Annotated in this window: 107 protein-coding genes, 5 tRNA genes and 1 riboswitch (2 of these 113 cut by a window edge); of the genes, 73 read left to right on the top strand and 39 right to left on the bottom strand. The window is 67.1% G+C overall.

Annotated elements, in window-relative coordinates; all coding sequences use genetic code 11:
- Window positions 1-448: the 3' end of an acetyl-CoA carboxylase carboxyltransferase subunit alpha gene (locus ACSFA8_RS12885; protein ID WP_435479914.1), read on the top strand. It extends 533 nt beyond the left edge of the window; the window shows 448 of its 981 coding nt (coding positions 534-981); its start codon lies beyond the left edge, outside the window; the stop codon is at window positions 446-448.
- Here ACSFA8_RS12885 and ACSFA8_RS12890 read toward each other — a convergent pair whose 3' ends face one another.
- The gene (locus tag ACSFA8_RS12890) at window positions 449-748 is read right to left on the bottom strand and encodes a YkvA family protein (RefSeq protein ID WP_435479915.1); all 300 of its coding nucleotides are present in this window, start codon (window positions 746-748) and stop codon (window positions 449-451) included.
- Window positions 749-835: 87 nt separating this feature from the next.
- Between ACSFA8_RS12890 and tilS the strand changes: the two genes are divergently transcribed.
- The 3 genes from tilS (at window position 836) to ACSFA8_RS12905 (ending at window position 3,261) form a co-directional block, all read left to right on the top strand.
- Entirely contained in the window at window positions 836-1,804 is a 969-nt protein-coding gene (tilS, locus tag ACSFA8_RS12895; RefSeq protein WP_435479916.1) for a tRNA lysidine(34) synthetase TilS, read from the top strand.
- 68 nt (window positions 1,805-1,872) lie between these two features.
- Window positions 1,873-3,141 (top strand): aspartate kinase, encoded by a 1,269-nt coding sequence (locus ACSFA8_RS12900; protein ID WP_435479917.1) that lies wholly within the window; start codon window positions 1,873-1,875, stop codon window positions 3,139-3,141.
- A gap of 27 nt (window positions 3,142-3,168) precedes the next feature.
- Window positions 3,169-3,261, top strand: a tRNA-Ser gene (locus tag ACSFA8_RS12905).
- A gap of 82 nt (window positions 3,262-3,343) precedes the next feature.
- On the opposite strand, the gene ACSFA8_RS12910 is transcribed toward ACSFA8_RS12905, so the two are convergent.
- Window positions 3,344-4,666, bottom strand: coding sequence for a cupin-like domain-containing protein (locus ACSFA8_RS12910; RefSeq protein ID WP_435479918.1), 1,323 nt, complete (start codon window positions 4,664-4,666; stop codon window positions 3,344-3,346).
- 122 nt (window positions 4,667-4,788) lie between these two features.
- Here ACSFA8_RS12910 and ACSFA8_RS12915 point away from each other — a divergent pair, with 122 nt between their 5' ends.
- Window positions 4,789-4,944, top strand: coding sequence for a hypothetical protein (locus ACSFA8_RS12915; protein WP_435479919.1), 156 nt, complete (start codon window positions 4,789-4,791; stop codon window positions 4,942-4,944).
- Window positions 4,945-5,091: 147 nt separating this feature from the next.
- Here the strand turns inward: ACSFA8_RS12915 and ACSFA8_RS12920 are convergent, their stop codons facing one another.
- The 5 genes from ACSFA8_RS12920 to ACSFA8_RS12940 form a co-directional block, all read right to left on the bottom strand.
- A complete protein-coding gene (locus ACSFA8_RS12920) occupies window positions 5,092-5,463 on the bottom strand; it encodes a hypothetical protein (RefSeq protein WP_435479920.1) in 372 nt (123 codons plus the stop codon).
- A 67-nt stretch (window positions 5,464-5,530) separates the two neighbouring features.
- Window positions 5,531-6,337 carry a PPK2 family polyphosphate kinase gene (locus ACSFA8_RS12925; RefSeq protein WP_435479921.1) on the bottom strand — a complete coding sequence of 269 codons (807 nt, stop codon included), beginning with the start codon at window positions 6,335-6,337 and terminating at the stop codon, window positions 5,531-5,533.
- Window positions 6,338-6,351: 14 nt separating this feature from the next.
- Window positions 6,352-6,777, bottom strand: coding sequence for an RNA-binding S4 domain-containing protein (locus ACSFA8_RS12930; protein WP_435479922.1), 426 nt, complete (start codon window positions 6,775-6,777; stop codon window positions 6,352-6,354).
- On the bottom strand, window positions 6,777-8,186 hold the full coding sequence (locus ACSFA8_RS12935; RefSeq protein WP_435479923.1) for a sensor histidine kinase: 1,410 nt from the start codon (window positions 8,184-8,186) through the stop codon (window positions 6,777-6,779). Before ACSFA8_RS12935 ends, ACSFA8_RS12930 begins: the two co-directional genes overlap by 1 nt.
- A 109-nt stretch (window positions 8,187-8,295) precedes the next feature.
- Window positions 8,296-8,976, bottom strand: a complete 681-nt coding sequence (locus ACSFA8_RS12940; RefSeq protein WP_435479924.1) for a response regulator — start codon at window positions 8,974-8,976, stop codon at window positions 8,296-8,298.
- Between the two features lie 103 nt (window positions 8,977-9,079).
- Here ACSFA8_RS12940 and ACSFA8_RS12945 point away from each other — a divergent pair, with 103 nt between their 5' ends.
- From ACSFA8_RS12945 to ACSFA8_RS12955, 3 genes are all read left to right on the top strand, one after another.
- On the top strand, window positions 9,080-10,039 hold the full coding sequence (locus tag ACSFA8_RS12945) for a Bug family tripartite tricarboxylate transporter substrate binding protein (protein ID WP_435479925.1): 960 nt from the start codon (window positions 9,080-9,082) through the stop codon (window positions 10,037-10,039).
- A gap of 94 nt (window positions 10,040-10,133) precedes the next feature.
- Window positions 10,134-10,694, top strand: a complete 561-nt coding sequence (locus ACSFA8_RS12950) for a tripartite tricarboxylate transporter TctB family protein (protein WP_435479926.1) — start codon at window positions 10,134-10,136, stop codon at window positions 10,692-10,694.
- Between the two features lie 12 nt (window positions 10,695-10,706).
- Window positions 10,707-12,230, top strand: coding sequence for a tripartite tricarboxylate transporter permease (locus ACSFA8_RS12955; RefSeq protein WP_435479927.1), 1,524 nt, complete (start codon window positions 10,707-10,709; stop codon window positions 12,228-12,230).
- A 22-nt stretch (window positions 12,231-12,252) separates the two neighbouring features.
- Here the strand turns inward: ACSFA8_RS12955 and ACSFA8_RS12960 are convergent, their stop codons facing one another.
- Complete coding sequence (locus ACSFA8_RS12960; RefSeq protein ID WP_435479928.1) at window positions 12,253-12,615, bottom strand: hypothetical protein; 363 nt, start codon at window positions 12,613-12,615, stop codon at window positions 12,253-12,255.
- A gap of 179 nt (window positions 12,616-12,794) precedes the next feature.
- Between ACSFA8_RS12960 and ACSFA8_RS12965 the strand changes: the two genes are divergently transcribed.
- A complete protein-coding gene (locus ACSFA8_RS12965; RefSeq protein WP_435479929.1) occupies window positions 12,795-13,994 on the top strand; it encodes a glutamate carboxypeptidase in 1,200 nt (399 codons plus the stop codon).
- A gap of 40 nt (window positions 13,995-14,034) precedes the next feature.
- On the opposite strand, the gene ACSFA8_RS12970 is transcribed toward ACSFA8_RS12965, so the two are convergent.
- From ACSFA8_RS12970 to ACSFA8_RS12985, 4 genes are read right to left on the bottom strand one after another with little or no spacing between them, the layout of a single operon-like run.
- On the bottom strand, window positions 14,035-17,142 hold the full coding sequence (locus ACSFA8_RS12970; RefSeq protein WP_435479930.1) for an efflux RND transporter permease subunit: 3,108 nt from the start codon (window positions 17,140-17,142) through the stop codon (window positions 14,035-14,037).
- A 12-nt stretch (window positions 17,143-17,154) separates the two neighbouring features.
- Window positions 17,155-18,333: an efflux RND transporter periplasmic adaptor subunit gene (locus ACSFA8_RS12975; protein WP_435479931.1), complete on the bottom strand. Its 1,179-nt coding sequence runs from the start codon at window positions 18,331-18,333 to the stop codon at window positions 17,155-17,157.
- Window positions 18,330-19,865 (bottom strand): efflux transporter outer membrane subunit, encoded by a 1,536-nt coding sequence (locus tag ACSFA8_RS12980; protein WP_435479932.1) that lies wholly within the window; start codon window positions 19,863-19,865, stop codon window positions 18,330-18,332. The genes ACSFA8_RS12975 and ACSFA8_RS12980 overlap by 4 nt, the downstream gene beginning before the upstream one ends.
- Window positions 19,862-20,620: a CerR family C-terminal domain-containing protein gene (locus ACSFA8_RS12985; RefSeq protein WP_435479933.1), complete on the bottom strand. Its 759-nt coding sequence runs from the start codon at window positions 20,618-20,620 to the stop codon at window positions 19,862-19,864. Before ACSFA8_RS12985 ends, ACSFA8_RS12980 begins: the two co-directional genes overlap by 4 nt.
- Window positions 20,621-20,697: 77 nt before the next feature.
- Between ACSFA8_RS12985 and ACSFA8_RS12990 the strand changes: the two genes are divergently transcribed.
- From ACSFA8_RS12990 to ACSFA8_RS13030, 9 genes are all read left to right on the top strand, one after another.
- The gene (locus tag ACSFA8_RS12990) at window positions 20,698-22,230 is read left to right on the top strand and encodes a sigma-54 interaction domain-containing protein (protein WP_435479934.1); all 1,533 of its coding nucleotides are present in this window, start codon (window positions 20,698-20,700) and stop codon (window positions 22,228-22,230) included.
- 184 nt (window positions 22,231-22,414) lie between these two features.
- On the top strand, window positions 22,415-23,602 hold the full coding sequence (locus ACSFA8_RS12995) for a substrate-binding domain-containing protein (RefSeq protein ID WP_435479935.1): 1,188 nt from the start codon (window positions 22,415-22,417) through the stop codon (window positions 23,600-23,602).
- Between the two features lie 257 nt (window positions 23,603-23,859).
- On the top strand, window positions 23,860-25,317 hold the full coding sequence (locus ACSFA8_RS13000) for an extracellular catalytic domain type 2 short-chain-length polyhydroxyalkanoate depolymerase (protein ID WP_435479936.1): 1,458 nt from the start codon (window positions 23,860-23,862) through the stop codon (window positions 25,315-25,317).
- 47 nt (window positions 25,318-25,364) lie between these two features.
- A complete protein-coding gene (locus ACSFA8_RS13005; RefSeq protein WP_435479937.1) occupies window positions 25,365-26,129 on the top strand; it encodes an ABC transporter ATP-binding protein in 765 nt (254 codons plus the stop codon).
- Window positions 26,126-26,860 carry an ABC transporter ATP-binding protein gene (locus tag ACSFA8_RS13010; protein WP_435479938.1) on the top strand — a complete coding sequence of 245 codons (735 nt, stop codon included), beginning with the start codon at window positions 26,126-26,128 and terminating at the stop codon, window positions 26,858-26,860. Before ACSFA8_RS13005 ends, ACSFA8_RS13010 begins: the two co-directional genes overlap by 4 nt.
- Window positions 26,857-27,837 (top strand): branched-chain amino acid ABC transporter permease, encoded by a 981-nt coding sequence (locus ACSFA8_RS13015; protein ID WP_435479939.1) that lies wholly within the window; start codon window positions 26,857-26,859, stop codon window positions 27,835-27,837. Before ACSFA8_RS13010 ends, ACSFA8_RS13015 begins: the two co-directional genes overlap by 4 nt.
- Window positions 27,838-27,853: 16 nt before the next feature.
- Window positions 27,854-28,930, top strand: a complete 1,077-nt coding sequence (locus ACSFA8_RS13020; protein ID WP_435479940.1) for a branched-chain amino acid ABC transporter permease — start codon at window positions 27,854-27,856, stop codon at window positions 28,928-28,930.
- The gene (locus tag ACSFA8_RS13025) at window positions 28,927-29,802 is read left to right on the top strand and encodes an alpha/beta fold hydrolase (RefSeq protein WP_435479941.1); all 876 of its coding nucleotides are present in this window, start codon (window positions 28,927-28,929) and stop codon (window positions 29,800-29,802) included. The genes ACSFA8_RS13020 and ACSFA8_RS13025 overlap by 4 nt, the downstream gene beginning before the upstream one ends.
- Window positions 29,803-29,852: 50 nt before the next feature.
- Window positions 29,853-30,359 (top strand): DUF1993 domain-containing protein, encoded by a 507-nt coding sequence (locus ACSFA8_RS13030; RefSeq protein ID WP_435479942.1) that lies wholly within the window; start codon window positions 29,853-29,855, stop codon window positions 30,357-30,359.
- Window positions 30,360-30,440: 81 nt separating this feature from the next.
- Here ACSFA8_RS13030 and ACSFA8_RS13035 read toward each other — a convergent pair whose 3' ends face one another.
- Both ACSFA8_RS13035 and ACSFA8_RS13040 read right to left on the bottom strand, forming a co-directional pair.
- The gene (locus ACSFA8_RS13035; protein WP_435479943.1) at window positions 30,441-30,713 is read right to left on the bottom strand and encodes a hypothetical protein; all 273 of its coding nucleotides are present in this window, start codon (window positions 30,711-30,713) and stop codon (window positions 30,441-30,443) included.
- A 33-nt stretch (window positions 30,714-30,746) separates the two neighbouring features.
- Window positions 30,747-31,037 (bottom strand): hypothetical protein, encoded by a 291-nt coding sequence (locus ACSFA8_RS13040; RefSeq protein ID WP_435479944.1) that lies wholly within the window; start codon window positions 31,035-31,037, stop codon window positions 30,747-30,749.
- A 31-nt stretch (window positions 31,038-31,068) separates the two neighbouring features.
- Between ACSFA8_RS13040 and hppD the strand changes: the two genes are divergently transcribed.
- From hppD to ACSFA8_RS13060, 4 genes are all read left to right on the top strand, one after another.
- Window positions 31,069-32,154 (top strand): 4-hydroxyphenylpyruvate dioxygenase, encoded by a 1,086-nt coding sequence (hppD, locus tag ACSFA8_RS13045; protein WP_435479945.1) that lies wholly within the window; start codon window positions 31,069-31,071, stop codon window positions 32,152-32,154.
- A 4-nt stretch (window positions 32,155-32,158) separates the two neighbouring features.
- Window positions 32,159-33,076 carry a phenylalanine 4-monooxygenase gene (gene phhA, locus ACSFA8_RS13050; protein ID WP_435479946.1) on the top strand — a complete coding sequence of 306 codons (918 nt, stop codon included), beginning with the start codon at window positions 32,159-32,161 and terminating at the stop codon, window positions 33,074-33,076.
- Complete coding sequence (locus tag ACSFA8_RS13055; protein ID WP_435479947.1) at window positions 33,073-34,425, top strand: class II 3-deoxy-7-phosphoheptulonate synthase; 1,353 nt, start codon at window positions 33,073-33,075, stop codon at window positions 34,423-34,425. Before phhA ends, ACSFA8_RS13055 begins: the two co-directional genes overlap by 4 nt.
- 82 nt (window positions 34,426-34,507) lie before the next feature.
- Entirely contained in the window at window positions 34,508-34,948 is a 441-nt protein-coding gene (locus ACSFA8_RS13060; protein WP_435479948.1) for a DUF1801 domain-containing protein, read from the top strand.
- Window positions 34,949-34,989: 41 nt separating this feature from the next.
- Here ACSFA8_RS13060 and hemH read toward each other — a convergent pair whose 3' ends face one another.
- On the bottom strand, window positions 34,990-36,021 hold the full coding sequence (gene hemH, locus ACSFA8_RS13065) for a ferrochelatase (RefSeq protein WP_435479949.1): 1,032 nt from the start codon (window positions 36,019-36,021) through the stop codon (window positions 34,990-34,992).
- A gap of 15 nt (window positions 36,022-36,036) precedes the next feature.
- On the opposite strand from hemH, the gene ACSFA8_RS13070 reads away from it, so the two are divergent.
- On the top strand, window positions 36,037-36,789 hold the full coding sequence (locus ACSFA8_RS13070; RefSeq protein ID WP_435479950.1) for an HAD family hydrolase: 753 nt from the start codon (window positions 36,037-36,039) through the stop codon (window positions 36,787-36,789).
- Window positions 36,790-36,840: 51 nt separating this feature from the next.
- Here the strand turns inward: ACSFA8_RS13070 and hpnE are convergent, their stop codons facing one another.
- The 3 genes from hpnE to hpnC are packed head-to-tail and all read right to left on the bottom strand — an operon-like array spanning window position 36,841 to window position 39,833.
- Window positions 36,841-38,097 (bottom strand): hydroxysqualene dehydroxylase HpnE, encoded by a 1,257-nt coding sequence (hpnE, locus tag ACSFA8_RS13075; protein ID WP_435479951.1) that lies wholly within the window; start codon window positions 38,095-38,097, stop codon window positions 36,841-36,843.
- Between the two features lie 11 nt (window positions 38,098-38,108).
- A complete protein-coding gene (gene hpnD, locus ACSFA8_RS13080; protein WP_435479952.1) occupies window positions 38,109-38,951 on the bottom strand; it encodes a presqualene diphosphate synthase HpnD in 843 nt (280 codons plus the stop codon).
- A 45-nt stretch (window positions 38,952-38,996) separates the two neighbouring features.
- Window positions 38,997-39,833: a squalene synthase HpnC gene (gene hpnC, locus ACSFA8_RS13085; protein WP_435479953.1), complete on the bottom strand. Its 837-nt coding sequence runs from the start codon at window positions 39,831-39,833 to the stop codon at window positions 38,997-38,999.
- Window positions 39,834-39,877: 44 nt separating this feature from the next.
- Between hpnC and ACSFA8_RS13090 the strand changes: the two genes are divergently transcribed.
- The 13 genes from ACSFA8_RS13090 to ACSFA8_RS13150 all read left to right on the top strand — a co-directional run bounded on the left by ACSFA8_RS13090 (window position 39,878) and on the right by ACSFA8_RS13150 (window position 54,710).
- Complete coding sequence (locus tag ACSFA8_RS13090) at window positions 39,878-41,797, top strand: potassium transporter Kup (RefSeq protein ID WP_435479954.1); 1,920 nt, start codon at window positions 39,878-39,880, stop codon at window positions 41,795-41,797.
- Between the two features lie 106 nt (window positions 41,798-41,903).
- Window positions 41,904-43,076 (top strand): efflux RND transporter periplasmic adaptor subunit, encoded by a 1,173-nt coding sequence (locus tag ACSFA8_RS13095; protein ID WP_435479955.1) that lies wholly within the window; start codon window positions 41,904-41,906, stop codon window positions 43,074-43,076.
- Window positions 43,073-46,222, top strand: coding sequence for an efflux RND transporter permease subunit (locus ACSFA8_RS13100; RefSeq protein WP_435479956.1), 3,150 nt, complete (start codon window positions 43,073-43,075; stop codon window positions 46,220-46,222). The genes ACSFA8_RS13095 and ACSFA8_RS13100 overlap by 4 nt, the downstream gene beginning before the upstream one ends.
- 75 nt (window positions 46,223-46,297) lie before the next feature.
- Window positions 46,298-46,384: transfer RNA gene (locus ACSFA8_RS13105), tRNA-Leu, on the top strand.
- A gap of 27 nt (window positions 46,385-46,411) precedes the next feature.
- A complete protein-coding gene (gene tig, locus ACSFA8_RS13110) occupies window positions 46,412-47,725 on the top strand; it encodes a trigger factor (protein ID WP_435479957.1) in 1,314 nt (437 codons plus the stop codon).
- 94 nt (window positions 47,726-47,819) lie between these two features.
- Window positions 47,820-48,428 (top strand): ATP-dependent Clp endopeptidase proteolytic subunit ClpP, encoded by a 609-nt coding sequence (gene clpP / locus ACSFA8_RS13115; RefSeq protein ID WP_435479958.1) that lies wholly within the window; start codon window positions 47,820-47,822, stop codon window positions 48,426-48,428.
- 103 nt (window positions 48,429-48,531) lie between these two features.
- Window positions 48,532-49,800, top strand: coding sequence for an ATP-dependent Clp protease ATP-binding subunit ClpX (clpX, locus tag ACSFA8_RS13120; RefSeq protein WP_286543289.1), 1,269 nt, complete (start codon window positions 48,532-48,534; stop codon window positions 49,798-49,800).
- 9 nt (window positions 49,801-49,809) lie between these two features.
- Complete coding sequence (gene lon / locus ACSFA8_RS13125) at window positions 49,810-52,254, top strand: endopeptidase La (protein WP_435479959.1); 2,445 nt, start codon at window positions 49,810-49,812, stop codon at window positions 52,252-52,254.
- A gap of 53 nt (window positions 52,255-52,307) precedes the next feature.
- Window positions 52,308-52,383: transfer RNA gene (locus ACSFA8_RS13130), tRNA-Gly, on the top strand.
- A 51-nt stretch (window positions 52,384-52,434) separates the two neighbouring features.
- Window positions 52,435-52,508, top strand: a tRNA-Cys gene (locus tag ACSFA8_RS13135).
- Window positions 52,509-52,610: 102 nt separating this feature from the next.
- A tRNA-Leu gene (locus ACSFA8_RS13140) sits at window positions 52,611-52,703 on the top strand.
- 19 nt (window positions 52,704-52,722) lie between these two features.
- Window positions 52,723-53,364 (top strand): DUF6806 family protein, encoded by a 642-nt coding sequence (locus ACSFA8_RS13145; protein ID WP_435479960.1) that lies wholly within the window; start codon window positions 52,723-52,725, stop codon window positions 53,362-53,364.
- Between the two features lie 35 nt (window positions 53,365-53,399).
- The gene (locus ACSFA8_RS13150; protein WP_435479961.1) at window positions 53,400-54,710 is read left to right on the top strand and encodes an MFS transporter; all 1,311 of its coding nucleotides are present in this window, start codon (window positions 53,400-53,402) and stop codon (window positions 54,708-54,710) included.
- Between the two features lies 1 nt (window position 54,711).
- Here ACSFA8_RS13150 and ACSFA8_RS13155 read toward each other — a convergent pair whose 3' ends face one another.
- The 4 genes from ACSFA8_RS13155 to ACSFA8_RS13170 all read right to left on the bottom strand — a co-directional run bounded on the left by ACSFA8_RS13155 (window position 54,712) and on the right by ACSFA8_RS13170 (window position 59,166).
- Window positions 54,712-55,473: a PA3715 family protein gene (locus ACSFA8_RS13155; protein WP_435479962.1), complete on the bottom strand. Its 762-nt coding sequence runs from the start codon at window positions 55,471-55,473 to the stop codon at window positions 54,712-54,714.
- A complete protein-coding gene (gene murI, locus ACSFA8_RS13160; RefSeq protein WP_435479963.1) occupies window positions 55,470-56,273 on the bottom strand; it encodes a glutamate racemase in 804 nt (267 codons plus the stop codon). The genes ACSFA8_RS13155 and murI overlap by 4 nt, the downstream gene beginning before the upstream one ends.
- Window positions 56,270-57,823: a fumarate hydratase gene (locus ACSFA8_RS13165; RefSeq protein WP_435479964.1), complete on the bottom strand. Its 1,554-nt coding sequence runs from the start codon at window positions 57,821-57,823 to the stop codon at window positions 56,270-56,272. The genes murI and ACSFA8_RS13165 overlap by 4 nt, the downstream gene beginning before the upstream one ends.
- Before the next feature lie 86 nt (window positions 57,824-57,909).
- On the bottom strand, window positions 57,910-59,166 hold the full coding sequence (locus tag ACSFA8_RS13170; protein WP_435479965.1) for a branched-chain amino acid ABC transporter substrate-binding protein: 1,257 nt from the start codon (window positions 59,164-59,166) through the stop codon (window positions 57,910-57,912).
- Between the two features lie 191 nt (window positions 59,167-59,357).
- On the opposite strand from ACSFA8_RS13170, the gene fumC reads away from it, so the two are divergent.
- Complete coding sequence (gene fumC, locus ACSFA8_RS13175) at window positions 59,358-60,743, top strand: class II fumarate hydratase (RefSeq protein ID WP_435479966.1); 1,386 nt, start codon at window positions 59,358-59,360, stop codon at window positions 60,741-60,743.
- Window positions 60,744-60,764: 21 nt separating this feature from the next.
- On the opposite strand, the gene ACSFA8_RS13180 is transcribed toward fumC, so the two are convergent.
- The 5 genes from ACSFA8_RS13180 to ACSFA8_RS13200 all read right to left on the bottom strand — a co-directional run bounded on the left by ACSFA8_RS13180 (window position 60,765) and on the right by ACSFA8_RS13200 (window position 64,973).
- A complete protein-coding gene (locus tag ACSFA8_RS13180) occupies window positions 60,765-61,448 on the bottom strand; it encodes a response regulator (RefSeq protein ID WP_435479967.1) in 684 nt (227 codons plus the stop codon).
- Window positions 61,445-63,034: an ATP-binding protein gene (locus tag ACSFA8_RS13185; protein ID WP_435479968.1), complete on the bottom strand. Its 1,590-nt coding sequence runs from the start codon at window positions 63,032-63,034 to the stop codon at window positions 61,445-61,447. Before ACSFA8_RS13185 ends, ACSFA8_RS13180 begins: the two co-directional genes overlap by 4 nt.
- A 9-nt stretch (window positions 63,035-63,043) precedes the next feature.
- Window positions 63,044-63,325, bottom strand: coding sequence for a hypothetical protein (locus tag ACSFA8_RS13190; RefSeq protein WP_435479969.1), 282 nt, complete (start codon window positions 63,323-63,325; stop codon window positions 63,044-63,046).
- Window positions 63,326-63,335: 10 nt separating this feature from the next.
- The gene (locus ACSFA8_RS13195) at window positions 63,336-64,268 is read right to left on the bottom strand and encodes a dioxygenase family protein (RefSeq protein WP_435479970.1); all 933 of its coding nucleotides are present in this window, start codon (window positions 64,266-64,268) and stop codon (window positions 63,336-63,338) included.
- Between the two features lie 87 nt (window positions 64,269-64,355).
- A complete protein-coding gene (locus ACSFA8_RS13200) occupies window positions 64,356-64,973 on the bottom strand; it encodes a YqhA family protein (RefSeq protein ID WP_435479971.1) in 618 nt (205 codons plus the stop codon).
- 177 nt (window positions 64,974-65,150) lie between these two features.
- Between ACSFA8_RS13200 and acs the strand changes: the two genes are divergently transcribed.
- Together acs and ACSFA8_RS13210 are read left to right on the top strand one after the other, a co-directional pair.
- Window positions 65,151-67,148, top strand: a complete 1,998-nt coding sequence (acs, locus tag ACSFA8_RS13205) for an acetate--CoA ligase (RefSeq protein WP_435479972.1) — start codon at window positions 65,151-65,153, stop codon at window positions 67,146-67,148.
- A 92-nt stretch (window positions 67,149-67,240) separates the two neighbouring features.
- Window positions 67,241-67,750: a LapA family protein gene (locus ACSFA8_RS13210; protein ID WP_435479973.1), complete on the top strand. Its 510-nt coding sequence runs from the start codon at window positions 67,241-67,243 to the stop codon at window positions 67,748-67,750.
- Between the two features lie 9 nt (window positions 67,751-67,759).
- On the opposite strand, the gene ACSFA8_RS13215 is transcribed toward ACSFA8_RS13210, so the two are convergent.
- Complete coding sequence (locus ACSFA8_RS13215; RefSeq protein WP_435479974.1) at window positions 67,760-68,065, bottom strand: c-type cytochrome; 306 nt, start codon at window positions 68,063-68,065, stop codon at window positions 67,760-67,762.
- Window positions 68,066-68,169: 104 nt separating this feature from the next.
- Here ACSFA8_RS13215 and ACSFA8_RS13220 point away from each other — a divergent pair, with 104 nt between their 5' ends.
- Window positions 68,170-68,433, top strand: a complete 264-nt coding sequence (locus ACSFA8_RS13220) for a TIGR04438 family Trp-rich protein (RefSeq protein ID WP_435479975.1) — start codon at window positions 68,170-68,172, stop codon at window positions 68,431-68,433.
- A gap of 25 nt (window positions 68,434-68,458) precedes the next feature.
- Window positions 68,459-69,286: a DUF3592 domain-containing protein gene (locus ACSFA8_RS13225; RefSeq protein WP_435479976.1), complete on the top strand. Its 828-nt coding sequence runs from the start codon at window positions 68,459-68,461 to the stop codon at window positions 69,284-69,286.
- Here ACSFA8_RS13225 and ilvD read toward each other — a convergent pair whose 3' ends face one another.
- The gene (gene ilvD, locus ACSFA8_RS13230) at window positions 69,287-70,981 is read right to left on the bottom strand and encodes a dihydroxy-acid dehydratase (protein WP_435479977.1); all 1,695 of its coding nucleotides are present in this window, start codon (window positions 70,979-70,981) and stop codon (window positions 69,287-69,289) included. It abuts the gene before it with no gap.
- A 102-nt stretch (window positions 70,982-71,083) separates the two neighbouring features.
- On the opposite strand from ilvD, the gene ACSFA8_RS13235 reads away from it, so the two are divergent.
- The 7 genes from ACSFA8_RS13235 (at window position 71,084) to ACSFA8_RS13265 (ending at window position 79,092) form a co-directional block, all read left to right on the top strand.
- On the top strand, window positions 71,084-72,019 hold the full coding sequence (locus ACSFA8_RS13235; protein ID WP_435479978.1) for a LysR family transcriptional regulator: 936 nt from the start codon (window positions 71,084-71,086) through the stop codon (window positions 72,017-72,019).
- A gap of 516 nt (window positions 72,020-72,535) precedes the next feature.
- The gene (gene lgt, locus ACSFA8_RS13240; RefSeq protein ID WP_435479979.1) at window positions 72,536-73,360 is read left to right on the top strand and encodes a prolipoprotein diacylglyceryl transferase; all 825 of its coding nucleotides are present in this window, start codon (window positions 72,536-72,538) and stop codon (window positions 73,358-73,360) included.
- 264 nt (window positions 73,361-73,624) lie between these two features.
- A complete protein-coding gene (locus ACSFA8_RS13245; protein ID WP_435479980.1) occupies window positions 73,625-74,293 on the top strand; it encodes a GntR family transcriptional regulator in 669 nt (222 codons plus the stop codon).
- Complete coding sequence (locus ACSFA8_RS13250; RefSeq protein ID WP_435479981.1) at window positions 74,290-75,750, top strand: malonyl-CoA decarboxylase domain-containing protein; 1,461 nt, start codon at window positions 74,290-74,292, stop codon at window positions 75,748-75,750. Before ACSFA8_RS13245 ends, ACSFA8_RS13250 begins: the two co-directional genes overlap by 4 nt.
- Window positions 75,751-75,783: 33 nt before the next feature.
- Window positions 75,784-76,773 (top strand): Bug family tripartite tricarboxylate transporter substrate binding protein, encoded by a 990-nt coding sequence (locus tag ACSFA8_RS13255; protein WP_435479982.1) that lies wholly within the window; start codon window positions 75,784-75,786, stop codon window positions 76,771-76,773.
- Window positions 76,770-77,540 carry an enoyl-CoA hydratase/isomerase family protein gene (locus tag ACSFA8_RS13260; RefSeq protein WP_435479983.1) on the top strand — a complete coding sequence of 257 codons (771 nt, stop codon included), beginning with the start codon at window positions 76,770-76,772 and terminating at the stop codon, window positions 77,538-77,540. Before ACSFA8_RS13255 ends, ACSFA8_RS13260 begins: the two co-directional genes overlap by 4 nt.
- A gap of 7 nt (window positions 77,541-77,547) precedes the next feature.
- Window positions 77,548-79,092 (top strand): malonate--CoA ligase, encoded by a 1,545-nt coding sequence (locus ACSFA8_RS13265; RefSeq protein ID WP_435479984.1) that lies wholly within the window; start codon window positions 77,548-77,550, stop codon window positions 79,090-79,092.
- Window positions 79,093-79,099: 7 nt separating this feature from the next.
- On the opposite strand, the gene ACSFA8_RS13270 is transcribed toward ACSFA8_RS13265, so the two are convergent.
- Both ACSFA8_RS13270 and ACSFA8_RS13275 read right to left on the bottom strand, forming a co-directional pair.
- Window positions 79,100-80,161, bottom strand: a complete 1,062-nt coding sequence (locus tag ACSFA8_RS13270; RefSeq protein WP_435479985.1) for a phenylacetaldoxime dehydratase family protein — start codon at window positions 80,159-80,161, stop codon at window positions 79,100-79,102.
- A gap of 17 nt (window positions 80,162-80,178) precedes the next feature.
- Window positions 80,179-81,213 (bottom strand): carbon-nitrogen hydrolase family protein, encoded by a 1,035-nt coding sequence (locus ACSFA8_RS13275; protein ID WP_435479986.1) that lies wholly within the window; start codon window positions 81,211-81,213, stop codon window positions 80,179-80,181.
- Between the two features lie 165 nt (window positions 81,214-81,378).
- Between ACSFA8_RS13275 and ACSFA8_RS13280 the strand changes: the two genes are divergently transcribed.
- Entirely contained in the window at window positions 81,379-82,341 is a 963-nt protein-coding gene (locus tag ACSFA8_RS13280) for an AraC-like ligand-binding domain-containing protein (RefSeq protein ID WP_435479987.1), read from the top strand.
- A 3-nt stretch (window positions 82,342-82,344) separates the two neighbouring features.
- Here ACSFA8_RS13280 and ACSFA8_RS13285 read toward each other — a convergent pair whose 3' ends face one another.
- Window positions 82,345-82,770: a universal stress protein gene (locus ACSFA8_RS13285; RefSeq protein ID WP_435479988.1), complete on the bottom strand. Its 426-nt coding sequence runs from the start codon at window positions 82,768-82,770 to the stop codon at window positions 82,345-82,347.
- Between the two features lie 99 nt (window positions 82,771-82,869).
- Window positions 82,870-83,313, bottom strand: a complete 444-nt coding sequence (locus ACSFA8_RS13290) for a universal stress protein (protein ID WP_435479989.1) — start codon at window positions 83,311-83,313, stop codon at window positions 82,870-82,872.
- Between the two features lie 98 nt (window positions 83,314-83,411).
- Here ACSFA8_RS13290 and ACSFA8_RS13295 point away from each other — a divergent pair, with 98 nt between their 5' ends.
- The 9 genes from ACSFA8_RS13295 to ACSFA8_RS13335 all read left to right on the top strand — a co-directional run bounded on the left by ACSFA8_RS13295 (window position 83,412) and on the right by ACSFA8_RS13335 (window position 91,064).
- Complete coding sequence (locus ACSFA8_RS13295; protein ID WP_435479990.1) at window positions 83,412-85,709, top strand: heavy metal translocating P-type ATPase; 2,298 nt, start codon at window positions 83,412-83,414, stop codon at window positions 85,707-85,709.
- Complete coding sequence (gene ccoS, locus ACSFA8_RS13300) at window positions 85,709-85,846, top strand: cbb3-type cytochrome oxidase assembly protein CcoS (RefSeq protein WP_286543366.1); 138 nt, start codon at window positions 85,709-85,711, stop codon at window positions 85,844-85,846. The genes ACSFA8_RS13295 and ccoS overlap by 1 nt, the downstream gene beginning before the upstream one ends.
- 64 nt (window positions 85,847-85,910) lie before the next feature.
- The gene (gene ccoN / locus ACSFA8_RS13305) at window positions 85,911-87,350 is read left to right on the top strand and encodes a cytochrome-c oxidase, cbb3-type subunit I (protein WP_435479991.1); all 1,440 of its coding nucleotides are present in this window, start codon (window positions 85,911-85,913) and stop codon (window positions 87,348-87,350) included.
- A 9-nt stretch (window positions 87,351-87,359) separates the two neighbouring features.
- On the top strand, window positions 87,360-87,992 hold the full coding sequence (gene ccoO / locus ACSFA8_RS13310) for a cytochrome-c oxidase, cbb3-type subunit II (protein ID WP_435479992.1): 633 nt from the start codon (window positions 87,360-87,362) through the stop codon (window positions 87,990-87,992).
- A 10-nt stretch (window positions 87,993-88,002) separates the two neighbouring features.
- Entirely contained in the window at window positions 88,003-88,140 is a 138-nt protein-coding gene (locus ACSFA8_RS13315; protein WP_435479993.1) for a cbb3-type cytochrome oxidase subunit 3, read from the top strand.
- Between the two features lie 9 nt (window positions 88,141-88,149).
- A complete protein-coding gene (gene ccoP / locus ACSFA8_RS13320) occupies window positions 88,150-89,064 on the top strand; it encodes a cytochrome-c oxidase, cbb3-type subunit III (RefSeq protein ID WP_435479994.1) in 915 nt (304 codons plus the stop codon).
- 5 nt (window positions 89,065-89,069) lie between these two features.
- A complete protein-coding gene (gene ccoG, locus ACSFA8_RS13325) occupies window positions 89,070-90,506 on the top strand; it encodes a cytochrome c oxidase accessory protein CcoG (protein ID WP_435479995.1) in 1,437 nt (478 codons plus the stop codon).
- Window positions 90,507-90,531: 25 nt separating this feature from the next.
- Complete coding sequence (locus ACSFA8_RS13330; RefSeq protein WP_435479996.1) at window positions 90,532-90,819, top strand: FixH family protein; 288 nt, start codon at window positions 90,532-90,534, stop codon at window positions 90,817-90,819.
- Window positions 90,816-91,064, top strand: a complete 249-nt coding sequence (locus ACSFA8_RS13335; protein WP_435479997.1) for a hypothetical protein — start codon at window positions 90,816-90,818, stop codon at window positions 91,062-91,064. Before ACSFA8_RS13330 ends, ACSFA8_RS13335 begins: the two co-directional genes overlap by 4 nt.
- Here ACSFA8_RS13335 and fnr read toward each other — a convergent pair.
- The gene (gene fnr / locus ACSFA8_RS13340) at window positions 91,045-91,761 is read right to left on the bottom strand and encodes a fumarate/nitrate reduction transcriptional regulator Fnr (protein WP_435479998.1); all 717 of its coding nucleotides are present in this window, start codon (window positions 91,759-91,761) and stop codon (window positions 91,045-91,047) included. The genes ACSFA8_RS13335 and fnr overlap by 20 nt on opposite strands.
- Before the next feature lie 102 nt (window positions 91,762-91,863).
- Between fnr and hemN the strand changes: the two genes are divergently transcribed.
- Together hemN and ACSFA8_RS13350 are read left to right on the top strand one after the other, a co-directional pair.
- Window positions 91,864-93,282: an oxygen-independent coproporphyrinogen III oxidase gene (hemN, locus tag ACSFA8_RS13345; protein ID WP_435479999.1), complete on the top strand. Its 1,419-nt coding sequence runs from the start codon at window positions 91,864-91,866 to the stop codon at window positions 93,280-93,282.
- A 17-nt stretch (window positions 93,283-93,299) separates the two neighbouring features.
- Window positions 93,300-94,010 (top strand): sulfite exporter TauE/SafE family protein, encoded by a 711-nt coding sequence (locus ACSFA8_RS13350; protein ID WP_435480000.1) that lies wholly within the window; start codon window positions 93,300-93,302, stop codon window positions 94,008-94,010.
- Between the two features lie 466 nt (window positions 94,011-94,476).
- On the opposite strand, the gene ACSFA8_RS13355 is transcribed toward ACSFA8_RS13350, so the two are convergent.
- The 3 genes from ACSFA8_RS13355 to ACSFA8_RS13365 all read right to left on the bottom strand — a co-directional run bounded on the left by ACSFA8_RS13355 (window position 94,477) and on the right by ACSFA8_RS13365 (window position 96,141).
- Window positions 94,477-95,292 (bottom strand): sulfite exporter TauE/SafE family protein, encoded by an 816-nt coding sequence (locus ACSFA8_RS13355; RefSeq protein ID WP_435480001.1) that lies wholly within the window; start codon window positions 95,290-95,292, stop codon window positions 94,477-94,479.
- A gap of 279 nt (window positions 95,293-95,571) precedes the next feature.
- Complete coding sequence (locus ACSFA8_RS13360) at window positions 95,572-95,916, bottom strand: cell division protein ZapA (RefSeq protein ID WP_435480002.1); 345 nt, start codon at window positions 95,914-95,916, stop codon at window positions 95,572-95,574.
- Between the two features lie 9 nt (window positions 95,917-95,925).
- A complete protein-coding gene (locus ACSFA8_RS13365; RefSeq protein WP_286543395.1) occupies window positions 95,926-96,141 on the bottom strand; it encodes a DUF904 domain-containing protein in 216 nt (71 codons plus the stop codon).
- Between the two features lie 41 nt (window positions 96,142-96,182).
- Window positions 96,183-96,437, top strand: a riboswitch (cobalamin riboswitch).
- A gap of 116 nt (window positions 96,438-96,553) precedes the next feature.
- On the opposite strand from ACSFA8_RS13365, the gene ACSFA8_RS13370 reads away from it, so the two are divergent.
- From ACSFA8_RS13370 to ACSFA8_RS13425, 12 genes are read left to right on the top strand one after another with little or no spacing between them, the layout of a single operon-like run.
- Window positions 96,554-98,401 (top strand): TonB-dependent receptor domain-containing protein, encoded by a 1,848-nt coding sequence (locus ACSFA8_RS13370; protein ID WP_435480003.1) that lies wholly within the window; start codon window positions 96,554-96,556, stop codon window positions 98,399-98,401.
- A complete protein-coding gene (locus ACSFA8_RS13375) occupies window positions 98,401-98,985 on the top strand; it encodes a bifunctional adenosylcobinamide kinase/adenosylcobinamide-phosphate guanylyltransferase (protein ID WP_435480214.1) in 585 nt (194 codons plus the stop codon). The genes ACSFA8_RS13370 and ACSFA8_RS13375 overlap by 1 nt, the downstream gene beginning before the upstream one ends.
- Entirely contained in the window at window positions 98,982-99,842 is an 861-nt protein-coding gene (locus ACSFA8_RS13380; RefSeq protein ID WP_435480004.1) for an ABC transporter substrate-binding protein, read from the top strand. The genes ACSFA8_RS13375 and ACSFA8_RS13380 overlap by 4 nt, the downstream gene beginning before the upstream one ends.
- A complete protein-coding gene (locus tag ACSFA8_RS13385) occupies window positions 99,839-100,816 on the top strand; it encodes a FecCD family ABC transporter permease (RefSeq protein ID WP_435480005.1) in 978 nt (325 codons plus the stop codon). Before ACSFA8_RS13380 ends, ACSFA8_RS13385 begins: the two co-directional genes overlap by 4 nt.
- Window positions 100,813-101,580 carry an ABC transporter ATP-binding protein gene (locus tag ACSFA8_RS13390; protein WP_435480006.1) on the top strand — a complete coding sequence of 256 codons (768 nt, stop codon included), beginning with the start codon at window positions 100,813-100,815 and terminating at the stop codon, window positions 101,578-101,580. The genes ACSFA8_RS13385 and ACSFA8_RS13390 overlap by 4 nt, the downstream gene beginning before the upstream one ends.
- A gap of 15 nt (window positions 101,581-101,595) precedes the next feature.
- Window positions 101,596-102,165, top strand: coding sequence for a cob(I)yrinic acid a,c-diamide adenosyltransferase (cobO, locus tag ACSFA8_RS13395; protein WP_435480007.1), 570 nt, complete (start codon window positions 101,596-101,598; stop codon window positions 102,163-102,165).
- The gene (gene cbiB / locus ACSFA8_RS13400) at window positions 102,165-103,145 is read left to right on the top strand and encodes an adenosylcobinamide-phosphate synthase CbiB (protein ID WP_435480008.1); all 981 of its coding nucleotides are present in this window, start codon (window positions 102,165-102,167) and stop codon (window positions 103,143-103,145) included. The genes cobO and cbiB overlap by 1 nt, the downstream gene beginning before the upstream one ends.
- Window positions 103,146-103,149: 4 nt before the next feature.
- A complete protein-coding gene (locus ACSFA8_RS13405; protein ID WP_435480009.1) occupies window positions 103,150-104,190 on the top strand; it encodes an aminotransferase class I/II-fold pyridoxal phosphate-dependent enzyme in 1,041 nt (346 codons plus the stop codon).
- Window positions 104,187-105,638: a cobyric acid synthase gene (locus ACSFA8_RS13410; protein ID WP_435480010.1), complete on the top strand. Its 1,452-nt coding sequence runs from the start codon at window positions 104,187-104,189 to the stop codon at window positions 105,636-105,638. The genes ACSFA8_RS13405 and ACSFA8_RS13410 overlap by 4 nt, the downstream gene beginning before the upstream one ends.
- Window positions 105,635-106,690 carry a nicotinate-nucleotide--dimethylbenzimidazole phosphoribosyltransferase gene (cobT, locus tag ACSFA8_RS13415; RefSeq protein ID WP_435480011.1) on the top strand — a complete coding sequence of 352 codons (1,056 nt, stop codon included), beginning with the start codon at window positions 105,635-105,637 and terminating at the stop codon, window positions 106,688-106,690. The genes ACSFA8_RS13410 and cobT overlap by 4 nt, the downstream gene beginning before the upstream one ends.
- A gap of 7 nt (window positions 106,691-106,697) precedes the next feature.
- Window positions 106,698-107,492, top strand: a complete 795-nt coding sequence (locus ACSFA8_RS13420) for an adenosylcobinamide-GDP ribazoletransferase (protein WP_435480215.1) — start codon at window positions 106,698-106,700, stop codon at window positions 107,490-107,492.
- Entirely contained in the window at window positions 107,489-108,040 is a 552-nt protein-coding gene (locus tag ACSFA8_RS13425; RefSeq protein ID WP_435480012.1) for a histidine phosphatase family protein, read from the top strand. Before ACSFA8_RS13420 ends, ACSFA8_RS13425 begins: the two co-directional genes overlap by 4 nt.
- Here ACSFA8_RS13425 and nth read toward each other — a convergent pair.
- The gene (nth, locus tag ACSFA8_RS13430; RefSeq protein WP_435480013.1) at window positions 108,021-108,677 is read right to left on the bottom strand and encodes an endonuclease III; all 657 of its coding nucleotides are present in this window, start codon (window positions 108,675-108,677) and stop codon (window positions 108,021-108,023) included. The two genes, ACSFA8_RS13425 and nth, sit on opposite strands and share 20 nt — an antisense overlap.
- 4 nt (window positions 108,678-108,681) lie before the next feature.
- Window positions 108,682-110,022: a type II toxin-antitoxin system HipA family toxin gene (locus tag ACSFA8_RS13435; RefSeq protein WP_435480014.1), complete on the bottom strand. Its 1,341-nt coding sequence runs from the start codon at window positions 110,020-110,022 to the stop codon at window positions 108,682-108,684.
- 60 nt (window positions 110,023-110,082) lie between these two features.
- Between ACSFA8_RS13435 and ACSFA8_RS13440 the strand changes: the two genes are divergently transcribed.
- On the top strand, window positions 110,083-110,339 hold the 5' portion of the coding sequence (locus ACSFA8_RS13440; protein ID WP_435480015.1) for an aminotransferase-like domain-containing protein. Its footprint extends 931 nt past the window's final position; the window shows 257 of its 1,188 coding nt (coding positions 1-257); it begins with the start codon at window positions 110,083-110,085; the stop codon falls past the right edge of the window.

Genomic DNA, 110,339 nt, shown 5'->3' on the forward strand with positions numbered 1-110,339 from the left:
CATCGGCCGCAACATCTTCGAGATGGCGCAACTCGAAGTGCCGATCATCGTCACCATCATCGGCGAGGGCGGCTCCGGCGGCGCGCTGGCCATTTCGGTCGGCGACCAGTTGCTGATGCTGCAGTATTCGATCTATTCGGTGATCAGCCCCGAAGGCTGCGCCTCGATTCTCTGGAAGACCTCCGAGAAAGCGCAGGAGGCGGCCGATGCACTGGGCATCACCGCGCACCGCCTGAAGGCACTCGGGCTGGTCGACAAGATCGTGAGCGAACCGGTCGGTGGTGCGCACCGCGACCACCGGCAGATGGCTGCGTTCCTGAAGCGCGCCTTGAACGACGCGTTTCGCCAGGTCAGCGACCTCAAGGTCAAGGAACTGCTGGACCGCCGCTATGACCGGCTGCAGAGCTACGGCCGCTTCAACGACACCAAGGCCGACATCAGCAAGTGATCAGACGCCGGCGCGCGCCGTACCGAAGCGGCGCTCGATCTGCGCCTTGAGCGCGGTGTGCACGTCGGGCGGCAGGAAGCGCATGGCCAGCTGGATCAGCAGCATGGCCACCACGCCGTCGTCGATCCAGCCCAGCACCGGAATGAAATCCGACACCAGGTCGATCGGACTCAGCACGTAGAGCACCGCGAGCAGGGCGGTCAGCTTGGCCGCCTTCGGCGCACGCGGATCGCGCAACACGGCCCAGACCAGTGCCAGCTCCTTGCGCAGCAGCAGCCACAGCTTGCCGAGTTTCCACATACCGACTCCTTTGCAGGCCGACGAGGCCCAAGTCCCTAACGTGGGTCGTCTCGATCCGATGACAAGGGCCGGTCGCACAATCGCCCCATGAATTTCGATCAGGCCATGGCCGCTTTCGAGCCCGCGCTGCCGCTCGCCGTGGCCTACAGCGGCGGCGCCGACTCGACCGCGCTGCTGGTGGCCTGCGCGGCGCGCTGGCCGGGGCAGGTGGAGGCCTTCCACGTGCACCACGGCTTGCAGGCTGCGGCCGATGATTTCGAGCGGCACTGCGCCGCGGTGTGCGAGCGCCTTGGCGTGCCGCTGCGGGTGCAGCGCATCGACGCGCGGCACACGCCCGGCGAGAGTCCCGAAGACGCGGCGCGGCGTGCCCGCTATGCATCATTTGCGGCGCTGGCGACCGTCGGGCGGGCGCAAGGTGCGATCGAATCCATCGCACTCGGGCAGCATGCGGACGACCAGGTCGAAACGGTGGTGCTGGCCCTGTCGCGCGGTGCCGGCCTCGCAGGCCTGGCGGCGATGCCCCCAATGATGGAGCGCGACGGGCTGCGCTATCACCGGCCGCTGCTGGGCGTGCCGGCCGCGGAGATCCGAGCCTGGCTGACGGCGCGGGCGGTTCCCTGGATCGAAGACCCGAGCAACGCCGACTCGCGCTACACCCGCAACCGGATCCGTGCCGAACTGCTGCCCGCACTGGAGCGGGCGTTTCCGCAGTTTCGCGCCACCTTCGCGCGCAGCGCGCGCCACGCGGCGCAGGCGCAGGTTCTGCTGGCCGAACTGGCGCAGCAGGATCTGGCAAGCGTTGGCAGCCCGCCGGACATCAAGGCGCTGCAGCAGCTGTCGCGCGCCCGTCAGGCCAACGTGCTGCGCCACTGGTTGCTGCAGGCGCATGGCTGCACGCCGAGCACGGTGCAGCTTGATGAACTGCTTGACCAGATCGCCGCCTGCACCACGCGCGGGCACGGCCTGCACATCAAGCTCGGTGCCGGATTTGTCGAACGGCAGGGCACCGTGCTCGGTTGGTACAATTCCGCGCCCCCGACAAAGCCTTTGCGCTGAACGTCAAGGGCGCGCCGCCTCCGGGGGCACCCCCGGGGCCGGTTTCATCTCTTTCCCATATTTCACCCATGGCATTGATCGTTCACAAATACGGCGGCACGTCGATGGGCTCGACCGAGCGCATCAAGAACGTCGCCAAGCGCGTCGCCAAATGGGCGCGTGCCGGCCACCAGATGGTGGTGGTTCCAAGCGCCATGAGCGGCGAAACTAACCGCCTGCTGGGCCTCGCGAAAGAACTCTCGCCCAGCAAACCCGGCGACGCCACCAACCGCGAACTCGACATGCTCGCGTCGACCGGCGAGCAGGCTTCGTCCGCGTTGCTGGCCATCGCACTCCAGGCCGAAGGCATGGAAGCGGTGAGCTATGCCGGCTGGCAGGTCTCCGTGCGCACCGACAGCAGCTATACCAAGGCCCGCATCGAAAGCATCGACGACGCGCGCGTGCGCGCCGACCTCGAGGCCGGCCGCGTGGTGGTCATCACCGGCTTCCAGGGCGTCGACGACGAGGGCAACATCACCACGCTGGGCCGTGGCGGCAGCGACACCTCGGCGGTGGCAATCGCGGCCGCGATGAAGGCCCACGAGTGCCTCATCTACACCGACGTGGACGGCGTCTACACCACCGATCCGCGCGTCGAACCCGACGCGCGCCGCCTGACCACCGTGAGCTTCGAAGAGATGCTCGAAATGGCGAGCCTCGGCTCCAAGGTGCTGCAGATCCGCTCGGTGGAATTTGCGGGCAAGTACAAGGTGCCGCTGCGTGTGCTGTCAAGCTTCACGCCGTGGGACATCGACATCAACGAAGAAGCCAAGTCCGGCACGCTGATCACTTTCGAGGAAGACGAAAACATGGAACAAGCCGTCGTATCCGGCATCGCGTTCAACCGTGACGAGGCCAAGATCTCGGTGCTGGGCGTGCCCGACAAGCCCGGCATCGCGTACCACATCCTGGGGGCGGTCGCCGACGCGAACATCGAGGTCGATGTGATCATCCAGAACCTGAGCAAGGACGGCAAGACCGACTTCAGCTTTACGGTGCATCGCAACGAATTTGCCAAGGCGGTCGACCTGCTCAAGGACAAGGTGCTGCCCACCCTGGGTGCGGCCGAGGTGGTCGGCGACGCGAGGATCTGCAAGGTCAGCATCGTCGGCATCGGCATGCGCAGCCACGTCGGCGTTGCAGCCAAGATGTTCCGCGTGTTGAGCGAGGAGGGCATCAACATCCAGATGATCTCCACCAGCGAGATCAAGACTTCCGTGGTGATCGACGAGAAGTACATGGAACTCGCCGTGCGCGCATTGCACAAAGCCTTCGATCTCGATCAACCGGCTGCCTGAAGCTGGCATAATGCCGGTTGATTTCAAGGAACTGTGACCGAGTGGCCGAAGGTGCTCCCCTGCTAAGGGAGTATGGGGTGTAGAGCCTCATCGAGGGTTCGAATCCCTCCGGTTCCGCCAGCATATGGAGATCTCTCCAACAAAAAAGCCACCTTCGGGTGGCTTTTTTGTTGGAGGCGCCTGCCCCGGGAGACCGAGGCGCTCAGCCGAATGGCACGATGCGGATCGACGAGCCGTCGGTGAACTGGCACTGGATGGCGCCGCCATCGCCCGAGATGCCGGCAAGCTGCTGGCCATAGTGCGAAGCGCGCGAGCCCGTGCGGCTCTCCTGCACCTCCATGCCTGCGCCGCGCGAGCGGAACCGCAACGTGCTGCCGTCCTTGAACTGGGCCTCGATGATGCCGCCGACCGCACTCACGGCGTTTAGGAGCTCGCCCTGCATCGCATCGGCGGTGTGGGCTGACGTTGCTGCCGGCGGCGCGGGCAAGGGCGGGGCCGGGTCGGGGTAATCAAACTGATTCGGTACTGCCAGGCACGAATACGAAAACGACAGGCTCACGTCGAGCGACGCCACCTGGTGCCACCAGCCCAACGGCAGGAACATTGTCTCGCCAGGCTCGACCACAACCTCGAGTACCGTCGCATCGGCGAAGGCCGGGAATCGCGCCGGGTCGGGCCGCTCAAGATCCACGTCACTGAACACGTTGCGAAGGTTGTAGACACGTGACCATTCGAGTGGAGACACGAATCGCCAACGCTTGCGTCCGACCACCTGGGTGTGGAAGAGCATCAACGTGTCGTGGTGCAGCGGGGTCACGGTGCCGGCCGGGCCAAACCAGAACGAAGAGCGGTTCGTCAGCTGCGAACGGTCGCACAGCGGCGGCAGGCTGCCGATGTCGTCGAGCAGCGGCGCGAATTCCGGCCGGCGCAGCAGCTCGTTGTTTGCCGTCAGGTAGTAGTCGTTGGTAGCGCCGCCCTGCACCACCCGGTCGACGAAGGCGCCGAGGTTCAGGCGCTTCGTCAGCAGCAGCTTGTTCTGCTCGTAGTTCGGGTCGGCGTGGCGCTCGGACTGGACGTCCACGTCGAGGTGGCCGAAGCGCCGCTTCAAGTCCTCGGGCGACCAGCGCCGCATGGCGGGCCAGTCGCGCGTATGGCCGGTGAGCACCACGGGCCGACAGCCGCGCACATAGCGCGCCGCGAATTCCTCGTCGGACAGGTTGGCGCGCTTCTCCACCGTGCGGTACTGCGGGTCGGACGCCCACAGCCGCTGCAGGTTGAGCGCCACGGCGTCGAGCTTTCGAAGCCGCTGCTTCTGGCTCAGCGCGACCGCATACGCAGGGTCGTCGTCGAGCGCCGCAATGGCTCGCTCGGCATCAGTTCGCGCAAGACCGGCGCCCTGCATCATCTGCAGCATCGACTCGACGGCGCTGCCGCCCAGGCGCTGCTCGACGATCCAGCGCCGCCACGAGGCGTCGATCTGCCGGGGAAGTGGTGCGGGGGGTATCGGCGCGGAAGGGGATGGCATGGCAAACGTACTCCTTGACCACTCAACGGGCTTCGCGAGCAGGGTGCTGCTCGATTTCGGCGGCGACGCCGGGATTGATCCAGCGCAAGGAGGGGCGCGGCCTCCTGCCCAAGAATGACGGCATGAACATCACGTTGAACGGAACCCTGCAATGGCTGGCTTTCAGCATGGCAACGCTCCTGGCGACCGGCATTCTCGTGCTCGCCGGCTTGAATGAAAACGGCCTTGCGGAGAGCCACCAGGCATCCATTTCATTCGCCGCGAAAAATCCACGATAAACCCCGATGGGGCTCGCAGCCCCTGACCGATCCGGCCCTTTATGGGCCGTTCTGCTTTGTGCCCTGCAGCGCCTTGTTACGGGGCGGGGCCCGAAGTTTGTCCAGATCCACCCGCAAATCCGCAATCGTCACCAACCGCAGCGCCGGTCAGTTGCCGGATGTTTTGGGCTGGTGTGCTGCCATTTCAGCTTCGATGTCGGCCAGGTCGGCGCGCGTTTCGGTCAGCTTTTTCTCGAGCTTCTCGCGGCGCGCCACCTCCTGCGCTAGCGCCTGGCTCACGTCTTCGAGGTCGTCGGCACATTCCTGCACCGCTTCTTCGAGCGCATCGTGCTTTTCGAGCGCCTGCGCCACGTCGCCGGTGCGCGCGTCGGCCGGCAACTCCTGCTTGAGCACTTCCTTGATGACGAACAATTCCTGCGCGCCGCTGTTCAGTCTGGCCTGCACATCCTGCGTTTGGGCGAGCGCTGCATCGAGCGGCGCGGTGGTTTCGGGGGAACGGGTCGGTTCGGTGGCGGTCACGCTGCAATTCCTCGGGATGCCAAAGGGCAAACCCCGAAGATACTCCCCCGCGGCCGCCGCGTCCCCGTCATTCGACAATCAGCCCTTTAAGCGCTGGGTTGGGCGGCGGTGCCCGGGACTTCATGTCACGCAGCGTTTTCACTAGAAGGCGCGCAATCATGAGGTTGCGATGCAGCTTGCTGTCGGCCGGTATCACGAACCAGGGGGCGTGCGCGGTCGAGGTCGCAGCCAGCGCCTTTTCGTAGGCGCGCTGGTAGGCGCCCCATTTCTTGCGCACGACCAGGTCGTCCAGGCTGAATTTCCATTGCTTGTCGGGTTCGTCGATCCGGGCCTGCAGCCGTTCGCGCTGTTCGCCCAGGCTGATGTGCAGCATGCACTTGACGACGACGGTGCCGGTTTCGGCCAGCAGGCGTTCGAAGTCGTTGATCTGGGAGTAGCGGCGCCTGGCCGCTGCCTTGTCGATCCAGCTCTCGACCACCGGCACCAGCACGTCCTCGTAGTGGCTGCGGTTCCACACGGCGAGTTCGCCGGTGCGCGGCACCACGGCATGGCATCGCCAAAGGAAGTCGTGCGCCAGTTCGTCGGCCGAGGGCGCCTTGAAGGCCGCCACCCGCACGCCAAGCGGCGAGGTGCGGGAGAACACCCAGCGCACCGTGCCGTCCTTGCCGCTGGTGTCCATGCCTTGCAGCACCAGCAGCACCTTGCGTTTGCCTTCGGCGTGCAACAGGTTCTGCAGCACGTCGAGTTCCTTGGCGAGCTGGTCGAGCTGTTCGCGCTGCGCTTCCCCGGAGCCCTTCAGAAAGGGGGTGTCGGCCGGGTCGATGTGGGCCAGGCGAAACTTGGGGCCAACGCGGTATGGGTCGAAACGGGTCATGTGCAGATCCTTGGTCAGTCGGCCTCTGGGTCGATGGATGCGCTCCAGCGGCTGTCCCAGTCGCCGCGGCGGGCGCCGTCGAGCTCGCGCCGGTCGCGCTTGGTCGGGCGGCCCTGCTCGATGCTGAGAGCCGGCTCGCTGCCCATGCGGCGCTGCTCGCGCACGGCGGCTTGCGCAGCGATGCTTTCGGGCGTTTCTTCGTAGAGCTGCTGCGCCACCGGTGCCGGGCCGCGCTGGCCGCTGATGCCGAGCACCCGCACCACGCGGGTGACTGCGCCCAGCCGTACCGTGACCGTGTCGCCGATCTTCACCTCGCGCGAGGCCTTTGCGATGTCGCCATTGACCTGTATGCGGTTCTTGCCGATCTCGTCCGCGGCCAGCGAACGGGTCTTGAAAAAGCGCACGGCCCACAACCACTTGTCAATGCGGAGTTTGTCCATCAGGTGCCATTGTCCAGCGGAAGCCGCACCGTCGCTGTGAGACCGGAGGCACGGCGACTGTCGGCCGACCGGTTGTCCAGCGCGATGCGGCCGTCGAGCGCCTGCACGATCTCGCGGCAGATGGCCAGCCCGAGGCCCGAACCGCTCGCCACGTCGCCGGCGGAGAAGGGCGCAAACAGGCGTTGGCGCAGCTCGGCCGGGATGCCCGGCCCGTCGTCCTGCACGCTCAGCAGCGCCTCGCCCGCGTCTGCGCGAATCGCCACCGACAGCCGAGCGCTGGGCGGGCTGTGCTTGATGGCGTTGTGCAGCAGGTTGCGCGTGAGTTCCTGCAGCATCCAGCGGTGCGCGCGTACCGGCGTGGCGGCGCCATCGAACTCGAAATCGAGCGCCTTGTCGGCCACCAGCGGCGACACGTCGAGCGCCACCTCGCGCACCACCTGTGCCCAGTCGACGCGCTCCGATTCGGGCTGCTGGCGCAACTGCTCGACCTTGGCGAGCGACAGCATCTGGTTGGCCAGCATGGTGGCGCGTTCGACCGTGTCGCTGATCTCGCCCAGCGCCTGCTCGGCCGGCATGTCGCCACGGCGCGCCGACTGCACCTGCGCCTTGAGCACTGCAAGAGGCGTGCGCAACTGGTGCGCCGTGTCGCGCACAAAGCGCTTCTGATGGTCCAGCAGGCGCTGCAAGCGGCCCATCACCTCGGTGGTGGCCGCGACCAGCGGCTGCAACTCGCGCGGCGCGTCCGGTGCCTCGATCGGGCTCAGATCGCCTTCAGGCCGTTCTGCCAGCCGCGCACTGACGCGGCGCACCGGCAGCGTGGCGCGCTGTACGACCCAGACCACGAGCGCGGCGATCACCGCCATCAGCAGCAGCTGGCGCCACAGCGTATCGACCAGAATCCGGCGCGCCAGTGTTTCGCGCAGCTCCAGCGTCTCGGCCACCTGCACCACGGCCATGCCGCGGCCGCGTTCGCTGGCCACCGGCTGCAGCAGCACCGCGACCCGAACCGGTTCGCCGCGGAACTGCGCATCGTAGAAGTCGACCAGCGCCGAGTAGGCGCCGCGATCCGGGATGCGGCCACGCCAGAACGGCAGTTCGACAAAGCCCGACACCATCTCGCCGTCGAGGCTCGACACCCGGTAGTACATGTGGCTCTTGTTGTCGGCCTCGAAGGCCTCGAGCGCGGAGTAGGGCACCTTGGCCAGCAGTACTGCCCGATCGTCGTAACCCACCACGTCGAGCTGCTCGCCGATGGTCTTGGCCGAGGCCAGCAGCGTGCGGTCGTAGGCCAGCGTCGCCGCCGCCAGGCTCTGCCGGTAGAGGCTGATCGAGTTGATCACGATGAACAGACCCACCGGCCCGAGGATGCCGATCAGCAGCGTGCGGCGCAGCGAGGCTGGTCGGCTCACACGCTCTTTCGTGGAACACGGCGGAACCGGCTCTGCCGGGCCGCTCGTGTTGCCCCCGGCCAGGGGGTTGGCGGAGCGGACACGAAGTGCCGCGCAGACTGGGGGCGAGTCATGTCGCGCGGAGCAGGTAGCCGAGGCCCCGCATGGTCATCAGCGCCGCGCCGGTGCCGGCCAGCTTCTTGCGCAGCCGGTACACCACCACCTCGATGGCCTCGTACTGCACATCGGCCTCGCCGGGGAACACCAGTTCGAACAAGCGCTCCTTGGTGACCGCATGGCCCGGCTTCATCATCAGTGCCTTGAGCAGCGCCAGCTCGCGCGGAGTCAGTTCCAGCACTTCGGCCCGGTGGTAGATCGCGCCGCTGTCGACCTCATAGCGCAGTGCACCCACGTCCTGCGGCCGGGCCCGGCCGTCCGCATCGGGGTTCTTCTGGTGGCGCCTGCGCAGCGCGCGCAGTCGCGCTTCGAGTTCGTCCAGGTCGAACGGCTTGGGCAGGTAGTCGTCGGCACCGGCGTTGAGGCCCACGATGCGGTCACCCACCGTGCCGCGTGCCGTGAGCAGCAGCACCGGCGTGCGCAGCCCGGCGGCACGGGCCTGGGCCAGCACCTGCAGGCCGTCGAGGTTCGGCAGGCTCAGGTCGAGCGCCACCACGTCGGGTTCGAGCTCGCGCCACTGCGCCACCGCGAGGGCGCCGTCGCCGCACACGCGCACGTCGATCTGGCGGCGGCCGAGCGTGCGCTGCAACGTGGTTTGCATCGAGGGATCGTCTTCGACGAGCAGCAGTTTCATTCGGTGTTTTCCCCAAGCCGCCGGACAGCCAACTGACAGCAGGGCGGCGCATGATAGCGGGGTTCAGGTTCTGATCAGCTTCTTAGTCACTGGAGACACATACATGCGTCGCGATACCTTTCTGAAGTCACTGGCCGCACTGGCCGCCTCCGGCGCGCTGCCGATGTCGGCCTGGGCCGCCGCCAACGTCAAGATGATGATCCCGGCCAACCCCGGCGGCGGCTGGGACACCACCGGCCGCGCCCTCGGCAAGGCCATGACGGACGCCAAGCTCGCCGACACCGTGAGCTACGAGAACAAGGGCGGCGCAGCCGGCGCGTTGGGCCTGGCCCAGTTCGTCAACGGTTCCAAGGGCGACGCCAACGCGCTGATGGTCATGGGCTCCGTGATGCTCGGCGGCATCATCACCGGCAAGCCGCCGGTCAAGCTCGAGCAGGCCACGCCGATCGCGCGCATGACCACCGAGTACAACGTGTTCGTGCTGCCGGCCAACTCGCCCATGAAGACCATGGCCGACGTGGTGGCCCAGCTCAAGAAGGATCCGGGCAGTGTCAAGTGGGGCGGCGGTTCGCGCGGCTCCACCGAGCACATCGCCGCGGCCATGATCGCGCAGAAGGTCGGCGCCGACCCGTCCAAGATCAATTACGTCGCGTTCCGTGGCGGCGGTGAAGCCACGGCGGCCATCCTGGGCGGCAATGTCACGGTCGGCGGCAGCGGCTACAGCGAGTTCGCACCGTACATCGCCGACGGCAAGATGCGCGCCATCGCCGTCACCTCGGCCCAGCGCCTGCCCGGCATCAACGTGCCGACGCTCAAGGAGCAGGGCATCGACGTCGAGATCGGCAACTGGCGCGGCGTGTACGGCGCCCCCGGCATCACGCCCGAACAGCGCAAGACGCTCACCGACCTGGTGCTGGCAACGCTCAAGTCCCCGGGATGGGCCGAATCGCTCAAGAAGAACGACTGGACGCCTGCCGTCCTGTCGGGCGAGGCTTTCGCCAAGTTCGTCGACGACGACTTCGCCAGCCTGCGTGCGATCATGATCAAGTCCGGCATGGTTTGAGGCCTGCGCGTTTCGCTCGAGAGCACGTCAGCGACGTGCTTTTTTTCCATCCGGCATTCCGATAACAACACAGCCAAAAAGAACGAGGCACTCCATGGAAGCGAACCCTTCATTGACAGACGGCCCACCGCCGCAACCTCCGGCTTTGGCCGCGGCGGTGCGGATGCAGACGCTGGTGGGCGTCGGTGTGCTGCTGGTCGGCCTGGGGCTGGCCTTCGGCGCCATCAGCATCCCCGCCGAGGCCGGCTATGGCGGCGTCGGCCCGAACTTCCTGCCGTGGGTGTGCGCCATCGTGCTCACGCTCTGCGGGGGCTGGATCATCTGGGAAGCCCGCACGGGCGGTTTCCGCGAAATGGACGCGCCCGACGAGAGCGCCGATCCGGCCTACTGGTCGGGCTTCGTGTGGTTGTCGGCTGGCCTGCTGCTGAACGCCGCGCTGATCACCGTCATCGGATTCATCCTGAGTTGCACTCTCTGCTACGTGCTCGCGGTGCAGGGCCTGCGCCGGGCGGGTGGCCAGGCCGCGGTGAACCAGCCGCGCACCTGGTTGATCGACCTGGTCACCGGGCTCCTGATTTCGGCGCCGGTGTACTGGATGTTCACCAAGTTCCTGGCCATCAACCTGCCGGGCCTCACCGCCACCGGCTGGCTCTGAAAGGCGTTTGACATGGACATCCTCAACGCGCTCATGCAGGGGTTCGCAACCGCGATCACCCCGGTCAATCTGCTCTGGTGCCTGTTCGGCTGTGCCCTCGGAACCGCCGTCGGCGTGCTGCCGGGCATCGGCCCGGCGGTGGCCGTGGCCATGCTGCTGCCGATCACGGCCAAGGTCGAGATCACGGCCTCGATGATCTTCTTCTCGGGCATCTACTACGGCGCCATGTACGGCGGCTCCACCACCTCGATCCTGCTCAACACGCCCGGGGAGACGGCCAGCATGGTGACGGCCATGGAGGGCAACAAGATGGCCAAGAGCGGCAGGGCGGGCGCGGCGCTCGCAACCGCGGCCATCGGCTCGTTCGTGGCCGGCAGCATCGCCACCGTGATCGTCACCCTGTTCGCACCGTTCGTGGCCGAGTTCGCGGTCAAGCTCGGGCCGCCCGAGTACTTCATGCTGATGCTGCTGGCCTTCACCACGGTGAGCGCGGTGCTCGGCAAGAGCACGCTGCGCGGTATGACGGCGCTGTTCGTCGGCCTTGCTGCCGGCTGCGTCGGCCTCGACCAGATCTCGGGCCAGGGCCGCTACACCGGCGGGGTGCCCGAGTTGCTCGATGGCATCGAGATCGTGCTCGTCGCGGTCGGCCTGTTCGCAGTGGCCGAGGTCATGTACGCGGTGATGTACGAAGGCAAGGTGGTCGAGGGCCAGAACAAGCTCAGCCGCGTGCACATGACAAAGCGCGACTGGAAGCGCTCGATTCCGGCCTGGCTGCGCGGAACGGCCATCGGCACGCCGTTCGGCTGCATCCCCGCAGGCGGAACCGAGATCCCGACCTTCCTGAGCTACGCGATGGAAAAGAAGCTGGTGAAGAACCCCGAGGACAAGGCTGAGTTCGGCACCAAGGGCGCCATCGAAGGCGTGGCCGGTCCCGAGGCCGCCAACAACGCCACCGTGACGGCGGCGCTGATCCCGCTGCTCACGCTCGGCATCCCGACCAGCAACACCACCGCCATCCTGCTCGGCGCATTCCAGAACTACGGCATCCAGCCGGGCCCGCAACTCTTCACCACCTCGGCCGCGCTGGTGTGGGCGCTGATCGCCTCGCTCTACATCGGCAACGTGATGCTGCTGGTGCTGAACCTGCCGATGGTGGGCCTCTGGGTCAAGCTGCTCAAGATCCCGAAGCCGCAGCTCTACGCAGGCATCCTGATCTTCGCGACGGTCGGCGCCTACGGCATGCGCCAGAGCGCGTTCGACCTGTTCCTGCTGTACGGCATCGGCCTGCTCGGCGTGGTGATGCGGCGCTTCGACTTTCCGACCGCCCCGGTGGTGGTCGGCATGATCCTGGGCCCGCTGGCTGAAGCGCAGCTGCGCAACGCCATGTCGATCGGCGAGGGCAGCGCGGTGGTGTTCTTCCAGCGCCCGATGTCGCTGGCGCTGATCATCATCGTTCTCGCGGTGCTGATCCTGCCGCGCCTGGCCAAGCGCATGAGCGAGCGCAAGCGGCTGCGGCTCGCGCAACTCGACGCCTGACGCTGCGCACCACTGCTGGCGGTCAGCGCGGTGCGGTGGTGGTGCTTTCGGCCGATGGCACGACGATCGCGCGGCCATCGCCCGAGGGCCGCGCATCCGCGCCACCCGAACTCGGCACGGTGCCCTCGGGCGCCACCACCGTGGCGCGGCCGTCGCGCGACGTCACGGCCGCTGCCGGCGGCGGGCCGCCCTCGACGCGATCCAGCAAATTGCCTGCCGCACGCACGCAGGCCTCGCGCGCGGGTGCGGCCAGGGTGCCGTCGTTGCAGCGAGCGATCTGCTGTTCGTAGCGTTGCTGCGCTGCACCGGGCTGTGCGGCGGCCAGCGATGTACCGCCCGCCAGCAAGCCGGTCAGGAAAAGAGTGCGAAGACGTTGTGCGCTCATGATTTCATTGTGCGAGCGCAGGCCTTCGGCGGTGTGCGAAGCGGCTGTGTCAGGCGGTAGGCAAAGGGCCCGTCCGGCTCCTCTTCTAAACTGATCCTCTTTTATTTGATGAGGTGTCGATGATGCGGTTTGCATGGAACAGAGGCGGGGCTTCTGCCCGTTGGGTGCGTTGCCTGTCGATGGGACTCGCGGCGGCGGTGTGTTCGTCGCAGTTGCTGGCCGAGCCCAACAAAGACGTCTATGACCGCGCCACGAGCTACAAGGACGAAGCGTTGCTCCTGCTGGAGCGGCTGGTCAACATCGACTCCGGTTCGGCCAATACCGCGGGCCTGGAGCGCGTGCGCGGCGTCGTGGTCGAAGAACTGCAAAAGCTCGGCGGGAAGATCGAAACCTTTCCGGCCACGCCGCACCCCGGCACCAACGTGACCGCCACTTTCGAGGGAACAGGCACCCGGAAGATCCTTCTGATGGCGCACATCGACACTGTGTTCCCGGACGGTACGGCCAAGAACAAGCCGTTCTACATCAAGGATGGGCGCGCCTACGGGCCCGGCGTGATGGACAACAAGGGCGGCGTGGTCGCCGGCCTCTATGCCATCAAGATCCTGAAAGCGCTGAATTTCAAGGACTACGCCCGCCTCACCTTGCTGCTGGACACCAACGAGGAGGTCGGCTCCGTGGACACCTCCGCCCTGATCCGCCGTGTGGCCAAGCAACACGATGTGGTGCTGAACCTGGAGCCCGGCCGGCCGGCCGACGGTTTGGTGCTGTGGCGCAAAGGCAGCGCGACGGCGCTGGTCGAGGTGAAGGGCCGGGCCGCACACGCCGGCGTGGCCCCCGAGAGCGGCCGCAATGCGGCCACCGAAGTGGCCCACCAGGTTCTGCAGCTCGGCAAGCTCGGCGATGCCGAAAAGCTCACTACGATCAACTTCACGGTGCTGACGGCAAACGGGGCGACCAACGTGATTCCCGAGAACGCATCGGCCAAGGGAGATGTTCGCGCGGCCACACGGGAGGAGTTCGATCGCATCGAACGCGACCTGGCCCGTGTTTCGCAAAACAAGCTGATCCCCGACACGCAGGTCAAGACCACGCTATCACGCGGCCTGCCTCCCATGCCGCGGACGCCTGAGGCCGAGGCGCTGGTCAAGACCGCCGAGTCGATCTATGCGGAGATCGGTAAAAAACTGACGATCGAGGGTTCCGGCGGCGCTGCCGATGCGAGTCTGGCGGCCGATGAGGGCGTGCCCACGCTCGACGGTTTCGGCATCGTCGGCGGCGGCATCCACACGCCCGAAGAATATGCGGAGGTCGCCAGCGTGGTGCCGCGCTTCTATCTGCTGACCCGCATGGTGATGGAGCTCAGCAAGAAGCCTTGAGCCCCCGCGGCCCGCGCGGGTTGCGCACCGCGCGGTGGCCTCAGCTGGTCGACGCCTTCAGGTCGTCGTCGATGTGCGGGTCGGCCGGCTGCCCGCGCAGCTTGCGCACCGTGCGCCGCAGCCAGTGCTCGATGTCGTCGATGTAGGTGAACACGGCCGGCACCACCAGCAGGCTCAGCACGGTCGAGGTGATGAGCCCGCCGATCACGGCCACCGCCATCGGCGAGCGGAAGCTCGAATCCGCCGCGCCGAAACCGACCGCGATCGGCAGCATGCCCGCGCCCATCGCGATGGTGGTCATGATGATCGGCCGCGCGCGCTTGTGGCAGGCGTCGCGCAACGCGTCCCAGCGGCTCATGGCGTGGTCGCGGCGCGCGACGATCGCGTACTCCACCAGCAAGATCGAGTTCTTGGTTGCCACGCCCATCAGCATGATCAGCCCGATGAGCGATGGCATCGACAGCGCCTTCTGCGCCACCAGCAGCCCGACGAAGGCGCCCCCCAGCGCCAGCGGCAGCGCGCACAGGATCGTCACCGGGTGCAGGAAGTCCTTGAACAGCAGCACCAGCACGATGTAGATGCACAGCACGCCGGTCAGCATCGCCAGGCCGAAGCTTGCGAACAGCTCGGTCATCACTTCCGCATCGCCGACCTCGGCCACGCGCACGCCGGGCGGCAGGTTGGTGATGGAGGGCAGCTTCATTGCCGCATCCTTCGCGTCGCCCAGGCCCACGCCCGACAGCTCGATCTCGAAGTTGACGTTGCGCGAGCGGTCGTAGCGGTCGATGACGGCCGGGCCGCCTTCCATGGTGAGCTTGGCCACCTGGCCCAGCATCACCGGGCCGCGCGCACTCGGCACGCTCAGCCGCTCCAGCAGCGACAGATCCTGCCGCGCCGAGTCCTCCAGCTTCACCACGATCGGCACCTGCCGCTGCGCCAAGTTGAGCTTGGGCAGCGACACGTCGTAGTCGCCCAGCGTGGCGACGCGCAGCGTCTCGGCAATGGCCGAGCTCGTTACGCCGAGGTCGGCCGCGCGCGCAAAGTCGGGCCGCACCGCGATCTCGGGCCGGATCAGGCTCGCGGTCGAGGTGATGTTGCCGAGGCCGGGAATGGTGCGCAGGTCGCGTTCCACCGCGCGCGCCGCGGTGGTCAACGCGTTGGGGTCGTCTCCGCTCAGCGCCAGGATGTACTTCTCGCCCGAGCCGCCCAGGCCGACCGTGCTGCGCACGCCCGGCAGCGTGTCCAGCGCAGCACGGATCTGGTTCTCGATGACCTGCTTGCGCGGCCGGTCGCCGCGCTCGTCGAGCTGGATGGTGAGCGTGGCCTTGCGCGTTTCGGGCGTGCCGAAGTTGGCGAACGGGTCGCCGCCGGCGCTGCCGCCGCCGACCGTGGTGTAGACGCTCTTCACGTGCTGCACTTCCATCACGCGCCGGCGGGTTTCCTCGGCCGTGGCCGTGGTCTGTGCCAGCGTGGCGCCCGGCGCGAGCGACAGGTACACCTGCGTCTGCGAGTTGTCGTCGGGCGGAATGAAGCCGGTCTTCAGCAGCGGGATCATCGCGAGCGAGCCGAAGAAGAACAGCGTGGCCAGCACCATGGTCATGAAGCGGTGCTTCATGCACCACCCGGCCATGCGCATGTAGATCCTGAGCCAGGCGGCTTCCTTTTCCTGCGCGACCAGCGGCTTGAGGATATAGGCTGCCATCATCGGCGTGAGGACGCGCGCCACCACCAGCGACGCGAACACCGCGAGCGACGCGGTCCAGCCGAACTGCTTGAAGAACTTGCCCGCCACACCGCTCATGAAGGCCGTGGGCAGGAACACCGCAATCAGCGTGAAGGTGGTGGCGATCACCGCGAGCCCGATCTCGTCGGCCGCCTCCATCGCGGCTTCGTAAGGGCTCTTGCCCATGCGCAGGTGCCGCACGATGTTCTCGACCTCGACGATCGCGTCGTCCACCAGTATCCCGACCACCAGCGACAGCGCCAGCAGCGAAATCACGTTGACCGAAAAGCCCAGCAGATGCATGCCGATGAACGCCGGAATCACCGACATCGGCAGCGCCACGGCCGTGACGAAGGTCGCGCGCCAGTCGCGCAGGAACAGCCACACCACCAGCACCGCGAGGATGGCGCCTTCGTACAGCAGGTGCAGCGAGCCGTTGTATTCCTCTTCCACAGGCGTCACGAAGTTGAAGGCTTCGTGCAGCGCGATGTCGGGGTGCTGCAGGCGCATTTCGCCCAGCGCCTTCTGGATTGCGGCACCCACCTCGACCTCGCTCGCGCCGCGGCTGCGCGCCACTTCGAAGCCGACTACCGGCTTGCCGTCGAGCAACGCGGCGGCGCGCGGCTCGGCGACGGTGTCGCTCACGCGGGCCACCTGGTCGAGCCGGATGCGGCGGCCGTCCGACAGCGCAATCTGCAGGTCGGCCAGTTCGGCCGCCGACTGCACCGTGGCCAGCGTGCGCACCGGCTGCTCGCTGCCGCCCAGGTCGGTGCGGCCACCGGCGCTTTCGGTCTGCACCTGGCGCAACTGGCGCGAGATGTCGGCCGCGCTCGCGCCCAGCGCCTGCAGCTTGGCCGGATCCAGGTCCACATGCACCTGGCGCGTGACGCCGCCCACGCGGTTGACCGCGCCCACGCCCGGCAGTGCGAGCAGCTTCTTGGTGATGTCGTTGTCGACGAACCAGCTCAGCGCCTCGGGGTCGAGCTTGTTCGATGCAATGGTGAAAGCCAGCACCGGTTGCGCCGCGAAGTCGAGCTTGGTGACGACCGGGTCGCGCACGTCGGCGGGCAGGTCGGAGCGCACCTTCTGCACGGCGGAGCGCACGTCGTCGACCGCTTCCTGCACCGGCTTTTCGAGGCGGAACTCGACGATCAGCGTGGCCGCGCCGTCCTGCACCTTGGTCGTGATGTGCTTCAGGCCCTGGATGGTGGCGATGGAATTCTCGAGCTTGCGCGCCACGTCGGTTTCGAGCTGCGAAGGCGCGGCGCCCGGCAGCGCGGCCGACACCGTCACGGTCGGCAGGTCGATGTCCGGAAAGTTCTGCACCTTCATCGCGTTGAACGACAGCAGCCCACCGAAGGTGAGCAGCACGAACAGCATCACCGCGGGAATCGGGTTGCGTATGGACCAGGCGGAGACATTCATGGCGTGCCTTCCTTACTTGGCCGCGACGGGGGCGCCCGCCGGCGCCGGGGCGTCCACCACGCGCACCAGGTCGCCGTCGTTCAGGAAGCCCGCGCCTTGCACCACCACCCTCGCATTGGCAGGCATCTTCGTCAGCACCTCGACGCGGTCGCCCACGCGCCGGCCGGTTTCGATCTTGAGCTGGGTCACCCGGTTGTCCGGCTGCAGCAGCAGCAGGAAGTTGAAGCCGTCGCGCGGCACGATCGATGCCTGCGGCACCGTCCACGCATTGCTGCGACCCAGCTGGAAGTCGCCGCGCGCGAACATGCCGGCCTTCAAGGCGCTCGTGCCCGTGTTCTGCAGCAAGCCGGGTAGATCCACGTACACCAGCGCCGCGCGTGTCTGCGGGTCGACCGTTGGAGCGATGGTGCGCACCTTGCCCGGCACCTGGGCGCCACTGGCGCTGACCACCACCACGGGCGTGCCGACCGCGACGCTCCCCAGTTCGGCCGAGGTGACTTCGGCGCGCCATTCGAGCCGGCCCTGGCGAATCAGCTTGAACAACTCGGTACCGGCCGAGACCACGCCGCCGACCGTGGCCGTGCGCGACGAGATCACGCCGTCGTCGGGCGCCAGCACCTGCGTGTTGCGGCCGCGCACCTGCTGTGCTGCCAGCACCGCCTCGGCCGCTTCGACCTTGGCCTTGGCGGTTTGCTCGGTGGTCTGGTACTGGTTGATCTGCTGCTGGCTCAGCGCGCCGGTCTTTTCGAGCGTGCGTGCGCGCGCGGCGTTGCCGGCCGCATCGGCCGCGTTGGCCCTGGCCTCGGCCAGCGACGCCTTCGCCTGCGCCACGTCGGCATTGATGGTCTCGGGCGCGAAGGTGGCCAGCACCTGGCCGCGCTTGACCACATCGCCGACGTTCACGCGCACTTCGGCCAGCCGCAGCCCGTTCGACTCGGAGCCCACGCTGGCCTCCTGCCAGGCGGCGACGTTGCCGTTGGCTGCGAGCGTCATGGTCAGCTCGGTCTGCTCGGGCTGCGCCACGGTGACGGTGAGCGTCGGCCGTGCCGGGGCGGCACCGGCCTTGCTGGCGGCCGCGGGCGCGCTGGCCGCGTCGGGCTTCTTCTTCATGACGAAGAAGGCGCCGGCGACGATGAGCACCAGCACGATGGCGGCGATGACGAGGGTAGAGCGTTTGATCTTGGTGTTCATGGCGACTTGGTCGTTGTCGTTTCTTGTTGGGTCATTGCGAGGGGTGCGGCAGCGCCGGGCCGGGCCCAGCCGCCGCCCATCGCGCGGTAAAGCGCCACCCAGGCCTCGGCCCGTTCGCGCTGCAGCGCCACGCGCGCCGTTTGCGCGGTGAGCAGCGTGCGGCGCGAATCTTCGAGCTCGAACAGGCTGGCCAGGCCGCTGTCGTAGCGCGCCTGCGTGGCGTTGAACGAGGCCTGGTAGTTCTGCACCGCCGTGTCGGCGTCGCCGGTGCGGCTGGCCGTGCTGTCGAGGTTGAGCAGCGCCTCCTCGACCTCGCGCACCGCCTGCCGCACGCTGCCGCGGTAGAGCGATGCCATCTCGTCGTAGCGCCCGCGGGCCGCTTCGGCATTGGCCTTGTACGCGCCGCCATCGAGGATCGGCACGGTCAGCGACACCGGGCCCACGCTCCAGGTGTCGAGTGTCTGGCGGGTGCCCTGCGTGCGGATCTGCAGCCGGCCGATCGAGCCCGTGAGCGACAGTCGCGGATAGCGCTGCGCTTCGGCCTCGCCGACATCGGCGCTGGCTGCCGCCACGTCGAGCTCGGCCGAGTACACGTCAGGCCGCTGCGCGAGTGCTTCGGCCGGTACGCTGGCAACCGACTGGATGGCCGGCAGTGCGCGGTCGACCGGCGCGGCGGCCAGCTTCTGTTCGAGCGCGCGGGCCTCGATGCCGGTCAGCGCGACCAGCCCGGCACGCGACACCGCGCAGGTGGCGCGCTGCTGCGTGAGCCGGCCTGCGGCATCGGCCGCACTGGCGCGTGCCAGTGCTGCATCGGCCGGCGCGGTGAAGCCCGCGCGCATCGACAGGTCGTTGAGCCGCGACGTCTCGGCCCGCGAGCGCGTGTCGTTTTCGGCCACTGCCAGTTGCCGCTCGCAGGCGCGTTCGCTGAAGTAGAGGTTGGCCGTGTCGGCCGCCACCGAGACGCGCGCCTGGTGCCACTTGGCATCGGCGCCCGCGAGCCGCAGCGACGCCGCATCGCGCCCGGAGCGCAGCTTGCCGAATAGGTCGATTTCCCAGCTCGACTGCAGGCCGGCCTGCAAGGTGGTCATCGGCGGGATCGACGCGGACGACGTGCTGCTGCTGCTCGTGGAGGAAGACGTGCCGGCGCTCGAGCTGCCGGATTGCGAATTGCTGCGCGTCGCCGACAGCGTGCCGCTCAGGCTCGGCAGCAGCGCGGCACCTGCCGCCACGCTGGTGGCACGCGCGTCGCCGATGCGCGCCGCCGCGCTCGCGAGCGTGGGGCTGGCGGCCTCGGCCGCTTCGATCAGCTCCACCAGCAACGGATCATCGAGCTGGCGCCACCAGTCGGCCAGCGCCGCCGGCGAGCCCGCATGGGGCAGGGCGGCCGAGCCGCCCGGCGGCGGCAGCGGCGCGTTCCATTGCGCCGGGATGGGGGCGGGCGCCGCCGAGGGCGGGCGCGTCAGGCTGCAGGCGCCGAGTGCCAATGGCACACAAACGGCTGCACCCAGCAGCTGGAATCTGCGAAGGCTCATGGGACTTGCTTCTTCTCTGTCTTTTTGCGGGTCGAAGGCGCCCGCTTGGGGTTGGAGGACGCGCGCTTCGTGGGCTGCGCAACCTTTTTTTCTTCGCTTCGGCGTTGTGCCTCCGAAGCGACCACGGCAAGAGCGTAACTGACCAGGCGGTCAGTCCATGTATCGATTTGCTGCCCCGATTGAAGCAGCGAGGGGCGCATGAAGTCGATTACCTCCTGCATAACGAACATCTGGATCGCCATGCCCGCCACCGAGAACGCAAGCCGGTGCATGTCGTCGTCGACCTTGGGCACCTGCAGGTGCCGGCACAGCACGCCCACCAGCGCCTCGTGCGGCGCCTGGATGTCGCGCTCCAGCTCGGTCTTCCACTGGCTCGTGGGCTCGATCATTTCCCGCATGTGCAGCCGCATGCACTGCCGCGCGACCGCGCCGTTCTTGAGCGGCGCGAGGTACCCCGCCATGAAGATGCGCAGCGCCTCTTCCAGTGAAATGCCGGGCGCCGAGAACCGCGCCGTCAGTTCGCGCGGATCGCCGCCCATCGGTTCGGTGAAGGTCGCGGCATAGAGCCCGGCCTTGTCGCCGAAGTAGTAGCTGATCGCTGCGATGTTGGCGTTGGCCGCCAGCGCAATCTCACGTGTGGAGGTCTTGGCGAAGCCCTTTTCGGCGAACAGCGCAAGGGCGGCGAGCAGGATACGGTTGCGGGCTTCGATGCCGTCGGCGCGGGTGGGGTGGGGTGGCGGGATGAAGGCGGGCATGGAACCGCATTGAAGCACATAAATCAATCGATTGATTGACTTAGCATGCTAAATCGCATGGATATTACGATCCCGCCATGCCTCCGCCCGTCGCACCCCCCACTCTCCCCCTCGACGCCGCCGCCATCCACGCGCTCGCCGCGCGTTCGATGTTCCATCTGTTCTCCAGCATCAGCCAGGGCATGTTCCTGGTCGATCGCAGCGGGCGCATCGTGTGGGTGAACGAGGGCTACAAGCGCTTTCTGCCGTTGCTGGGGTTCTCGTCGGTCGACCAGTTCCTCGGGCAAATGGTCGAAGACGTGATTCCCAACACGCAGATGCGGCAGGTGCTCGAAACGGGCAAGCCGATCCTGATCGATCTGCTCACCAACAAGGCGGGCACGTTCGTGGTCAGCCGCATCCCGCTGCACGAGGAACGCGAAGGTGACGAAGGCTACGTGCTGGGCGACGTGATCGGCGCCATCGGCATCGTGCTGTTCGACCATCCCGAGACCACGCTGCAGCCGCTCATCAGCAAGTTCGCGATGCTGCAGCGCGACCTGGATGACGCGCGGCGCGAGCTGGCCTCGCAGCGCGCCAATCCGCTGCTGCAGCACTCGCCCGACGGGCAGCGCCGCGCCAAGTACACCTTTGCCAGCTTCATCGGCAGCAGCCCGGCGGCGGTGGACGTCAAGCGCCATGCGCGCCGTGCGGCGCAGTCGTCGAGCCCGGTGCTGCTGCTGGGCGAAACGGGCACCGGCAAGGAGTTGCTGGCGCATGCCATCCACACCGCGTCGGCGCGGGCCAGTGGGCCGTTCGTCAGCCTCAACATCGCGGCCGTGCCCGACACGCTGCTCGAGTCCGAGTTCTTCGGTTTTGCGCCCGGAGCCTTCACCGGTGCCGACCGCAAGGGGCGCGAAGGCAAGTTCAAGCTGGCCGACGGCGGGACGTTGTTTCTCGACGAGATCGGCGACATGCCGATGGGCCTGCAGGCCAAGCTGCTGCGTGCGCTGCAGGAGGGCGAGATCGAGCCGCTCGGCTCCAACAAGCTGGTGGCGTTCGACGCGCGCGTGATCGCGGCCACCTCGCGTGACCTGGCTGCGCTGGTGCGCGACGGGCGCTTTCGCGAAGACCTTTACTACCGCCTCAACGTGCTGCCATTGCGCGTGCCGCCACTGCGCGAGCGGCGCGGCGACATCCCCGCACTGGTCGAGGCGCTGAGCGAAGACATGGCGCTGCGCAGCGGCGACGCGCCGCCCGAACTGATGCCCGACGCGCTGGCGCTGCTGGCCGCGCAGCACTGGCGCGGCAACACGCGCGAACTGCGCAACGTGCTCGAACAACTCAGCATGCGCAGCGACATGCAGCGCATCGACGCGGACGAGATCAAGCGCGTGCTGGCCGAAACCGGGCTGGAGAAGATCGCCGCGCCCGAGCCCCTCGCTTCTTCGGCCAGCGGTGCCGATGAAGCCGCCAGCCTGCTGCGCCCGCTGGCCGAGCAGATTGCCGAACTGGAGCGCCGCGCCATCGATGCGGCGATGGCGTCCACCGGCGGCAACAAGCTGGCCGCCTCGCGCTTGCTGGGCATCTCGCGCGCGACGCTTTACGACCGGATGACGACGACCGGCTGAGTGCCCCGCGGGGCGCTGGAAAACCCTGAACAAAGATCAGACAACTGTCTGGATTGAAGGCATTCCGACCGTCTGCAGGCCACACAAAGGCAGAGGGCTCCAAGGGAAATCCCTTTGAAATCAACAGGGTGGCGGTTGGCATGAACTGTGCAATATTCAGTCATTCCAACCAGGAGACACATCCATGATCCGTCGCCACCTCATCGCGGCCGCCGCCGTGAGCACGATTGCCGCTGCCGTACCGGCCCACGCGCAGTCCAACGAAATCCGTATCGCCCACATCTACAGCAAGACCGGCCCGCTCGAGGCCTACGGCAAGCAGACCGCGGTCGGCCTGCAGATGGGTCTGGAGTACGCCACGGGCGGCACCATGATGGTCAACGGCAAGAAGATCGTGCTGATCGAAAAGGACGACCAGGGCAAGCCCGACCTGGGCAAGTCGCTGCTCGCCGCCGCGTACTCGGATGACAAGGCCGCGCTGGCGATCGGCCCGACCTCGTCGGGCGTGGCGCTCGCGATGCTGCCGGTGGCCGAGGAGTACAAGAAGATCCTGATCGTCGAGCCTGCGGTGGCCGACTCGATCACCGGCGACAAGTGGAACAAGTACATCTTCCGCACCGGGCGCAACAGCTCGCAGGACGCGATCTCCAACGCCGTGGCAATCGACAAGCCGGGCGTCACTGTCGCCACGCTCGCCCAGGACAACGCCTTCGGCCGCGATGGTGTGAAGGCTTTCTCCAGCGCGATCAAGAAAGCCAAGCTCGCGCACGAGGAATACCTGCCGCCCGCGACCACCGACTTCACGGCCGGCGCGCAGCGCCTGATCGACAAGCTCAAGGATCAGCCGGGCCGCAAGATCATCTGGATCGTGTGGGCCGGCGCCGGCAACCCATTCAAGATCGTCGATTTGGATCTGAAGCGCTACGGCATCGAAATCGCCACCGGCGGCAACATTTTGCCGGCCATGGCGGCCTACAAGTCACTGCCGGGCATGGAAGGCGCGGCGTACTACTACTTCGGCATTCCGAAGAACCCGGTCAACGAGGCGTTGGTGGCGCAGCACTACCAGCAGTTCAAGACGCCGCCGGACTTCTTCACCGCCGGCGGATTCTCGGCCGCGATGGCTGCCGTCACTGCACTCAGGAAGACGAGCGGCGACGCCAGCGCCAACAAGCTCATCCCCGCCATGGAAGGCATGAGCTTCGACACGCCCAAGGGCAAGATGACCTTCCGCAAGGAAGACCATCAGGCAATGCAGTCGATGTACCACTTCAAGATCAAGGTCGACCCGGCGTTTGCGTGGGGCGTGCCCGAGCTTGTTCACGAGATCAAGCCCGAAGAGATGGACATCCCCATCAAGAACAAGAAATAGGCTCGCCCCCAGGCTGCGCGCACTTCGTGTCGCTGCGCCAACCCCCTACCGGGGGCAACACCAGCGGCCCGGCGAAGCCGGTTCCGCGGTGTTTCTTGAATGTTCATGCCGCGCCGGAGGAAGCGCAGCGCCATGTTCCGCCCCGGGTGGCCGCCGGGCGGAGCGGCAGCTTGCACCCTCGCGGCGCGAGCGCGGCGCCGCCAACGGCCGATTCGTCAGCAAGCAAGCGTTCGACATACCTACACGAGGAGACAGCGATGGCAGCGATGCGATGGAAAAGCTGGAAGGGATGGGCCGCGGCCACGGCGATCACGATGGCGGCGCAGTTCGCGACGGCGGCGGTGCCGCTGCCGGGGCTGGGCGCCAACCCGGCGGAGGTGAGCGTGTCCGGCCTGTCCGCGGGTGGCTTCATGGCGGTGCAACTGCATGTGGCCTATTCGGCCACCTTCAAGCGCGGCGCCGGCGTGGTGGCCGGCGGGCCGTATTACTGCGCCGAGGGCTCGGTGGTCAATGCCACGGGGCGCTGCATGACGCACAGCACCAGCATCCCGGTCTCGACGCTCGTGAGCACCACCAACAGCTGGGCCGCCAGCGGTGCGATCGACCCGGTGTCGAACCTGGGCGCATCGAAGGTTTACCTGTTCTCCGGCACCTCGGACAACACCGTCAAGCAGGCGGTGATGGACGACCTCAAGACCTACTACCAGAGCTTCGTGCCTGCGGCCAACACGGTCTACAAGAACAACATCGGTTCCGGCCACGCGATGGTCACCGACGACTATGGCGGCGCCTGCAGCACCACCGCCGCGCCCTACATCAACAACTGCGGCTTCGATCTGGCGGGCGAGATCCTGCAGCAGCTCTACGGGCCTCTGAACCCGCGCAACAACAGCACGCTGGGCGGCAGCTTCACCGAGTTCAACCAGTCGGAGTTCATCACCGGCCACGGCGTGGCCGCCACCGGCTGGATCTACGTGCCGCAGGCCTGCACCACGACCTCGTGCCGCGTGCACCTGGTGCTGCACGGCTGCAAGCAGAACTACACCGACGTGAGCGACCAGTACGTGCGCAAGACCGGCTACAACCGCTGGGCCGACACCAACAACATCGTCCTGATCTACCCGCAGACCAGCACCGCCGCGACCAACAGCTGCTGGGACTGGTGGGGCTACGACAGCGCGAACTACGCGAAGAAGTCGGGCCCCCAGATGGCGGCGCTCAAGGCCATGGTCGATCGCGTGACCGGCTCCGGCGGCGGCTCGTCGCTGCCGGCGCCGACCGGCGTGGGCACCTCGGGCGCGACCAGCAGCAGCATGGTGATCGGCTGGAACGGCGTCGCGGGCGCCAGTGGCTACAACGTCTATCGCGGCGGCAGCAAGGTCAATGCCGCGCCCGTCGCCGCCACCAGCTACACCGACAGCGGCCTGAGCGCGTCCACCACCTACAGCTGGACGGTGACCGCACTGAACGCCAGCAACGTCGAGGGTGCAATGTCGACCGCGGCCACCGGCGCCACCACCGCGGGCAGCGGCGGCGGCGGGGGAACCTGCTACACCGCCAGCAACTACGCGCACACGCTGGCCGGGCGCGCCTATGCGTTGTGGGGCTTCACCTATGCCTCCGGTTCGGCGCAGGCCATGGGCCTGTGGAACATCTACGTCACCACCACGCTGAAGCAGACCGGACCCGGCTACTACGTGATCGGCAGCTGCTGAGGCCACTCGCCGCCGACCCACTTTTGATTTTTTGCAAATGACCAACGATGCTTGAGACCCGAGACCTGACCATCCGCTTCGGCGGGCATGTGGCCGTCAACAACGTGAGCTGCGCCTTCGCGCCGGGCACGCTGACGGCCATCGTCGGCCCGAACGGTGCGGGCAAGACCACCTACTTCAACCTGATCTCGGGCCAGCTCAAGGCGAGCGCGGGCACGGTGCTGCTCGATGGGAAATCGCTTGCGGGCATGTCGCCGTCGGCGCGCACGCACGCGGGGCTGGGCCGCGCGTTTCAGCTGACCAACCTGTTCCCGAACCTCACGGTGCTGGAGAACGTGCGCCTGGCCGTGCAGGCCACGCGCGACGGCGCGCACCGGCGCGGCCTCAACCTGTGGAGCATCTGGAGCGATCACCGCGCGCTGACCGCACGGGCCGACGAACTGCTCGCGCAGATCAACCTGAAGGCGAAGGAACACGCCACCGTGGCGAGCCTCCCTCACGGCGACCAGCGCAAGCTCGAAGTGGCATTGCTGATGGCGCTGGAGCCCAAGGTGTTCATGTTCGATGAACCGACCGCCGGCATGAACGCGGCCGAGGCGCCGGTCATCCTCGACCTGATCCGCCAGCTGAAGCAGGACAAGACCAAGACCATCCTGCTGGTCGAACACAAGATGGACGTGGTGCGCGAGCTTGCCGACCGCATCATCGTGCTGCACAACGGCACGTTGGTGGCCGACGGCGAGCCGGCCGAGGTGATCGCCTCGCCGGTGGTGCAAGAGGCCTACCTGGGCATTGCGAAGGAGGCTGCATGAGTGCCAACCTGTTGGAGCTGCAAGGCGTGCACACGCACATCGGGGCGTACCACATCCTGCATGGCGTCGACCTCGCCGTGCCCCGTGGCCAGCTCACCATGCTGCTCGGGCGCAACGGCGCCGGCAAGACCACCACGCTGCGAACCATCATGGGCCTGTGGCATGCGTCGCAGGGCAGGGTGCGCTTCGGCCATGGCGCGGTTCGGGACATCACGGCCATGCGCACGCCCGACATCGCCGCGCTCGGCATTGCCTACGTGCCCGAGACCATGGGCATCTTCTCCGACCTCACGGTCAAGGAGAACATGCTGCTCGCCGCGCGCAGCGCGAAGAATGCCGATGGCATCGACGACACGCGGCTGAAGTGGATCTTCAAGCTCTTCCCCGCGGTGGAGAAGTTCTGGAACCACCCGGCCGGCAAGCTCTCGGGCGGGCAGAAGCAGATGCTGGCCGTGTCGCGCGCGATCGTCGAGCCGCGCGAGCTGCTCATCATCGACGAGCCCAGCAAAGGCCTGGCGCCCGTGGTGATCAACAACATGATCGACGCCTTCGCCGAGCTGAAGGCGAGCGGCGTGACGATCCTGCTGGTGGAGCAGAACATCAACTTCGCGCAGCGCCTGGGCGACACCGTGGCCGTGATGGACAACGGCCGCGTGGTGCACAGCGGCAGCATGGCCGCGTTCTCGGCCGATGCGCAACTGCAGCAATCGCTGCTTGGACTGGCGTTATGAAACTGGATTTCGACTGGAAGCCCCTGCTTCTCGCCCCCATCCTCGCGCTGGTCGCGCTGCCGCTCACGGGCTCGTTCTCGACCTGGCTCACCCTCACGGTGGCGGGCCTGGCGATGGGCATGATCATCTTCATCATCGCCTCGGGCCTGACGCTGGTGTTCGGGCTGATGGACGTACTCAATTTCGGCCACGGCGTGTTCATCGCGCTCGGTGCCTTCGTGGCCAGCAGCGTGCTCGGCCTGATGGGCGACTGGACGGGCTCGGGCGAGCTGTGGCGCAACCTGGTGGCGGTGTTCCCGGCGATGCTGGTTGCGATGGCGGTGGCCGGTGTGGTCGGCCTCGCGTTCGAGCGCTTCATCGTGCGGCCGGTGTACGGCCAGCACCTCAAGCAGATCCTCATCACGATGGGCGGCATGATCATCGGCGAGGAACTGATCAAGGTGATCTGGGGCCCGGCGCAGATTCCGCTGCCCTTGCCCGAAGCCTTGCGCGGCTCGGTGCTGGTGGCCGATGCGGCCATCGGCAAGTACCGGCTGCTCGCGGTGGTGGTCGGCCTCGTGGTGTTCGGCCTGCTGGCCTGGACGCTGGGCCGCACCAAGATCGGCCTGCTGATCCGCGCCGGCGTGCAGGATCGCGAGATGGTCGAGTCGCTCGGCTACCGCATCGGCCGGCTGTTTGTCGGCGTGTTCGTCGTCGGCAGCGCGCTGGCGGGTCTCGGCGGCGTGATGTGGGGGCTGTTCCAGCAGAACCTGGTGCCGCAGATGGGCGCACAGGTCAACGTGCTGATCTTCATCGTGATCATCATCGGCGGGCTGGGCTCGACCGGCGGGGCGCTCATTGGCGCGCTGCTGGTGGGGCTCATGACCAACTACATCGGGTTTCTCGTGCCCACGCTCACGCAGTTTGCGAGCATTTTCCTGATGGTGGCCGTGCTGCTGTGGCGGCCGCAGGGCGTGTACCCGGTCGCGAACCGCTGAAGAAGAGACCTCGACCATGTTCCTGAAACGCCTTCTCTCCAACGACACGCCGCGCAGCCGCCTGCTCGCGCTGCTGCTGGTCGTGCTGTTCATCGCGCTGGCCTTTGCGCCTTTCATCTTCCCGGGGGTCAAGGCGCTCAGCGTTGCCGCCAAGGTGCTGGTGTTCGTCGTGCTGGTGGCGAGCTTCGACTTGCTGCTGGGCTACACCGGCATCGTGAGCTTCGCGCACACCATGTTCTTCGGCATCGGTGCCTACGGCATCGCGATCTCGGCGACGCGGCTCGGCGCCGGATGGGGTGCGCTGCTGACCGGGCTGGGGGTGTCGCTCGCGGTGTCGCTGGTGCTGTCCTTCGCGATCGGGCTGTTCTCGCTGCGGGTGCGCGCGATCTTCTTCGCGATGATCACGCTGGCGGTGGCGTCGGCGTTCCAGACGCTGGCCTCGCAGCTGTCGGACTTCACCGGTGGCGAGGACGGCCTGACCTTCAAGCTGCCGGAGCTGATCTCGCCGAGCTTCGAGTTTGCCGACGAGCCGTTTCTCGGCGTCTCGCTCGACGGGCGGCTGCTGTGCTACTACATGCTGTTCGTGGTGGCCGTGGTGCTGGTGTTGGCGCTGCTGCGCATCGTGAACTCGCCGTTCGGCCGCGTGCTGCAGGCGATCCGCGAGAACGAGTTCCGTGCCGAGGCCATCGGCTACCGCGTGGTGGTGTACCGCACTACCGCCGCCGTGCTGTCGGCGCTGTTCGCCACGTTGGCCGGCGCGATGCTCGCGATCTGGCTGCGCTACAACGGGCCCGACACCTCGCTGAGCTTCGAGATCATGGTCGACGTGCTGCTGATCGTGGTGATCGGAGGCATGGGCACGATTTACGGCGCGGTGATCGGCGCCACCTTGTTCGTGGTGGCGCAGAGCTACCTGCAGGACTTGCTGCGGCTCGGCAGCGAGGCTGCGAGCGGGTTGCCATGGCTTTCTGCGCTGCTGTCGCCCGACCGCTGGCTGTTGTGGCTCGGGGTGCTGTTCGTGCTGTCGGTGTATTACTTCCCGACCGGCATCGTCGGCCGCCTGCGGGCGAGGGCGTTGGGGTCGCCGAGATGAACATGCCGTCATCGAACTACGTGCAGCTTCTTGGCCGCGAGATCCACTTCATGGATTGGGGCCCGCACGACGGCGAAGTCATCGTGGCCTGGCATGGGCTGGCGCGCACGGGGCGCGACATGGACGAACTGGCACTGCACTTTGCCGAGCGGGGCTTTCGCGTGCTGTGCCCCGACACCATCGGCCGGGGCCTGAGCCAGTGGAGCACGGCGCCTGACGACGAGTACCAGCTCTCGTTCTACGCGCAGCTCGCCGACGCGTTCTGCGAGCAGCTTGGGCTCGACCGCCTGCATTGGGTCGGCACCTCGATGGGCGGCGCGATCGGTATGGTGTGCGCGTCGGGGCTGGCGCAGCCGCGCATGAAGCAGCGCATCGCCAGCCTGGTGCTCAACGACAACGCGCCCGAGGTCGCGCAGTCGGCCATCGAACGCATCCGCTCCTATGCCGGCAGCCCGCCGGCCTTCGACAGCGTGATGGAGCTCGAAGCCTTCTTCCGCACCGTCTACAAGCCCTACGGCTGGCTCAGCGACGCGCAGTGGCGCCGCCTGACCGAAACATCGACACGCCGCCTGCCGGACGGCCGTGTGACGCCACACTACGACCCGGCGATGGTGCGGCAGTTTGTCGCGCATCCGGACGACTACAGAATCTGGCCGCACTACGACGCGATCGACGCGCCGGTTTTGTGCCTGCGCGGGATCGATTCCGATCTGGTGCGACCCGAAACCCTCGTCGCGATGCGCGGCCGCGGCCCCGGCGCGCGCGGCGGGCTGGAGGTGCTGGAGGTGCCGGGCTGCGGCCATGCGCCGGCGCTCAACGTGCCTGGGCATCTGGAGCCGATCGAGGCTTTCATTCGCGCCGCTGCAGGCTGAGCGGGTTCGCGCCACAATCGCGCGCCAACCACACAGCAGAAAAGCCAGCCATGTCCCTCTCGATGTACGACGCCTCCGTCACCGTCTTCCTGCACAACCTGAAGCAGCTCTCGCACCTGCTCGACAAGGGCCTGGCGCATGCGCAGGCCACAGGCATCGATCCGGCCACGCTGGTGCAGGCCAGGCTGGCCGAAGACATGCGTCCGCTGTCGTTCCAGATCCAGAGCGCGAGCGACGCGAGCAAGCTGGCCGTGGTGCGCCTCACCGGCGTCGAGGCGCCGAGCTTTGCCGACACCGAAACCACCTTCGAAGAACTGCAGGCGCGCATCGCCAACACGCGAGGCTGGCTGCAGAGCGTGCCGCGCGAAGCTTTCGAAGGCAGCGAAGAGCGCGCCATCACCATGAGGGCCGGCGCCACCGAACTCGCCTTTGTCGGCCAGTCCTATCTGCTGCACTTTGCGCTGCCGAACTTCTTCTTTCACGTGACGACCGCCTACGACATCCTGCGCCACAAGGGCGTGCCGATCGGCAAGCGCGACTACCTTGGCCGCGCCTGAGCGGCGCCCGCAGCCCCAGTGCGGGCCTCAGTGCCGGGTTGCTGGGGCGTCGCCAATATCGCGGAGTTGAAGAGAAGGATTTCAGCCAAGGCTGGCCGGATCGGCGTGCGCGGGCGATACGCTTTTTTTCGTATGCGCGGCTGATGGCTGCGTAGCGGCGCCCGGATGCACCAGCACCCAGAGAATGCGGCACTGGCCGACCAGCAACGCCGCCAGCAGCAGCATGCCGAGCGGCCCGAAGTCGCCGCGCACGCCCATGAATGCCTCGAACAACAGCGATGCGACGGCGCCCAGCGCGACGATGCAGGCGAGCAGGGCCAGGACGGTGACAGCAACCTTGAAGACGTGTTTCATGTACCGTGAGAATGGCGCCTCCGGCAGTCGCGGTCAATTCGCCGGATGGTGCAGTGCGACATCTTCCGTTCGCAATAGGCCACGCCGCCAAAGCGGCAGTTGCGTCGTCGACAGCACCTGCTTCAACACCATAAAGGTGCCCCAGGGTGAATCCGCCAGCGCCCTGATCATGATCATGAAGGTGCTGAACAGCGGGATCATCTGGGTGGGGTGCGTGCCATTGCGCAATGGAAAACCCCGAAAAAGACGGATTCCTGCATGGCGATCGATGGTCGCCTGCAGATTGCAGGAATGCTGCGCAGCCCACTGCGTAGCATCTGTCAACCCGATTCAACGCCCCTCGCTGGAGACCCACATGACCGATTTGTTCGAAAACCCGATGGGCCTGATGGGCTTCGAGTTCGTCGAGTTCGCCTCGCCGACGCCCAACACGCTGGAGCCCTTTTTCGAGAGGCTGGGCTTCTCGCTGGTGGCCAAGCACCGTTCCAAGGATGTCGTGCTGTACCGCCAGGGGGACATCAACTTCATCGTCAACCGCGAACCGAACAGCCCGGCCGCGTATTTCGCCGCCGAGCACGGGCCTTCGGCCTGCGGCATGGCGTTTCGCGTCAAGGATTCGCACAAGGCCTACGCCCGCGCGCTGGAACTGGGCGCGCAGCCGATCGAGATTGCAACCGGCCCGATGGAGCTGCGCCTGCCTGCCATCAAGGGCATTGGCGGTGCGCCGCTGTACCTGATCGACCGCTTCGAGGACGGTAAGTCGATCTACGACATCGACTTCGAGTTCATCGAGGGCGTGGAGCGCCATCCGCCGGGCCACGGCCTGAAGGTGATCGACCACCTGACGCACAACGTCTACCGCGGCCGCATGACCTTCTGGGCCAACTTCTACGAGAAGATCTTCAACTTCCGCGAGATCCGTTACTTCGACATCCAGGGCGAGTACACGGGCCTCACGTCCAAGGCGCTGACGGCGCCCGACGGCAAGATCCGCATCCCGCTGAACGAAGAATCGTCCAAGGGCTCGGGCCAGATCGAGGAGTACCTCATGAAGTTCAACGGTGAAGGCATCCAGCACATCGCCCTCCTGAGCGACAACCTGATCGACACCATCGACCAGATCGGGCTTGCCGGCGTTCCGCTGATGACCGCACCCAACGACATCTACTACGAGATGCTCGAGACGCGCCTGCCGGGCCACGGCGAGCCGATCGCCGAACTGCAGGCCCGGGGCATCCTGCTGGACGGCACCACCGAAGGTGGCCAGCCGCGCCTGCTGCTGCAGATTTTTTCGGAGACGGCGTTCGGCGGCCCGGTGTTCTTCGAGTTCATCCAGCGCAAGGGCGACTACAGCGACGGTTTCGGCGAGGGCAACTTCAAGGCTCTGTTCCAGTCGATCGAGCGCGACCAGGTGCGGCGCGGCGTGCTGCAGACCAGCTGACACCATGCTGCAGCAACTCAAAGAGTTGGACACCGACATGGCCAAGACGAAACATGGCCTGGCCGCTGGCGATGCGGCCCGGCCCGAACGCGCGGACTGGACCATCGACCAGGGCTGGGACGCCTACACCGGCGCCGAACACGGCGTCTGGAAAACCCTGTTCGAACGTCAGTCGAAATTGCTGCCCGGCCGCGCTTGCGACGAGTTCGTCGAAGGCATGCGCAACCTGCCGATCGGGGCCGACGAGATTCCCGATTTCCGCAGGCTGAGCGATGTCCTCATGAAAAAGACCGGTTGGCAGGTGGTGGCGGTGCCGGGCCTGGTGCCCGACGAGGTGTTCTTTGAACATCTGGCACACCGGCGCTTTCCGGCCGGCCACTTCATCCGCAAGCCGAACGAGCTGGACTACCTGGAAGAGCCCGACGTGTTCCACGACGTGTTCGGCCATGTGCCCATGCTCATGAATCCGGCCATTGCGGACTACATCCAGGCCTATGGCGAAGGCGGCCTGCGCGCGCAAAAGCTCGGCGTGCTCGACAAGCTCGCGCGTGTGTACTGGTACACGGTCGAGTTCGGTCTCCTCAAGCAGGCCGACGGCCTGCGCATCTACGGTGCCGGCATCGCCTCGTCGTTCACCGAGACGGTTTTCTCGCTGGACGACGCATCGCCCAATCGCATCGGCTTCGATCTTGAGCGCGTCATGCGAACCAACTACCGGATCGACGATTTTCAGGAAAGCTACTTCGTCATCGACAACCTCGATCAGCTGCTCGAACTCGCAAGGATCGACTTCGCGCCGCTGTACCAGCGCATCGCCGGGCAGCCCGACTACCAGCCGGGCACGGTGCTCGCGTCAGACGCCGTGCTCGCGAGAGGCACCGGCCGGTATCACGACGCCAAGCGCGCTGGCGCGAAAGCATGAGTCTTGTCTGGCAGCCATCCTCCTGGAGAAGTCACACCGCACTGCAGATGCCGTCGTACCCCGACACGGGTGCGCTGCAGGAGACGGAGCGGCGCCTCTCCGGCCTGCCGTCACTGATCTTTCCGGGTGAAATCTCGCAGCTGCGTGAGCGTCTCGCGGCCGTGTCCCGGGGCGAGGCCTTCCTGTTGCAGGGCGGGGATTGCGCCGAGAGCTTCGACGAATACGGCCAGGGGCCAGTGGAGTCCACCTTTCGCGTGATCCTTCAGATGGCCGTCGTGCTGACCTACGCCGCGGCCTGCCCGGTGGTGAAAGTCGGGCGCATTGCCGGGCAGTTCGCCAAACCGCGTTCCTCCGACACGGAAGTGCAGGACGGGGTGGCATTGCCCTCCTACCGCGGGGACATCATCAACGGCAGTGCGTTCACGGCGGACGCGCGGCAGCCTGACCCCACTCGGCTGCTGACGGCGTACTCGCATTCAGCGACCACGCTGAACCTGCTGCGCGCCCTGGCCCAGGGCGGCTTTGCCGATCTGCACGAAGTGCATCGATGGACTGCGGACTTCGTCCGCTCGAGTCCGCAGGGCGAGCGCTTCGAAGAACTCGCCGATCGCATCACCCAGTCGTTGGCGTTCATGGAAGCGTGCGGGTTCGACGCCCGCCGGACGCCGCAACTGCACGCGGTCGAGTTCTACACCTCGCACGAGGCCTTGCTCCTGCACTACGAGGAGGCGCTGACGCGCTTCAGCGAGCGGAGTGGCAGCTGGTACGGCGGCTCGGCTCACATGCTCTGGCTGGGCGAGCGCACGCGCCGGCTCGATGGTGCCCATGTCGAGTACTTGCGCGGCCTGGGCAACGCGATCGGTGTGAAGCTGGGGCCATCCGCCAGCCCGGACGATGTGCTTCGACTCATGGATGTACTGGATCCAGATCAGGAGCCCGGCCGGTTGGTGCTGATCACGCGCATGGGAAGCGACAGGGTGGCGGATCGATTGCCGCCTCTGCTGCGTGCCGTTCGCCGCGCCGGACGCACGCCCGTGTGGTGTTGCGACCCGATGCACGGCAACACCGTGACCTCGTCCAACGGCTTCAAGACCCGCGACTTCGAACGCATCCTCCAGGAACTCCGAGGCTTCTTTGCCGCGCACGGACAGGAAGGCACCTACGCCGGAGGCTTGCATTTCGAGATGACCGGGCAGGACGTCACCGAATGCCGCGGTGGCGCGCAGGAACTGACCGACGAAGGGCTGTCGGCACGCTACCGGAGTGCCTGCGATCCACGACTGAATGGGTCGCAGAGCTTGGAATTGGCGTTCCAGATTGCGGCCGTGCTCAAGGCTGCACGCAAGTAGCGCCCGACCGATGCGATCGAGTGGTGATCGGGGAGGAGCGGGCCCCGTTGAAGTCGGGCTGCAGAACTTCTAGGATGAGGCCATGAAAAAATCGGACACCAGCCAAGGCCAGTCGGCATCGCAACTCATCTCGAACAGAATCGCCGAACTTGGGGACTGGCGCGGTGAAGCGCTTGCCAGGATGCGCAAGCTCATCAAGGAAGCAGACCCGGGCGTCGTCGAGGAGTGGAAGTGGATGGGCACGCCGGTCTGGTCGCACGACGGCATCCTCTGCACTGGCGAATCCTACAAGGACAAGGTGAAGCTGACCTTCGCCAAGGGCGCGTCCCTGAAAGATCCGGCCCGTCTCTTCAACGCGAGCCTCGACGGAAACGCACGCCGCGCGATCGACATCCACGAAGGGGGAGAAGTTGACGAGTCCGCCTTCAAGGCGCTCGTTCGCCAAGCGATCGACCTCAACAGTTCCGGCAAGTCGAAACCTAGCCGCGATCGAACTGGCGAGCGTGTTCCACCGCGTACTTGATCAGCTCGGCCTGCCCCTTGATGCCTTCGTACAGTCGCCGCTCAGGCGGCGTGGGTCGGCCAGCCGGCCAGGTTGCGTTCGGCAACGGCGCATAGCGCCGTGATCCAGGCCGGGCTGTCGTTCAGCGCCGGGATGTAGTGAAACTCCTTGCCGCCCGCCTGCAGAAAGGCGTCGCGGCCTTCCATCGCAATCTCTTCGAGCGTCTCGAGGCAGTCGGCAGGAAAGCCCGGGCAGATCACGTCGACGCGGCCGGTGCCGCCGGCGCCGAGCAGGCGCAGCGTCGGCTCGGTGTAGGGCTCCAGCCAGGTGGCACGGCCGAAGCGCGACTGGAACGTCACGCGATGCTGGTCGGGCGACAGCTGCAGCCGTTCGGCCAGCAGGCGCGCAGTTTCGAGGCATTGCGTCTGGTAAGGATCGCCGAGCTGGATGTTGCGCGCCGGGATGCCGTGAAAGCTCATCACCAGCTGATCGGGCTTGCCGTGGTGTTGCCAGTGCGCGAGCACGCTTTGCGCAAGCGCCTCGATATAAAGCGGCTCGTCGTGGTACTGGTTGACGAAGCGCAGCTCCGGCAGCCGCCGCAGCTTGCGCGTCCAGTCGTTCACCGCGTCGATCACGCTGGCGGTGGTGGTGGCGGAGTACTGCGGGTAGGCCTGCAGCACCAGCACGCGCGTGACGCCTTCGGCCTTGAGCGCGTCGAGCTGCGAGGCGATCGACGGGCTGGCATAGCGCATCGCATCTCGAACAATCACGCGGTGGCCGCGCTCGCCGAGCCAACCGGCCAGCAGCACGGCCTGCCTGTGCGTCCAGACCTTGAGCGGCGAGCCTTCGGGCAGCCATACGCTCGCGTACTTGGCGGCCGATTGGGCTGGCCGCGTGCGCAGGATGATGCCGTGCAGGACGAGGCACCAGATGGCGCGCGGAATCTCGACCACGCGGTGGTCGTGCAGAAACTGCGAGAGGTAGGGCCGCACGGCGCGGGCGGTGGGTTCGTCGGGCGATCCAAGGTTGCACCAGAGCACGGCGACGCGCTCGTCGGCAGGAGAAACTGCAGGCGGTTCAGGGCGAAAGGGCATGCGGTATTCTGAGGCATGACCTCTGCCGGCCTGGCTCCCATGCTCGATGTGAAACGCATCGCCGCGATATCGCTCGATCTCGACGACACGCTCTGGCCGATCTGGCCGACCATCGAATACGCCGAGCGCACATTGCATAAATGGCTGGACACTTCGGCGCCGCGAACCGCGGCCTTGCTGATCACGCCGGGCGTGTTGCGCGAGCTGCGCGAAGCCACAGTCAGGGAGCGCTCCGACCTGGCGCACGACATGAGCGCGCTGCGGCTCGAATCGATCCGCGCCGCGCTGAAGCGGGGCGGTGAAGATCCGACGCTGGCCGAGCCGGCGTTCGAGGTTTTTTTTGCTGCGCGGCAGAAGGTCAAGCTCTACGACGATGCCTTGCCCGCACTCAAGTGGCTCAGCGAGCGGTACCCGCTGGTGGCGGTGTCCAACGGCAACGCCGACATCCACCGCACCGGCGTCGGCCGCTGGTTTCGCACCGCATTCAATGCGCGCGACTTCGGCAGCGGCAAGCCGCATGCGCCGATCTTCCGCGCCGCGGCGGCGTCAGTCGGCCTGCTGCCGCGCGACATCCTGCATGTGGGCGACGACGCCGAGCTCGACGTGGTGGGCGCACTCAACGCCGGCATGCAGGCGGCCTGGCTGGTGCGCGCCGGCGGCGATGCGGTGCAGCCCTGGCCGCACGATGCACGGCCGCAGCTCATCGTGCCCAACCTGCATGCGCTGTGCCTGGCGCTGGAGGCTGGGCAGGGCGAGTCGACCCACTGAAGCCACGCCCCCGCGCTTCAACAATCCACCCGTCGAAGTACGAGGGTTGCGCTAGACCGTATGCGCTACGCCGCTCAGCACCGCGCCTTCGAGTGTCGCGGGGTAGGGGCCTTCGACGTAGTCGCCGCAAGCGCTCAGTCCCGGCGCGATCTGCATCGGCGGGCGCTGCAGGCCCGGCGTGCAGGCGAAGGTGGCACGTTTCTCGACCACCGTCTGCAGCACGCGCGGATGGCGGCAGTCCAGTTGGGCCGCGGCCTGCGCGCAGACCTGCGCTTCGAGCGCAGCGCGCTCGGTGCTGCTCGCGCTGACCACCATCGCCCACAGACCGGCCGGGCCGCCGAGCTGGCCGCGGTCGAACACGAACTGCGCGGGCGCATCGGGCGTCGAGCGCAGCGCGAGCATGGGTTCGGGCAGGCGGTGGCCGCCTTCGAGGTAGACGGTGGTGATGGCCTCGAAGCGCAGCGCGCGGGCCTGCGCGCACCAGGCCGTGGCGTCGACACCGCTGGCCTCGGCCAGTCGCGCGGCTTCCGCAGGCGGGCAGGCCAGCAGTACCGTGTCGAAGCGTTCGTCGTCGACGCGCCAGCGCCCGCCTGTGTCTGGCGCAATGGCGTGGACGCGATGGCCGAGCGCGACGCGGCCGCCGCGCTCGCGGATCCAGCGTGCCGCGGCCTCGGGAAACAGCACGCCGAGGTCTTGCCGGGGCAGCAGCAGGTTGGAGCCGCCGCTCACGCCGAACATCGCGTCACGCAGCACGCGCAGGAAGACCTGGCCGCTGGCTTTGGCGGCCGGCGTGTTGAGGGCCGAGACGCAGAGCGGATCGATCATTTCGTCGCGTACGCGCGGCGTGAGCGCCGCGCAGAGTTCGGCCACCGAGCGTTGCGCATCGCAGCTGAATCCGGCGCGCTGCCAGCCGCTGGCGGTGCGCAGCAGCGTGAGCTTGTCGCGCCAGGACCAGCCGCGTGCGCCGAGGATGCCGGCCAGGGCATCGAGCGGCGCAGGCAGCTTCGGAAACCGCAATCCGGTGCCGTCCGGGAACACCAGCGCCAGCGGCGTGCGCAGCAGCGCTGCGTCGACATCGATGCCGACCGTCCGCATCAGGCGCAAGGTCTCGCTGTAGGCGCCGATCAAAATGTGCTGGCCGTTGTCGAGCGTGATGGCGGTTCCGTCGGCCAGGACGGCCGGCAAGCCGCGCGCACGGCCGCCGAGTGCGCGCGAAGCTTCGAACACCGTGACCTGGTGGCCTGCTTCCGAGGCCGTGACCGCAGCCGCCAGGCCGGCCCAGCCGGCGCCGATGACCGCGAGTTTCATGGCGCGCTGCTTCAGATCTTTCCGAGCGCCTGCACGCGCCACGCCAGCCACAGCTTGCGCACGGGCGTAAGGCTCACGCGCTGGTTGAGCACCTGGAATTTGTCGCGCTCGATCTCGCGCAGCAGGGTGCGGTAGATGCTGGCCATCATGAGTCCGGGCTTTTGCGCGCGCAGGTCGGCCGCGGGCAGCAGGGCCAGCGCTTCGTCGTAGGCGGCATGGGCGCGTTCGGCCTGGAACTTCATGAGCGCCACGAAGCGCTCGGAGTAGACGCGGTTCAGCAATTCGTGCGCCTTCACGTCGAACTGCTGCAGCTCGTTCACCGGCAGGTAGATGCGGCCGCGCAACGCGTCTTCGCCGACGTCGCGGATGATGTTGGTGAGCTGCAGCGCCAGGCCCAGCTTGTGGGCGTAGCCGGTGGTGCGCGGATCGGTCTGGCCGAAGATGCGCGCCGCGACTTCGCCCACCACGCCGGCCACCAGGTGGCAGTACTGCGCGAGGTTGGGAAACGCGAGGTAGCGGGTCTGTTCCAGATCCATCTGGCAGCCGTCGATCACCTGCAGAAGTTGCTTCGCCTCGATGCCGAACCCGGCGGTGTGGGGCATCAGCGCTTTCATCGCAGGATGGCGCGGCTCGCCGGCGAACGATTGCGCGACTTCGGTGCGCCACCAGGCCAGCTTGGTGGCGGCCACGCCGGGATCCCGCACCTCGTCGACCACATCGTCGATCTCGCGGCAGAACGCGTAGAACGCGGTGATCGCCGCACGGCGCGGCTTGGGCAGAAACAGGAAGGCGTAGTAGAAGCTGCTGCCTGAAGCGGCGGCTTTCTCCTGGACGTATTGCTCGGGCGTGGTCATCGTGGCTGCGAAATCATTGGGCGCGATTGTCGGTGACCGGGCGGGTCACATGCGCAGCGCGCGCCATGCCAGCAGCGGTGCGTCGGCGGCGCCGATGGTGGGGCGGTGCCGCAGCGTGTCGAAGCCCAGTGCCTCGATCTTGTCGAGGATGCGCAGGCCTCCCTGCACCACGAAGCGCAGCTCCCACCCCATGCGGCCCGGCAGCCGGTGCACCAGCGGTGCGCCCTGCTGCATGAGCCCGCGCGCCCATGCGGCCTCGCTCGCTATCAAATTGATAGCTTCCGGTGCAGGCGGGGCCGACCCGGAAGATTTGAGGCTTTCGGGCGTGACGCCATGCGCCTCGCAGTCGGCCAACGGAAAGTAGAGGCGGCCGCGCGGCAGATCCACGCCCGGGTCTTGCCAGAAGTTGATGAGTTGCAACGCGCTGCAGATCGCGTCGCTCTGCGCCAGCGCAGCGGCGTCGTGCACGCCGCACAGGTGCAGCAGAAGGCGGCCGACCGGGTTGGCGGAACGGGCGCAGTAGTCGAGCAGTTCGGCGCGGTCGGCGTAGGCGGCGCCGTCGCGGGTTTTCTCGATGTCCTGCACAAAAGCCGAGAGCAGGGCGGCCAGCAGCGGCTCGGGCAGCGCGAAGTCGCGCACGGCGACCGCTAGAGGGCCGAACACTTCGGGCCAGCGCGCCGAGGCCGCAGCGCCCTGTGCGGCAGCGGCAAGGTCGGCACGGTAGGCCTGCAGCGCGGCGAGCCGATCGGCGGGCGAAGCGTCGCCTTCGTCGGCGATGTCGTCGGCCGTGCGCGCAAATGCGTAAATCGCGGCGATCGGGGGGCGCAGCCGCGGCGGGCAGAGCCAGGACGCGACCGGAAAGTTTTCGTAGTGATCTGGCACGCGCCGGATTGTCAGGCACGCGCGGTACGATCCCGCCGCACGCCATGAACACCACCACCACCACCACCTCCTCTTCGCCGACCGGCGCTGCGCCGCACGCCGCTGGCGGTGCCGGCCTGATGATGGCCGCGCTCGGCGTGGTGTTCGGCGACATCGGAACCTCGCCGCTCTATGCCTTCAAGGAAACGCTGAACCCCGACCATGGCGTGGCCTTCAGCCCCGACGCGGTGCTGGGGCTGCTGTCGTTGATCTTCTGGGGGCTGATGGTGGTGGTTGCGCTCAAGTACGTGGTGTTCGTGCTGCGCGCCGACCACGACGGGGAGGGCGGCATCCTGGCGCTGCAGGCGCTGGCGCGTCGCGCGGCCGAGGGGGCCGGCACGCGGCCCTGGATGTGGAAGTTTCTGAGCCTGCTCGGGCTCGTGGGCGCCGCGATGTTTTATGGCGACAGCCTCATCACACCGGCGATCTCGGTACTGTCGGCGGTCGAAGGGCTGGAGGTCGAAGCGCATGCGCTCAAGCCGTTCGTGATTCCGATCACGCTGCTGATTCTCATCGCGCTGTTCGCGGTGCAGCGCCTCGGCACCGATGCGGTCGGAAAAGTGTTCGGGCCGGTCATGCTGCTGTGGTTCGTGGTGCTGGGCGTGGCGGGTGTATTGCAGATCCTCAAGCAGCCGCAGGTGCTGGCGGCGCTCGATCCGAGCCGCGCGATCGGCTTTCTGGTGACGCACCGCGCGCAGTCGCTGGCGGTGCTGGGCGCGGTCTTCCTGGCGTTTACCGGCGGCGAGGCGCTCTATGCCGATATGGGGCACTTCGGCGCCCGGCCGATCCGGTTGGCCTGGACGTTCATCGCGATGCCGGGCCTGGTGCTCAACTATTTCGGTCAGGGCGCGCTGGTGCTGGGCAACCCGGCAGCGATCGACAACCCGTTCTTTCGCATGTTCCCCGCCTGGGCCGTGGTGCCGATGGTGGTGCTGGCGGCGATGGCGACCGTGATCGCCTCGCAAGCCGTGATCTCCGGCGCCTTCTCTCTCACGGCACAGGCCATGCGCATGGGCTACCTGCCTCGCATGCGCGTGGTTCAGACCTCGGGCTCGGCGATCGGCCAAATCTACGTGCCGGCGATCAACTGGATCCTGATGGTCGGCGTGCTGTTGCTGGTGGTCGGGTTTCGCAGCTCGAGCGCGCTGTCGGCGGCCTACGGCATCGCAGTGTCGATCACGATGGTGACGACCACGCTGCTTGCCGGTGTGGTGGCTTACAAGCTCTGGCGCTGGAACCGGGTTGCGGTGGTGGCCGGCGTGCTTGTGTTCGCGGTGATCGACCTGACCTTCGTGGTCGCCAATAGCCTCAAAGTGGCCGAAGGCGGCTGGCTCACGCTGGCCGTGGCGGTGTTCATGATGGTGATCTTCACCACGTGGGCCAAGGGCCGCCGCCTCGGGCTGCAGGCGGCCGAGGCCAAGAAGTTGCCGCTGCGGCCTTTCATCGAATCGCTGGCCGCCAGCATGCCGCACCGCGTGCGCGGTACGGCCGTGTTCCTGAACGGCGACGCCGACTCGGTGCCGCATGCGCTCTTGCATAACCTCAAGCACAACCAGGTGCTGCACGAGCAGGTGATCACGCTGGTCGTGCAGCCCAGCGCCACGCCGCGCGTCGACGCGGCGCACCGCATCACGGCCGAAAACCTGGGCCACGGCGTCTGGTCGGTGGTGGCGCGCCACGGCTTCATGGAGCGGCCCGACGTGCCGGAGTTCATCCGCATCTTTGCCTACCAGAAGGGCGTGGCCTGCGAGTCGATGAGCACCTCGTACTTCACCTCGCGCGCCTCGGTGATCGACGCGCATCTGCCGGGCATGAATCCGGTGCGGCGCGCGTTGTTCGGCTGGCTGCAGCGCAATGCGGGCCGGGCATCGGATTACTTCCAGCTCCCGGGCAACCGCCTGGTCGAAATGGGCCAGCGAACCTGAATTGGGGCGGTCTGGACGCCGCAGTTATTGACAGCCTTTCGCGTTTACCCTAGATTACTAACCGGCTGGTCATTAATGACCCCTGTCAGCTCAATCAAGGTGTCCCATGACCGCGTTTCCTTCCCTCCTTGCCACGCCGCTGCGTTCCGGTGCCGCATTGTTCCTGATCGCGGCGCTGGCCGCCTGCACCAAGGCGCCGCCGCCCGAAGAGCCGGTGCGCGCGGTCAAGGTCATCACCATCGGTGCCAGCGCTTTCGCCAGCGAGCCGGAGTTCTCGGCCGAGGTCAAGGCCCGGGTCGAATCGCGCCTGGGCTTTCGCGTAGCGGGCAAGATCACCCAGCGCCAGGTCGACCTGGGTCAGCACGTCAAGGCGGGCCAGGTGCTGGCGCAGCTCGATCCGCAAGACTACCGCCTTGCCGCCGAGGCGGCCCGGGCCCAGTCGGCCGCCGCGCTGACCAACCGTGACCTGGCTTCTGCCGACCTCAAGCGCTACCGCGAGCTGAAGGAACAGAACTTCATCAGCGGCGCCGAACTCGAACGCCGCGAAACCACCTACAAGGCCGCGCAGGCCCAGTTCGAGCAGGCGCAGGCGCAGCTGTCGTCGCAGGGCAACCAGGCCAGCTACACCACGCTGGTGGCCGACGTATCGGGCGTGGTCACGGCGGTCGAAGCCGAGCCCGGCCAGGTGGTGACAGCCGGCACGACGGTGGTGCGCATTGCGCAGGACGGTCCGCGCGACGTGGTGTTCGCGGTCCCGGAAGACCGCGCCGGTCTCGTCAAGGTGGGCTCACCCGTCACGGTGCGGGGCTGGGCCAACGACAGCGAGCAGGAAGGCACGGTGCGCGAGGTCGCCGCCAGTGCCGACCCGGTGACGCGCACCTACAGTGTCAAGGTCGCGATCGATGCGGCCGATGCGCCCGCGCTCGGCGCCACCGTCTATGCCAGGCCCAAGGCGCTGGGGCGCAGCGGAACGGCCGTGATCAAGCTGCCGACCAGCTCGCTGCGCCAGGAAGGGCAGGGCAGTGCGGTCTGGGTGCTCGACAAGGCGACGATGACGGTGCGCTCGCAGCCGGTGCAACTGGCCACTGCCGACGGCAACGAGGCGGTGGTGGCTGGCGGCCTCGTGCCCGGCATGCTGGTGGTGGTGGCCGGCGTGCACGTGCTTTCGCCGAACCAGAAGGTCACGGTCTACGAATCGAAAGTGGGCGGAACGCCCGTTGCCCCGGCGCCGGGCGCTGTCAAGACTGTCGCGCCGGCCGCTTCGGGTGCGGCCCGATGAGCACGCCGCCGGACGCCGGCAGCACCGGTTTCAACCTGTCCAAATGGGCGCTCGACCACGGGCCGCTCACACGCTACCTCATGTTCGTGTTGATGTTGCTGGGCTTTGCCGCCTACTTCCAGCTCGGCCAGGACGAAGACCCGCCGTTTACCTTCCGCATCATGGTGGTGCGCACCTACTGGCCGGGCGCGACGGCACAGCAAGTGGCCGAGCAGGTCACCGACAAGCTCGAACGCTCGCTGCAGGAGGCGCCGTACGCCGACAAGATCCGCAGCTATTCCAAGCCGGGCGAATCGCAGATCATTTTCGAGATCAAGGATTCGTCCAAGGCCAGCGAGGTGCCGAACGTCTGGTACACGGTGCGCAAGAAGATCGGCGACATGCGCAGCACGCTGCCGGCCGGCGTGCAGGGGCCGTTCTTCAACGACGACTTCGGCGACGTCTACGGCGTGATCTACGCGCTCGAGAGCGAGGGCTTCAGCCACGCCGAACTGCACAACCTGGCCGATGACGTGCGCCAGCAGCTGCTGCGCGTGAAAGACGTGGCCAAGGTCGACCAGTTCGGCGTGCAGGACGAAAAGGTCTACATCGAGGTGTCACAGAAGCGCGTGGCGCAGCTGGGGCTCGACTTCAATGCCGTGCTGGCGCAGATCGGCTCGCAGAACGCGGTGGAGAGCGCAGGCACGATCCAGTCGCCGCTCGACGTGGTGCAGGTGCGCGTGGGCGGCCAGTTCACCAACATCGAACAACTGCGCGGGATGCCGATCCGCGGCAGCTCGGGCAACCAGCTCAAGCTCGGCGACATCGCCGACATCCGCCGCGACTACATCGACCCGCCCTCGGTCAAGGTGCGGCACCAGGGCAAGGAGGTCGTGGCGCTCGGTATCTCGATGGCCAAGGGCGGCGACATCATCGCGCTCGGCAAGGCGCTGCGCGCCGCCACGGCCCAGATCGACAAGCAGCTGCCCGTGGGCGTGAAGCTCGCGCAGGTGCAGGATCAGCCGGCTTCAGTGTCGACTTCGGTCAACGAGTTCGTGCATGTGCTGATCGAGGCAGTGGCGATCGTGCTGGCCGTGAGCTTCATCGCGCTCGGCCTGCACAAGGGCGGACGCTTCGGCTGGTACATCGACATCCGGCCCGGGCTGGTGGTGGCGATCACGATTCCGCTGGTGCTGGCCGTGACCTTCCTGGCGATGGACTATTTCGGCATCGGCTTGCACAAGATCTCGCTCGGCTCGCTGATCATCGCGCTCGGCCTGCTGGTGGACGACGCCATCATCGCGGTCGAGATGATGGTGCGCAAGATGGAGGAGGGCTACGACAAGGTGCGCGCGGCCACCTTCGCCTACGACGTCACGGCCATGCCGATGCTGACCGGCACCCTGATCACGGCGGCGGGCTTCCTGCCGATCGGCATCGCGAAATCGGTGACCGGCGAATACACCTTCGCGATCTTCGCGGTGACCGTGATCGCACTGGTGCTGAGCTGGATCGTCTCGGTCTACTTCGTGCCCTACCTCGGCACCCTGCTGCTCAAGGTGAAGCCGCACGATCCGGACGCACCGCCGCACGAGCTGTTCGATTCGCCGTTCTACAACACCTTCCGGCGCGCGGTGAACTGGTGCGTGGAGTACCGCTGGCTGACCATCGCTGCCACCGTGCTGATCTTCGCCCTGGGCATCGTCGGCATGGGCAAGGTGCAGCAGCAGTTTTTCCCCGATTCGAGCCGCCCCGAGATCCTGGTCGACCTGTGGTTGCCCGAGGGCACCTCGTTCAAGGCCAACGAGGAGGTGGCAAAGCGGGTCGAGCAGCGCTTCCTGCAGGAGAGCGGCGTCGCGACAGTGAGCACTTGGATCGGCTCGGGCGTGCCGCGCTTCTACCTGCCGCTGGACCAGGTGTTTCCGCAGAGCAACGTGTCGCAGCTGATCGTGCTGAGCAAGGACTTGAAGCAGCGCGAACTGCTGCGCCTCAAGCTGCCGACGATCATGGCGCAGGAATTTCCCGAGGTGCGCGGCCGCGTCAAGCTGCTGCCGAACGGGCCGCCGGTGGCCTATCCGGTGCAGTTCCGCGTGATCGGCACCGACCCGGCGCAGTTGCGCGTGCATGCCGACGAGGTCAAGGCCGTGATGCGCGACAACGCCAACATGCGCGGCGTCAACGACAACTGGAACGAGTCGGTCAAGGTAATCCGCCTCGAAGTGGATCAGGCCAAGGCGCGCGCGCTCGGCGTCACCAGCCAGGCCATCGCGCAGGCCGCCAAGACCATGTTCAGCGGCACCAACGTCGGCCAGTACCGCGAGAACGACCGCCTGATCGACATCGTGCTGCGCCAGTCGCCCGACGAACGCGAGGCGATCTCGGACATCGGCAACGCTTATCTGCCGACCACCTCGGGCCGCTCGATTCCGCTCACGCAGATCGCCAAGCCGGTGTTTACCTGGGAGCCGGGCGTGATGTGGCGCGAGAACCGCGACTACGCGATCACCGTGCAGGGCGACATCGTCGAGGGCCTGCAGGGCGCCACTGTCACGGCCGAACTCCTGCCGCAACTGCGCGCTCTCGAGGCCAGGTGGCATGCGGCCGGGCAGGGCGGCTATCGCATCGACGTGGCGGGCGCGGTCGAGCAGAGCAGCAAGGGCTCATCGTCGATCGTGGCGGGCGTGCCGATCATGCTGTTCCTGGTGTTCACGCTGCTGATGCTGCAGTTGCACAGCTTCAGCCGGTCGCTGCTGGTGTTCATCACCGGGCCGCTCGGCATTGCCGGCGTGGCGGCTGCGCTGCTGCTGCTGAACCGGCCGTTCGGCTTTGTCGCGCTGCTCGGTGTGATTGCGCTCATGGGCATGATCCAGCGCAATTCGGTGATCCTGATCGACCAGATCGAGAGCGACCGGGCAGCCGGGGTGCCGGCCTGGGACGCGATCGTCGAGTCGGCGGTGCGGCGGCTGCGGCCAATCGTGCTGACCGCGGCGGCGGCAGTGCTGGCGATGATCCCGTTGTCGCGCAGCGTGTTCTGGGGGCCGATGGCGGTGGCGATCATGGGCGGGCTGATCGTGGCCACCGTGCTGACCCTGCTGGCACTGCCCGCCATGTACGCCGCTGCATTCCGTGTCAGGCGGGAGCCGGAACAGGCCCCGGTTAGCGTTTAAAATGCGCGGTTGACCGATTTCGAACGGGTGGTCTGCATTCAGAGGCCGCCCGTTTTTCGTTGCATGCACCGGACCGCGCGGGTGGCGAAATTGGTAGACGCACCAGGTTTAGGTCCTGACGTTCGCAAGAACGTGCCGGTTCGAGTCCGGCCCCGCGCACCAGCCCCAATCTCTCTTGAGGAACACAAAATGACCGTGAACGTTGAAACCCTCGAAAAGCTCGAGCGCAAGATCACGCTGACCTTGCCGGTCGGCACCATCCAGTCCGAAGTCGACTCGCGCCTCAAGAAGCTGGCCCGCACCGTCAAGATGGACGGCTTCCGTCCGGGCAAGGTGCCGATGAACGTCGTGGCCCAGCGCTACGGCTACTCCGTGCACTACGAAGTGATGAACGACAAGGTCGGCGAGGCCTTCTCGCAGGCCGCCAACGAAGCCAAGCTGCGCGTGGCTGGCCAGCCCCGCATCACCGAAAAGGAAGAATCGCCCGAAGGCGAACTGGCTTTCGACGCGGTGTTCGAGGTGTTCCCCGAAGTCAAGATCAACGACCTGTCGGGCGCCCAGGTGGACCGCATCACGTCAGAAGTCGGTGACGACGCGATCGACAAGACCCTCGAGATCCTGCGCAAGCAGCGCCGTACCTTCGCGCAGCGCGCGATGGACGCCGCCGCGCAGGACAACGACCGCGTGACGGTCGACTTCGAAGGCAAGATCGACGGCGAAACCTTCCAGGGCGGCAAGGCCGAAGACTTCCAGTTCATCGTCGGCGAAGGCCAGATGCTGAAGGAATTCGAAGATGCCGTGCGCGGCCTGAAGAGCGGCGACAGCCGCACCTTCCCGCTGTCGTTCCCTGCCGACTACCACGGCAAGGACGTGGCCGGCAAGCAGGCCGACTTCATGGTCACCGTGAAAAAGATCGAAGCCTCGCACCTGCCCGAAGTCAACGAGCAGCTCGCCAAGTCCCTCGGCATCGCCGAAGCGACCGTGGAAGGCCTGCGCGCCGACATCAAGCGCAACCTCGAACGCGAAGTGAAGTTCCGCCTGCTGGCGCGCAACAAGAACTCCGTGATGGACGCGCTGATCGCCAACGCCGAACTCGACCTGCCGAACTCCAGCGTGCAATCGGAAATCGACCGCATGGTCGAAGGCGCGCGCGCCGAACTGAAGCAGCGCGGCATCAAGGACGCCGACAAGGCGCCGATCCCCGAAGAAATGTTCCGCCCGCAAGCCGAGCGCCGCGTGCGCCTGGGCCTGGTGGTGGCCGAACTGGTGCGCGCCAACGACCTGCAGGCCAAGCCGGAGCAGATCAAGGCGCACATCGACGAGCTGGCTGCCAGCTACGAAAAGCCGGCCGACGTGGTGCGCTGGTATTTCGGCGACAACCGCCGCCTGGCCGAAGTCGAAGCCGTGGTGATCGAGAACAACGTCACGGACTTCGTGCTCGGCCGCGCCAAGGTCAGCGAAAAATCGGTGTCGTTCGACGAGCTGATGGCGCAGCAGGGTTGATCGTCCGCCGGCTCCGCAGGAATTGGGGCTTGTGCTTTGAAGCACGAGCCCCATTTTTGCTTGGGTACAGTACAAACCTCTCTGGAAAGCACATATGAGCGCACAGGAAACCAAGGGCCTGGGTCTGATCCCGATGGTCATCGAGCAGTCGGGCCGCGGCGAGCGGTCTTACGACATTTATTCGCGTCTGCTCAAGGAGCGGGTGATCTTTCTGGTTGGGGAGGTGAACGACCAGACCGCCAATCTCGTGGTGGCACAGCTGCTGTTTCTCGAGAGCGAAAATCCGGACAAGGACATTTCGTTCTACATCAACTCCCCGGGCGGGAGCGTCAGCGCCGGCCTGGCGATCTTCGACACCATGCAGTTCGTCAAGCCGGAAGTCTCGACGCTGTGCATGGGCATGGCGGCCAGCATGGGCTCGTTCCTGCTGATGGCCGGTGCCAAGGGCAAGCGTTTTGCGCTGCCCAACTCGAAGATCATGATCCACCAGCCCTCCGGCGGCACCTCGGGCCAGGCGACCGACATCGAGATTCACGCGCGGGAAATCATCAAGACGCGCGAGCAGCTCAACAAGATCTACGCCGAGCGCACCGGCCAGCCGGTCGAGAAAATCGCGCTCGACATGGAACGCGACCGTTACCTGTCGGCCGAGGAAGCGCAGGTCTATGGGCTGGTCGACCAGGTGATCCACAAGCGGGCTTAAGTCGCTTTTTTGCCGGCCGCGGGTCCGAAAACGGCGTTTCCCACACGGGGAACGCCGTTTTTGTTTCGCTATCATTGTTAAATCCCAGTTACGAGGCATCTGCATGGCCGAGAAAAAAGGCTCTTCCAGCGAAAAAACGCTTTACTGCTCGTTCTGCGGGAAGAGTCAGCACGAGGTCAAAAAGCTGATCGCCGGTCCGTCGGTGTTCATCTGCGACGAATGCATCGACCTCTGCAACGAAATCATCCGCGACGAACTACCGGCGGGTGAAGAAGCACGCGACGCGCGCAACGACCTGCCGACGCCGCTCGAGATCAAGACCAACCTCGACAACTACGTGATCGGCCAGGAGCCTGCCAAGCGCATGTTGTCCGTGGCGGTCTACAACCACTACAAGCGCCTGCGCCACAAGGAAAAGAACACCAAGGGCGACGAGGTCGAACTCAGCAAGAGCAACATCCTGCTGATCGGCCCGACCGGTTCGGGTAAGACGCTGCTGGCCCAGACGCTGGCGCGCATGCTCGACGTGCCCTTCGTGATGGCCGACGCCACCACGCTGACGGAAGCGGGCTATGTCGGCGAAGACGTCGAGAACATCATCCAGAAGCTGTTGCAGAGTTGCAACTACGAAGTCGAAAAGGCCCAGCGAGGCATCGTCTACATCGACGAGATCGACAAGATCTCGCGCAAGTCCGACAACCCCTCGATCACCCGCGACGTGTCGGGCGAGGGCGTGCAGCAGGCTTTGCTCAAGCTGATCGAAGGCACCATGGCCAGCGTGCCGCCGCAGGGCGGGCGCAAGCATCCGAACCAGGACTTCCTGCAGATCGACACGACCAATATCCTGTTCATCTGTGGCGGTGCGTTTTCGGGTCTCGAGAAGGTGATCGAGAACCGTACCGAAGCCTCCGGCATCGGCTTCGGCGCGATGGTGCGCAGCAAGGAGCAGCGCAGCATCACCGAGGTGTTCCGCGAAGTGGAGCCGGAAGACCTGATCAAGTTCGGCCTGATCCCCGAACTCGTCGGCCGCATGCCGGTGGTGGCCTCGCTGGCCGAACTCAGCGAAGACGCGCTGGTGCAGATCCTGACCGAGCCGAAGAACGCAGTGGTCAAGCAGTTCACCAAGCTGCTGCAGATGGAAGGCGTGGATCTCGAGATCCGTCCCGCCGCTCTGAAAGCAATTGCGCGCAAGGCGCTGGCGCGCAAGACGGGCGCACGAGGCTTGCGGTCGATCCTTGAACAGTCGCTGATCGACACCATGTTCGAATTGCCGAACGCGACCAATGTCGACAAGGTGGTGGTCGAGGAATCGACCATCGATGAAAACAAGCCCCCGTTGCTCGTGTACCGCGAAGCAGCGAAAAAGGCCTAAAGGATCCTCATGTCCGGTCATACTCCCCTTCCTCCTGACGCCATCGATCTGCCGCTGCTGCCGCTGCGGGATGTTGTGGTATTTCCCCACATGGTGATCCCGCTTTTCGTGGGCCGCGCCAAGAGCATCAAGGCGCTGGAACTGGCCATGGAGGCGGAGCGCCGCATCATGCTGGTGGCGCAAAAGGCCGCCGCGAAGGACGAGCCTTCGGTTGAGGACATGTTCGAGGTCGGTTGCGTCTCGACCATCCTGCAGATGCTCAAGCTGCCCGACGGCACGGTCAAGGTGCTGGTCGAAGGCCAGCAGCGTGCCCGTGTGAACCGCATCGACGACGGCGAGACGCATTTCTCGGCCAACGTGACGCCGATCGAAGCGCCCGAAGCATCCTCGCAAAAGGGCACCGAAATCGAAGCGCTGCGCCGCGCCGTGATGCAGCAGTTCGACCAGTACGTCAAGCTCAACAAGAAGATTCCACCCGAGATCCTGACCTCGATCTCGAGCATCGACGATCCGGGCCGCCTGGCCGACACCATTGCCGCCCACCTGCCGCTCAAGCTCGACAACAAGCAGGCAGTGCTCGATCTCGACGACATCAAGTTGCGCCTGGAAAACCTGTTCGGCCAGCTCGAACGCGAAGTCGATATCCTGAATGTCGACAAGAAGATCCGCGGCCGTGTGAAGCGCCAGATGGAAAAGAACCAGCGCGACTTCTACCTGAACGAGCAGGTCAAGGCGATCCAGAAGGAGCTCGGCGAAGGCGAAGAGGGCGCCGACATCGAGGAGATCGAGAAAAAGATCAAGCTCGCCAAGATGCCGAAGGACGCGCTCAAGAAGGCGGAGTCCGAGCTCAAGAAGCTCAAGCTGATGTCGCCGATGTCGGCCGAGGCCACGGTGGTGCGCAATTACATCGACGTGCTGGTCGGCCTGCCCTGGAGCAAGAAGACGAAGATCAAGCACGACCTCGCGAACGCCGAGGAAGTGCTCAACGAAGACCACTACGGGCTCGACAAGGTCAAGGATCGCATCCTGGAATACCTCGCAGTCCAGCAGCGCGTCGACAAGGTCAAGGCGCCGATCTTGTGCCTGGTCGGGCCGCCGGGCGTGGGCAAGACCTCGCTCGGCCAGTCGATCGCGAAGGCGACTGGTCGCAAGTACACGCGCATGGCGCTGGGCGGCATGCGCGACGAGGCCGAGATCCGCGGGCATCGCCGCACCTACATCGGCGCGCTGCCGGGCAAGGTGCTGCAGAGCCTGAACAAGATAGGCACGCGCAATCCGCTGTTCCTGCTGGACGAGATCGACAAGCTCGGTACCGACTTCCGCGGCGACCCGTCGAGCGCGCTGCTCGAAGTGCTCGACCCCGAGCAGAACCACACTTTCGGCGACCACTACGTCGAGGTCGACTTCGACCTCTCCGACGTGATGTTCGTCGCGACCTCGAACTCGATGAACATTCCGCCGGCGCTGCTGGACCGGATGGAAGTGATCCGCCTTGCGGGCTACACCGAAGACGAGAAGACGCACATCGCGCTGAAGTACCTGCTGCCCAAGCAGTTGAAGAACAACGGCGTGAAGGAAGAAGAGCTGCTGGTCACCGAGGAAGCGGTGCGCGACATCGTGCGCTACTACACGCGTGAAGCCGGCGTGCGTTCGCTCGAGCGCGAACTGTCGAAGATCTGCCGCAAGGTGGTGAAGGGCCTGCTGCTCAAGAAGATGACGCCCAAGGTCACTGTCAACGGCGAGAACCTCAACGACTTCCTCGGCGTGCGCAAGTACACCTTCGGCCGCGCCGAAGCGCAGAACCAGGTCGGCCAGGTGGTTGGCCTTGCATGGACCGAGGTGGGCGGCGACCTGCTCACGATCGAAGCCGTCACGATGCCGGGCAAGGGCGTCATCAGCCGCACGGGCTCGCTCGGCGACGTGATGAAGGAATCGGTCGAGGCCGCGCGCACGGTGGTGCGCAGCCGCGCCCGCCGGCTCGGCATCAAGGACGAGACCTTCGAGAAGCGCGACATCCACATCCACGTGCCCGACGGCGCAACCCCGAAGGACGGCCCGAGCGCGGGCGCCGCCATGACCACGGCCTTCGTGTCGGCGCTCACCGGCATCCCGGTGCGCGGCGATGTGGCGATGACGGGCGAGATCACCTTGCGCGGCGAAGTCACGGCCATCGGTGGCCTGAAGGAAAAGCTGCTGGCCGCGCTGCGCGGCGGCATAAAGACCGTGCTGATTCCCGAAGAGAACGCGAAGGACTTGCAGGACATTCCCGAGAACGTGAAGAACGGCCTCGAGATCGTTCCGGTGCGCTGGATCGACAAGGTGCTGGAGATCGCGCTCGAGAAGATGCCGACCCCGTTGTCCGATGAGGAGGTGGCAGCGTCTGCCGCGGCCGTGGCAGAATTGGCCAAGCAACGCAGCGTGCAACCGGCCGAGGATTCTTCGGTCAAACATTGAACGAGGCGCTTGCAGGAGCCCGAAAAAACGGTATATAATTCGAGGCTCGAAACGCGGGAATAGCTCAGTTGGTAGAGCGCAACCTTGCCAAGGTTGAGGTCGAGAGTTCGAGACTCTTTTCCCGCTCCAATTTTCGAAAAAGGGAAGCATCAGCTTCCCTTTTTTTTGTTCAGACAACGTGGCGCGATAGCAAAGCGGTTATGCAACGGATTGCAAATCCGTGTAGCCCGGTTCGACTCCGGGTCGCGCCTCCACTCTCCATCAGGTCATCGCTCGCGATACCGATTCGGCAGCCTCGCCAACCTTCGTTGTCGGGGCTGTTTTTGTTTGGGTTATCTTCGACGCAACGACCCTCCGCCCGGGTGGTGAAACTGGTAGACACATCGGACTTAAAATCCGCCGCTTCCTGCATAAGGGGCATGCCGGTTCGATTCCGGCCCCGGGCACCAACCTACAAGGGAGCAAGACATGCCTCGCTACAACGCTCCGTTTGAAATTCATGTGCACGGCGATGTGCCGCTGCGCGCCGATGTCACCTTCGACCAGATCCAGGAAGCGCTCCAGCCGCTCTGGAAGTACGCCGGCGCCAAGTCGCTCGCCGATGGCGCCACCAGCTCGTACGAGGAGGAGCCGGGCATCCGCTTCGAGCAGAAGGAGCACATGCTGCAGATGTGCTGGACCGTGGCCGGTGACGAAGACTTTCGCCAGGCACTCGACGAGATGTGCATGGCACTGAACGAGCTGGCAGAGCAGGGCGCCGCGATCGAGGTCACTTTCTACGACACCGACTTCGACGAGGAAGAAGGCGACCCCGACGAGGAGTCGCGCGACGACTTCATCATGCTGTTCGTCGGCCCGAACCCGGCCGCGATCATGCAGGTGCAACGCGACCTGCTGGTCGAAGACGTGGTGAACCTCATGGAGCGCCACTTCGAGGGCGCCGAACTGGGCGGCGTGGTCGCCGAAATCGACAAGCTGTTCGGCGACCGTTTCGACGCGCTGGTCAACTCGCTCGAAATCGGCCGGCGCCCGCGCGGCAGCGGTGGCACGGGCGGAGGCCCGGGCGCCGGTGGCCACGGTGGCGGTCGCCGTCCGCGGCACCTGCACTAGCCGCTTCGTCGCAACTCGCCGAACAGGTTCAGCGCGTGGCTCTGTTTCCGTCGTCTGCGCTCAACCCCGGCGTGCGCAAGCGCGAGGTGTTCGGCTGGGTCATGTACGACTTTGCCAACTCGGGCTACACCACGGTCGTGATCACCGCGGTGTTCGCGGCCTACTTCGTGGGCGGTATCGCGAAAGGTGCGCCCTGGGGGGCGTTCGCCTGGACGCTGTCGCTCAGCATCGCCTACGCGATCGTGATGCTCACGATGCCGGTGATCGGTGCCTGGGCCGATCTGCGTGCCGCCAAGAAGCGGGTGCTGATGCTGGCGACCTCGGGCTGCGTGCTCGGCACCGCGGCGCTCGCGCTGACGCCGCAGCTCCAGGGTACTGCGGCGGTGGCGCTCGCGATGCTGCTGATCATCGTTTCCAACACCTTCTACTCTTACGGCGAGTCGCTCACAGGTGCCTTCCTGCCCGAGCTGGCCACGGCCGAGGGCATGGGCAAGGTCAGCGGCTGGGGCTGGGGCTTCGGCTATGTGGGCGGCATGCTCACGCTGGGCCTGTGCCTGGCCTATGTGCTGTGGGCCCAGGCGCGAGGTTTGCCAGCCGCGCATTTCGTGCCGGTGACCATGCTGGTCACGGCGGCGATCTATGGCGTGGCGGCTTGCGTCACCTTTGCGTTGTTGCCGGAGCGTGCACAGCCGGCGCCCGGCGCTGGCCGGGTGTCATGGGCCGACTCCTGGCGCCAACTGCGCCAGACCTTCGAGCAGGCCCGCGCGTTTTCCGACTTCATGTGGCTGCTGGCCTGCACTGTGGCCTATCAGGGCGGCGTGGCGGTGGCGATCACGCTGGCCGCGATCTATGCCGAGCAGGTGATCGGCTTCCAGCCGCAGGAGACGATGGTTCTGATCTTCGCGCTCAACTCGGCGGCGGCGATCGGTGCGTTCGGCTTCGGCTATCTGCAGGATCGCATCGGCCACAGGATTGCGCTCGCGGGCACGTTGGTCGCGTGGATCGCGGTCTGCGTGATTGCGGGCTCGGTCACGACCAAGGGGGGGTTCTGGTGCGCCGCTGCGATCGCCGGGCTGGCGATGGGTTCGAGCCAGTCGGCGGGCCGCGCCATGACCGGGGTGCTCGCGCCGCCACAGCGGGTCGGCGAGTTCTTCGGGCTGTGGAGCTTTGCGACGCGGCTGGCGAGCATCGTGGGCCCGTTGAGCTACGGGGCCATCACATGGATGACCGGCGGCAACCAGCGCATCGCGATCCTTTCGACCGCGGTGCTGTTCGTTGCCGGCTTGCTGTTGCTGCTCCCGATCGACATGAAGCGCGGCCGCGCCGCAGCCCTGGCCGCCGGCTGAACTAGTCGTTGCGCAGTGCCTTGGGCACGCGGTAGCTTTCGCCGTCGTAGTGCAGCGTGTAGGTGCGCAGTTGGGCGGGCAATACCTTTTCGACGCATTCACCGCCTTCCTGCGTTGCGGTGCGGCTATCGATCCGGGTGCGCTGCACCAGCAGGTCGGCATAGCCCTCGGTCGTGGTGCGGGCCACCGACAGCATGCTGCGAACCTGGTCGAAGCGGCCGTTGCAACTGGTGTCCCACTCGCCGCCGTCCATGTCGAGCTCGATCTCGTCCAGTGCCTTGTGCAGCTTCGCCCCCTTCATTGCATAGAGCCGCAGCGTCTCGCTCGCATAGGGGTTGGCACGCGAGCTGCCGCGATAGCGCACCCGGATGCCGAAAGCACGCGTGTCCGCGGCCAGCGTGTAGCGCGCGGTGTCGATGCGGATGTCCTCGACGGCGATCGCGTCCGACGTGAGCGCAGCGGGCTCGAACAGTCGGCTCACGATGGTGTCGCGCTCGGTGTTGCCATTGTCGGGGCGCTGGATCACGAGCACCTCGAGGTCGTAGGCGGTCACGCCTGGTTCGGGTGAAGGCCGCGGCATCGGCAGCACCACGATGCTGCGGCCCGGAAAGGCTGGCCAGAGCTTGCAGGCGGCGCGCTCCCCGTCGAGCTGGCGCTGGGGATGCAGCTTGGCATGCATGCGTTCGGCCAGGCCGCTCTCGCAGGCCGCCTGCGCTGCCAGCGCGGGCAAGGCGAGCAGCAGCATGGCCGCAAGGTGCTTCATGCCATCGCCGCTGATGGTTGCACCGGGGCTGCCAGCCAGCGCGCGGCAGCGGCAGCGAGGACTTCAGGCGCGCCGCTGGTTTCGAGCAGTACCTCACCCGTGCCTTCTGGGGCCAGCGAACCGGCGGCTGCCAGCAGGCGACGCGTTTGCTGCGCAACCGGGGCGCCGGTGTCTATGAAGCGAACCGACGGGCCGGCATGGCGGCGCAGTTCAGCGGCCACGAAGGGGTAGTGGGTGCACCCGAGAACCAGCGTGTCGGCCTGGCCGGGCTCGATGCCAAACCGGCCTGCAGCGTCCATGTAGCGGACGCAGAGCGCTGCGATCTTTTCAGCGTCCGAGGATTCAATGGCACCCGCCAGGCCGTCGCAGGGCACCAGGCTGAAGCTGGCCTGGCCGGCCAGTGCGGCATGCAGCGTGCGGAACTTGGCGCTGTCGAGCGTGCCACGCGTGGCCAGCACCGCAATGCGTCGGGTCGTGCTCAGCGCCACTGCGGGCTTGAGGGCCGGCTCCACGCCCACCAGCGGAAGCACCGGGTAGGCCGACCGCAGCAGGTGGATCGCAGCCGCAGTGGCGGTGTTGCACGCCACCACCAGCGCCTTGATCGCGTGGCGCTCGGCCAGGCCGGCTGCCACCGCAAGCGAGCGCTGGGCCACGAAGGCATCGCCCCGCTCGCCGTAGGGCGCGTGGGCGGTGTCCGCGAAGTACACGAAGCGTTCTGCGGGCAACTCGGCGCGCAGCGCGTTCAGCACGCTAAGGCCGCCGATGCCGCTGTCGAACACGCCGATAGGCGGTGAACTCAAGCCGGTTCCAGCGTGATGGTCTTGAACTCGCCGCTGGCGATGCGCTTTTGCCACTCGGCCGGGCCGGTGATGTGCGCGCTGGTGCCGCCGGCGTCGACCGCCACGGTCACCGGCATGTCCACCACGTCGAACTCGTAGATGGCTTCCATGCCGAGGTCGGCGAAGCCCACGACCCTGGCGGTCTTGATCGCCTTGCTGACCAGGTAGGCGGCGCCGCCCACGGCCATCAGGTAGGCGCTCTTGTGCTTCTTGATGGCTTCGATCGCCACCGGCCCGCGCTCGGCCTTGCCGATCATCGCGATCAGGCCGGTCTGGGCCAGCATCATTTCGGTGAAGCCGTCCATGCGCGTGGCCGTGGTCGGGCCTGCCGGGCCGACCGCCTCGCCCTTGACCGGATCGACCGGGCCGACGTAGTAGATGACGCGGTTGGTGAAGTCCACCGGCAGCTTCTCGCCCTTGGCCAGCATGTCGGAGATGCGCTTGTGCGCGGCGTCGCGGCCGGTCAGCATCTTGCCGTTGAGCAGCAGCGTGTCGCCCGGCTTCCAGCTTGCCACTTCTTCCGGCGTGAGCGTGTCGAGGTTGACCTTCTTGCTCTTGTTGTAGTCGGGCGCCCAGTTGACGTCGGGCCACAGGTCGAGCGAAGGCGGTGTGAGGTAGACCGCGCCGCCGCCGTCGAGCACGAAGTGGGCATGGCGCGTGGCCGCGCAATTGGGGATCATCGCGACCGGTTTGCTGGCTGCATGGGTCGGGTACATCTTGATCTTGATGTCGAGCACGGTCGAAAGGCCGCCGAGGCCCTGCGCGCCGATGCCGAGCGCATTGACCTTTTCATACAGCTCGATGCGCAACGCTTCGACCTTCGTGAGCTCGGCACCAGAGGCCTTTTTGGCCTGCAGCTCGTGCATGTCGAGGTCGTCCATCAGGCTTTCCTTGGCCATCAGCGCGGCCTTCTCGGCCGTGCCTCCGATGCCGATGCCCAGCATGCCGGGCGGGCACCAGCCGGCGCCCATCGTCGGCACCGTCTTGAGCACCCAGTCGACCACGCTGTCGCCGGGGTTCAACATCACCAGCTTGCTCTTGTTCTCGCTGCCGCCGCCCTTGGCCGCGACCGTCACTTCGACGGTGTTGCCCGGCACGATCTCGGTGAAGATCACGGCGGGGGTGTTGTCCTTGGTGTTCTTGCGGTCGAACTGAGGATCGGCCACCACCGAGGCGCGCAGGGTGTTGTCGGGGTGGTTGTAGCCGCGGCGCACGCCTTCGTTGATGGCGTCGTCCAAGCTGCCCGTGAAGCCGCCCCAGCGCACGTCCATGCCGACCTTGAGGAACACGTTGACGATGCCGGTGTCCTGGCAGATCGGCCGATGGCCGGTTGCGCTCATCTTGCTGTTGGTGAGGATCTGCGCGATCGCATCCTTGGCGGCGGGGCTCTGCTCGCGCTCGTAGGCCTTGGCCAGGTGGGCAATGTAGTCGGCCGGGTGGTAGTAGCTGATGTACTGAAGCGCGGCGGCGACCGATTCGATCAGGTCGGCCTGCTGGATGGTGGTGGTCATCGTGAGGTTCTTGTGCGGTGGGGAGCCGAAATTATCCCCCACCGCCTCTAATTCGCCCCCGCGGCTAGCGCGGACGGCCTGTTGGCTCAGACCGGAGGCCGCTTCATCTGGCAGGACGTCGGCTGGGCGCTCACGTACGAGTCCCAAACCACCTCGGAGCGGAAGCCGTAGCCGGTGTTCTCGGCATCGTGCTTGACGCCCGGGCTGCCCTTTTTGGCCCACACGCCCAGGTAGATCGGCGCGAGCATCTGGTGATCCGCCTTGCGCATCTCGACCTCGCCGACCGGACTCTCGTATTTCATGCCTTCCAGGGCGTAGGCGACCGTCTTCGGATCGGTCGACTTGGCCTTGCGCATCGCCGCGCGCAGCATGTTCATGGTGTACCAGTGCGATGCGAAGATGAAGTCTTCGTCGGGCGACTTCTTCTTGTACGCCATGGCGATTTTTTCCAGCGCGGGCGTCGGCGCGTTGCTGCCCCAGTTCCACATCACGCTTACCTTGTCGACGCCCCAGGAGCCCATCTGCGACGGGATGCCCGGATTATTGGCGTTGAAGGTGTAGAAGTTGATGTTGAGGTTGTAGTCCTTGGCGGCCTTGAAGAGCAGGCCCAGGTCGCTGCCCCAGTTGGAGGTGATTACCGTGTCGGCGCCCGAGGCGGCAATCTTGGCGACGTACGGTGCGAAGTCGCGCACGGTCGCGATCGGCACGTAGTCTTCGCCGACGATCTGGATGTCCGGGCGCTTCTTTGCGAGATAGGCGCGCGAGGCTTTCGCGACCTGCTGGCCGTGCGTGTAGTTCTGGTTGAACAAGAACACCTTCTTCACGGCCGGCTTGTTCTGCAGGTAGGTCGTCAGCCCCTCGATCTGCATCTCGCTCGACGGGTAGAAGCGGAAATGCCAGAAGCTGCACTTATCGTTGGTCAGGCCCGGATCCATCGCCGAGTAGTTCAGGTAGACCATCCCGCCGTTCGGGTCGCGATCGGCCTGCTTGTTGATCGCATCGACCAGCGCAAAGGCCACGCCGGAGCCGCCACCCTGCGTGACGTAGCGGATGTTCTGGTCATACGCCATCTTCAGCGCGGAGGCGCTTTCCTGCGGCGAGCCCTTGCCGTCGAGCGGCACGATCTCGAACTTCGGATCGGTCGGCGTGGCCGTCGCATTGAGCTGCGTGACCACTTCGCGCAATTGATTGAGCGAGCCCTGGCCCGTGAAGGCGAAGGCACCGGAGAGCACCTCGATGAAGGCGATCTTGACCGTCTCGGCGGCTGTGGCGGCGCCGCACGCGGCGAACGCGGCAGCGCAGAGCAACGACCGGACAGGGTGGATGAAACCGAAGCGCTGCATGCTTGTCTCCATGGGGTGGGTGTTGGAGCACGACAGTAGGCGGCGCATCGCGGCGCTTCCGTCGCCCACGTGACTTTCCGTGCAGGGACTATCCCTTAGCCGCCTGGCGCCGAAGCCCCTGCAATGAGAATTCTTCTCGTTCGGCCCATACTGTCGGGCCGTTTCATCACTGCCAATAACGGCCTCATTCCATGACCACACGCATCGAACGCGACACCTTCGGCCCGATCGAAGTCCCTGCCGACAAATTGTGGGGTGCCCAGACGCAGCGCTCGCTGCAGAACTTCGACATCTCCGGAGAGCAGCAGCCGCGCGAGATCATCAAGGCACTGGCGCAGGTCAAGCGCGCCTCGGCGGTGGTGAACAATGCGCTGGGCCTGCAGGACGAGAAGAAGACCGGCGCCATCGTCGCGGCGGCGGACGAGGTCATCGCCGGCCAGCATGCGGGCGAATTCCCGCTGGTGGTGTGGCAGACCGGTTCGGGCACGCAGACCAACATGAACGTCAACGAGGTGCTGGCCAACCGTGCCAGCGAATTGTTGGGCGGCGAGCGCGGGGAAGGGCGGCTGGTGCATCCGAACGACGACGTGAACCGGAGCCAGTCGAGCAACGACGTGTTCCCGACCGCCATGCACGTTGCAGCGGTCGAGGCGCTCACGCACAAGCTGCTGCCCGCCGTGGCCAGGCTGCGTGGAACGCTGGAGGCGAAGTCCAACGACTTCATGGACATTGTGAAGATCGGCCGCACCCATCTGCAAGACGCGACGCCGCTCACGCTCGGCCAGGAGTTCTCGGGCTATGCCGCGCAGCTCGCGCACGGCGAGGCCCATGTGCGCGCCGCGCTGCCGCACCTGTGCGAACTGGCGCTGGGCGGCACGGCCGTGGGCACCGGGCTCAACGCGCCGAAGGGCTACGCCGAACAGGTGGCGGCCGAACTGGCGAGGCTCACCGGGCTGCCGTTCGTGACGGCGCCGAACAAGTTCGAGGCCATGGCCAGCGTCGATGCGCTGGTGCATGCGCACGGGGCGTTGAAGACGCTGGCCGCCAGCATGACCAAGATCGCCAACGACGTGCGCTGGCTCGCCAGCGGGCCGCGCAGCGGCATCGGCGAGCTCAGCATTCCCGAGAACGAACCGGGCTCGTCGATCATGCCGGGCAAGGTGAATCCGACGCAGAGCGAGGCCGTCACGATGCTGGCCGCGCAGGTGTTCGGCAACGACGTGGCCATCAACATCGGCGGCGCCTCGGGCAACTTCGAGCTCAACGTGTTCCGCCCGATGGTGGCGCACAACTTCCTGCAGAGCGTGCGCCTGCTGGCCGACGGCATGGTGAGCTTCAACGACCACTGCGCGGTCGGCATTCAGCCGAACCGCGAACGCATCACGGAGCTGGTGCAGCGCTCGCTGATGCTGGTGACGGCGCTCAACACGCACATCGGCTATGACAAGGCGGCCTTCATCGCGAAAAAGGCGCACAAGGAAGGCTCGAGCCTGCGCGAAGCGGCCGTTGCGTCAGGCCACCTCACGGGTGAGCAGTTCGATGCCTGGGTCATCCCCGGGAACATGACGGGCCGCTAACTAGCCCGTCCGCCGCCGGCCCTATTTCTCTTCCAGTGAATAGCCGACGCCGTAGACGTTCCGGATCCAGTCCGCGCCCGGGTCGGCTGTTGCCAGCTTCTTGCGCAGGTTCTTGATGTGGCTGTCGATGGCGCGTTCGTTGACGTCGAGCGCATCGTCGTAGGCCAGTTCCAGCAACCTGCCGCGCGAGAAAATGCGGCCGGCCTGGCCGCTCAGGACTTGCAGCAGCCGGAATTCGCGCCGCGTGAGGTTCAGCGCCTGTCCCCGCAGGCTGGCGCGCCACAGCGTTGGGTCCAGTACCAGTCCCGATGCCGGTGCCGGGCCGCCCGGGGCACCGGCCGTGGAGGGGTTTCGCCGCAGCACTGCCTTGACGCGGGCGATGACTTCGCGCGGCGAGAAGGGCTTGCAAACGTAGTCGTCGGCGCCCAGCTCCAGTCCCAGCAACCGATCCACCTCTTCGACGCGGGCGGTCAGCATGATGACGGGCGACTGCGTCGCAGCGCGTGCCTGTCGCAGAACCTGCATGCCGTCCAGGCCGGGCAGCATCACGTCCAGCAGGGTGAGGTCGGGCGGCGCGGCGAGGATGCGCGCCAGCGCCTCGCGGCCATCCGCAAGATGCTCTGCCTCATACCCCGCATGGAGCAGGTAGTTGACCAGCACCCGCGCGATGTCGGGATCGTCCTCGACCACCAGAACGCGTGTCATGGCGATCCAGCCAGCGGCAGCGAGACGATCACCCGCAGCCCGCCCAGCGGCGAGTGGCTGGCTGCAAGCTGGCCATGGTGCGCCTCCACGAAGTTGCGGCAGATGGCCAGCCCCAGGCCCGAACCGCCGTGTACCCGGCTGCGCGAGCTCTCGCCGCGGAACAGCCGGTCGAAGATGCGCGGCAGTTCGTGCTCCGGCACCCCGGGCGCGCTGTCATCGAATTTCAGCACCAGCCGGCTCGGGTTGCCGTGGTCGATGCTCGCGCCGATGCGCAGGGTGCCGAAGGAGTCCGTGTAGCGCAGGCTGTTTTCGAGCAGATTGACGAAGACCTGGTGCAGCCTGTCCGCATCGCCCGATATGGTGGGGGTTCGGGCTGCGGCCAGGGCATCAAGCGCCGCGGTATCGAGCGCGATGTCGGCGCGTAGGAAGCGGTCGTGCATCAGGTCGATGGCGTCGCGCAGCAGGGCGAGTGGCTGCACCGGGGCCAGGTTCAGCGCGAGCTCGCCTGAGTCGCTCATGCTGCGCCGCAGATCCTCCACCAGCAGGCTCAGGCGCATCACCTGGCGGTGCAGGCGCTGGCTGGTATCCGGTTCGAAGTGCTGAACGCCATCCTGCAGCGCCTCGATCTCGGCGCGCATCGCCGCCAGCGGCGTGCGCAGCTCGTGGGAGACGTCGGCCAGCCATTCGCGGCGTGAGTTTTCGATACCGTCGAGGCGCTGCACCATGTCGTTGAAGGTGCCGGCCAGGGCCGCGAGTTCGTCGCTGCCCTTCACCGGTACGCGCGTTGCCAGCTGGCCGCGGGCAACGGCCCGCGCGCCGTCCATCAGCGCGTCGATCGGGGCAAACCAGCGCCGGGCCAGCAGCCACGAAAACAGCAGCGCCAAGGCCAGGCCGGCCAGGCCGGTCAGGATCATGAAGCGCGACTGGCGCGTCAGGAAGGCCTGCTCGGCGTTTCGCCCGAGGCCTTTCAGAGGCGCCAGCACCAGATAGCCGACCACCTTGTCGGCCTCGCGCAGCGGCAGGCGGGCGGCTTCGTCGGCCGGAACGACCACGCCCGCCACGTGAATGCCTTGGGCGTCCGTCAGGCCCAGGCGTCGATAGATGGAGGTGGGCTCGTCGCGCGGGTCGTTGGCGCGGTCGGGTGGCGGCGGCGGACGGTGCCGCCCCGGCAGCAGGTCGAGTTGGGGGCCGCCGCCGCCGGCCATGCCGGGCGACGGCGGTGGCGGACGTGATCCATCCGGCGCTCGGGGTGGAGGGCGCGTCCCATCAAACGCTTGGGGCGGAGGGCGCATCACGCTTCCCGGCGGTGGCGGCGGCGCATTTCCGAAGGGCAGATCGTCGTCCATCTGCAGGCGGTGCCAGGCACCCGGATCGGCCCGCAGTGCGCTCCAGTTACCGGTGCTGGCATGGTGTTCGACCGCACGTCGCGCCAGCCATTCCAGCCGCTCGAGTTCGATCTCGGCGACGTAGGGCCCCAGGCCCTGCGTCAGAACCAGCCGCGAGAAGCCGACGTAGATGCCCATGAGCGCGACGAGCAGCGCTGCAAGCGTGAGAAAGACCTTGTTCTGCAGTGTCAGACGGGGCACATGCGAGGGTCAGCGCGGTGGCGGCGTGCCGCCGCCGGGCGGGGCGCCCGACGGGCGCGCCGTCAGAGTGTCGCCGAGTTTTCGGCATTCGCCCTGGAAGGTCGCGCCGCCGCGCCCAGTGAAGCTCACCTGCGCGCCCTCGGTCTTGCCCTTGCATGCGGCCACCGCTTCCGGGGGCGGCGGTGGCGGCCCGGAGTCGTCATGGAGGCGCGTGCCATTGACGGCATGCGCGCTGCCCATCAGGGTCAGGCCCACAAGGGCAAGGCTCCAGGCGGCAGAAAGCTTTCGCATCTCGCCTCCCTCAAACTGCAACGCCAACTTGCAGCGCCGTGGCGAAGCCGTTGGCGACGCTGCCGCTCACGGCGGCAATTTGCAGCGCAGCGCTGTCGTTGCCGAACACGTTGTCGCTGGCGAGCGTGACGTTGGCAAAGTTGCCGACGCTCGCTTCGTAGCCACTGACCAGGCCGTAGACCTGGGTGCAGGCCGCCGCAGGTATCGCCAGCTGGGTCACGAGCGCGTAGTCGCTGACGGCGCTGCTGTCCGTGGCCGCCGTGAGGCTCGGGTACACCTCGAAGTGCACATGTGGCCAGCGGCCGCTGTAGCAGCCGGGGAAAATGGTCGTGAACGTCACCTTGCCGCTGCTGTCGCTGACCTGAATGCCGCGCAGGAAGTTCTCGGCCGTCACGCCGGTCGAATACAGCGAGTAGTTGCCATCGCGCGTGCAGTGCCAGAGGTAAACCGCATAGCCTTCCAATGGCGCGCAACTGTTCTTGGTGTTGACGAGGGTGAGGGTGATCGTCATCGGAACCCCTGGCGCGACGGCGCTGGCGCTCCCGACGCTGCTGCGGATGTCGCTGCGCACGATGCCGGAGAGCACGAGTGCATTGAGTTTCTGGTTCGATGCCGTGGAGCCGTCCGCCGGGTATGGGCCGGCAGTTTCGGCGGGCGTCGCAGGGCAGGTGCTCGATGAAGAGGATGCCGTGGTGGTTGTGGTGGTCGTGGAGGTGCCGGAGCTGGTGCCGGAACTTGTGCCAGTCGCGGCAGCGGTCGTTGTGGTGGTGCTGGCTGCGGCTGCGGCCGCAGCGGCGCTCGTGCCCAGCAGGCTGGCGCTGCCATCACTGCCGCCACCGCCCCCGCAACCCGACAGCGCAATGACCCCCAGTGAGCCCAACGCGCCCAGCGCGTGGCGGCGGGCCGGGTCGGCCGGTTGCCGGATCGAATCGTTTGCCTGCATGTCGCCTTCTCCTCTTCTCCGTTCGTGGAGCCCCGACTTTGCAGGGGGAGTGTGGAGAAAACGTGTGCGAGGCGGGTGGCGCAGCCCTCAGTGCGACGCGGGAGCCGGGCCGGACATCAGCTTGTCGGTGTAGGCGATGGCTATGGCCGAAAACAGGAAGGTGATGTGGATCACGGTCTGCGCGATCAATACCCGGTCGGTGTAGTTGTCGGCGTTGATGAAGGTCTTGAGCAGGTGGATCGAACTGATGCCGATGATGGCGGTCGCCAGCTTCACCTTCAGCACCGAGGCGTTCACGTGGCTCAGCCATTCGGGCTGGTCGCGATGGCCTTCGAGTTCCATGCGGCTCACGAAGGTTTCGTAGCCGCCCACGATCACCATGATGAGCAGGTTGGAGATCATCACCACGTCGATCAGCGCCAGCACCACCAGCATGATCACCGTCTCGTTGAGCGTGACGATCGGCGTCACGGTCTTGTAGCCGATGCTGCTGATCAGCGCCTGCAGCGCGGTCTGGCTGCCGAAGGCGGCCTCCACCAGATGCAGCAGCTCGACCAGAAAGTGCACCACGTAGACGCCTTGCGCCACGATCAGGCCGAGGTAGAGCGGCAATTGAAGCCAGCGGCTTGCAAAGATCAGCTTGGGCAGCGGCCGAAGCGGCGAGCGGGGGCTGGGCGCGGGGACTTGGGGGTCGGGAAAGGACATCGTTGCCTGGAGAGAAAGGAACGCGCGATTCTAGGGTTCGATGCAGCATGGGCCTCAGCAATGCCCCTTCGCCGCGCTCTGGCGCCGGCATGATGGCGCTTGCACCGCGTCAGTGGCCCGTAAGTGGGCCCGCCGACATTACCGCCCGTACCCACAGCAGGTCGACAGGAGACAACAATGAGCAGCGCATCCAAAAACATCGAGTCGGTTCTGGTCGAGAGCCGTGTCTTCCCGCCCGACGCGCGCGCCTCGTCGGGCGCCCGCATCGCCGGCATGGCGGCCTACGAGGCGCTGTGCAAGGAAGCCGAGCAAGATCCGGACGGTTTCTGGACGCGCCAGGCGCGCGACAACATGGTCTGGACGAAGCCGTTCACGCGCACGCTGGACGAGTCGAACGCGCCGTTCTACACCTGGTTCGACGATGGCGAGCTCAACGCGAGCGCCAACTGCCTCGACAAGCACATCGGCACGCCGGTCGAAAACAAGACCGCGATCATCTTCGAGGCCGATGACGGCGCGGTCACCGAAATCACCTACAAGGACTTGCTGGTGCGCGTGGCGCAGTTCGCCAATGCGCTCAAGGCACAGGGCATCCAGAAGGGCGACCGCGTCATCGTCTACATGCCGATGACGATCGAGGGCGTGATCGCGATGCAGGCCTGCGCCCGCATCGGCGCCACGCACAGCGTGGTGTTCGGCGGTTTCTCGGCCAAGGCGCTGCAGGAACGCATCATCGATGCCGGCGCCGTCGCCGTGATCACGTCCAACTTCCAGATGCGCGGCGGCAAGGAACTGCCGCTCAAGGCCATCGTCGACGACGGCATCGCACTGGGCGGCTGCGAATCGATCAAGACCGTGTTCGTGCATGAGCGCACGCTGTCCGACTGGAAGCGCTTCGAGGGGCGCGACATCACGTTCGCCGAGGCGCTCGAGGGGCAGGGCATCGATTGCCCGCCGGAGCCGGTGGGCGCCGAGCACCCCCTCTTCATCCTCTACACCTCGGGTTCGACCGGCAAGCCCAAGGGCGTGCAGCATTCGACCGGCGGCTACCTGCTGTGGGCCAAGCTCACCATGGACTGGACCTTCGACCTGCGTCCCGACGACGTGTTCTGGTGCACCGCCGACATCGGCTGGATCACCGGCCACACCTATGTCGCGTACGGCCCGCTTGCGGCCGGCGCGACGCAGGTCGTGTTCGAGGGCGTCCCGACCTTCCCGAACGCCGGGCGCTTCTGGCAGATGATCGAGAAGCACAAGGTGTCGATCTTCTACACTGCGCCCACCGCGATCCGTTCGCTCATCAAGGCGGCGGAATCCGACGAGAAGGTTCACCCGAAGAATTGGGATCTGTCGAGCCTGCGCATCCTCGGCTCGGTCGGCGAGCCGATCAATCCCGAGGCGTGGATGTGGTACCACCGAAACATCGGCCACGAGAAATGTCCGATTGTCGACACCTTCTGGCAGACCGAAACCGGCGGCCATGTGATCACGCCGCTGCCGGGCGCCACGCCGCTGGTGCCGGGCTCCTGCACCTTGCCGCTGCCGGGCATCGCGGCCGCGATCGTCGACGAAACCGGCAAGGATCTGCCGAACGGGGCGGGTGGCATGCTGGTCATCAAGCGCCCCTGGCCTTCGATGATCCGCACCATCTGGAACGATCCGGATCGCTTCAAGAAGAGCTATTTCCCCGAAGAGATGGGCGGCACGATCTACCTGGCCGGCGACGGTGCGGTGCGCAGCGCCGACCGGGGCTACTTCCGCATCACTGGCCGCATCGACGACGTGCTCAACGTGTCGGGGCACCGCCTCGGCACGATGGAGATCGAATCGGCACTGGTGTCCAAGACCGATCTGGTGGCCGAGGCGGCAGTGGTGGGGCGTCCGGACGACGTGTCGGGCGAGGCCGTTTGCGCCTTCGTGGTGCTCAAGCGTGGCCGCCCGAACGATGCCGAGGCCAAGCAGATCGCGAACGAACTGCGCGCCTGGGTCGCGAAAGAAATCGGCCCAATCGCCAAGCCGAAGGACATCCGCTTCGGCGACAACCTGCCCAAGACGCGAAGCGGCAAGATCATGCGGCGCCTGCTGCGCTCCATCGCCAAGGGCGAGGCCATCACGCAGGACACTTCGACGCTCGAAAACCCCGCGATCCTCGAGCAGCTCGGGCAAGCCTACTGACGCCGCCGGGAAGCCGACGCGCCGCTGTCCGACGCGCGGCGGCTCCAATGTGCGTTACAAATGGGCCCTGATTTGCAGAGAGGAGCGCGATCATGGGCCTGAGAACCGGTGTGTTGTTGGTGGTGGTGCTGCTGATCGCGGCACTGGCCGCGTTGAACTGGGGCATCCTGGTGGAGCCGACCGTGATGTCGATCGGGCTGATGCAGATCACCGCGCCGTTCGGGTTGATCATGCTGGGGCTGACCACGCTGCTGGCCGTGCTGTTCCTGGCCTATGTGTTCTACCTGCAGAGCGCGGTGCTGATCGACACGCGTCGCCACACCAAGGAGATGCAGGCGCAACGCGAGCTGGCCGACAAGGCCGAGGCTTCGCGTTTCACCGAGTTGCGCGCGTTCCTCGAAGCCCAGGAGCAAACCCGTGTGACGCAAGGCAATCAGCGGCAGGCGGCGGTGCTGGCGCGGGTGGAGCAGCTTGAGGCGACGCTGCGCCTGCGCGCGGATCAGTCCGACAACACCACGGCCGCGCACGTCGGCCAGCTGGAAGACCGCTTCGAGCGGCGCCCGACGCCGTCGCTGGGCGAGGTCGTCCCGCAGCGGGTGTAGCGGCTCCGTCTACTTTGTCGAGAGAACCCAGGCCGCCAGCTTTTTCGCGTCGGCCTCGTTCACCTGCGGATTCGCCGGCATCGGCAGCGGGCCCCAGACGCCCGAGCCGCCCTTGACGATCTTGCTCGCCATCTTGTCGGCCGCCGTCTTGTCGTCCTTGTATTTGGCGGCCACCTCCTTGAACGACGGGCCCAGCACTTTGCGCTCCACCGCATGGCAGCTCATGCAGTTTTTCGACGTCGCCAGCGCAAGGTCGGCCAGGGCCGGTGCGGCTGCGCCGAGGCTCAGCGTCATGAACAGCAGGGTTCTTCTCATGGGGTAATTCGTATCCGTTGCGTTACAGTCGTTCCAACGCGATTGTAGGCAGCGCGGTGCACCGCGCCTTGCGGCGCACACTCAACTTTCCCGAGGGATTCGCCATGTGGTTTTTGATGTTGGGCCTGCTGGGCGTGGCTCTCAAGTACTTCGAGATCGGCCCCGCAGCCGAGCTCAGTTGGTGGATCGTGCTGATTCCGTTCGGGCTGGCGCTGGCCTGGTGGGCTTATGCCGATGCATCGGGCTACACCAAGCGCCAGGTCATGAAGAAGGAAGACGAGCGCCGCCAGGCGCGCATCGACCGGCAGCGCAGCCAGCTCGGCATGCTCAACAGCCGCTCCAACCGCAAGCGCCGCGGCAAGAGCTGACGCGGCTTTAACCGGCGGACCGGCCATGGACGAGGGCATCATCGACATGGCGGTGCTGGTGTTCGGTCTGTCGCTGCTGGTCGGGCCAGCCTGCGGCGCGCTGCTCGGCTCGCGCATGGGGCTCGAAGCCGGCGTCGCGCTGGGCTGCCTGATCATCGGGGCCGCCGGGCTCACCGCGGCAGGCGTTTCGGCCTGGCAGCGCTGGCAACTGGTCGGCGGTACCGAGGTTGTGCAGGGCCAGATCGCGGGTTACGTCACCGAACGCAGCACCGATGGCAAGGGCAAGGTCACCGAGACGCGCGCGCCGCTCGTGGCCTACACCGCTCCCGACGGCGAGCCGCGCAAGGTCAAGGGCCTGGGCGGCGGCCTCGCAGGGCTTTCGGCCGGCGACCCGGTCGAAGTGCGCTATCGGCCCGACAACCCGGCGCGTGCCGTCGTGGCCGATTTCCAGAACGTCTGGGGGATCGTGTGGGGCATGGGCGTCTTCGGACTGCTTCCCACGCTGTTCGGGCTGTTCTTCGTCGGCGTTGCGCGGGGCGAGCGCAAGAGCGTGGGGCTGCGCCCCCCGCCTGCGCGGCGCGATCCGACGCCCGGCCAGCAGCGCTGGCGACAGCGCGTCACCATGGGTTCCAACGCGCTGTTCGTCGGCGGCTTTCTGGTCGCGATCTTCTATCCGTTCGACGACTCGGCGCGTTCGCTGGGCCTTGGCTTCATGACCATCGGCTTCGGCATGCTCGGCCACTTCATCGGCCAGAGCATTCCGCCGGCGATGGAGCTTCAGTTCCGCAGCATCTTCGGCATCATCGGCATCGGCTTTCTGGTGTTCGGCTTCGGCGCCTGGATGATGGCCTGATCAGTAGTTGTCGAGCACCGCGCCGGTGCTCGCGCTCGATGCGTTGAACGCGAACTTGGCCTGCACGCCGCGCGTGTAGCGTGGAGCCGGTGCCTTCCAGGCCGCACGGCGTTTCTCGATCTCGGCCTCCGGCACGTTCAGCTCCAGCACCAGCTTGTGCGCGTCGATTGTGATCGAGTCGTCTTCGTGGACGAAGGCGATGGTGCCGCCGGCCGCGGCTTCGGGCGCGACGTGGCCGACCACCATGCCCCAGGTGCCGCCGGAGAAGCGGCCATCGGTGATGAGGCCGACGCTTTCGCCCAGGCCCGCACCGATCAGCGCGCCGGTCGGCGCGAGCATCTCCGGCATGCCGGGGCCGCCCTTGGGGCCGAGGTAGCGCAGCACCATCACATCGCCGGCCTTGATCTTGCCGTCGAGGATGGCTTGCAGGGCTGACTGCTCGTCGTTGAACACGCGCGCCGGGCCGGTGATGACCGGATTCTTGAGGCCCGTGATCTTGGCGACCGCGCCTTCGGGCGACAGGTTGCCCTTGAGGATCGCGAGATGGCCTTCGGCGTACATCGGTTTGCCGATGGCGCGGATCACGTCCTGATCGGCGCGCGGCACGTCGGGCACGTCCGCCAGCACTTCGGCAATGGTCTGGCCGGTGATGGTGATGCAATCGCCGTGCAGCAGGCCGGCGTTCAGCAGCACCTTCATCACCTGCGGAATGCCGCCGGCCTGGTGCAGGTCGACCGCGAGGTACTTGCCCGAGGGCTTCAGGTCGCACAACACCGGCACCTTCTTGCGCATGCGCTCGAAGTCGTCGATCGTCCATTCGACGTCGGCCGCATGCGCGATCGCCAGGAAGTGCAGCACCGCGTTGGTCGAGCCGCCGGTGGCCATGATCACCGCCACCGCGTTCTCGATCGCCTTGCGGGTCACGATGTCGCGCGGCTTCAGATCTTTCTTTATCGCCTCGATCAAGACCTTGGCCGACTCCTTCGCCGAGTTCTGCTTCTCGTCGTGCGGGTTCGCCATGGTCGACGAGTAGGGCAGCGACATGCCCAGCGCCTCGAACGCGCTCGACATGGTGTTGGCCGTGTACATGCCGCCGCACGAGCCGGTGCCGGGGATGGCGCGCTTCTCGATCTGCAGCAGGTCTTCGTCGCTGAGATTGCCCGCGGCGTTCTGGCCCACCGCCTCGAACACGCTCACGATGTTCAAGTCCTGGCCCTTGTAGCGGCCCGGCAGGATGGTGCCGCCGTAGACATAGATGGCCGGCACGTTGGCGCGCAGCATGCCCATCATGCCGCCCGGCATGTTCTTGTCGCAGCCGCCGACCACCAGCACGCCGTCCATCCACTGGCCGCCGACGCAGGTCTCGATGCAGTCCGAAATGACTTCGCGGCTCACCAGTGAATACTTCATGCCTTCGGTGCCCATCGCCATGCCGTCCGAGATGGTGGGCGTGCCGAACACCTGCGCATTGCCGCCGGCTTCCTCGATGCCTTCGATCGCCGCGTCGGCCAGCTTCTGCAGGCCCGAGTTGCACGGCGTGATGGTGCTGTGGCCGTTGGCCACGCCGACCATCGGCTTCTTGAAGTCGCTTTCCTCGTAGCCCATCGCATAGAACATCGAGCGGTTCGGTGCGCGCGACTTGCCGTCGACGATGTTGATGCTGCGGCGGTTGATCAGGGTGCTGCTGTCGGCCATTTGCTTGCCTCTTTCGTGGGATATCTCGTGGAGCGCCGAGTATCGGCCGCTTCTGTGATTGCAGCCAATCCATTTCACCAGCACTATTGATATGCTGTGTGAATGACAGCATCGATCGACCTGCGCGTCTGGCGCCAGTTTCTGGCCGTGGCCGAGGAGTTGCATTTCGGCCGCGCGGCCGTGCGCCTGCACATGACGCAGCCGCCCGTTACCCAGGCGATTGCCCAGCTCGAAGCGGCCATCGGCGTGCGGCTGTTCGACCGCACGCGCCGCAGCGTCGCGCTCACGCCGGCCGGCGAGGCGCTGGTTCCCGACGTGCGCGAGCTGCTTGCACGCGCCCAGGCGCTGCCGGCGCGCGCGCGTGCCGCAGCGGCCGGCGAGGTCGGGCGGGTGCGGCTGGCTTTCGTTTCGACCATCGGCTTCGAGCGCCTGCCGGCCTGGGTGCGTGAGTTCCGCACGCTCTGCCCGCAGGTGGCACTCGAGCTGGTCGAGGCCACTGGTGACGTGCAGCTCGAAGCGCTGGCACGCGGCGAGATCGACGCCGGGCTGATACTGCATTCGCCCGGCTTCGCCCCCGCTGGCCTGAAGCGCGTGGCGGTTGCGGCCGAACCGCTGGTGCTGGCGGTGCCGGCGCGCCATCCGCTGGCGCGGGCGAAGCAGCTCACGCTCGACACGGTGCTGGCCGAGCCGCTCGTGGTGTTTCCGCGTCGCATCCTGCCCTCGGTGCACGACGCGATCTTTGCGCTCTACCATGCGGCCGGCCGCGTGCCGGCCATTGCGCAGGAGGCGATCCAGATGCAGACCATCGTCAACCTCGTGTCGGGTGGTCTCGGCGTGGCCTGGGTGCCCGAGAGCGTGACGCAGTTCAGGCGCGAGGGTGTGGTGTACCGCGGTGCGGCCGAGTTCGCGGCGACGGGCCGGCGCCGCGCGGCGCTGGCATTGCCCGGCTGCGAAACCAGCCTGGTCTGGCCAGCGCAGAACGACAACCCGGCGCTGGGACGCTTCGTCGACTTCGTGCGGGAGCGCGGGGGCGGCTGACTTCTGCGGTCTTGCATTTCGCAGAGTCCACGGCAGTGATCTGAGCGTTGAGGTTCCGGGGCCGGGGGCACGGCGCAGGGCGCCGAAGCTCTCCGGCGGGATCGGGGCGCGGAGGCTCCGGGGCGGGATCAGGGCGGCGGGGCACGCTGCTCCGCGAATGTCCCCCGGCCTGCGGCCTCCTCCTTTATTTCGCTGCGCAGCGTGCCCCACCGCCCTGATCCTGGAAGCGGCGTGACCGTTTCGCGCTGAACACCACGAGCGTGCCCAGGCCGCTGGTGGTGGGTGGCCCCTGCAGCGAAATAAAGGAGGAGGGCGAAGCCCGGGGGACATTCGCGGAAGGGGCCACCCGCCGCCGGCGGCCTACCCCCGACGCCCTCCCGCGCCGGCCCTCCCGCAGGGGCCTACCCCACAGGCCCTACCCCGAAACGCCAAGCACGAAGCACGCGCGCGATGCCCCGGCGGCAACCGCCAATCACGCGCCTCTTGCCCTCGGCTGCGCACGGCACAATCGCTCTCATGCTCATGTACCCCCACATCGACCCGATCGCGCTGCAGCTCGGGCCGGTCGCCATCCATTGGTATGGCCTGACCTATCTGGCTGCCTTCGGGCTTTTCTTCTTTCTCGGCACGCGCCGCCTCGGCCACGAGCCTTTCCGCTCGATCACCGGGCCCGGCGCTTGGAGCCGCAAGGACGTGGAAGACATCCTGTTCCTCGGCGTGGTCGGCGTCATCGTCGGCGGCCGGCTCGGCTACTGCCTGTTCTACAAGCCGGGCTACTACCTCACGCACCCGCTCGAGATCTTGTTCGTCTGGCAGGGCGGCATGAGCTTCCATGGCGGGCTGCTCGGCGTGATCGCGTCGATGGTGTGGTTTGCACGCTCGCGCACGCGGCCGTTCTGGCAGGTGATGGACTTCGTGGCGCCCTGCGTGCCCACCGGGCTTGCGGCCGGCCGCGTCGGCAATTTCATCAACGGCGAGCTCTGGGGTCGCTTCAGCAGTCCCGAGCTGCCCTGGGGCATGGTGTTCCCGCAAAGCGGCTCGATGCTGCCCAGGCACCCGTCGCAGGTCTACCAGTTCCTGCTCGAGGGGCTGCTGCTGTTCGTGTTGCTGTGGCTGTACGCCCGCAAGGAGCGCAGGCAGGGCCAGGTGGCGGCGATGTTCATGGTCGGCTATGGCGTATTCCGCTTCGTCGCAGAGTTCTTCCGGGAGCCGGACGACTTTCTGGGCCTGCAGGCGCTCAACCTGAGCCAGGGCCAGTGGCTGAGCCTGCCGATGATCGTGTTCGGCATCGGCCTGTGGCTGTGGGCCGCGCGGCAGCCGCAGGCGGCGAAGGTGCGCTGAACCAACCGAGCCTGCGCCGCCTCGTAGCGCGGCTTCGTCGGCTTTCTCGCGGGTGCGCGCACGGTTCGCGCTGAATGGCCCGCTCGCGGCCCGTCAGGTTCGAAGTTTTCGCTGCGCTACGACTGCCGGGTGTCGCGCAAATCCAGTGCGTCGAGCAGCAGGGCAAGGGTTCATCCCGATGTGCCGGTGCTTGCCGGATCGGGCCGAACGTTGAATAATTTCCCGTAATTAGCAAAAATTACGGACATTGACCAAGGATTCCTCGTGCGCATCGTCTACAACTCTTTGCACCACGAAGTCGCGGCCACGCTGCGCGAGCAGATCTTCGCGGGTACTTTGGCGCCGGGCAGCTTTCTCGACGAGGGCGCGCTGTGCCAGCGGCTGGAAATTTCCCGCACACCGTTGCGCGAGGCGCTCAAGGTGCTCACGGCCGAGGGGCTGCTGCGGCACGAGCCGCGGCGCGGCTGCTTCGTCAGCGAGGTGACCGAGCGCGACCTCGACGAGATCTTTCCGGTGATTGCGCTGCTCGAAGGCCGTTGCGCCTTCGAGGCGGCGCGTAATGCGAGCGACGCCGAACTGCGGGAACTCGACGCGCTGCACGACAAGCTGACGCGCCACGCGAAAGCCCGGCGCATCACCGACTACTACGCCACCAACCATGTGATCCACGAAGCCATCATCACGCTGGCCGACAACCGCTGGCTGGCGCAGGTGATCGGCGACCTGCGCAAGATCCTGAAGCTCGCGCGCCTGCAACAACTGCACGCGCCGGGCCGGCTTGAGCAAAGCCTTTCGGAGCATCTCGCCGTGTTCGCCGCGCTCAAGGCGCGCGACAGCGCAGGCGCCGAAGCGGCCATGCGCACCCACCTGACGCGGCAACGCGAGGCTTTGCGCGAGGTGGCGCAACAACAGAAACTGAGGGTGATGTCATGAACGGTACGGCAACGTGGCTGGAACGCAGCGTGTCGAGGCTTCGGCCGGGCCGCAAGTCGCCGGCGCAAGGCGAGGGCGATCGGGCAGACGCGGCAACGTCGCCGCCCCGGTCGACGCGCGAACGCCTGGACGCGACGCTGCGCCAGAAAGACGAGGCGCTGTCGCCGCGTGCGCTGCGCCGCACCCTGGCCGAGCTCAAGGCGGTGATCGATCCGGCCGTCAGCGAGGTCGAAGGCGGCCGCCGCGCCAAGGCGCTGCAGGGCTGGTATGTGGCGGCCACCCCCGAAGAGCGGCGCGACCTCTGGCTCCTCATGAGCGAGATCTTCGTGGCCGACCCCGGCAAGGCGAAGGCCGCACAGGCCCAGTTCGCGGCCGCACTCGGCACGCCGGACGAGGCGGTGGCCGAAGTGAACTACCGCCGCGCCACGGTCTCGCCGCGGCGTCGGCTGCTGCAGCGCTTCAGCGTCTACCCCGAAGGCATTCCGTTTCTGGTCGGCATGCGTGCGGAAATGCAGTCGCACCTCAAGACCGACAAGCGCCTGCGCGCGCTGGACGTGGAGATGGAGTACATGTTCTCCACCTGGTTCGACGTGGGTTTTCTGGATCTGCGGCGCATCAGCTGGGATTCGCCGGCATCGCTGGTCGAGAAGCTCATCAAGTACGAGGCGGTGCACGACATCCAGAGTTGGGCCGACGTCCGGAACCGACTCGACTCCGACCGTCGTTGCTACGGCTTCTTTCACCCACGCCTGCCCGGCGAGCCATTGATCTTCGTCGAGGTGGCGTTGGTGGACGCGATGGCCGACAGCATTCCGCCCCTGCTCGACGAATCGGCCGCGGCGGAGGACCTGGATCGTGCCACCACCGCCATCTTCTATTCCATCAGCAACACGCAGAGCGGGCTGCGCGGCGTGAGCTTCGGCGATTCGCTCATCAAGCGCGTGGTCGAAACGCTGAAGGACGAGTTTCCAAAGCTCAAGACCTTTGCCACCCTGTCGCCGATTCCCGGGTTCCGGACATGGCTCGGCAAGAACATGGCGGCCCACCTGGAGAACTTCGACGACCGACAGCGCGCCGAACTCGCCCGGGCGACCGGCGTCGACACGCCGGCAGCCGCCGACCTGCTCGCGGCGGTCGACAAGCCGCTCGGGCTGGCGCCGGCGTCGCCGCTGCGCCATCTGCTGCTGACGGCGGCGGCACGCTACCTGGGCAGCGAAATGACGGACGGCAAACCCGCCGATCCGGTGGCGCGGTTCCACCTTGGCAACGGTGCACGCGTGGAACGTCTCAACTGGGCCGGCGACCCGTCGGCCAAAGGCCTTAAGCAGTCCTATGGACTGATGGTGAACTACCTCTACGATCTCAAGCGGCTCGACAAGCACCGCGCGCTGCTGGCGCTGGGCAAGGTGCCGATATCCGGCGACATCGAGAATCTGCTTCTCAAGAAGAAGAGCTGACGCATCCTCAACGACAACGGAGACAAGCAAACAATGAACACCCTCTTTCATCGCCGCGACATCTTGCGGTTGGCCGCAGCCGGTGCGGCCGTAGCAGCGGCCGGCACCACGCAGGCGCAGGGCACCTGGCCCACCAGGCCCGTCACGATGATCGTGCCGTTCCCGGCCGGTGGCGGCACCGATGCCTTCGCGCGGCCGCTCTCGGCCCAGTTCTCGAAGGCCACTGGCCAGACCCTGGTCATCGACAACCGCGGCGGGGCCGGCGGCACGCTGGGCGCCAGCATTGCGGCCAAGGCGCCGGCCGACGGCTACACGCTGTTCATGGGCGCGGTGCACCATGCGATCGCGCCGTCGATCTATCCCAAACTCGACTACGACATCGAGAAGGACTTCGTGCCCCTCATGCTGCTGGCCAATGCGCCGCAGGTCGTGGTGGTGAACCCCAAGCGCGTGTCTCAAGCCACGCTGCAGGAGTTCGTCGCCTACGCGAAGAAGAACCCGGCCAAGATGAACTACGGCTCGGCCGGCGCCGGCACCTCGCACCATCTGGCCGGTGAACTGTTCAAGCAGCAAACCGGCACCTTCATCACCCACATTCCGTACCGCGGTGCCGGCCCGATGCTGCAGGATCTGATCGCCGGCAACGTGGACGTGTGCTTCGACGGCCTGGGCTCCTCGGCGCAGCACATCAAGGGCGGCCGCATCAAGGCGCTGATGGTGTCCGGAGCCAAGCGCAACCCGGCTTTTCCGGATGTGCCGTGCGCGGCCGAGGTCGGCCTGCCCGGCTACACGGTGACCACCTGGTATGGCCTGTGGGCACCGAAGGGCACGCCGGCCGAGGTGCAGGCGCGCATCGTCGACGACATGAAAAAGAGCATGGCCACCGACGACCTCAAGACCATCTGGGCGGCCAACGGTTCCGAGATTCCCAGCCTCACGATGGGCGCCTACGGCAGCTTCGTGAGCGCCGAGATCAAGCGTTGGGCCACTGTCGTCAAGGCCTCGGGCGCCAAGCTGGAATGAGCGGTTCCGTCCAGTTGCAGCGCGAAGGCGCCATCGCCTTCGTCACGCTCTCGCACAGTGGCCGGCTCAACGCCATGTCGCGTGCGATGTGGCGCGTGTTGCGTTCCACCTTCGAAGCCTTGGCGCAGGACGAGGCCTTGCGCTGCGTCGTCGTGCGCGGGGAGGGCGGTGCCTTCTGCGCGGGTGGCGACATCTCCGAATATCCGTCGTTCCGCTTCGCCGAAGAAAGCCTGCGAGAGTTTCACGAAGACGAGGTGTGGGCCGCGCTTCAGGCAATGCTCGAATGCCCGGTGCCCCTGGTGGCCCAGATCGAAGGCGCCTGCATGGGCGCCGGCATCGAGATCGCGAGCTGCTGCGACATCCGGCTGGCCGGCGCCTCTGCAAAATTCGGCGCGCCGATCGCCAGGCTCGGCTTCCCGATGGCGCCGCGCGAAGCGGCGCTGGTGCGGGGCGCGATCGGCGACGCGCTGGCGCGCGACATGTTGCTGGCCGCCAGCGTGCATGGCGCGGCGCGGCTCTGCGAAGCGGGTTTCCTGCTGCAGGTGTTGCCGGACGACACCGTCGCGGATGCGGCGCTGGCCCACGCCGCCCGCATCGCCGCGCTGGCGCCCGCTGCAGCACGCCTCAACAAGGCCACGTTTCTCGCATTGAATCGGGCTCCAGTACCCGTTCTGCCGGCGCTGCCCGCCGCCTATCGCTATGCCGATTCGGCCGAGCACCGCGAAGGCATCGCCGCCTTTCTTGCCAAACGTTCCCCTGTTTTCTGAGGCCCGCATGAAGAAGATCAACGCCAACCTGTTCGCGGCATTGCGCGCCGCCTTCCCAGCCGACCTCGACAGCATCGCGGTCGAAACCGACAACGGACTGTTCTATTCCTGGCGCGACCTGGACCGTGCCAGCGCCATGATCGCCAATCTGCTCGATGCGCTCGGCCTCGAGTCCGGTGCCCGCGTGGCGGTTCAGGTCGAGAAGTCGGTCGAGGCGATGTTGCTGTACCTCGCCACGCTGCGCGCGGGCTACGTGTTCCTGCCGCTGAACACGGCCTACCAGAGCGCCGAGATCGAATACTTCATCGGCAATGCCGAACCCGCCGTGGTGGTGTGCACCAGCGCCAACGCAGCCTGGGTCGGGCAGATCGCCCAGGCGGCCGGCACGGGCCACGTGTTCACGCTCGACGACGACCGCACCGGCACGCTGCTCGAAGTGGCGGCGCAGTACGGCGACCGGCACACGATCGCGCAAAAGGCAAAAGACGACATGGCCGCGATCCTCTACACCAGCGGCACCACCGGCCGCAGCAAGGGCGCGATGCTGACGCACGGCAACCTGCTGTCCAACGCTGCAGTGCTGAAGGACTACTGGGGTTGGACGAAGGGCGACGTGCTGATCCACACGCTGCCGATCTTCCACGTGCACGGCCTGTTCGTCGCCATGCATGGCGCGCTGCTCAACGGCAGCAAGATGCTCTGGTTCGGCAAGTTCGACCCGAAGCGCATCGTCGCCAGACTGCCCGAGGCCACGGTGTTCATGGGCGTGCCGACGCTCTATGTGCGCCTGCTGGCGGAGCCGGGCCTCACGAAAAAAGCGGTGCGCAACATGCGGCTGTTCGTCGCCGGGTCGGCGCCGCTCCTGATCGAAACCTTCAACGAGTGGCGCGAGCGCACCGGCCACACCATCCTCGAGCGCTACGGCATGAGCGAAACCGCCATGCTCACGTCCAATCCGTACAACCCGGTGCAGGGCGAGCGGCGCGGCGGCACCGTGGGCTTTCCGCTGCCCGGCGTGCAGCTGCGTGTGGCGTCGACGCAGGAAGGCGAAGAGGGCCGCGAATGCACCACCGACGAGATCGGCGGCATCGAGGTCAGCGGGCCCAACGTGTTTGCCGGCTACTGGCGCATGCCCGAGAAGACGCGCGAGGAGTTCACGCACGACGGCTTCTTCAAGACCGGCGACGTCGGCAAGATCGACGGCCTCGGCTACGTCACCATCGTGGGCCGCAGCAAGGACTTGATCATCAGCGGCGGTTACAACGTCTATCCGGCCGAGATCGAGGGCTACATCAACGATCTCCCCGGCGTGGCCGAGAGCGCCGTGATCGGCGTGCCGCATGCGGACTTCGGCGAGGTGGGCGTTGCCATCGTGATCGCGAAGGCCGGCGCGGCGCTCGATGCCGATGCGATCATCGCGGCGCTCAAGTCGAAGCTCGCGAACTTCAAGATTCCGAAGCGCTGCTTCGTCGTGTCCGAGCTTCCGCGCAACACCATGGGCAAGGTGCAGAAGGCGCTGCTGCGCGAGCAGCACAAGGGGCTGTTCGCCTAGCGCTCTTCTATGCCATGCCCAGTCCGTTCATGAGCCCGCTGCGCGCATGGCAGTTGATGTATTCGTAGCTCTGCTCGTCGGCCTTCAGCACCGAGACCTCGTGGTACACGCGCAGCTGCAACTGGAAGTTCAGTGCCTGCACGTAGCGCATGAAGCTGCCGAAGATTGCGACGTGCGTGGGGTGCGACTCGGCCCAGCGCTCCATGTCGGCGAGTGAGCGCCAGTAGCTCAGGCCGAAGGACTTCTGCAGCGGTGCGCCCTGGGCATCGAGGTGGTGCATGTAGCGGTTGCTGTAGCAGCCGATGCCCAGGCCCTCATCGCGCAGGAAGTCCATGCCTTCGCGCAGCACCGGCTCCATGTCTTCCAGATAGAGCGTGCGTTCCTGGCCCGTAGTCTCGGTCCATTCCTGGCCGGAACGGATCATCGCGATGTTCTCGTGGCCCGCGATGCGCACGCGCTGGCCCAATGTCGGCGTGCCGGTGATCACGGCGCGCGTGCCCGAGGGCGCCATCGCATCGGTCTGTGAGAGCGGGATGCGGTCGCGCATCGAACCCCAGTAGCCGTGCTCCTGCAGCTCGCCGCTGATTTCGCCCATGACCACGCCGACGCCCTCGAAGCGGTTCGGCGTGTTGAACATGGTCTCGAAGTGCTCGACGCGGGGCGAGGCGAATTCGCGGAAGTAGCCGAGGCTTTCTGAAAGTCGTTCGTCGGAGCGCCACCATGCGTCAATGGCGGGTGTCTCGTTCCAGCGGGCGAAGGCGGCCGGATCGCTCCAGTACGCGATGGCGATCATGTTGTCGTAGCCGTCGGCATCGACGTAGTGCGCGAGGTCGTGGTGTCCCGGGCCATCGGGCAGCGCGAAATCGCGCACGATCTTCATCAGCGAGGCGCAGGCGCGGCCCTGCATCTCGGCGCCGCGCGACTGCACCCCGAAATAGCCCATGACGACCTGCTTCACCGAGGTTGTCGCGCGGGCCGACCAGACGGGGTAGGGCGGTGTGTAGTCGTCCTCGACGCGGCGGTGCCGCGTGCGGGGGCACTTCAGGTGCTCGGCGATGGCGGATTCCATGGCGTGGCTCCGTGCTGTCAGGCCGCAACCGGCAGACGCGGCTCGGCGCTGGCGGCGATCGCTTCCGGCACGGCGCTTTCGGGCTCGGGCGCGCGCTGCACCACCACGGGCTCGCGGCGTGTCTTGTTCAGCAGCAGTTGGGTGACGTCGGGCCGCGAGTAGTGGCCGCTCGGGTCGGCCGCCGCCTTGGCGAGCGAGATCATGCCGAGGTCGATGTCGGCGATCACCAGTCCTTCCTGGTCTTCGGCCAGTGGCGTGCCAAGGGGCGACCCATCGGGCGCGTAGATTCGCGCATAGCCGCCGCCGGTGCGCAGCATCTGCTGCTTGCCGGCGTCGGTGCACAGCAGGTCGCTCATCGCCTGGGACACGGTTGCACACGGCGCGACTACGAAGCACTGGCCCTCGGCCGCGTAGATCTGGCTCGCGGCGTTGTTGACCTCCGGGCCGAGCGCATAGGCCGCGCCACGGTAGAGCGAGAAGCTGGGCCAGGCGCCGCAATGGATCTGCTCGTTCTGTGAATACATCGCGTACTTGCTGAGCGGCTGAAGGTGCTCCCAGCACGAGAGCGATCCGATGTTGCCGAGGGGTGTTTCGACCACGGCGAGGTCGGAGCCGTCGCCTTCGCCGAACACGGTGCGCTCCACGTGCGTGGGCTTGAGCTTGCGACGCGTCTGCACGGTGTTGCCCTGGTCGTCGATCAGCGCCTGCGCGATGTAGAGGCTGCCGGCGGCCTTTTCGCTGTAGCCGAGCGAGACCCAGATCCTGTGCTTGCGCGCCGCGTCCCTGATGCGGTCGAACTCGGCGGAGCCGACGACCAGCGCGTTGTCGTTGTAGCGCTGCACGAACTGCATGCCCCAGGCCGGCGAATCGAGCCAGATCCACCAGGGGTAGCCGGGCACCCAGGTTTCGGGGAAGGCTATCAGCTTGACGCCCTGGCCGGCCGCCTGCGCCATGAGGTCGATGGTCTTGTCGATGGTGCCGTCGAGGTCGAGGAAGACGGGCGCTGCCTGCACGGCGGCGACGCGGAGTTTGGGGTGAACTGTGGTGGGCATGGGGATCTCCAGAGGCGGTGGATGAAACAACTTCGCACACTTGCGCACCGGGTTTGCGTTGTGGCATGCGGGTTGCTTGAAGCGTAAATTCGCTGCCGCGGAACGCCTTGACCCGAACTTGCGGCGTTCTTGTTCCAGCGTTGCATGCGCTTTCCGGGGAACCCCATGAACCAAGTGCTCAGCACCGATGCCGTCACGCGAGACCAGCGGCTTGCCTACTGGACCGACCTGATCTGCAACATCTACGTGCAGCTCGGTTGCGACCCGGTGCGCGAGGGCGATACCGGCAGCTTCGAGGGCAGCATCCGCCAGCACTCGCTGCCGAACCTCGACGTGTCGGTGGTCAGGTCAGGGCCGCAGAAGGTCATGCGCACGACTGGCCATATCGCGCGGTCGAGCGACGACTACTTTCTGGTGAGCATCCAGGCGCAGGGGCATGGCGTGGTGCGGCAGGACGGGCGCGATGCGGTGCTCTCCGCCGGCGACTTCGCGCTGTACGACAGCACGCGGCCCTATCAGCTGCTGTTCGACGACAGCTTCGAGCAGATCGTGCTCAAGCTTCCCGGCGAGCGCCTGCGCAGCGAGCTGCGCGACACCGAGGAGTTGACGGCTACAACCGTGTCGGGCAGGGAAGGCGCGGGCCACCTGCTGCTCGGCATGATCCGCACCTTGCGCGAGGACATCGACACGCTGCAGCCCGCGTCGGCCCTGGCGGTGGCCAACGGCGTGCAGAGCATCCTCGTGGCCGGGCTGCAGACGCTGCCCGCGGCGCGTGCGCCCTCGCTCAGCAACCTCACGGCGTACCACCTCGCGCGCGTGAAGCGGCGCATCGACGAGCAGCTGGCCGATCCGTCGTTGTCGGTGGGCAGTCTCGCGGCAGCGCTGGGAGTGTCGGCGAGCCACATCCACCGCGTCTTCAAGAGCGAGCCGCTGACGCCGTCGCAGTACATCTGGGAGCGCCGGCTCGAAGCCTGCAGCCGCGACCTGCTGGAGCCGCGTCTCGCGGGCCGGCCGGTCGGAGAAATCGCGTACGGGCGCGGCTTCAACGACGCGGCCCACTTCAGCCGTGCGTTCCGCGAGCGCTTTGGCTGCTCGCCGCGCGAGTGGCGGCAGCAGCGCGTGCAATAGAGGTTATTGCACCAGCAGCACCGAGATGTCGGTCTCGGAAACCACCTTGGTGGCAACCGACCCCATCAGCGCGCGGCCGAAGAGGCCGTGGCCGTGCGTGCCCATCACGACCAGATCGGCCTTCGCGGCGTTGGCTGACTTGAGGATTTCCTCGGCCGCATTGCCGTGGCGCACGTCGATCGTGTAGCCGGTGATATTGCGCTCGGCCAGGCCGCGCTTGACCGGCTCGATTACCTTGCCCGTTTCTTCCGCGTAGTAGCTGTCAAGGACGTCCTTGCTGACATGACGCGCCGCGTGCGGCGGGATACCGCTGCACACGTTGACCAGCACCAACTCGTGGCCGTCGACCAGTGAGCCGCGGTGTTTGGCCAGGTAGTCGAGCGCTTTCTGCGTGTGCTTGCTGCCATCGACGGCGATCAGGATCTTCATGGTTTTCCTCTTTCGAATGTGACTCGACTGCTTATACGGCCCCTCGCCAAGCGCGTACAGACCGGGTTGACCCGGGCTTGCGCCCGACCTCGCCCGATTTCAACGCAACACCAGCACGGGTAGCTCCGAATGCGTAAGCACATGCTGCGTCTCGCTGCCCAGCAACAGGCGCTTGAGGCCTTTGCGCCCGTGCGAAGCCATGACGATCAGGTCGATCTTGTGCTTGCGCGCGGCCGCGATGATCGACTCGGCCACGAGGTCGGAATTCACGGTCGCCGTTTTCACCGTGACGCCGCTGGCCTGGCCCTTGACCACGATGGCATCGAGCGTGACCCGCGACGCATCGGCCCACTGCTTCTCGATGCGGGCGATGTCTTCTGGCGGGAACGCCATGGCGCCGTCGAGGTAGCTGGTGGGGTAGCGCGGCACGACCGTCAGCGCAACCAGTTCGGCACCGCTTTGCGCGGCCAGCGCAATCGCGCTTTTCACGGCCTTCTTCGAGAGGACGGAACCGTCGGTGGCGACGAGGATGCGCTGGAACATGGGTTCTCCTGGGAATTTGAACCAGCATAGGCCGCTCGCCGCACCATGTGTTGATTCACATCAAGGGTTCAAGGGGCAAGCACCGCTAGCCTCGCCGGATGCAAGCCGTTCTTCCATCGGGCTGGGTCGACCTTCCCGCGCATGCGCTGCTGGACGATCCGGCCGAATGGCCCGCGTTCGGCCATGCGCTGGACGCCGGCACGCCGGCGGGGCGCTGGCAGTCGCAGGTGGTGATCGAGGGCATGCACTGCGCGGCGTGCGCCTTCACGGTCGAAGTCGCGCTGATGCAGGTGCCCGGCGTGCTCGAGGTGCAGGTCAACGCCGCGAGCCGGCGTGCCCGCGTGGTCTGGGCGGCCGGGCGCGTCAAGCCTTCGCGCTGGTTCGCGGCGGCCGCAGCGGTGGGCTACCGGCTGGTGCCGGCCGGCGACATCGCGGCGCGTGCACGGCGCGCGCAGGTGACGCGGCTGGCGTTGTGGCGCTGGCTGGTGGCGGGCTTCTGCATGATGCAGGTGATGATGTACGCGTACCCCGCCTACATCGCACAGCCGGGCGACATGACGACCGATGCCGCGCAACTGTTGCGCTGGGCCTCGTGGGTGCTGTCGCTGCCGGTGCTGCTGTTTTCGTGCGGGCCTTTCTTTTCGAGCGCATGGCGCGACCTGCGGGCCCGCCGCATCGGCATGGACTTGCCGGTGGCGCTCGGCATGGCCATCACCTTCGTCGTCAGCAGCGCCGCCACCTTCGATCCGGCCGGGCCGTTTGGTCACGAGGTGTACTTCGACGCGTTCACGATGTTCGTGTTCTTCCTGCTCACTGGCCGCTGGTTCGAGGCCCGGCTGCGCGACCGGACGGCCGGCGCGCTCGAGGCGCTGATGAACCGGCTGCCCGACAGCATCGAGCGGCGGGATGCCGACGGCAGCTTCACCCGGGTCGCGGTGCGGCGCCTTGCGGCCGGCGATGTGGTGCGCGTGCTGCCGGGCGAAGCCTTTCCCGCCGACGGCACGGTGATCGAGGGCGACACCTCGGCCGACGAGGCGCTGCTCACAGGCGAGTCGCGCCCGGTGCCGCGCCCGTGCGGCGCGCAGGTGCTGGCCGGCAGCCACAACCTCGACGCGGCGGTGCAGGTACGCATCGACACCGTCGGCCCCGGCACGCGCTTCGCGCAGATCGTGGCCCTGATGGAAAGCGCCTCGATCGAGAAGCCGCGCCTCGCGCAGCTCGCTGATCGCGTTGCACGCCCCTTCCTGGGCGTGGTGCTCGCGGCGGCGGCGCTGGCCTTCGTGGTCTGGTGGCCGACCGATCACGGCAAGGCGCTGATGGCGGCGGTGGCGGTGCTGATCGTGACCTGCCCCTGCGCACTTTCGCTCGCCACGCCGGCTGGCATGCTCGCGAGCGCCGGTACGCTGGCGCGGGGCGGCATGCTGGTGCGCAACCTGCAGGCGCTGGAGGCGCTAGCCTCGGTCGATACGGTGGTGTTCGACAAGACCGGCACGCTGACGCGCGACACACCACGGCTCGAGCGCGTCTACTGCCGGCGCGGCATGCGGCCGGGCGATGCGGTCGAGCTTGCCGCTGCGCTCGGCGCACAGTCGCTGCACCCGACTGCGCGCGCGCTGGTGGGCGCCTGGAACGCGCAGTACCGCATGCCGCCGACGTGGATGGTTTCCGACCTGACGGAGCACGCCGGGCAGGGGCTCGAAGGTGCGGCATGGCAGGGCGCCGCGGGGGCGCGGCTGCCGCGCCGCATGCGCCTCGGTGCGGCGGCCTTCTGCGGCGTTGCGCCGCTGCAGGTCGAGGCGGCGCAGGTTCACCTTAGCGACGAAGAGGGTTGGGTCGCAAGCTTCGTGCTGGCCGAAGACCTGCGTGACGACGCGGTGGCCGCAGTGCGCGCGCTCGGGGCGCAAGGGCTGGCCGTGCGGCTGCTTTCCGGCGACCGGGGCGCGGCGGTGCGCGATGTGGCGGGCCGCGTCGGCATCCCGGAGGCCCAGGGCGACTGCCTGCCCGAAGACAAGCTCGATGTGCTGCGGCAACTGCAGGCGCAGGGCCGGCGCGTCGCGATGGTAGGAGATGGCCTCAACGACGGGCCGGTGCTGGCGCAGGCCGATGTTTCGTTCGCATTCGGCCGGGCCGTTCCGCTGACCCGGGCGCGCGCCGACTTCATCGTGCTGAGCGAGTCGCTGGCCAGCATCCCGCAGGCGATCTCGCAGGCGCGCCGCACGCTGCGGGTGGTGCGGCAGAACCTCTGGTGGGCGGCCGGCTACAACGCGCTGTGCGTGCCGCTGGCGCTCGCCGGGCTGCTACCGGCCTGGCTGGCCGGCCTCGGCATGGCGGTCAGTTCGCTGGTGGTGGTGCTCAACGCGGCGCGCCTCGCGGTGCCGTTCGGGGGCGGGCGCTGATGGACATTCTTTTCCTGCTCATCCCGTTCTCGGTGGTGCTGGTGCTGCTGATCCTGGCCGGGCTCTGGTGGGCGGTCGACCGCGGCCAGTTCGACGACGTCGAGCGTGAAGGCGAGCGCATTCTGCGCAACGATTGATCTGCATCAAGGCGACGTGCCGGGCACGCACCGACACTGGCCGCAGTTCAAGAAAGGCCAGACGATGCACGCTGACAACCCTCCTGCCGCGGTGTATGAAGACACCGTCATACGGCAGTTCGCACTCATGGCGGTGGTGTGGGGCGTGGTCGGCATGCTGGTCGGCGTGCTCATCGCGTCGCAGCTCGCATGGCCCGAAATGAACTTCGGCATTCCGTGGCTCAGCTACGGGCGCCTGCGTCCGCTCCACACCAATGCGGTGATCTTCGCCTTCGGCGGCTGCGCACTCATGGCGACCAGCTTCCACGTGGTGCAGCGGACCTGCCAGGTTCCGCTGTTCGCGCCGAAGCTGGCGTCGTTCGTGTTCTGGGGCTGGCAGGCCGTCATCGTCGCTGCCGCGCTGAGCCTGCCGATGGGCTACACCTCCGGCAAGGAGTACGCCGAGCTCGAATGGCCGATCGACATCCTGATCACCCTGGTGTGGGTGGCGTACGCGATCGTGTTTTTCGGCACCATCGGCATCCGCAAGGTACGCCACATCTACGTGGCCAACTGGTTCTACGGCGCTTTCATCATCGCGGTGGCGCTGCTGCACATCGTGAACAGCGCGGCCATACCGGCCGGCTGGATGAAGAGCTACTCGGCCTACGCGGGCGTGCAGGACGCGATGGTGCAGTGGTGGTACGGCCACAACGCGGTCGGCTTCTTCCTCACCGCCGGCTTCCTCGGGATGATGTACTACTACATCCCCAAGCAGGTCGGCCGCCCGGTGTATTCGTACCGGCTCTCGATCGTGCACTTCTGGGCGCTGATCTTCACCTACATGTGGGCGGGCCCGCACCACCTGCACTACACCGCGCTGCCGGACTGGACGCAATCGATCGGCATGGTGTTCTCGCTGATCCTGCTGGCGCCGAGCTGGGGCGGCATGATCAACGGCGTGATGACGCTGTCTGGGGCCTGGGACAAGCTGCGAACCGATCCGATCCTGCGCTTCCTGATCGTGGCGCTGTCGTTCTACGGCATGGCGACCTTCGAGGGGCCGATGATGTCGATCAAGACGGTCAACGCCTTGAGCCACTACACCGACTGGACGGTCGGCCACGTGCACGCAGGTGCGCTGGGCTGGGTCGGACTGATCTCGATGGGCTCGCTCTACTACCTGATCCCGCGCATGTACGGCCGCACCGAGATGCACAGCGTGCCGGCCATCGAACTGCATTTCTGGATGGCGACCATCGGCATCGTGCTCTACATCGCCGCGATGTGGATCGCCGGCGTGATGCAGGGCCTGATGTGGCGCGCGGTCAATCCCGACGGCACCCTCACCTACACCTTCGTCGAAAGCGTGAAGGCGACCTTCCCGTACTACGTGGTGCGCCTCGTCGGCGGGCTGCTCTACCTCGGCGGCATGCTGGTGATGGCCTGGAACGTCTGGATGACGGTGGGCTTCGGCCGCTCGGTCAACGCCATCATCCCGCAGCCAGTGGCCGCGCCCGCCTGAGGAAGCCACATGTCCGACAAGACCACGACCCCCAAGACCGGCTTCTCGCACGAGAAGATCGAGACCAACAACTTCCTGATGATCGTGCTCATCCTGCTGGTCATCGCCGTCGGCGGGCTGGTCGAGATCGTGCCGCTGTTCTTCCAGAAGTCGACCACCGAAGCGGTCAAGGGCGTCGAACCGCTCAAGTCGCTGCAACTGGTCGGGCGTGACGTCTATCTGCGCGAGGGTTGCTACAACTGCCACTCGCAAATGATCCGGCCGTTCCGGGCCGAGACGCTGCGCTACGGGCACTACTCGGTGGCCGGCGAGTTCGTCTACGACCATCCGTTCCAGTGGGGCAGCAAGCGCACCGGTCCCGATCTGCACCGCGTCGGCGGCAAGTACAGCGACGAGTGGCACCGCATCCACCTGAACAACCCGCGCGATGTGGTGCCCGAGTCGAACATGCCCGGCTACGCCTGGCTCGACAAGGCGCTGGTGGACGGCGCCACGACCGCCACCCATATGACCGCGCTGCGCCGCGTCGGCGTGCCCTATACCGACGCGCAGATCGCTGCCGCACCGGCCGACGTCGCAGGCAGAACCGAACTCGATGCACTGGTGGCCTACCTGCAGTCGCTCGGCCTCGCACTCAAGTAAAGGAAGCACGATGGACGTCACCACCCTGCGCATCGCGGCCACGCTGGCCTCGTTCGCCACTTTCATCGGCATCGTCGTCTGGACCTACTGGCGTCGCAACGCCAGCGCCTTCGACGAAGCGGGCCAGTTGCCGTTCGAACAGGACTGAGGCCGCACCATGAGCGATTTCATCGGCGACTTCTGGTCGCACTACGTCACGGTGGTCGTGCTGGTCAGCATCCTGGCCTGCGCGCTGCTCCTGTGGGTCACGGCCCGCACGAGTGCCCCAACCGGCGGGGACAACACCACCGGCCACGTCTGGGACGAAGATCTGCGCGAGATGAACAACCCGCTTCCGCGCTGGTGGGTGGGCCTGTTCGTGCTCACGATCGTGTTCGGACTGGGCTATCTCGTGGCCTACCCGGGCCTGGGCAGCTATGGCGGCGAGCTCGGCTGGAGCACCCGCAGCGAGTACGCGGGCGACGTCGCGGCCGCCGACCGTGCGCTGGAGCCGGTCTATGCGAAGTACTCCGCGATGGCGCCCGAACAGGTTGCCGGCGACCCGGGCGCCAGGGCCATCGGCGAGCGCCTGTTCCTCAACAACTGTGCGCAATGCCACGGCTCCGACGCGCGCGGCAGCAAGGGCTTTCCGAACCTGACCGACGCCGACTGGCTGCACGGCGGCAAGCCCGACAAGATCGTGGAGACCATCACGCAGGGCCGCACCGGCGTCATGCCGCCGATGGCGGCCGCAGTCGGTACGCCGGACGACGTGAAGAACGTGGCCAACTATGTGCTGAGCCTGTCGGGCAGTCCGCACGACTCGCTGCGCGCCGGGCTTGGCAAGAGCAAGTTCACCGCATGCGTGGCCTGCCACGGCATCGGCGGCGTCGGCAACCAGGCGATGGGCGCCCCCAACCTGCGCGACAACATCTGGCTCCATGGCTACGGCCAGGAAGCCATCATCGCGATCATCAACACCGGCAAGACCAACCAGATGCCGCCGCAGCAGGGCCGGCTGACCGAAGCGCAGATCCAGGTACTCGCGTCCTATGTCTGGGGCATGTCCAACAAGGCCGCCGCGGCGCCCTGAAAGCCATGGCCGAACCGCTGCCCGCCGCTTCGCCCTTGCGCCCGCGCAAGGTCATTCCGATCGTCGCGGTGGAGCAGGGCAGCGGGCTCTATGCGGCCCACCAGAAGATCTACCCGCGCAGCATCAGCGGGCTGTTCGCGCGCTGGCGCTGGGCCATGGTGTTCCTGACGCAGCTCGTGTTCTACGGCCTGCCCTGGGTCGAGTGGGGCGGCAGGCAGGCGGTGCTGTTCGACCTCGGCGCCCGGCGCTTCTACCTGGGCGGTCTGGTGCTGTACCCGCAGGATCTGATTTACCTAACCGGGCTGCTCGTGATCTCGGCGCTCTCGCTGTTCCTGTTCACGGCGGTGGCGGGCCGGCTCTGGTGCGGCTACGCCTGCCCGCAAACCGTCTATACCGAGATCTTCCTGTGGGTGGAGCACAAGATCGAAGGCAACCGCGTCGCGCGCATGCGGCTCGACGGCGAGCCGTTCTCGCTCGAAAAGCTGGTCAAGAAGTGGTTCAAGCACATCGTCTGGCTGGGCATCGCGCTGTGGACGGGCTTCACCTTCGTCGGCTACTTCACACCCGTGCGCGAGCTCGGCATGGAATTCCTGCAGACCCGCATGGGCTCGTGGGAGGTGTTCTGGGTGTTCTTCTACGGCTTCGCCACCTACGGCAACGCGGGCTTCATGCGCGAACAGGTGTGCCAGTACATGTGCCCCTATGCGCGCTTCCAGGGTGCCATGTTCGACCGCGACACGCTGATCGTGAGCTACGACGTGGAACGGGGCGAGCCGCGCGGCTTGCCGGCCAAGGGCCCGCAGCAAGCCCGATCTGGCGACTGCATCGATTGCGACCTGTGCGTGCAGGTGTGCCCCGCCGGCATCGACATCCGCCAGGGCCTGCAGTACGAATGCATCGGCTGCGGCCTCTGCGTCGACGCCTGCAACACCGTCATGGAAAAGCAGCACCGGCCACACGGGCTGATCCGCTATGCCACGCAGAACAGCATGGCCGGGCACTGGTCCAGCGGGGAGATCCGGCGGCGCGTGCTGCGGCCCCGCGTGCTGATCTACACCGGCGTGCTGGCGGCGCTGTGCCTCGGGTTGCTGGCCAGCCTTGTGGTGCGCATGCCGCTCAAGGTCGACGTGGTGCGGGATCGCGCGTCGCTGGCCCGCATCGCCGAGGGCGGACGGCTCGAGAACGTCTACCGCCTGCAGATCATGAACGCGACCGAGCAGCCGCAGCGCTACAGCATCGAGGCGACCGGCCTCGAGGGGCTGTCCGTGCTCCCGGCGGAGCCGGTGGAAATCGAAAGCGCCCAGTCGCGCTGGGTGGCGGTGCGCCTGCAGATTCCGTATGGCAGCGCGGCACCCGGCTCCCACACCGTGCACTTCGGCGTGCGCTCGGCCGATGGCAGTGCGCAGGTGTCCGAAAAGGCCGCTTTCCTGGTACCCCGTTGACCCGGAGGAGACAAAGATGAAAACAATGAACGAGCTAGAACCCGCACCGCCGGCGCCGGCCGCCCCCTGGTGGAAGTTCCCGCTGGTGTGGATGGTGATCGCGGGGCCGGCGTGTGTCGTCGTCGCCGGCTTCGCCACGCTGTGGATCGCGCTGGCGATCCCCGATCCCGTGGTCGCCGAGGACTACTACCGGCAGGGCATCCAGATCAACCGCACGCTGGCCGACAAGAAGCTGGTGCCGGCGCAAGTCGGGCGCAACCACGCGGCGACGCCCGGCAACGACATGCCCGCGCCGAAGCGGGCAGCGCCGTGAACGCGCGCACGGCGCTCTGGATCCTGTGGCCCGGCTTCCTGCTCGCCTGCAGTTTCGAACTGCTGGTGTTCGCGCTGGTCGATCCGGCCGATCTGCGCTGGGGCAGCGAGTCGCTCGGCCTGTCGCGCCAGGCGGTCTACACGATCGGCTTCTTTGTGTTCTGGTTGCTGGCCGCGGCTTCGAGCGCGCTGACCATGCTGCTGGTGTCGATGCCCAGGCGGGAAATCAGCAAGCAGCCGGAGTGACGATGCGGTGCAGCGCGTCGGGCTCGACGATGCGCACATGGCGGTTGTCGACCTCGATGATGCCGTCGGTGACGAACTTCGACAGCGTACGGCTCACGGTCTCGAGCTTCAGGCCGAGGTAGCTGCCGATCTCCTCGCGCGTCATCCGCAGGACCAGTTCCGATTGCGAGAAGCCGCGCGCATGAAGCCGCTGCACCAGGTTGAGCAGGAAGGCGGCCAGCCGCTCTTCGGCCCGCATGCCACCCAGCAGCAGCATCACGCCATGCTCGCGCACGATTTCGCGACTCATGATCTGGTGCACGTGGCGCTGCAGCGAGGTGATCTCGCGCGAGAGTTCCTCGATGCGGTCGAACGGCATCACGCAGACTTCGGAGTCTTCCAGCGCCACTGCGTCGCAGGTGTGGTGGTCGTTCACGATGCCGTCGAGGCCGATGATCTCGCCGGCCATCTGGAAGCCGGTGACCTGGTCGCGGCCGTCTTCGGTCGCCACGCGGGTCTTGAACACCCCGGTGCGAATCGCATAGAGCGAGGTGAAGCGCTCGCCGCTGTGAAACAGCGCCTCGCGCCGCTTCACCTTGCGGCGCGTCGCCACGATGTCGTCGATGCGATCCAGCTCGGACGGCAGCAGCCCCACGGGCATGCAGAGTTCGCGCAGGTTGCAGTTCGAGCAGGCAACCTTGATGGTTTGGGGGGTCATGTCAATGGGGCTCTCTTTGTGCGATTTTCCGTTCCTGCCTGTGCAGGTGAGTTGATTCAGGTCAATGAAACTTCGGCGGGTCGGCCGCACAGTCGATGGGTCATGCCCTCGATTTCAACCGCCGTTTTGTCCCCGCCCGTGCCGCCGTTGTCGAGCGCCTTGCTGCGGCGCTTCGACGTCGCCGGGCCGCGCTACACCTCCTATCCCACGGCCGACCGTTTCGTCGAAGCCTTCGGTGCCGACGCCTATGCGCAGGCATTGCGCCAGCGCGGCAACGGGGCCGTTGCACGCGCGCTGCCGCTCTCGCTCTACGTGCACATTCCGTTCTGCGCCTCGCTTTGCTACTACTGCGCGTGCAACAAGATCGTGACGCGCCACCGCAGCGAGGGCCGCAACTACCTGCGCTACCTGGCACGCGAGATCGACCTGCAGGTCGCACAGCTCGGCGCCGGTGCGCCGGTGAGCCAGCTGCACCTGGGTGGCGGCACGCCGACCTTTCTGGACGACGCGAGCCTGCGCGAACTCATGGATCTGTTGCGCGACGCCTTCACCCTGGCGCCGGACGGGGAGTACGCGATCGAGGTCGATCCGCGCACGGTGGACGAGGCACGGCTCGCCGTGCTGGCGGAACTCGGCTTCAACCGCCTCAGCTTCGGGGTGCAGGACTTCGAGCCGGCCGTGCAGCAGGCTGTGCACCGCATCCAGCCGGCCCAGCAGGTGTTCGACCTGGTGGCAGCGGCCCGCCGGCTCGGCTTCGCATCGACCAACATCGATCTGATCTACGGCCTGCCGCACCAGACCGTGAAGTCGTTCGACCGAACGCTGGCGCAGGTGTGCCACCTGCGCCCGGATCGAATCGCGTTGTATGCCTACGCGCACTTGCCCGAGCGCTTCAAGCCGCAGCGGCGCATCAATGCCGCAGACCTTCCCGCGCCCGCTGCCAAGCTCGAGATGCTGTCGCGCTCCATCGCGGCACTCACCGCGGCGGGGTATGTGTACATCGGCATGGATCACTTCGCGCTGCCCGGCGATGCGCTGGCCGTGGCCCGGCGCCAGGGCCGGCTGCATCGCAACTTCCAGGGCTACAGCACGCAGCCCGACTGCGACCTGGTCGCCCTCGGCGTCTCCGCCATCGGGCGCATCGGCGCCACCTACAGCCAGAACGCCAAGACGCTGGAGGAGTACTGCGACCACATCGACCAGGGCCGGTTGCCGGTGGTGCGCGGGCTTGCACTGTCGCGCGACGACGTGTTGCGGCGCTCGGTGATCATGGCGCTGATGTGCCAGGGGCGGGTGGATTTCGAATCGATCGCGCTGGCCCACCTGATCGACTTCCGGCGCCACTTTGCGGAAGAACTGGCAGCGCTGGCCCCGCTCGAAGAAAAGGGCCTCGTGGCGGTGAGCGACCGCGCCATCGAAGTCACGGCCACCGGCTGGTTCTTCGTGCGGGCCATCGCGATGGTGTTCGACCGCTACCTGCAGGCCGATCGCAACCGCACGCGGTTCTCCCGCATCATCTAGCACGACCGGCTGCCACCATGCAAACCGCACTGGCCGCCTCGGCTTTCCTGATGGGTCTGGCCGGCGGCCCGCACTGCGTTGCCATGTGCGGCGCAGCTTGCGCCGGCGTGGTTCGCATCGTGCGCGCGGCGCCGAACGGCGGCGTGGCCGCACTTTCCACGGACGACGGTGCGGGCCGCATGTTGCTGCTGCAGACCGGGCGCATCGCGGGCTATGCCGCCGGCGGGGCGCTGGCCGCGGCGGCGGTGGGCAGTCTTGCCGTGGCCAGCGAGCACGTTGCCCTGCTGCGCCCGGTCTGGACGATGCTTCATGTGGCCGTGCTGGCATGGGGCGTGGTGCTCGCCGTGGCGGGGCGGCAGCCGCGCTGGGCGCACCGCGCGGGGGGCTGGCTCGCAACGCGCCTGCGGCCCCTGAACGGTTCTGCCCCGGGGCTGCTTGCCACCGGCGCGCTGTGGATCGCGATGCCCTGCGGGCTGCTGTATTCGGCGTTGATACTGGCGAGCCTGGGCAACGGGCCGGCGCAGGGCGCACTCGTCATGGCCCTGTTCGGTGTCGGCAGCGGGATCTCGTTGATGCTGGCCCCTTGGCTCTGGCAACGCCTGCGCTGGGGCCTCGGTTCAATGCGGCAGGTCTGGGGCACCCGCGTGGCGGGCGTGTTGCTGGCGGGCGTCGCGTCGCAGGCACTCTGGATAGACCTGCGGCACCAGATCGAAATCTGGTGCCGCTGAGAGCGGGACCGATGCCGCGAGCCGGGGTCGGGCGTGCGGGGCCTCATGCCGGGTTGCGTTCAAGGAACAAGGAACCCTGGCCTTTGGCGGAAGTTGCTGCTCGCGCTGGCGCTTCGTGCTTGACGTTTCGGGATAGGGCCTGTGCGGGAGGGGCGTTGGGGTTAGGCCGCTGGCGGCGGGTGGCCCCTTCCGCGAATGTCCCCCGGCCTGCGGCCTCCTCCTTTATTTCGCTGCAGGGGCCACCCACCACCAGCGGCCTTGGGCACGCTCTGCGTGTTCGGCGCGAAACGGTCACTTCGCTTCCAGGATCAGGGCGGTGGGGCACGCTGCGCAGCGAAATAAAGGAGGAGGCCGCAGGCCGGGGGACATTCGCGGAGCAGCGTGCCCCGCCGCCCTGAGCCCACCCCGGAACCCCAGACCCTCAGCGCTCAAATCAAACGTCGGACGCTGCGAATGCAAGGCCGTATCAGCCGCGCAAGCCCTTCCAGAGCATGTAGGCCGCCAGCACATACAGGATGCTCGCGAACACCCGCTTGAGCTTTTTCACGGGCAGGCTGTGCGCGGCTTTCGCGCCCAGCGGCGCGGTGAACACGCTGCAGATGGCAATGACCACCAGCGCCGGCAGCCAGATGTAGCCGAACGAGCCGGACGGCAGCCCCTGCACCGACTGGCCGCTCGCGATGTAGCCGACCACGTTGGCCACCGCGATCGGGAAGCCGAGTGCCGCGCTCGTGGCCACCGCGTTGTGGATCGCGACGTTGCACCAGGTCATGAACGGCACGCTGATGAAGCCGCCGCCCGCGCCGACCAGGCCCGAGAGAAAGCCGATCACGCCGCCCGCGGCAAGCTGACCGCCGGTGCCGGGCATCTGCCGCGTGGGCTTGGGCTTCTTGTCGAGGAACATCTGGGTGGCCGAGAAGCCCACGAACAGCGCAAAGAAGATCGCGAGCGCAGTGCCCTTGAGCAGCGCGAAAACGCCGAGGCTGCCGACCAGGCTGCCGATCACGATGCCGGGCGACAGCCGCTGCACGATGTCCCAGCGCACAGCGCCGCGCTTGTGATGGGCGCGCACGCTCGAGATGGAGGTGAAGATGATGGTGGCCATCGACGTGGCAATCGCGATCTTCACGGCGAGATCGGCCGGCACGCCGCGCTGGCCCATGATGATCGTGATGAACGGCACCATCAGCATGCCGCCGCCGATGCCCAGCAGGCCTGCGAGAAATCCGGTGCCGAGGCCGAGCGCGGCGAGTTCGGCGATCAGCAGGGGTTCGAGCATCATGGTGACAACGCGCCTCCGAAAAAAAGACGGCCCCGGATGAGGGGGCCGTCGTTTCATGAATAGGTGTCTGCAGGTGGGTGCCGAACCCGCATCCTGAACCAGGGTTCAGGTGGGCGAGGGCAGCAAGACTTCGGGTTCATCTGACGCGAGATGATCACGCCCGTCAAGCAATGTACCAAGCCCGGCTCCGGAGAGCATTGGAACAAGGAAATATAAAGCTCGACACGCACTGCAGACAGGGCGGATTTTACGCCGGCAACGTGCCGCGGATGCCGCCGATCAGAGCAAATGTCCGTCGCCGGCGAGGGCGCTGTCGAGTCGGTGCAGCAATTGCGACAAACGCGGGTCGTTCGCATCGGAATCGCTTGACATGGCCGTCGCCGTTGGTACTGCAACCGGCGCCACCACCGCAGCCGGTGTCGCTTCGGCCTGCACCAGATCGAACGCCAGGTTCAGCGAGGCCAGCACCGCGATGCGGTCGCGTGCCTTCACCTTGCCGGCGTCGCGGATCTTGCACATGGCGGCATCGACCCGCTCGACCGCGCTGCGCAACTGCGCCTCCCCGCCCTCGGGGCAGCCGAGCAGGTAGCTCTGGCCCATGATCTGAACTTCGATCTGCTTCATCGTCTGGATTTATTCGGTTGCGGGTGGTTCGGCCGGCAGCCGCTCGAGCATGGCGTCGATGCGCGTGCGCGCCGCCGCGAGCCGCGACTTCAGCGCGTCACGCTCGCGCGTGAGCGCATCGACCTGTTCCTGCAACAGCGCATTGGTGCGTTGCACCTCTTCGTGGCGCACGAGCAGACGTTCCACTCGCTCGGCGATCTGGTCGATGGGGCTGGGGGCGGACATGGTGGGCGATTGTAGGTTCCCCTGCTTGCAAACACTTTCAAATTAGAATCCGGCCCGTTGGTGCTCGCGCCGCGGTTCACGCGGCACAGTTCAACGGGAAGCAGGAGTCGAGGCCCCCACAGGGCCGAAGCCACCTGCGCTGCCCCCGCAACGGTCAAGCAGACGGCGCCCGAAGCTCACGCTTCCCGCGCCACTTTCATCTCATCAAGCCACTGGGCACCCTGAAACAGGTGCCTGGGAAGGCAGATGAAAGCAGGACTGCCAGCCCGGATACCGGCCAACGAGGCGGCTGCCGCATGCGTCAAGCACGAGGCAGCCATACGTCCAAGCACCGGCGGGGAAGCCGGTGCAGGGCATTCGTCTGCGAGTTTCTTTTTCCATGATTTCCTGCGATTCCACCGCTTGCGCTCCCGTGCGTGCTTCCGCGCTCGCGCTTGCCATTTCCGCCGCGCTCGGCGCACTCGCCACCCCGCCGCTGCATGCCCAGACGCAAGCGCCGGCAGAACCCCGCGCGCTGCCCGAAACCGTGGTAACCGCGAGCCGAACGCCGACCCGCGTCGACGATCTGGTGGCCGACGTCGTGGTGATCGACCACGTGCAGATCGAGCAGATGGGCAGCCGCACCCTGACCGAGATTCTGGCGCGCACGGCCGGCGTGCAGGTCGCGGCCAACGGCGGCGCAGGCAAGACAAGCAGCGTGTTCATCCGCGGCACCGAAGCACGCCACACGATCTTGCTGATCGACGGGGTACGCTACGGCTCGGCCACGGCCGGGGCGCCCTCATGGGACAACATTCCGGTCGACATGATCGACCGCATCGAGGTGGTCAAGGGCCCGGCCTCGGCGCTCTACGGCAGCGACGGCGTCGGCGGCGTGGTGCAGATCTTCATGCGCAAGGGCCAGCCCGGCGAGACCTCGTTCCGCCCCCGCGTGTCGACCACCATCGGCAGCGAAGGCTACAAGCAGACCACGGCCGGCTTTTCCGGCGCGAACGACGCCTTCACCTATTCGCTGGACGTTCAGCGCACGCGCGACAAGGGTTTTTCGGCCACCAACGCCAAGGTGGCCTTCAACAACTACAACCCCGACCGCGACCCGTTCAACCAGGACGCGGCCAACTTCTCGCTCGGCTACCAGATCAACCCCGACTGGAAGATCGATGCCGGCATGCTCTACGCCAACGGCACCAACTACTACGACGACGGCAAGTACCGCAACACCTACGGCAAGCTACGCACCGAGACGCAGTACCTCGGCGTGCAGGGCAAGCTGCTGTCGAACTGGACGACGCAGTTCCGCGTGTCGCGCGGCACCGACATGACGCGCGCCATAGTCGCCGCGCCGTCGAGCCTGCCGGGCCTGTTCGAGACCTCGCAGGAGCAATACACCTGGCAGAACGACATCGTCACGCCGATCGGCACCGTCGTGGCCGGGCTCGAGCGCCGCGTGCAAAGCGTCGACAGCAGCATCAAATACACCGTCACCGGCCGAACCATCGACTCGGCGTTCGTCGGCCTGAGCGGCAGTGCCGGTGCGCACAGCTGGCAGGTCAATGCGCGGCGCGACGACAACTCGCAGTTCGGCGACAACAACACCTGGTTTGCCGGCTACGGCTATCGCATCTCGCCCAACTGGCGCGTCAACGTGTCGCACGGCACCAGCTTCGTGGCGCCGTCGTTCAACCAGCTCTACTTTCCGAACTTCGGCAATCCCGACCTGAAGCCCGAGGAAGGCAAGAACACCGATGTCGGAGTCACCTGGACTGAAGGCGCGCACACCGTCAAACTGGTCGCGTTCGACAACAAGATCCGTGGCTTCATCACCAACACCACCAAGCCCGAAAACGTACCGCGCGCACGGATCACGGGCTGGACGCTGGCGTACGACGGCGCCTTCGATGCCGTCGGTGTCCACGCGAGCTACGACAACCTCGACCCGCGCAACGAACTCACCGGCAAGATGCTGCCGCGCCGCGCACGCGACCAGGTCAGCCTGGCGATCGACTACACGGCCGGCGCCTGGAAGTTCGGCGGCTCGGCGCTGTACGTGAGCCGGCGCTACGACGATGTTGCCAACACCTTCGCCACGCGGCTCGGCAACTACGCGACCATCGACGTGTTCGCCGAGTACCGGTTCACGCCCGAGTGGACGCTGCAGGGCCGCATCGCGAACCTCAACAATGCGACCTACGAAACCGTCTACGGCTACAACCAGCGCGGCATCAGTGCCTACCTGACGGCAAAGTGGGCGCCACGCTGATGCCGGCCCGCTGCGAACTGATCCTCGGCGGTCAGAAGAGCGGCAAATCGCGCCGCGGCGAACAACTCGCCGCGGCCTGGCTTGCGGCGTCTCCGATGCATCGCGCGGTGCTGGTCGCCACGGCGCAGGCCCACGATGACGAGATGCGCGAGCGCATCGCACGGCACCGCGCCGAGCGACGCGTGCGCGTGCCGCGCCTTGAAACCGTGGAGGAGCCGCTGTACCTGGCCGAGGCGCTGCTGGCGCTGAATGCGCCGGACACGCTGGTGGTGGTCGACTGCCTGACCCTGTGGCTCACCAACCTGCTGATGCCGCACGGTGCCGAAAACCAGGCGCCAGATCAGGCCCCGGCGCCCGCTGCGCCTGCGGAGATCGCGACACTCCTGCTCGCGCTTCGGGAGGCGCAGGGGCCGGTCGTGGTGGTTGGCAACGAGATCGGCCTCGGCGTGATTCCGATGGGCCGCGAAGTGCGTGCCTTTGTCGATACGCTCGGCATGCTGAACCAGCAGGTGGCGGCCGCGTGCGATCGCGTGACACTGATGGCCGCCGGCCTGCCGCTCACCCTGAAAGACGAATCGCGATGATGTTCCGGCTGCTTTGTTCTGCCGTGCTCGCCTGGCTGGCCGGCCCGGCCCTGGCGTTGAGCCTGGTGGACGACCGCGGCATCGAGGTCAGCCTGGCGCAGCCGCCGCAGCGCATCGTGTCGCTGCTGCCGTCGCTGACCGAAACGGTTTGTGCACTGCAGGCCTGCGACCGGCTGGTCGGCGTCGACAACTATTCGAACTGGCCCGCATCCGTGCAGACGCTGCCGCATGTGGGCGGGCTGGAGGATGCGAACGTCGAACGCATCGTCGCGCTCAAGCCCGACGTGGTGCTGCTCGCCAAGTCGGCGCGCGTGACCGACCGGCTCGAAGCGCTCGGCCTCAAGGTGCTGGCGCTCGAACCCAAGTCGATGAAAGACGTGGAGCGCGTGCTCGGCAAAGTCGGCCGCGTGCTCGGCCGCGAGGCCGAGGCCGCCGTGCTGTGGCAGCAACTCGATGCCGGCGTGAGCCGCGTCGCCGCTTCGCTGCCGCCAGGCGTGCGCGGCAAGCGCGTGTACTTCGAAATCAACAGCGCGCCCTATGCGGCGAGCGAGGCATCGTTCATCGGCGACACCTTGTCCCGGCTCGGTGTCACCAACATCGTGCCGGCCGCGCTGGGCCCGTTCCCCAAGCTCAATCCCGAGTTCGTGGTGCGTGCCGACCCGCAGCTCATCATGGTCGGCGACCGCAACGCGGTGGCGCTGCCCGGGCGGCCGGGGTGGGGCGTGATCGATGCGGTGAAGACCGGGCGCATTTGCGTCTTCACCGCGGCGCAAGGCGATGTGCTGGTGCGTCCCGGCCCGCGCATGGCCGAGGCCGCGGCCATCATGGGCGACTGCCTGAAAGACAGGTTCAAGTGAGCAAGTCCGGGCTGGCCCTTGCGATCGTCACCGTCAGCGCGGTGCTGGGGCTGCTGGGCATGAGCATCGGCAGCACCGGCTTCGAGAGCGTGCTGAATGTGACGAGCGACGCAACCGCGCTGCAGATCGTGCGAGACATCCGCCTGCCGCGCACGCTCGGCGCGTGGCTGGCCGGTACGCTGCTGGGGCTCGGGGGTGCGCTGGCACAGGGCCTGTTCCGCAATCCGCTGGCCGACCCGTACCTGCTCGGCAGCGCCTCGGGTGCGAACCTCGGCGTGGCGCTGCTGCTGGTGGCGCTCGGCGTGTCGCCGGCCGCCGGCGGCTGGGCCGCGCGCATCGGCATGACGGGCGCTGCCTTCATCGGCGCCGTGCTGGCCGTGCTGATCACCCTGAGCCTGGCGCGCGGCGTGCAGCAGACCCTGCGCCTGCTGCTGGCCGGCGTGGTGGTCGGCATGGTGCTCGGCGCGGCGAGCGCGCTGGTGGTGCTGTGGGTGCCTGACATCATGCGGGCGATGCAGGCCTTCATGCTCGGCACCACCGGCTTCCTGGGTTGGCCGAGCGTGACGCTGCTGGCCGGCGCGCTGGCGCTGTGTTTGCTGCCATCGATCGGCTTCGCGCGGGCGCTCGATGCGCTGACGCTGGGCGAAGCCAGTGCCGTCAGCCTGGGCATCGCGTTGCCGTGGGTGCGCGTGGCACTGGTGGCGGCGCTCGCGCTCGCGACCGGCACCGCGGTGGCGCAGGTCGGGCTGGTGGCATTCGTCGGGCTGGTGGCACCGCACCTGGTGCGCGCCGTGGTCAAGCCGACGCACGGCTGGCTGGTGCTGCTCGCGTCGCTGATGGGTGGTGCGCTGCTGCTCGCGGCCGACGTGCTGGCGCGCTGGCTGATGGCGCCGCAGGAACTGCCGGTGGGCGTGGTGACTGCGCTGCTCGGCGGTGGCTATCTGCTGTGGCTCATGCATCGGAGAACGCTTTGAGCACGGCCGTTGCGCTCACGGCGCGCGCACTCAAGGTGTCGCTGGGCGGCCACCTGATCGTCGACGTGCCCGCACTCGACCTCCCAGCCGGCCGCTGGACGGCCGTGGTCGGCCCCAACGGGGCCGGCAAGACCACGCTGCTGAAAGCGCTGGCACACCTGCTGCCGGTGCAGGGCCGGGTGCAATTGCTGGGCCGCGATGTCGGCGACTGGCCCGGCAAGGCGCGCGCCCGCGCGCTGGCCTGGCTCGGCCAGACCGAGCCGGGCGCCGACGACCTGCTGGCACACGACGTCGCGATGCTGGGCCGCCTGCCGCACCAGCCCTGGCTTGGCGCGCCGAGCGCCGCCGACCAGGCAGCGGTCGAGCGCGCGATGCGCCAGACCCAGTGCTGGGAATGGCGCGCGCGCCCGCTCGGCCAGCTGTCGGGCGGCGAGCGGCAGCGCGTGCTGCTGGCGCGTGCGCTCGCTGTAGAAGCGCAGGTTCTGTTGATGGACGAGCCGTTGGCCAACCTCGACGCGCCGCACCAGGCCGACTGGCTGCTGAGCGTGCGTGCGTTGGTTGCGGCCGGCCGCACCGTGGTGAGCGTGCTGCACGAGCTCGGCATGGCACTGCAGGCCGACGAACTGCTGGTGCTCAAAGGCGGTCGCGTCGTGCACCAGGGGCCGAGCGCCGATCCCGCGAGCCACGCCGCACTGCGCACCGTGTTTGATCAACGCATCGAACTTCACCATGTGGCCGGCCAATGGGTCGTCTTGCCACATTAACCAGGATCACTGTCCATGCAAATCGAAACGCCTCCCGTCGCCAAACCCTACGAAAAGCCCGAGGGCGAACGCCGCGGCATCGTCATCGTCAACACCGGCGACGGCAAGGGCAAGAGCACGGCGGCCTTTGGCCTGGCGCTGCGCGCGCACGGCCGCGGCAAGGCCGTCAAGATCTACCAGTTCATGAAGGTGCCGAGCGCGCGCTTCGGCGAGCACCGCATGTTCGAGCAGATCGGCATTCCGATCGAAGGCCTGGGCGACGGCTTCAGCTGGAAGAGCCAGGATCTCGAACATTCGGCGCAGCTCGCGCGCGACGGCTGGCAGAAGGCGAGGGCGGCCATCCTGTCGGGCGAGTACTTCCTGGTGGTGCTCGACGAGATCACCTACCCGCTGATCTACGGCTGGCTGCCGCTCGACGACGTGCTCGACACGCTGCGCAACCGGCCGAAGGAAGTGCACGTTGCACTGACCGGCCGCCGCTGCCCGCCCGAACTCATCGAACTGGCCGACACCGTCACCGAGATGCAGATGGTCAAGCACGCGTTCAAGGCCGGCATCCCGGCCCAGCGCGGGATCGAAGACTGATGAGCGCGCCGCTCCTGCCGCTCCCGTGGGACGGCTGGGGCGAGGGCGTGGCCGCCTGGGTTTGCGTCGCGGCCCTCTGGCTTGCGCTCGCGATCGACGCGCTTTTCGGCGAGCCGCCGGCGCGCCTGCATCCCGTGGTGTGGATGGGCCGCTACCTCGACTGGGCAGGGTGCCGTGTCGCGCCGCCGATCGGCGCCGTTCCTGTTGAAAGATTCAAGCCGTTCATGACTGCAATGCTGGCCTGGTGGGCAGGCGCAGCCATCGTGGTGACAGCCGCGTGCGCCGTCGTGACCGGCGCGGCGCAGGTTCACACGGCTGCTGCCGTGCTGCTCGTTGCGGTCGCCCTCAAGCCCTTGCTGGCCTGGCGCATGCTGCGCGACGAGGTGCTGGCCGTCGAGGCGGCACTGGGTGTGTCGCTCGATGCCGGCCGCGCGCAGCTCGCGCGCCTGGTGAGCCGCGACGTGAGCGCGTTGAGCGAATCCGAAGTGCGCGAAAGCGCGATCGAATCGCTGGCCGAAAACCTCAACGATTCCGTCGTCGCACCGGTGTTCTGGTTCGTGCTGCTCGGCCTGCCCGGAGCCGCCCTCTACCGCTACGCCAACACCGCCGATGCCATGTGGGGCTACCCAGGCGAGCGCAACGGGCGCGACTGGCAATGGGCCGGCAAGTGTGCGGCGCGGGTGGACGATGGGCTGTCGTGGCTGCCGGCGCGCATCACGGCGCTGCTGCTCGCGCTGGTGGCTTGGCGCTGGCCGCGCGGGCTGCTGCAAGAAGCGCAGCGAACGCCGTCGCCCAACAGTGGGTGGCCGATGGCGGCCATGGCACTGCTGCTCGATGTGCGGCTTGGCAAGCCGGGGACGTACGTGCTCAACGCGGCCGGGCGAGCGCCTGTGGCCGGGGACGCGCAGCGGGCGGCGAGCTGCGCGGCGCGCGTGGTCGGCGTGCTGGCCATCGCCGCTGCGCTCGTGCTTGCGTTCTGATGCCATGACCCTCCTGGTGAATACATCCGACACCAACCCGCGCGACAGCCACGGCGGCCCCGACGCGCAGGGGGTGCCGCAGCACGACTTTTCGACCAACAGCAATGCGTGCGGCCCGTGCCCGGCGGTACTTGAAGCGGTGCGGCAGGCCGATGCCGCGCGTTATCCCGATCCGCGCTACGGCGGGCTGCGCGCGCGACTGGCCGGGTTCCACGGCGTGGCGGCGGAGCGCATCGTCTTTGCCGCGAGCGCGAGCGAATTGATCTTCCGGCTTACGGCGGCCGCGGCGCAACGCGGCGCAAAGTCGGTGTGCCTGCCCGCGCATAGCTATGGCGATTACGCGCGGGCGGCACAGGCCTGGGGTCTGCAGCCGGCGCCACAAGTCGACGCGCGGCTGGTCTGGTGCTGCGATCCGTCCAGCCCGTTGGGCCAGGCGCAATCTGGCTTGCCGGCCTCGATCGACGCACTCGCGGCCGCCGCCGTCTGCGTGCTCGACCTGGCCTACGAGCCGTTGCGCCTTGAAGGCGCGCTGGGGTTGGGCAGCGCGCAGCGCGACCGCGTCTGGCAGCTCTGGACGCCGAACAAGGCGCTCGGCCTCACGGGCGTGCGCGCCGCGTACGCGATTGCACCCGTGGATGCGCGGGACTGGGTCGACGCGGTGGACGCGATGGCGCCGTCGTGGCCGGTCGGCGCGCATGGCGTGGCGCTGCTCGATGGATGGACCTCGGCCGCCGCACAGCAATGGCTCGCCACCAGCCTGGCCACGCTGCGGGAATGGAAGGCGCGCCAGATCGCACTTTGCGAGCAGGAGTTCGGCTGGCAGTGCCTGCCGGGCGTGGCCAATTTCTTCTGCGCGCGTCCGCCGATGGACGACGTCGCCGCTCTGTGCGCCGGCCTGCGAACGCAAGGCATCAAGCTGCGCGACACCACCTCGTTCGGCCTGCCGGGCCATGTGCGGCTGGCCGTGCTGCCGCCCGCCAGCGGCCAGGAGCTCGCGGACGGACTGCGCCGGATTCGCAGAGCGCCGACGACAATCCCCGCATGACGGCGAAATGTGTGATGGTGCTGGGCACGACCAGCGGCGCGGGCAAGAGCTGGCTCACCACCGCCCTGTGCCGCTGGCATGCGCGCCAGGGCCTGAAAGTGGCGCCGTTCAAGGCGCAGAACATGAGCAACAACGCGCGCGTGGTCACGGGCGGTGAGATCGGCAGCGCGCAGTACTTCCAGGCACTGGCGGCCCGCACCATGCCCGACGTGCGCATGAACCCCTTGCTGCTCAAGCCCGAGCGCGACACGCACAGCCAGGTGGTGCTGCTGGGGCGGGTGAGCGAGTCGCTCTCAGCGCTGCCGTGGCGCGGCCGCAGCGAGCGCGTCTGGCCGCTGATCGCGCAGGCGCTCGACGAACTGCGCGCCGAGAACGACGTGGTCGTGATCGAAGGCGCCGGCTCGCCGGCCGAGATCAACCTGATGGCCAGCGACATCGTCAACCTGCGTGTGGCACGCCATGCCGGAGCCCGCTGCCTGCTGGTGACCGACATCGACCGCGGCGGCGCATTCGCGCACCTCTACGGCACCTGGGCACTGCTGCCCGAAGAAGACCGGGCGCTGCTCGCAGGCTTCGTGCTGAACAAGTTTCGCGGCGATGCGGCGTTGCTTGCGCCGGCGCCGCAGATGCTGCAGCAGATGACGGGCGTGCCGACCGTGGCGACCTTGCCAATGTGGTGGCAGCACGGATTGCCCGAGGAAGACGGCGTGTTCGACGACCGCAGCATCGGCGCCGCAGGCGCGGTGTCCCAACGGATCGCCGTCGTTGTGTACCCGCGCATCAGCAACCTCGACGAGTTCCAGCCGCTCAAGAACGTGCCCGGCGTGCAACTGCGCTGGGCGCGCACCGTGGCCGATCTGGCCGATGCCGACACGCTGATCCTGCCCGGCTCCAAGCACACCAGCGGCGACCTGGCCTGGCTGCGCCAGCAGGGGCTGGACCGCGCCATCGCAGCGCATGCGGCCCGCGGTGGCCGGGTGCTCGGTGTCTGCGGCGGCCTGCAGATGCTCGGCGAGGCGCTGATCGACCCGCACGGCATCGACGGCAACGGGCCCGGGCTCGGGCTGCTGCCGCTGGTCACGCGCTTCGAGCGCGACAAGACGGTGCAGCATCGCGCGGCGCGCTTCGGCGCGCTGACCGGGGCCTGGGCTGCACTGTCAGGCATTGCCATGCAGGGCTACGAAATCCACCACGGTCAGACGCTGGAACACAGCGCCATGGCCGCAGCCGGCGAGCATGCCCACGCCGCCATGCCCGACGGCCTGGCCTGGCAGAACGACGCGGGCAACGTGCTCGGCATCTACCTGCACGGCCTGTTCGAGGATCCGGCAGCGCTGCATGCGCTGTTCGGCGCCCGGGCACCCACACTTGATGGCGTGTTTGACGGCCTGGCCGACTACATTGACCAACACTTTGAACCGGGCGTACTGCGCTCGCTGACCGCATGACTTTTGCCGAGCTTTCCTCCGCTGTTCCCGAGGTTCCCGACCTCCGCGACGCTGCACTGGCGCAGCGCCTGCAGCACCTCCTGGACAACAAGACCAAGCCGGTCGGCGCGCTGGGCCAGCTCGAAACACTTGCGCTGCGCATCGGCACCATCCTCGGCAGCGAGGCGCCCGCACTGGCGGCGCCGCAGATGCTGGTTTGCGCGGCCGACCACGGGCTGGCGGCGCGCGGCGTTTCGGCCTACCCGAGCGACGTGACCTGGCAGATGGTGCAGAACTTTCTGGCTGGCGGCGCGGCGGTGAGCGTGCTGGCACGCCAGCACGGGCTGGCGCTCACGGTGGCGGATTGCGGCGTGCGGCACGCGTTTGCGCCGCAGGCCGGGCTGGTCATTCGCAAGATCGGCCCGGGCACGGCGGATGCTTCGGCCGGGGCAGCCATGACCGCCGACCAATGCACCCAAGCAATCGCCAATGGCCGCGAGCTGGTGCGGGCGTTGCCCGGCAACGCGCTGTTGCTCGGCGAAATGGGCATCGGCAACACATCGACCGCATCGATGTTGCTGGCACGGCTGGCGGGGCTCGAACTGGACGCCTGTGTCGGCGTCGGCACCGGGCTCGACGCCGCCGGCCTCGCGCGCAAGCGCACCGTGCTGGCCGGCGTGCTGGAACTGCACCGCGGCGCCACCTCGGCGCTCGACGCGCTCGCGGCCTTCGGCGGCTTCGAGATTGCGACGATGGTCGGCGCCGTGCTGCAGGCCGCGCAGGAGCGGCGCGTGATCGTGGTCGACGGCTTCATCACCGGCGCGGCCGTGCTGGCGGCGCACACGCTGCGGCCCAATGTGGTGCAGCGCTGCATCGCATCGCACGAGTCGGCCGAGCCGGGCCATGCCTTGCTGCTCGCGGAGCTCGGCTTGCGGCCCCTGCTGCGGCTCGACCTGCGCCTGGGCGAGGGCTCGGGCGCGGCACTGGCCTGGCCGCTGCTCGAATCGGCCTGCCGCATCCTGCGCGAGATGGCCAGCTTCGAGACGGCCGGCGTTTCCCGATCGGACGGGTGAGATGCTGATCAGCGGCCTGCGTCACTTCCTGCTCGCGCTGCAGTTCTTCACGCGCGTGCCGGTGACCGGGCGGCTCGCGCAATGGGTCGGCTTCAGCCCGCAGATGCTGCGCTCGAGTGCAGCGCATTTTCCGGGCGTGGGCTGGCTGGTCGGCGGGGTCGCGGCAGCCGTGTTCGTTGCCGCGCAGACCGGCTTGCCCGGCGTCGCAGGCGCAGTGGTCGCGGCGCTGCTGAGCACCGTTGCCACGGTGCTGCTGACTGGCGCCTTCCATGAAGACGGCCTGGCCGACGTGGCCGACGGGCTGGGCGGCTCGGCCGACCGCGCACGGGCGCTGGAGATCATGAAGGACTCACGCATCGGCGCGTTCGGCGCGATCGCATTGGTGCTGGCGCTGGGACTGAAGATCGCACTGCTCGCCATGCTGGCCGGGCAGGCCGTCGAAGTGGCGGCCTGCGCCATCGTCAGCGCGCATGTGCTGTCGCGGCTGGCGCCCCTGTTCCTGATCCGCTGGCTGCCGTACGTGGGCGACAGCGGCGCCAGCAAGGCCAAGCCGCTGGCCGACGCAATCGGCGTGGGCGCCCTGTGGGTTGGTGTCTCGTGGTCGATTCCGGCTGTAGCGCCCGTGCTGCTCGCGCAAGGCGCGGTCAAGACGGCCGCCATGGTGCTGGCCTGCGCGCTTGCCACCGCCTTCATGGCGCGCCTGTTGCGGCGCCGGCTGCAGGGTTTTACCGGTGACGGACTCGGTGCCACGCAGCAGGTGTGCGAGCTGTCGATCTACCTCACGCTGGCGTGGCAGGCATGAAGCTCTGGCTGGTGCGCCATGCGCAGACCGACGCCGCCCCCGGCATCTGCTATGGCGTGACCGATGTGGGTGTGCCTGCCGACGCCACGCTGGCATTGGCGCAGCGCCTGGCGCCACTCATTCCGGCCGGCACCTCGCTGAGCTGCTCGCCTTTGCGGCGGTGTGCCGAGCTGGCGCAGGCCATCGCGGCGCTGCGGCCCGAACTGCTCGTGCGCGCCGACACGCGGCTGGCCGAGATGGATTTCGGCGCCTGGGAGGGTTGCGAGTGGGAGTCCATCGCGCGCACCGAATTCGACGGCTGGATCGGCAACTTTGCCGATGGTCGACCGGGCGGCACCGGCGAGAGCACGCGCCACCTGATGCAGCGCGTGCGGGATGCCTTCGACGAATGGCAGCTCTCGGGGCGCGATGCGGTCTGGGTCACGCATGCCGGCGTGATGCGGTCGGTGCAACTGCTGCAGCGCGGGGTGCTCAGCGTAGAGCGCGCCGATCAGTGGCCGGTCGCGCCGATCGCCTTCGGCGAAATCATCACGATCGAGCGGATTTAGCGGGCGCTGGCGTCTTGGGCTTGTAGTCGCAGTACGGCGCCACGGCGCATTGCCAGCACTGCGGCTTGCGCGCGATGCACACGTAGCGGCCATGCAGGATCAGCCAGTGGTGCGCATGCAGGCGGAATTCTGGCGGCACGCGCTTTTCGAGCTTGAGCTCGACCTCGAGCGGCGTCTTGCCCGGCGCCAACCCCGTGCGGTTGCCCACCCTGAAGATGTGCGTGTCGACCGCCATCGTCGGCTCGCCGAAGGCCACGTTGAGCACCACGTTGGCGGTCTTGCGGCCGACGCCGGGCAAGGCCTCCAGCTCGGCCCGCGTGCGCGGAACCTCGCCGCCATGCTGATCGATCAGCATGCGGCAGGCCTCGATCAGGTGCTTTGCCTTGCTGCGGTAGAGGCCGATGGTCTTGATGTAACTCTCCAGCCCTTCGACGCCCAGGTCGAAGATGGCCTGCGGCGTGTTCGCCACCGGGTAGAGCCTGCGCGTGGCCTTGTTCACGCCGACGTCGGTGGCCTGCGCAGAGAGCAGCACTGCGGCCAGCAGTTCGAACGGTGTGCTGTATTCGAGTTCGGTCTCGGGCGTCGGGTTGGCGGCCTGCAGGGTCGCAAAGAAGGGCGTGATGTCGGCTTTTTTCATGGGCTCAGTGCGCTGCTTCCAAGCGTCGGGCGGTGGTCTTGATGCCGTCGAAGATCGTGCCGGCAAGGTGCTCCGGAAAGCCGACCGGCAACTGCGCCTGCACGCTCTGGAGCACGCCCGGCAGTTGCGCGATCAATTCGTCGCAGAGCGCCTGCGCATCGCCCAGGCCGGCCAGCTTGGCGACGCCGTCCCAGTGTCGGGCCTCGATGTCCGCCAGGCCCCAGTGCGCGCTCTTGCTGCGCAAGGCCATCGCGAGCTTTGCCTTCTGCGGCGCGATCAGGTTGGCGCCCTGGCCGATCACGGGCCAGGCCGACAGCACGTCATAGAACGGCGTGAGCCGCAAGCCACCGCCGCGCTCCAGAAAGATCGAAAAGTTTTTCGCGTGGCCGTCCGTCGCAGCGAGCAGCCAGAACACCATCTGCGCCTTGACGAAGGCGCGTTTGTCGGCTGCGGCGTTGCTGCTGGCGTCCAGCACGCGCAGGATGTCGCGCATGCCGGGTCCACCATCGGCCTCGTACTTTTGCGAACCCGGCACGCCGAGCGCCTGGCAGAAGTCTTCCTGCGGCAGCCGGGTGATCCATTCGGCGTCGCTGCCCATGCCTTGCGGCGCCCGGTCGAAGCGCTGCACCACCAGCGCCTTGCGCGCGCCGAAGGTCGCGATCTCGCAATGCGCCGTGGGCAGGCCGAAGGCGCTCATCACGCGCGAGCAGAGCCATTCGTTCTCGACCGAGTCGCGCATGTCGGCCGACATGTTGCCGACCCGGCCGAGGGGCAGCTTGAGGATGTGGGTGGTCGGCGTGGCGTGCAGCGGGCGGAACCAGCGGCCCTCGCGCCGCAGCAGTGCGGTTTTCTCCTGTGCACCGGCGATGGCGATGCGGGGTGCAGGGCCGTCACGGTCGGTGGTCAGCGAGGCATCGATGACACGCTCGACACCCGCGTCGTCCAGTGGTTCGACGTCGATGCGTTCAAAGCCGGTGGGTTGCAGCCCGGGGGGCAACAGCTGGACTGCGCCGACACATTCGCGGCCCAGCGTGCTCAGCAAGTCGAAGGAATCGGCGCCCGTCATGGCGATCTGGCTCTGCAGCCTGCGCCGCATGTCTTCGCTGTCCGGCAACAGGTTGTCGAAGTAGCTCTGCACGACCGGGCCGGTTTGGGCAACGTTGTCTTGCGTCAGCGGCAACGAGAGCGACAACGGCGTCGCTTCGGCCGAGCCGGCCCAGGCGTCTGCGTACAGGAAGCGGTGCACGCCTTCGCGCACAGACCATTCGCCGACAACATTGCCGTTGCTCCAGGCGACCAGTGGTTTTGGATGTCGCGCGCCGCGGCTTTTTTTGGGGGAGCTCATGGGCCCGTATTCTGCGTTGCCGCTTCATTGGACAATACGGCTCCAGAAAGTGAGATGTCCATGCAATTCGCCTCCCGCCTCGACAACGTCGAAACCTCCGCCATCCGCGAACTCTTCAAGCTGCTGGGCACGCCCGGCATCATCAGCTTCGCCGGGGGCTTTCCGGACAGCGCGATGTTCGACGTCGAGGGCCTGAAAGAGGCCAGCAACAAGGCGTTGACCGAGGAGCCGGGCGGCGCGCTCCAGTACGGCGCCACCGAAGGCTACGAGCCGCTGCGCACCCAGCTCAGCGCCTTCATGAAGGGCAAGGGCGTCGA

Source organism: Variovorax nitratireducens, assembly GCF_051216545.1.
Taxonomy (GTDB): Bacteria; Pseudomonadota; Gammaproteobacteria; order Burkholderiales; family Burkholderiaceae_C; genus Variovorax.

Bases quoted from the DNA above. Each gene is read 5' to 3' on its own strand.
- ACSFA8_RS13355 (WP_435480001.1), bottom strand. From the start codon at position 95,292: ATGATGCTCGAACCCCTGCTGATCGCCGAACTCGCCGCGCTCGGCCTC.
- ACSFA8_RS12960 (WP_435479928.1), bottom strand. From the start codon at position 12,615: ATGAGCGCACAACGTCTTCGCACTCTTTTCCTGACCGGCTTGCTGGCG.
- ACSFA8_RS13285 (WP_435479988.1), bottom strand. From the start codon at position 82,770: ATGAAGATCCTGATCGCCGTCGATGGCAGCAAGCACACGCAGAAAGCG.
- cobO (WP_435480007.1), top strand. From the start codon at position 101,596: ATGCAAATCGAAACGCCTCCCGTCGCCAAACCCTACGAAAAGCCCGAG.
- ACSFA8_RS13170 (WP_435479965.1), bottom strand. From the start codon at position 59,166: ATGCAGCGCTTCGGTTTCATCCACCCTGTCCGGTCGTTGCTCTGCGCT.
- ACSFA8_RS13315 (WP_435479993.1), top strand. From the start codon at position 88,003: ATGGACGTCACCACCCTGCGCATCGCGGCCACGCTGGCCTCGTTCGCC.
- ACSFA8_RS13095 (WP_435479955.1), top strand. From the start codon at position 41,904: ATGACCGCGTTTCCTTCCCTCCTTGCCACGCCGCTGCGTTCCGGTGCC.
- ilvD (WP_435479977.1), bottom strand. From the start codon at position 70,981: ATGGCCGACAGCAGCACCCTGATCAACCGCCGCAGCATCAACATCGTC.
- ACSFA8_RS12970 (WP_435479930.1), bottom strand. From the start codon at position 17,142: ATGAATGTCTCCGCCTGGTCCATACGCAACCCGATTCCCGCGGTGATG.
- ACSFA8_RS12925 (WP_435479921.1), bottom strand. From the start codon at position 6,337: ATGACCCGTTTCGACCCATACCGCGTTGGCCCCAAGTTTCGCCTGGCC.
- ACSFA8_RS13290 (WP_435479989.1), bottom strand. From the start codon at position 83,313: ATGTTCCAGCGCATCCTCGTCGCCACCGACGGTTCCGTCCTCTCGAAG.
- ACSFA8_RS13405 (WP_435480009.1), top strand. From the start codon at position 103,150: ATGACCCTCCTGGTGAATACATCCGACACCAACCCGCGCGACAGCCAC.
- tilS (WP_435479916.1), top strand. From the start codon at position 836: ATGAATTTCGATCAGGCCATGGCCGCTTTCGAGCCCGCGCTGCCGCTC.
- ACSFA8_RS12950 (WP_435479926.1), top strand. From the start codon at position 10,134: ATGGAAGCGAACCCTTCATTGACAGACGGCCCACCGCCGCAACCTCCG.
- ACSFA8_RS13365 (WP_286543395.1), bottom strand. From the start codon at position 96,141: ATGTCCGCCCCCAGCCCCATCGACCAGATCGCCGAGCGAGTGGAACGT.
- ACSFA8_RS13180 (WP_435479967.1), bottom strand. From the start codon at position 61,448: ATGACACGCGTTCTGGTGGTCGAGGACGATCCCGACATCGCGCGGGTG.
- acs (WP_435479972.1), top strand. From the start codon at position 65,151: ATGAGCAGCGCATCCAAAAACATCGAGTCGGTTCTGGTCGAGAGCCGT.
- nth (WP_435480013.1), bottom strand. From the start codon at position 108,677: ATGAAAAAAGCCGACATCACGCCCTTCTTTGCGACCCTGCAGGCCGCC.
- ACSFA8_RS13020 (WP_435479940.1), top strand. From the start codon at position 27,854: ATGTTCCTGAAACGCCTTCTCTCCAACGACACGCCGCGCAGCCGCCTG.
- cbiB (WP_435480008.1), top strand. From the start codon at position 102,165: ATGAGCGCGCCGCTCCTGCCGCTCCCGTGGGACGGCTGGGGCGAGGGC.
- ACSFA8_RS13410 (WP_435480010.1), top strand. From the start codon at position 104,187: ATGACGGCGAAATGTGTGATGGTGCTGGGCACGACCAGCGGCGCGGGC.
- ACSFA8_RS12975 (WP_435479931.1), bottom strand. From the start codon at position 18,333: ATGAACACCAAGATCAAACGCTCTACCCTCGTCATCGCCGCCATCGTG.
- ACSFA8_RS12940 (WP_435479924.1), bottom strand. From the start codon at position 8,976: ATGAAACTGCTGCTCGTCGAAGACGATCCCTCGATGCAAACCACGTTG.
- ACSFA8_RS12890 (WP_435479915.1), bottom strand. From the start codon at position 748: ATGTGGAAACTCGGCAAGCTGTGGCTGCTGCTGCGCAAGGAGCTGGCA.
- ACSFA8_RS13350 (WP_435480000.1), top strand. From the start codon at position 93,300: ATGCAAACCGCACTGGCCGCCTCGGCTTTCCTGATGGGTCTGGCCGGC.
- ACSFA8_RS13165 (WP_435479964.1), bottom strand. From the start codon at position 57,823: ATGACCACCACCATCCAGCAGGCCGACCTGATCGAATCGGTCGCCGCC.
- fnr (WP_435479998.1), bottom strand. From the start codon at position 91,761: ATGACCCCCCAAACCATCAAGGTTGCCTGCTCGAACTGCAACCTGCGC.
- ACSFA8_RS13255 (WP_435479982.1), top strand. From the start codon at position 75,784: ATGAACACCCTCTTTCATCGCCGCGACATCTTGCGGTTGGCCGCAGCC.
- phhA (WP_435479946.1), top strand. From the start codon at position 32,159: ATGCTGCAGCAACTCAAAGAGTTGGACACCGACATGGCCAAGACGAAA.
- hppD (WP_435479945.1), top strand. From the start codon at position 31,069: ATGACCGATTTGTTCGAAAACCCGATGGGCCTGATGGGCTTCGAGTTC.
- ACSFA8_RS13190 (WP_435479969.1), bottom strand. From the start codon at position 63,325: ATGCGAAAGCTTTCTGCCGCCTGGAGCCTTGCCCTTGTGGGCCTGACC.
- tig (WP_435479957.1), top strand. From the start codon at position 46,412: ATGACCGTGAACGTTGAAACCCTCGAAAAGCTCGAGCGCAAGATCACG.
- ACSFA8_RS12985 (WP_435479933.1), bottom strand. From the start codon at position 20,620: ATGCCCGCCTTCATCCCGCCACCCCACCCCACCCGCGCCGACGGCATC.
- hemN (WP_435479999.1), top strand. From the start codon at position 91,864: ATGCCCTCGATTTCAACCGCCGTTTTGTCCCCGCCCGTGCCGCCGTTG.
- ACSFA8_RS13360 (WP_435480002.1), bottom strand. From the start codon at position 95,916: ATGAAGCAGATCGAAGTTCAGATCATGGGCCAGAGCTACCTGCTCGGC.
- ACSFA8_RS13155 (WP_435479962.1), bottom strand. From the start codon at position 55,473: ATGAAGCACCTTGCGGCCATGCTGCTGCTCGCCTTGCCCGCGCTGGCA.
- ccoS (WP_286543366.1), top strand. From the start codon at position 85,709: ATGGACATTCTTTTCCTGCTCATCCCGTTCTCGGTGGTGCTGGTGCTG.
- ACSFA8_RS13090 (WP_435479954.1), top strand. From the start codon at position 39,878: ATGAACACCACCACCACCACCACCTCCTCTTCGCCGACCGGCGCTGCG.
- cobT (WP_435480011.1), top strand. From the start codon at position 105,635: ATGACTTTTGCCGAGCTTTCCTCCGCTGTTCCCGAGGTTCCCGACCTC.
- ACSFA8_RS13280 (WP_435479987.1), top strand. From the start codon at position 81,379: ATGAACCAAGTGCTCAGCACCGATGCCGTCACGCGAGACCAGCGGCTT.
- clpP (WP_435479958.1), top strand. From the start codon at position 47,820: ATGAGCGCACAGGAAACCAAGGGCCTGGGTCTGATCCCGATGGTCATC.
- ACSFA8_RS13275 (WP_435479986.1), bottom strand. From the start codon at position 81,213: ATGCCCACCACAGTTCACCCCAAACTCCGCGTCGCCGCCGTGCAGGCA.
- ACSFA8_RS13100 (WP_435479956.1), top strand. From the start codon at position 43,073: ATGAGCACGCCGCCGGACGCCGGCAGCACCGGTTTCAACCTGTCCAAA.
- hpnD (WP_435479952.1), bottom strand. From the start codon at position 38,951: ATGACCACGCCCGAGCAATACGTCCAGGAGAAAGCCGCCGCTTCAGGC.
- ACSFA8_RS13015 (WP_435479939.1), top strand. From the start codon at position 26,857: ATGAAACTGGATTTCGACTGGAAGCCCCTGCTTCTCGCCCCCATCCTC.
- ACSFA8_RS13210 (WP_435479973.1), top strand. From the start codon at position 67,241: ATGGGCCTGAGAACCGGTGTGTTGTTGGTGGTGGTGCTGCTGATCGCG.
- ACSFA8_RS13055 (WP_435479947.1), top strand. From the start codon at position 33,073: ATGAGTCTTGTCTGGCAGCCATCCTCCTGGAGAAGTCACACCGCACTG.
- ACSFA8_RS13330 (WP_435479996.1), top strand. From the start codon at position 90,532: ATGAACGAGCTAGAACCCGCACCGCCGGCGCCGGCCGCCCCCTGGTGG.
- ACSFA8_RS12945 (WP_435479925.1), top strand. From the start codon at position 9,080: ATGCGTCGCGATACCTTTCTGAAGTCACTGGCCGCACTGGCCGCCTCC.
- ccoO (WP_435479992.1), top strand. From the start codon at position 87,360: ATGTCCGACAAGACCACGACCCCCAAGACCGGCTTCTCGCACGAGAAG.
- hpnE (WP_435479951.1), bottom strand. From the start codon at position 38,097: ATGAAACTCGCGGTCATCGGCGCCGGCTGGGCCGGCCTGGCGGCTGCG.
- ACSFA8_RS13295 (WP_435479990.1), top strand. From the start codon at position 83,412: ATGCAAGCCGTTCTTCCATCGGGCTGGGTCGACCTTCCCGCGCATGCG.
- ccoP (WP_435479994.1), top strand. From the start codon at position 88,150: ATGAGCGATTTCATCGGCGACTTCTGGTCGCACTACGTCACGGTGGTC.
- ACSFA8_RS13220 (WP_435479975.1), top strand. From the start codon at position 68,170: ATGTGGTTTTTGATGTTGGGCCTGCTGGGCGTGGCTCTCAAGTACTTC.
- ACSFA8_RS12930 (WP_435479922.1), bottom strand. From the start codon at position 6,777: ATGGACAAACTCCGCATTGACAAGTGGTTGTGGGCCGTGCGCTTTTTC.
- ACSFA8_RS12900 (WP_435479917.1), top strand. From the start codon at position 1,873: ATGGCATTGATCGTTCACAAATACGGCGGCACGTCGATGGGCTCGACC.
- ACSFA8_RS13070 (WP_435479950.1), top strand. From the start codon at position 36,037: ATGACCTCTGCCGGCCTGGCTCCCATGCTCGATGTGAAACGCATCGCC.
- ACSFA8_RS13060 (WP_435479948.1), top strand. From the start codon at position 34,508: ATGAAAAAATCGGACACCAGCCAAGGCCAGTCGGCATCGCAACTCATC.
- ACSFA8_RS13270 (WP_435479985.1), bottom strand. From the start codon at position 80,161: ATGGAATCCGCCATCGCCGAGCACCTGAAGTGCCCCCGCACGCGGCAC.
- ccoN (WP_435479991.1), top strand. From the start codon at position 85,911: ATGCACGCTGACAACCCTCCTGCCGCGGTGTATGAAGACACCGTCATA.
- ACSFA8_RS13425 (WP_435480012.1), top strand. From the start codon at position 107,489: ATGAAGCTCTGGCTGGTGCGCCATGCGCAGACCGACGCCGCCCCCGGC.
- ACSFA8_RS12955 (WP_435479927.1), top strand. From the start codon at position 10,707: ATGGACATCCTCAACGCGCTCATGCAGGGGTTCGCAACCGCGATCACC.
- ACSFA8_RS13260 (WP_435479983.1), top strand. From the start codon at position 76,770: ATGAGCGGTTCCGTCCAGTTGCAGCGCGAAGGCGCCATCGCCTTCGTC.
- ACSFA8_RS13005 (WP_435479937.1), top strand. From the start codon at position 25,365: ATGCTTGAGACCCGAGACCTGACCATCCGCTTCGGCGGGCATGTGGCC.
- hemH (WP_435479949.1), bottom strand. From the start codon at position 36,021: ATGCCCTTTCGCCCTGAACCGCCTGCAGTTTCTCCTGCCGACGAGCGC.
- clpX (WP_286543289.1), top strand. From the start codon at position 48,532: ATGGCCGAGAAAAAAGGCTCTTCCAGCGAAAAAACGCTTTACTGCTCG.
- ACSFA8_RS13225 (WP_435479976.1), top strand. From the start codon at position 68,459: ATGGACGAGGGCATCATCGACATGGCGGTGCTGGTGTTCGGTCTGTCG.
- ACSFA8_RS13380 (WP_435480004.1), top strand. From the start codon at position 98,982: ATGATGTTCCGGCTGCTTTGTTCTGCCGTGCTCGCCTGGCTGGCCGGC.
- ACSFA8_RS12910 (WP_435479918.1), bottom strand. From the start codon at position 4,666: ATGCCATCCCCTTCCGCGCCGATACCCCCCGCACCACTTCCCCGGCAG.
- ACSFA8_RS13200 (WP_435479971.1), bottom strand. From the start codon at position 64,973: ATGTCCTTTCCCGACCCCCAAGTCCCCGCGCCCAGCCCCCGCTCGCCG.
- ACSFA8_RS13235 (WP_435479978.1), top strand. From the start codon at position 71,084: ATGACAGCATCGATCGACCTGCGCGTCTGGCGCCAGTTTCTGGCCGTG.
- lon (WP_435479959.1), top strand. From the start codon at position 49,810: ATGTCCGGTCATACTCCCCTTCCTCCTGACGCCATCGATCTGCCGCTG.
- ccoG (WP_435479995.1), top strand. From the start codon at position 89,070: ATGGCCGAACCGCTGCCCGCCGCTTCGCCCTTGCGCCCGCGCAAGGTC.
- ACSFA8_RS13145 (WP_435479960.1), top strand. From the start codon at position 52,723: ATGCCTCGCTACAACGCTCCGTTTGAAATTCATGTGCACGGCGATGTG.
- ACSFA8_RS13250 (WP_435479981.1), top strand. From the start codon at position 74,290: ATGAACGGTACGGCAACGTGGCTGGAACGCAGCGTGTCGAGGCTTCGG.
- ACSFA8_RS12915 (WP_435479919.1), top strand. From the start codon at position 4,789: ATGAACATCACGTTGAACGGAACCCTGCAATGGCTGGCTTTCAGCATG.
- ACSFA8_RS12990 (WP_435479934.1), top strand. From the start codon at position 20,698: ATGCCTCCGCCCGTCGCACCCCCCACTCTCCCCCTCGACGCCGCCGCC.
- ACSFA8_RS13375 (WP_435480214.1), top strand. From the start codon at position 98,401: ATGCCGGCCCGCTGCGAACTGATCCTCGGCGGTCAGAAGAGCGGCAAA.
- ACSFA8_RS13030 (WP_435479942.1), top strand. From the start codon at position 29,853: ATGTCCCTCTCGATGTACGACGCCTCCGTCACCGTCTTCCTGCACAAC.
- ACSFA8_RS12995 (WP_435479935.1), top strand. From the start codon at position 22,415: ATGATCCGTCGCCACCTCATCGCGGCCGCCGCCGTGAGCACGATTGCC.
- ACSFA8_RS13265 (WP_435479984.1), top strand. From the start codon at position 77,548: ATGAAGAAGATCAACGCCAACCTGTTCGCGGCATTGCGCGCCGCCTTC.
- ACSFA8_RS13025 (WP_435479941.1), top strand. From the start codon at position 28,927: ATGAACATGCCGTCATCGAACTACGTGCAGCTTCTTGGCCGCGAGATC.
- lgt (WP_435479979.1), top strand. From the start codon at position 72,536: ATGCTCATGTACCCCCACATCGACCCGATCGCGCTGCAGCTCGGGCCG.
- ACSFA8_RS13215 (WP_435479974.1), bottom strand. From the start codon at position 68,065: ATGAGAAGAACCCTGCTGTTCATGACGCTGAGCCTCGGCGCAGCCGCA.
- ACSFA8_RS12965 (WP_435479929.1), top strand. From the start codon at position 12,795: ATGGGACTCGCGGCGGCGGTGTGTTCGTCGCAGTTGCTGGCCGAGCCC.
- ACSFA8_RS13195 (WP_435479970.1), bottom strand. From the start codon at position 64,268: ATGCAGGCAAACGATTCGATCCGGCAACCGGCCGACCCGGCCCGCCGC.
- ACSFA8_RS12980 (WP_435479932.1), bottom strand. From the start codon at position 19,865: ATGAGCCTTCGCAGATTCCAGCTGCTGGGTGCAGCCGTTTGTGTGCCA.
- ACSFA8_RS13035 (WP_435479943.1), bottom strand. From the start codon at position 30,713: ATGAAACACGTCTTCAAGGTTGCTGTCACCGTCCTGGCCCTGCTCGCC.
- ACSFA8_RS13435 (WP_435480014.1), bottom strand. From the start codon at position 110,022: ATGAGCTCCCCCAAAAAAAGCCGCGGCGCGCGACATCCAAAACCACTG.
- fumC (WP_435479966.1), top strand. From the start codon at position 59,358: ATGACCACACGCATCGAACGCGACACCTTCGGCCCGATCGAAGTCCCT.
- ACSFA8_RS13010 (WP_435479938.1), top strand. From the start codon at position 26,126: ATGAGTGCCAACCTGTTGGAGCTGCAAGGCGTGCACACGCACATCGGG.
- ACSFA8_RS13000 (WP_435479936.1), top strand. From the start codon at position 23,860: ATGGCAGCGATGCGATGGAAAAGCTGGAAGGGATGGGCCGCGGCCACG.